Source organism: Megasphaera jansseni (assembly GCF_047974155.1).
In the GTDB taxonomy this organism is placed as follows: Bacteria; Bacillota; Negativicutes; order Veillonellales; family Megasphaeraceae; genus Megasphaera.
Genome location: NZ_JBHYRR010000005.1, coordinates 1 through 113,336 on the forward strand (window position 1 = coordinate 1; position 113,336 = coordinate 113,336).

Sequence of the window (113,336 nt, forward strand, 5' to 3'; positions counted from 1 at the left end):
TAATCCCATACGACAAACGATGAACGACCTACGATCAACGTAAAAAGAGGCTGTCTTAATGCGACAGCCTCTTTTTGTAATGGCAAACAACCTCTCAGTCAGCTACGCTGCCAGCTCCCCTATAAAGGGAGCCTTAAGCCTCTCCTGATAGGAGAGGTGGCCCATAGGGCCGGAGAGGTTGCCTTTTGCCGCCCCTGGGACGGCCCCTACGGATGCGGTCCTTGGGACTGCGACGGCCGGCGAACTGCGGCCGGCGTTTTTAAAAATGGAAGGTTACGCCGGCGCCGACGCCATGTTCGTTGTCGCCGTCTTCGGGCATGTAGTTATGGTAATTGACGTTCAGGCCCCAGCCGAAGGCGATGTTGTAATTGAGGCCAGCCTGGGCTTCGGCGAAGTGCGAGCCCTTGACGTAGGTCGCATAGGGCTGGAGGCCGAGGATGTGTGGTGCGGCGACGCCGATGCCGCCGTAGAAGGATGTCGAGCTCGACTGATTGTCAATATTATTGCGCCAGCCGCCGAGGAGCTGGACTTTCGAGCCGATGACGTTGTATTTGGCGTAGATGTCGTTCTGGTTGCCGTACTGGTCGCGGTCGGCCCGTTTATAGCCGATCGTCGTCCGCGGCAGGACTTTGGCTTCAGCGTACTGTTCTTTCGTGCCGACGCCGAGGCTGACACCGGCTTCGGGCAGGACAGACAGGGCAAAGGCCTGGGGCAGGGCGAGGGCCGTGCAGGCCAGTAAGGCGAAGGTCAGTTTCTTTAACATGTGAATCGCTCCTTTACGAAAAAAATCATTTCAATTCCAATCCGACCGGGCAGTGGTCGCTGCCGGTGATATCGGTATAGATGGCGGCTTTTTCCAGGCGGTCATCGAGGTCCTGCGTGGTCAGGAAGTAGTCGATGCGCCATCCGGCGTTGTTTTGACGGGCTTTGAAGCGGTAGCTCCACCACGAATAGATGCCGGTCACGTCGGGGTAGAAGTAGCGCCACGTATCGGTGAAGCCCGACGCCAGGAGGTCGGTCATCTTCTGCCGTTCTTCGTCGGAGAAGCCGGCGTTCTTATGATTGGTCTTGGGGTTCTTGAGGTCGATTTCTTCGTGGGCTACGTTGAGGTCGCCGCAGACGATGACCGGCTTGTCCTGGTGCAGGCTGAGCAGGTACTGGCGGAAGTCGTCTTCCCATTTCATGCGGTACGGCAGGCGGGCCAGCTCGCTCTGGGAATTGGGCGTATAGCAGGTCACGAAGTAGTATTCCGGGAATTCCAGGGTGATCAGGCGCCCTTCGTGGTCGTGCTCGTCGATGCCCATGCCGTAGCGGACGGACAGGGGAGACAGGCGGGTGAAGATGGCCGTGCCGCTGTAGCCTTTGCGGTCGGCGTAGTTCCAGTATTGTTCATAGCCCGGCAGGTCCAGGTCGATCTGGCCGGCCTGGAGTTTCGTTTCCTGCAGGCAGAAGACGTCGGCATCGAGGGCCTGGAAGGTATCCATGAAACCTTTCTTCATGGCCGCCCGCAGGCCGTTGACGTTCCAGGAAATAAATTTTGTCATGTAAATCACCTTTCTTCCTTATATATCTAGGATATTGATACATTTTTTGTTATAATGAATATAAACTATAACAATGATGACGTACAGCCATGGAATAGCGTGTATGGAATCACGCATACTCGTCCTTATTGTATAAAATCGCTGTGCGATTGTCAAAATAATGAAGCAGGTGATAGTATGGCAGTACATGAATTGGCAGGTACCAAAGTAAGAAAAGAAGATTACATTGATTTGAAAGCCATCGCTGCGGCATATCATACGACGCATCCCGATGTCTCGGATCCTCATCAGCAGGTCCGTTTCGGCACGTCCGGCCATCGTGGCCAGGCCGGCAACGGCAGCTTTACTCAGGACCACGTAGCGGCCATTACCCAGGCCGTCTGCAACTTCCGCAAACAGTTCGGTGCCGAAGGGCCGTTGTTCGTCGGCGAAGATACCCATTACTTGTCGAAACTGGCTTATGAAACGGTCTTGTCCGTCCTGGCAGCCAATGGCGTCACGGCGTACGTCGACAGCGTTGGCGATTTCGTGCCGACTCCGTCTGTCTCGCGGGCCATCCTGCGCTATAACAGCCATCGTGAAAACCGCTTGGCTGACGGCCTGATCATCACGCCGTCCCATAATCCTCCGGAACACGGCGGCATCAAGTACAATCCCATCACCGGCGGCCCGGCCGGATCGGATATCACCAAGGCTATCGAAACGGAAGCCAACCGCCTCCTGGCCGGCCACAATGAAGGCGTCCAGATGATGGCTTATGACCAGGCCAAGGACAGCGCCTTCGTCGTCCCGTATGATTACAAGGGCCTCTACGTGGCCGAATTGGACTCCATCATCGACATGGACGCCATCCGCGACGCCAAGCTGCGCATCCTGGTCAATGCCCTGGGCGGGTCGGGCATGAATTACTGGCATCAGATTTCCGAGGTGTACCACCTGGACCTGGATTTCGTCAACGATACGTATGACCCGCAGTTCACCTTCATGAATTATGACCACGACGGCAAAGTCCGCATGGACTGCTCGTCGGCTTACGTCATGTCGGCCGTCACCGGCCAGGCTTCGGATTACAACCTCATCCTGGCCAATGACCCGGACTACGACCGCTTCGGCATCGTCTCCGGCGCAGAAGGCATGATTTCGGCCAATGCCTTTTTGACCGTCGCTGCCCATTACCTCATGACACACCGCAATTTCGAAGGCCTGGGCATCGCCAAGACCGTCGTTACGACGGATATGCTCGCCCGGGCGGCCAAGCTCCTGGACATCCCGCTCTATGAAGTCCCGGTCGGCTTCAAGTATTTCGGGCCCCTCTATACGGATGGCAAGATCGCCTTTTCCGGCGAAGAAAGTGCCGGCGGCTCGTTCATCGCCAAAGACCGCAGCGTCTGGACGACCGATAAGGACGGCATGATCATGTGCCTGTTGGCTGCTGAAATCCGCGCCGTCACGGGCAAGTCGCCCATTGAATATTACAACGACCTCTGCGAAAAACTGGGACGCCCCTATACCATGCGCAGCGATGCGCCGGCAACGCTGGAGGAAAAAGCCAAAATCAGCGCCCTCACCGAAGCCGACGTCACGGAAAAGACCCTGTGCGGCAGCCCGATTACGGCCGTCCTCTCCAAGTCCCCGTACGGTGATTTCGCCATCGGCGGCGTCAAGATCACGACCGACGACGGCTGGGTCGCCGCCCGCCCATCCGGCACAGAAGACCTGTACAAATTATACGCCGAAAGCTTCGTCTCGCCCGACCAGGCCGGCAAGCTCCTGGAAGAAGGCAAGGCCCTCATCAGCAAGGCGTTGAATAAATAGGGCCCTATATATGGCAGTTTGTCGGCAATTCTATCATTTCGTATGCAGACAGTGGAATTCAGTACGCTACCTGTGCTATAATAGGGAAGCATGGAATTTAATAACGAAAAGGAGTGGACAGCTGTGAAAGTTGTAATCACCGTAGTTGGCGTGGACCGCACCGGTATCATCGCCGCCGTCAGCCAGATCATGGCAGAAAATAAAGTCAACATCTTGACAATCAATCAGGTCATTTTAGATGGTATTTTCAATATGGCCATGATCGTAGATATGGATAATTCCGACATCACCTTAGATACCTTACAGGATTTGCTCAAACAGAAGGGCGATGCCCTCGGCGTTGAAATCCGGGCGCAGAACCAGGCTATTTTTGATGCAATGCATCGTGTAGGCTAAGGAGAAATGATATGCTGACAATCCAAGACGTACTTGAAACGAATCAGATGATTCAGAAGAACAACCTTGACGTCCGCACCATTACCATGGGCATCAGCCTCCTCGACTGCTGTGCCAGCGACGGCAAGACGTTGTGCAACAATATTTACGATAAGATTACGAAATACGGTGAACACTTAGTCGAAACGGGGGAAGCCATTTCCCGCGAATACGGCGTGCCCATCATCAATAAGCGCGTATCCGTGACGCCTATCAGCCTCGTTGCCGGCGCCAGCGACCTGACGAGTTACGTCGACATCGCCCGGACCCTCGATAAGGCAGCCAAGGAAATCGGCATCAACTTCATCGGCGGTTTCTCGGCCCTCGTCGAACGGGGCATGAGCAAGGGCGATCGCATCCTCATCGATTCCATCGCCGAAAGCCTGGCCGTAACCGACCTCGTCTGCAGTTCTGTCGCCGTCAGCTCGACGAAAGCCGGCATCAACATGGACGCTGTTGCTGAAATGGGCCGCGTCTTCAAGGACCTGGCAGAACGGACGAAAGACCAGGATGCCTTAGGCTGTGCCAAACTCGTCGTCTTCTCCAATGCCGTCGAAGACAACCCCTTCATGGCCGGTGCCTTCCACGGTGTCACCAATGGCGACTCGTGCATCAGCGTCGGTGTCAGCGGCCCGGGCGTCGTCAAAGTCGCTCTGGAACAGGTAAAAGGCCAGCCCTTTGACGTCGTCGCCGAAACCATCAAGAAGACGGCCTTCAAGATCACCCGCGTCGGCCAGCTCGTCGCCATGGAAGCGTCGAAGCGCCTCAACATGCCCTTTGGCATCATCGACCTGTCCCTGGCTCCGACACCGGCTGTCGGCGACAGCGTCGCCTCGATTTTGGAAGAAATGGGCCTGGAAAGCTGTGGTGCCTGCGGTACGACGGCAGCCCTGGCGCTCCTCAACGACGCTGTTAAGAAGGGCGGCCTCATGGCTTCGTCCCGCGTCGGCGGCCTGTCCGGGGCCTTCATCCCGGTCAGCGAAGACAAGGGCATGCTCGAAGCCGTCGGCCGCGGCAGCCTGAGCCTGGAAAAACTGGAAGCCATGACCTGTGTCTGCTCGGTCGGCCTCGACATGATCGCCATCCCCGGCAATACGCCGGCATCGACCATTTCGGCCATCATTGCCGACGAAGCGGCTATCGGTATGATCAACAACAAGACGACAGCTGTCCGCGTCATCCCCGTACCGGGTAAGGACGTCGGCGACAATGTTGAATTCGGCGGCCTCCTCGGCCATTGCCCGATCATCAATGTCAATAAATACAAGTCAGATGAATTCATCGCCCGCGGCGGCCGTATCCCGGCGCCCATGCGGAGTCTGACGAACTGATAGATTAATGGAAAGTAGGCGTGTGTTGTGCTCCAATATGTTGTACCCTTTGTTATCGCATTAGTCGTTTCCTATCTCCTGACGCCGAGCGTCAAGAAACTCGCCATCAAGATCGGCGCCGTGGACCGGCCCAATGCCAGAAAGGTACATACTCATGTCATCCCGCGGCTCGGCGGGCTGGCAATCTATATCGGCTTCATGGCAGCCGTCTTGTTCTGCGTGCCTTTGCAGCATGAACTGGTCGGGATGCTCCTGGGCTGCACGGCGATCGTCGCCGTCGGCATCTGGGACGACATCTGCAATATCCCGGCCAAGGTCAAGCTCGTCGGCCAGATCCTGGCCGCCTGCATCCCCATTGCCTTTGGCATCCAGATCGAATGGCTGACCAATCCTTTTGGTGATATCATCGTCCTGCCGGAAATCATTGCCATTCCCGTGACGATTTTCTGGATCATCGGCTTCACCAATACGGTGAACCTCATCGATGGCCTCGACGGCCTGGCAGCCGGTGTCGCATTCATCGCATCCATTTCGATGTTCCTCCTGGCCTATAACCTGAACCAGTTCCTGCCGGCCCTGGTCATCGTCTCCATGGCAGGGGCCGCCCTGGGCTTCTTGCAGTACAATTTCAACCCGGCCAAGATATTCATGGGCGATACGGGTAGTATGCTCCTCGGGTATACCCTGTCCGTCGCCGCCGTGCTGGGCCTGGTCAAGACGGCAGCCACCGTGGCTCTCGTCGTGCCCATCATCGCCCTGGGCCTGCCGATCCTCGATACGATGTTTGCTATCATCCGCCGCAAGATGAGCGGCGTCCCCATCTTCCAGCCTGATAAGGGCCACCTGCATCATCGCCTGCTGGCCCTGGGCATGACACAGAAGCAAGCCGTATTAATAATGTATTTTGTCAGCATGATTCTCGGCATCGTAGCCCTCTTTGTAGCCAACGTGAGCTATAAGACGGGTATCGTGACTGTCCTGGTCGTTCTTGCCGTCATCATTTATTCGGCAAAACGCATTGGCATATTGCGCAAATCAACGACCGATTCTACCCACAAACAGTAGTGGGTGGAATCGGTTGTCTTATAAGGAGGTTTTTTTATTATGATCAAGGTAATGACTGTATTCGGTACGCGGCCGGAAGCCATCAAGATGGCGCCTGTCGTACTGGAATTACAGAAACATGCCGACCAGATCCAGACCATCGTCGCCGTTACGGCCCAGCATCGGCAGATGCTCGACCAGGTACTGGATCTCTTCCAGATTACACCGGACTATGACCTGGACATCATGTCCCAGGGCCAGACACTATATGACATCACGACCAAGTCCCTTATGGGCCTGAAAGATGTCCTGGCCAAGGAAAAGCCCGACCTGGTCCTGGTCCATGGCGACACGACGACGACTTTTGCCGGTGCCCTGGCATCGTACTACCAGCAGGTCCCGGTAGGCCACGTCGAAGCCGGTCTGCGGACAGGGGACATCTATTCGCCCTTCCCGGAAGAAATGAACCGCAAACTGACCGGTGCCATCGCCGCCATCCACTTTGCACCGACAGCCACGGCCAAGGCTAATCTGCTCAAGGAAAATGTGAATCCTTCTCATATCTATGTGACGGGGAATACCGTCATCGACGCGTTGATGACGACTGTCGCCGGCGACTATGACTTCGGCGACGACCTGAAATCCGTCGATTTCAAGAACCACCGGGTCATCCTCCTGACGACGCACCGCCGGGAAAACCTGGGCGAACCGATGCGCCACATCTATAAAGCCCTGCGCCGCATCATCGAAGAGATCCCCGATACGGAAATCGTCTTTCCCGTCCACCGCAATCCGCTGGTGCGCAAAGTCGTCGAAGAGGAACTGGCCGGCGTCGACCGCATCCACCTCATCGACCCCATGGAATATGAACCTTTTGCCAATCTCATGAGCCTGAGCAGCCTGGTCCTCACCGACTCCGGCGGCATCCAGGAAGAAGCACCGTCCCTGGGCAAACCGGTCCTGGTCCTGCGCAATACGACGGAACGGCCGGAAGCCGTCGAAGCCGGCACGGTACGCCTCATCGGCACCGACAAGGACGTCGTCTATGCCGAAACGAAGCGCCTCCTGACGGATCAGTCCGCCTACGACGCCATGAGCAACGCCGTCAATCCCTACGGCGACGGCAAGGCTTCGCAGCGCATCGTCCAGGCCATCCTCCACGTCTTTGCCGGGGAAGGGGACGTTCCAGCTGACTTCAGCCGCTAGAAATTATCTATGGCTATAATGAGAATTGTTTTTAGCTATAGTTGTATTTTTCTTAAAATTTATATTGCTTTTCCAGATTTTCCGTGCTAAAATAAGCGAATAATCGTTGCTGGCAGTATATATATACTATGCCTGACGGTTATGGAAAACTGCCATCGCCCGAGCAGGAGTGTATGTAGTATGAGACATCATGATGATTCTCACGATGACAAATTAAATCACATGAAGCTTTGGGATATTGTCGTCATAGCCGGTTCCTTAGGCCTGTCTCTCTTCGTCTGCATCTGTGTCGGCGTCGCCATAGGGCGCTTCATCGATGTCCATGCCGGGACGTCGCCGTGGGGGCTGATCCTCTTTTCCCTCATCGGTGCCATCTCCGGGTTCTGGACCTTATATAAGAAGGCATTGTCCTATCAGCAGGACGAGGCGCATCATGGCCGGCATCTGCGCAAGTGAATGTCACGGAGGATAGCCTATGGAAGCATTTTATGCCTATGTCAAGGCAACTATATACAAGCTCATTGGTTTTACGTGTATCGTCACAGTCGTCCTTTTTCTGGGAGGCTGGTGGCAGTACATAAGTGGCTGGTGTATCGGCAGCGGCTTGAACATCGTTTATTTCTTCATGCTCAGCAGCCGTTCGGTACGGGCCTTAAAATTGCCGCCCGGGCAGGCGGCGTCATTCATCCGCGGCGGTGCCGTGTTCCGGCTGGTCTTCATCTGCCTGGCCGTCATCGTCATCCTGCAGTTCCCGTCCATTTCCCTGGGGGCTGCCGTGGCCGGTATCTTTTCGTACCGCGTCATCGTCTTTGCAGATGTACTGACTGCACGTCTCAGACGGTAAAGGAAAGGAGGTATTGCGTATGGAATTACATGCAGGGCATCATATGGTCGTCCAGCTCCTGGGTCTGAATGTCAACCTGGATACGCTCATGATGACCTGGCTGGTCGCAGCCCTGGTCATCATCGTCACTGTCGCTGCGACAAGGGGCCGGTCCCTTGTCCCGTCAGGACTTCAGAACGCCATGGAAATCGTCATCGAAGCACTGCTCGATCAGTTCCGGGAAACCTTGGGGCCGAAATACGGCCAGGTCGTCTCGGTCCTGCTGACGATGTTCCTGTTCATCCTCTTCGCCAACGAATTGGGCATGCTGCCGAATCCGCACGTCCTGGCTTCGCCGACGAACGACTTGAATACGACTGTCGCCCTGGCACTGGTTTCTTCCTTTATGGTCCATTTCATGGCCTTGAAGAACCAGGGGTTCAAAAAGCATTTCAAGCACTTCTTCAAGCCCTTCGCGCCGTTTGTCATCATCAATCTGATGGAAGAAATCACCAAGCCTTTGACCTTGGCCTTCCGTCTCTTTGGTAACATCCTGGCTGGGGAAATCCTCTTGGAAGTCCTGTACTTCCTCGTGCCTGTCGCTGTCCCGATGATCTGGCTGCTCTTCAGTTTCGTCATCGGCCTCATCCAGGCATTCATCTTCACCATTCTGACTACATCGTATCTGGCACCGTCCTTTACGGAAGACTAAGAAAGCTCAGATACCGTTACAACTTAGGAGGTTATTTACTATGGAAAAAGCTCTCGTATTGGCATTATCTGCATTTGGTGCATGCTTAGGTATTGGTTTGGCAGCTCTCGGCGCTGCTATCGGTGACGGCCATGCCGCATCGAAGATGCTCGAAGGTACGGCCCGCCAGCCGGAAATGGGCGGCAAACTCCTGGTCAACATGCTTATCTCCATCGGCCTGATCGAATCCATGCCGATTATCGCAGCTGTCATCGCTATCGTATTGGTCTTCGCCAATCCGTTCGTCAGCCTGCTCTAATCCGAAGATTCTAATATACAGCCGGGGAGGGAAGTACATTGGTTAGTATTAATGGTACCTTGCTGTTCCAGTTCATCAACTTCTTCGTGTTAGTTGCCATTCTGGCAAAGTTCGCTTATAAACCGCTGCTCAAAGTCCTCGAAGACCGCCGCAACAAGATTGCCTCGGACCTCGATAACGCAGCCAAAGCCCGGGAAACGGCAGAAAAGATGAAAGCTGATTATGAAGCTCAGATCCGCGACGCCCGTGCCGAAGCCCAGGCCATTGTCGACAAAGCTGTCAAACAGGCCGACAAAGAAGCCCAGGCCCAGCTGGAAGCCATCCGCGCCCAGATTGCCCGGGAAAAACAGATCGCCCAGACGGAAATCGCCAACGAACGGGAAGCGGCTATCCGGGAAATGCGTAATGAAGTAGTCACACTGTCGATGGCTGTGGCAGAAAAACTGCTCCAGAAAAACATGGATCCTGACATGAACGCCAAACTGGTAGCCGATTGCATCGACCAGCTCCAGACGCACCGCGTAAAGGGGAACTGATCTTATGATACCCGAAACGATCTATAGCAAATACAGCCAGGCGATGTTCGACATTGCCAGCGAACAGAAGAAGCTTACTGAGTTCGGAACAGAACTGAAAGGCGTACGGGATACGTTCCAGGAAAATCCCGATTTATGGAAATTCCTGAATCATCCCCTCGTACCGCCGCAGTCTAAGAAAGACACACTTGCAAAGATATTCAAAGACAGCGTTTCGCCGATCGTCCTGCAATTCATGTACGTCATGATCGACCGGCGCCGTGAAGCGGCCCTGCTGCTGGCCATCGACGGGTTCATCGATTTGGCCCGCAAGGCACAGCACATCGAAGTGGCCAAGATCCGCGTCGTCAAACCGCTGTCCAAGAAAGAAGAAACGAAACTGGTTGCCAGCCTGGAAGCTATGACGGGTCAGCACATCGAACCGCTGTACTACGTCGACCCGTCGCTCATCGGCGGCATGGTCATCCAGATCGGCGACAAATTAATAGACGGCAGCCTCCGGCGGCAGCTGCGCGATATGCAGCATAAACTGCTCCAGGCTGACGTGACGAATGGGGTGACGGACGAATAATGAAAATGAAGCCAGAAGAAATAACGGCTATAATCAAGAAACAAATCGAAGATTATAATGTGGAAATGAACGTCGACGATGTCGGCACCGTTCTGGAAGTCGGGGACGGCATTGCCCACATTTACGGTTTGGACAAAGCCATGTCCGGGGAATTGCTGGAACTGCCGCACGGCGTTTACGGCATGGCCCTGAACCTGGAAGAAGACAACGTCGGCGCCGTATTGCTCGGTGATGACGCCCTCATCAAAGAAGGCGACACGGTCCGCCGTACAGGCCGCGTCATGCGTGTGCCCGTAGGCGAAGCCATGGTCGGCCGCGTTGTCAACCCCTTGGGGATGCCTATTGATGGCAAAGGGGAAATCAAGACCAAAGATTCACGCCTCATCGAAGTCAAAGCCTTTGGGATTGCTGACCGCCAGCCGGTCAAAGTACCGCTCCAGACAGGCCTCAAGGCTATCGACTCCATGGTCCCTATCGGCCGTGGCCAGCGTGAACTCATCATCGGTGACCGTGGCACCGGCAAGACGGCCATCGCCATCGATACCATCCTGAATCAGAAGGACACTGGCGTCATCTGCGTCTACGTCGCTATCGGCCAGAAGGCTTCGACCGTTGCCCGTGTCGTCCGGACCCTGGAAGAACACGGCGCTATGGCCTATACTATCGTCGTCGCTGCTACCGCTTCCGACGGCGCACCGCTCCAGTACCTGGCTCCGTATTCCGGCGTTTCCATGGCTGAATACTTCATGCTCCAGGGCAAGGACTGCCTCTGCGTCTACGATGACTTGTCCAAACATGCGCAGGCATACCGCGCCATGAGTCTGCTCCTCCGCCGTCCGCCAGGACGTGAAGCTTATCCGGGCGACGTATTCTACTTACATTCCCGTCTTCTCGAACGAGCTGCTAAATTGTCCGACGACCTCGGCGGCGGTTCGATTACGGCCCTGCCGATCATCGAAACCCTGGCCGGTGACTTGTCGGCGTATATCCCGACCAACGTCATTTCCATCACAGACGGCCAGATCTTCCTGGAAACGGAAGCCTTCAACTCCGGGATCCGCCCGGCTATCAACGTCGGCCTCTCCGTTTCCCGTGTCGGTGGTTCGGCTCAGATCAAGGCCATGAAGAAAATCGCCGGTACGCTCCGCCTGAACCTGGCCCAGTACCGCGAACTGGCCGCTTTCGCCCAGTTCGGTTCCGACCTCGATAAGAGCACGAAAGCCCAGATCGACGCCGGCGAACGGACGATGCAGCTCCTCATCCAGCCGCAGTATCAGCCGATGCCTGTCGAAGACCAGGTCATGCAGATTTACCTGGCCGTCAAGAACTACCTCATGCCGGTACAGGTTGAAGAAGTCTCCCAGTTTGCGGATGGCTTCATCAAGTTCATGCACAGCAACTATCCCGAAGTCGGCGAAAGCATCAAGTCGACGAAGGAACTCGGCAAAGACGCAGAAGCTACGCTGCAAAAGGCTATCGCTGAATACACCAAGCAGTACGGCGCTTCTCACGAACTGATCAAAGAGGAGGAATAAGCTATGCCGAGTGCACGCGAAATAAACAGACGTATTAAATCCGTCACCAATACCCAGCAGATCACTAAGGCCATGAAGATGGTTTCCTCCGTACGACTGCGCCGTGCACAGGATCGGGCCGTGGCTACCGCCCCGTATACCGAAAAGATGGAAGGCATGCTGCAGCGCCTGTCTGCGGCTTCGCCCGATGCGGGCAACCCCTTGTTCACGCCTCATGATTCGGTCAAGAAGACGTGCTACATCATCATCGGTTCGGACAAAGGGCTGGCCGGTGCTTTCAATTCCAATGTCAACAAGGCCATCGTGTCGGTCCTCAAGGACAAGCCCCGCGACGCATCGATGCTCCTCGTCGCAGGCCGCAAGCCCATCGAGTACCTCAAGCACCTGCGCCTGGTGCCGGAAAAGAAGTGGGCCGGTTTTTCCGACAAGCCCCAGTTCAGCCATGCCCAGCAGATAGCCCACTTGGCGACGCAGAAGTTCCTCGATGGCGAAGTCGACGAAGTCTACGTCATTTATACGCACTTCAAGTCGGCCCTGTCCCAGGACACGCGCATCGTCAAGATGCTGCCCATTACCCAGAAGGAAGGCCAGCAGGAAGGGGGACCGCGGGAAGAATACCTCTTCGCGCCGGATCCCAAGCTCGTCCTCGACGCCTTGCTGCCGCAGTATCTGGATCTGTTCATTTACAACAGCCTCCTTCAGTCCGCTGCCAGTGAACTCGGTGCCCGTATGACGGCCATGACGTCGGCTACGGACAACGCAGGCGAACTGATCGACAAATTGACTGTTACCTACAATAAAGTCCGTCAGGCTGGTATCACCAACGAACTGACGGAAATTGTCAGCGGCGCCAACGCTTTGCAGTAAGCCGCCTGGCGATCATTCTGAAAGAGAGGAGTACCTCTTCATGAGTAATAATATTGGGAAAGTAGTCCAGGTCATCGGCCCGGTCGTCGACGTGCGGTTTGCCTCGGAAGCAGACTTGCCCGCCATCTACAACGCCATCCATATCACCGGTGGCGAAGGCGACCAGAAGATCGACCTGGTTGTAGAAGTCATGCAGCATTTGGGCGACGACGTCGTCCGCTGCGTTGCCATGGACTCGACGGACGGCCTCGTCCGCGGCATGGCAGCTGAAAATACGGGCGGCCCCATCAAGGTCCCCGTCGGCAAAGGTGTCCTGGGCCGTATCTTCAACGTCCTCGGCCAGACCGTCGACAAAGTCGATGCCAAAGTCGAAGCCGATGATTATTGGCCGATCCACCGTCCGGTCCCGAAATTCCAGGACCAGGCGACGGAAACGGAAATCTTTGAAACGGGGATCAAAGTCGTCGACCTCATCTGCCCTTATGCCAAAGGCGGCAAAATCGGCCTCTTCGGCGGCGCTGGTGTCGGCAAGACCGTCCTCATCATGGAACTCATCCATAACGTCGCTACCGGCCACGGCGGCTATTCCGTCTTCACCGGCGTCGGTGAACGTACGCGTGAAGGCAATGACCTTTGGAACGAAATGAAAGAATCCGGCGTCATCGACAAGACGGCCCTCGTCTATGGCCAGATGAACGAACCGCCTGGAGCCCGTATGCGCGTCGGCCTGACCGGGCTGACCATGGCAGAATACTTCCGCGATAAAGAACACAAGGACGTATTACTGTTCATCGACAACATCTTCCGTTTCATCCAGGCCGGCTCCGAAGTTTCGGCACTGCTCGGCCGTATCCCGTCGGCTGTTGGTTACCAGCCGACCCTGGGCACCGACGTCGGCGCCCTGCAGGAACGTATTACGTCGACCAAAGACGGGTCCATCACATCGGTCCAGGCTGTCTATGTCCCGGCCGATGACTTGACTGACCCGGCTCCGGCTGCTACCTTCGCCCATTTGGACGCCACGACCGTCCTGGCCCGTGAAATCGCCGAACTGGGCATCTACCCGGCCGTCGATCCTCTCGATTCGACGTCGCGTATCCTCGACCCGCACGTCATCGGCGATGACCATTACAACACGGCCCGTGCCGTCCAGGAAATCCTCCAGAAGTACAAAGACCTGCAGGATATCATTGCCATCCTGGGTATCGATGAACTGTCCGAAGAAGATAAGCTGACCGTTGCCCGTGCCCGTAAGGTACAGCGTTTCCTCAGCCAGCCGTTCGCCGTCGCTGAACAGTTCACCGGTCAGAAAGGCCGCTATGTACCGCTGAAAGAAACCATCGAAGGCTTCAAGGAAATCTTGTCCGGCAAATGCGATGACATGCCTGAACAGGCATTCTACATGGTCGGCAATATCGACGAAGCATACGAAAAGGCCAAGACACTGAAAGGGGAATAGTCTATGGCAGAAGCAGGAAAGACCCTCCATTTGGAAGTCATTACACCCGATGCTGCCGTACTCCATGAAGACGTGGATTTCGTCCTCGTCCGCGCCCTGGACGGCGATCTGGGCATCATGCCCAACCATGCGCCGCTCATCGCGTCCCTGTCGATTTGGCCCCTGTGCTATGATAAAGGCGGACAGCGCCAGTGCGTCACCGTCGCTTCGGGCTTCCTGGAAGTCCATGGCAACACGGTCACGGTCATCACGCCGGCTTCAGAAAAACCGGAAGACATCGACGTCGACCGCGCCAAAGCGGCTGAAAAACGCGCCGAAGACCGCCTGGCTGCACGCGCTGCCGACCTCGACGTGACCCGTGCCGAAGCGGCCCTGCAAAGAGCCCTGCGCCGCCTGGACGTCGCCGAAAAATACGGCAAGCAATAATGAAATATTAGTGGTTCGTTGCTAGTAAGGACCATTGCTGAGAAAAAGGGACTGTCGTCAAAGACAGTCCCTTTTTAACCCCTAACCCCTAATCCCTAATCCCTAACCCCTAACCCCTAACCACAAAATAATTGACTTTTCCCCTCATCTCTGCTATGATAGGGTTCGTACAAATCAATAGGCGATGCAGGAGAGTAAGTACGTATCATCCTCAGCGAAGCAGGGACAGTGTGAGCCTGCTGCCGATGCGGAAGGCGCTCTGAAGGCCGCGGCCGGAAGTCTTTCGATGTGTATGGCCGATGAATCAAGCGGGTCTTTGGACCAATCAGGGTGGAACCGCGGGTACGTATACTCGTCCCTGTAACATGTCATGTGTTACAGGGACTTTTTTGTATTTAGGAGGGAATACGATGAATTTTCAAGACATGATATTTGCATTGAAGAGCTTTTGGTCTTCTCAGGGCTGTATCATTTATGAACCGTATGATGTAGAAAAAGGGGCAGGGACCATGAACCCGGCTACCTTCCTGCGCACGCTCGGGCCGGAACCGTGGCACGTCGCCTATGTCGAACCGTCGCGCCGCCCGGCTGACGGCCGTTATGGCGACAACCCGAACCGCCTGTACCAGCATCATCAGTTCCAGGTCATTTGCAAACCGTCGCCGGACAACATCCAGGAACTCTATCTGAAGAGCCTGGAAACGCTGGGCATCAATCCGGCCGAACACGATATCCGTTTCGTCGAAGACAACTGGGAATCGCCGACACTCGGCGCCTGGGGCCTGGGCTGGGAAGTCTGGCTCGACGGCATGGAAGTTACGCAGTTCACCTATTTCCAGCAGGTCGGCGGCATCGACGTCGCTCCGGTCTCGTCGGAAATCACATACGGCATGGAACGCCTGGCCATGTATATCCAGGGCGTTGAAAACGTCTATGACCTCAAATGGAACGACGACGTCACGTATGGCGACATCTTCCATCAGAACGAAGTCGAACAGTCGACGTATGCTTTTGAATTGAGCAATGCCGATCTCTTGTTCCACCTCTTCGATGAATATGAAAAAGAAGCCATGCGGGTCATCAAAGCCGGCTTCGTCCTTCCGGCCTATGACTATGTATTGAAATGCTCGCACACGTTCAACCTCCTCGACGCCCGCGGCGCCATCAGCGTCAGCGAACGGGCTGCCTTCATCGGCCGCGTCCGCAACATGGCACGGGCCTGCGCCAAAGCGTACTTGGAACAGCGTGAAAAATTAGGTTTCCCGATGCTGAATAAGGAGGAAAAATAAGATGAGCAAAGATTTGTTACTTGAAATCGGTACTGAAGAAATCCCGGCTCATTATATGCCGAGTATCCTTTCCCAGGTCCGGGACCTGGCCGGGAAATCCTTTGGCGAATCCCATATCGCCTATGAATCGATCCGTACTATCGGTACGCCGCGCCGCATTGCTCTCCTCATGAAGGGCGTCGCTGAAAAACAGGCCGACGTATCGGCCAAACATAAAGGCCCGTCGGTCAAGATCGCCTATGATGCCGACGGTAATCCGACCAAAGCGGCGATGGGCTTTGCCCGGGGCCAGAAAATCGACGTCAAGGACCTGGTCGTCGAAGACGGTTACGTCTATGCCAATGTCACCAGCGTCGGCGCCGACACGGCAGGCCTCTTGCCGGACCTCATGAAAGGTATCGTCACGGGCCTCAATTTCCCCAAGAGCATGCACTGGGGCAGCCTGGACTTCCACTTCGTCCGTCCTATCCGCTGGTTCGTCGCCCTCTTTGACAAAGACGTCATCCCCTTTGAACTGGCCAACGTCAAATCGGGCAATGTCAGCCGCGGCCACCGCTTCCTGGGCACTGGCGATTTTGTCATCGAAAGCCCGGCAGCCTATGAAGAAACGTGCAAGGAACATTTCCTCATCGTCGATCCGGAAATCCGCAAACAGATGATCCTCGAAGGCCTGCAGAAACTGGCTGACGAAAAGGGCGGTACGATCATCATGGACGACGACCTCCTGGAAGAAGTCGTCTACCTCGTCGAATACCCGACAGCCCTCTGCGGTGAATTCGATGAAGACTACCTGAAACTGCCGGAAGCGGCCATCATCACGCCGATGAAAGATCACCAGCGTTATTTCCCCATGCGCGATAAAGACGGCAAGCTCATGAACCTCTTCCTGACCGTCCGCAACGGCAACGACTACCATCTGGAAACGGTCCAGCACGGTAACGAACGCGTCCTCCGCGCCCGTCTGGATGATGCCAAGTTCTTCTTTGAAGAAGACAAGAAGCATAAGCTCGTCGATTATACGGAAAAATTGAAGAAAATCGTCTTCCAGGACGGCTTGGGCACGCTCTACGACAAAGCCCAGCGCTTGGAAAAGATTACGGTCTTCCTCAACCATAAACTCGACCTCGGCCTGGACGATGCCAAATTACAGCGGGCGTCGCTCCTGGCTAAAGCCGATTTGGCTACACAGATGGTCATGGAATTCACGGAACTCCAGGGCGTCATGGGCAAGGAATATGCCCTCATCGACGGCGAAGATGCCGGCGTAGCCGAAGCCATCAACGAACAGTACCAGCCGCGTTTTGCCGGCGACGTCCTGCCGCAGACCGATATGGGCAAGGTCCTGGGCATTGCCGACAAATTCGACACCATTACGGGCATGTTCAGCCGCGGCTTCATCCCGACGGGCTCGCAGGACCCCTTCGCCCTGCGCCGCCAGACCATCGGTATCCTCAACATCCTCATGGATGCCGGCTGGAACCTCAACTGCCATGAAGTCTTTGCCTTCGTCCTCAACCTCCTCGGCGTAGAAGGGGAAGACGCAGCCAAAGTCATGGGTCAGCTCGACGACTACTTCACCCTGCGTCTGAAGAACATCTTCCAGGATAAGGGTATGGATTACCACATCATCGACTGCGTCCTGGCTTCGGATACGCTCAACGCCTACGAAGAAGCCCGCCGTGCCCAGGCCCTCATCGACGCCGACATCATGGGCAAGACCGACCTCCTGCAGGCTTTCACCCGCGTCAGCAACATGATCAAAGGCGCCGACGATACCGACGTCAACCCGGACCTCTTTGAAACGGAAGAAGAAAAGGCACTCTACAGTGCCTGCCAGGCCATGCAGGTCAACTTGCCGCAGAAATACGCCGTCTATGACTATGAAGGCGTAGCCGAAGTCCTCTCCGAAGGCATCGCTGCCATCAACGACTTCCTGGACAACGTCCTGGTCATGCACAAAGACGAAGCGGTCAAAGAAAACCGTCTCCACCTCCTGGCCCTGACCTACAGCCTCATCCAGCCCTTAGGCGACATCAAGAAATTGGCGTAATTTCGTGGCTAGTGGCTAGTGGTTCGTCTCGGACTCAGTGCCGCTGCGCGGCGACAGACTCAGGTGGACAACATCGCTTCGGGAAACCCTCGGCTCGTAAAAAGCAACCTCTCAGTCAGCAGAGCTGCCAGCTCCCCTATGAGGGGAGCCTAAGCCTCCCATATTAGGCCCTTTTTGGCCCGTCAGGTGCTGACCGCAGGGAAGAACAAGACGGTTGCCAAAACGGACAGCTGTGGCTAGGCGGCCCGCAGTTCGCAGCGGCCCGCCGCGAATCCCGTGGATCAAGCGGAAATTCCATGGCCAAAAATGAAAAATATGATATAATAATAGGTTATAACCGAACAAAGAAAAAATGGCTTAATAGTGCCGTTTCATAGCATCCCGATAGAGGGCCGTCAAAAATTCGTCAAAAATCATTTCGTAAAGATGGTATCGACGTTTTGGGCGGCCTTCTTTCTCATTTCTTCTGTAAAGTCAAGATAGGTAGAAATGATGGTTCCTACGGAATCCCCACACAAGGCGGCGACGGTTTGAATGTCTACGCCATTTGCCAACAGGTTCGTGGCGTATGTGTGCCTAAAATCGTGTATGCTCGTGTTTGGGAGCGTTTTCTTTATCCAACGGTTGATTAATTGCGTGTTGGAACCTGTGAAGCCTAGAACCGATTCTGAAACGGTTTTCCCTTTCCATTGTTTTAATGCCTCGATGAGTACATCCGGGATAGGGATAGTCCTGTAAGAATTTGCCGTTTTCAATGGGCCGATGGCATAGGTATTGACACCGTTGTGGTAGTATCTCCTTATCTGTCTTTTGACGGTTATCTGCTGACAATCGAAGGAAATGTCATCCCATGTAAGACCAACCATTTCTCCGAACCTCATTCCCGTGTAGTAAGCTATCTGACAACATAACTTGCACATTTCATGATTTTTACCGCTATGGCTTTCCATTAGCCTTTTGAAATCATCCCGGGAAATGGCCTTGATCGACGGACGCTTTTTCCGCTTGGCCTTGGGAACCGCTTGTACTGGATTCCTCACAGCAATCCCATATACGTTGATAGCATGGGCAAAAACGGCGTTCAGCATCGCCAGGCGGTGTCGAATCGTACTATCTAACATAGTGTTTTTTTTCGTGGCAATGACGCAGATTATGTCAGACGTCGTTATTTGGGATACGACCTTGTCGGCAATGTCACTAAAGAAAACAGGTACGCGTTCATAGGCGTATTTCGTCGACGGTGCCAGTTTTTTGTCTTTGATGACGATAGGTACGAATTCACGGAGCGTGATTCCTGCCAGCTCATTCGATGAGGGTACAAATGTTCTTTGAAGCTCAGATAAGAGTTTGTCGCCAACGGCCTTTGCCTGCTGTTTGGTTTTTAGGCCCTGTTTGCTCTTCTGACGCCATTTATCACCGTCTTTATAGGAAAGTATGACTTGCCAGCCTTTATCCTTCTGACGGTATGTAAAGTTGTGATTGATGTTATACATAGCTGCCTCCTGGATTGACCAGCCGTGAAGATGGAACGAATGGAACGAGTCTGCAACGGAAATAAATACGTTGCAACTTTTTGAAAAGAATAAAGAATATGATATAATGGAAACAGGCCAGCTCGTGAAGGAATAAAGCTGGGTTCCCGGAATGGGAGTAGCCCCGCCGCCATCTGCCAGCCGCGGTATGGGTTAGAATTCCCTTGCTCCTGGGGCTGGCCGCTGTCTCCATCCCTGTTGGAATCGGGAATAGGCCTGCATGGTATCCATGTGGGCTTATTTTTGTTACCCTTAATGACGATATGAAATTAGATATTAAAGTAATTCATTAAAAACACAGGAGATATGTTCTCCGTTCTATTCTTATTCCTTAGAAGGTATTCTAACGTCGGAGAAAAAGCAAACGCAGATACTGGGACAAAATTTCCCTCTTTACTAAACATTGGGCAAGTTACTAATAAGTAGATATACAAACTATTAAAATCAGCTTTAGTTGCATTATGCCTTTTCACAACTTCGGAAAGTGATTTGTATTTCAAACATAGAGCATATAAATCATCTACTGGGTCATAGTTTTCCTCTACGATCATTTGAGGCGTGAACGTTCCGTTTTGTATTGCTTTCATTTTATTAAACATTGGTTTGCATTTCTTTAGTATCATCGCAAGGTCACGCGACTTTTTACCACTTTGACCATTGAGAATAATAACGAAATAAATAACAAACAGGATTATCGCTATAATCATTATTAGTATTAGCATGTTTACCACCTCTCAATACACCTGCACAGCAATAAATGGGCTTCTTTGTATGTCATCACGTCACGATTCCTGGGGGCAGCTTGTAAGAGACGTTCGTCTATATCGTAGCAGTAGGAGAGAAGATACAGTGCAAACATATTGGCCTCGTACTCGCTTCGTGCATTGCAGTAGTTCACGGTATCGGCGTGGAATGTTCCGGACGCTCCGTGCATCAGTGCGTGGCCTAACTCATGAGCAACGACAATAGGGACTTCCCGTTCGTCCAATTTGTCGTTGAGCACAATGACCTTCCGGCGCAACGGCCTTGTAAGATACCCACGGATACCTTTAGGCAGTTCTGCGTATACAATGGGTATCCTCATCATATCTGCTATTTGCAATGGACTGGCCGTTCCCATTTTCCGTACCAGGTTCTTGACGCGTAATTTTATATTTTTTCTGACCATAAGGCGACACCTCTATTTAGTAGGAGTGTCGCCTTTTTTGCGTTTGTTCGCTCGTTTTGCCGCTAAAAAGGCAACCTCAAGAGACTTCATAACTAAATCGCGGTCTTCGTCTGTAAGATTGTAGGTATCGCCATCAAATATAATTTCCGACTGTTGCAAAAACTTATTTAAATCCTTGGGACGAGGCTTTGAGCTATCAAAACGATCGTCTGTTCTGCCGACAAGATAGTCCAGTGATACACCATAGTAATTGGCAATTTCGATTAAAATGTCTGTTTTGGGTACACGACGATTGTTTTCATAGTTCGCAAGTGTGCTTTGTTCAATATCCAATGCACTACAAACGTCCTGTTGCATTAATCCTTTTTCTTCTCTTAGCTTCTTCATTCTGTCTCCAATTTTCATAGTGTCACCGCCTTTTAATTATTTCAGTATGTAATATTTCTCTATGAAATAATTATATTTCAGAATTGCTATTTTTTCAAATTTCTTTACGAAATAATCATTGACATTTATTTCGATTTGAAATATAATAATGGTGTAGCAAGAAAGGGGTGATAGCCTTGAAACCGAAAAACAAAATAAAAGAGTTTAGAGATAAACGCGGTTTGACGCAAGTCGAACTAGGACAGCTGTTAGGTATGAGTCAGACGGCAATCTCTCTCTATGAATCTGGTGATAGAAAGCCAGACGTAGAGACAGCAAAAAACATAGCCAAGGTTTTACATACGACGTTGGACTCTATTTTTGCGCCTTAAACATTTCAAAAAGAAATATAATATTTCAAAATGAAAGGCGGTGACAACGTGAGCGAAACAAAAAGTCCTTGCAAAAGCAAAGGCCCCAACATGGTCAAATGGCTGTTCTCCAATCCGTACAAATTTACGAATACAGCGAACGGCAGGCAGATACAAAAGTGGTTGTGGGTACTCATCCCACTGAGCGCTATTAATATAATCATCTGCTTAGTAAAAACATTACGACTGATACAGCTGTTGACCAAATAATGGTGATAGTAGCCAGAATGATTGTTTCACATGAAAGGCGGTGGCATGATGACAGAAAAAGAAAAGCCCCGCAATAATGCAGAGCTTAAAAGCGAAAAGTTTAGACAAATTCTTCAGCTTCTCGACGGAGTTACATACGAAGAGTGGGACTTGTTTAAACGTCAAATAGACCGAATGTTTAGATTGGTACAGCTAAACCAAGAAATCCCCGTCAATAAGGATATGGTTGAGTATTTTGAAAAAGATATGAGCGATATTTTAAAGCATTGCTTTAATTCACGGCTTAGCAGTGCTTTCCAGGACATGAATCGCTAACTCTTTGATAACTGCCAATGTGCAGCTGGAACCCAGTTCTTCCACTTTGGATTTTACCTTATTCCAAACCGAGTTTTCACGGATGGAGTCAATGAAATCAAAACCGTCATTTGTTAATCGGCTGAACTGGATAATTTTGGCATTGGGGTTAGCTCTCGGTGATGGGTCAAGGGCAATGAAATTTGAATCCATCATTAATCTGAGATTGAAATTTATTTCAGCCAGTGAATAGCTATCCAGCCTTATTTGGCGGGCCGAATATGTGTGAACACCATCGCAGTTATCTTTAATCCAAAAAAGCAAAAGCCTGATTAGTTCGAGATTACGTTCCATAGTATCACCTCACTTTATGGGTATATTCCTTTTACAACATTATATCAAACGCGAGGTGATTTTTAAATGAAGAACAACATTAAGCGGATCAGACAGCAGAAAGGAAAGTCGCTGTACTGGCTGGCAAAAAACACCGGGTTGGCATACCGCAACTTGTGGGATGTAGAACACGGTGCAGACGTAAAACTTTCCACCTTGTACCGGATTGCAGAAGCACTCCAATGCGAGGTTACAGATTTGATTTGAAAGGAGCAGAACCATGAATGAAATTTTGAATATCAACAATGTTCACGGATACCTAGATAAGGAAACAGGGACGGCCTATCTGAACGCCGAAGACGTGGCACGAGGATTCGGATTTACTGAAAGTAAAGGCGAAGTTGAATACGTCAGATGGAGAACGGTAAACCGCTATTTAAAAGAATTTGGTTTTTCGCAAGATGTTGCGAAAGATGATTTTCTCCCGGAAAACATGGTGTACCGACTTGGATTCAAGGCCAGCAACGAAGTGGCCCAGAAGTTCCAGGCAGTCCTGGCTGACGAAGTTCTCCCGGCGATCCGGAAGCATGGGGCGTACATGACCCCGGAAAAGATAGAAGAAGCCCTGCTAAATCCAGACACGCTTATTCGACTAGCTACAGAACTAAAAGCCGAACGGGAAGCAAGGAAACATGCTGAACTGGAAGCGGCCAGTGCAAAACAGGTAATCGGCGAATTAAAACCAAAGGCCGATTATACCGACCGTATCTTATCCAGCAAGGGGACAGTCACAACGACAGCCATTGCCAAAGACTACGGCATGAGTGCTACAGGGTTCAACAAACTGCTTCATGAGCTGCATGTCATCTATAAAATCGGTAAACAGTGGTTCTTATATGCGAAGTATCAAGCTAAGGGATACACGCATAGCAAGACATTTGATTTTGTCCATACAGACGGTCAACCAGACTGCAACATGCAAACTGAATGGACGCAGAAAGGACGCTTGTTCTTGTACGAATTTCTCAAGAGCCACGATATTCTCCCCATGATTGAACGTGGCGACCAGGAAGCAGGGCACTAGGAGCTGATAACATGAAACTTCTATACAGCTCCGAAGAATTGCAAGAGCTATTCCGGTGTTCCCGGCAGACCATATCAAGAATGGAGAACGACGGCAGGCTGAAACGCCTGTACAACGTTCCCGGCACGTTCTACCGGGCGGCGGACGTGCTGGCCCTTTGCGAATATAAGGAGCCAGCGCACGGGCCGCTGGAATGGGAAAGATTGAAAAGCGAAAATAAGGCCCTGTCCGAAGAGAACAGAGCCTTGAGAGAAAAGTTGAGTCGAATTTATGAGTTTTTGAGAGAGGCGGTGAAATTATGAAAGCGATTGAAATACGTGACCATATGCCGGAAGAAAAGCGGCGCGATCGTAAGCTTTTCAAGCGGATTGCCAGCGCCGTCGCCTTTACACTGGCCCTTGCCACGGCTTGCGGCGTTGGCTGGTACGCAGGCGCGAAGCTGGCATACCAGCAGAAGGCGGCTGAAATTCAAAAAATACACTATGTCGAAGAAGGGGAAACCCTTTGGGATATAGCCGCCGAATTATCCAGCGATGACCAGGACATTCGCGAAGTCATTTACGACCTTGCAAAGCTGAACAACATCGCACCGGACGCTGACCTCAAAGTAGGTCAAAAAATCGTGATAGCAAAGTAGCTCTCCCGACGGTTACGAGAGAGCTACAGAGGCTAGATGCTTGGATATTTAATTGATTGTCTTAATTATAAGGCAGAAAGTTGAGGGAGTCAATGGATAATTTAGCACGATTCCATAATGACATTTCCAATATCCATGAGCGTATGGATATTGGTGAAGAACTGATAATGATAGGCCAACGAGTTCACTGCGGACGGCTGGAAACTATTGGCAACGAAATGCTTGACAGCCGGGATGATGACTATGTTGATTTTGACAGCCTGGTAGGCGCCTTTCAGTTGGCATTATGGACGATTGAAGATGAGCTTAATAAAGAAACCCGTGAAGAGCTTGACGAATTATTAACACGGGCCGAAATGGCGAAAGGAGCAGCATAACATGAAAAACGTAACAAACACTATTCTTCCGGTAACACCGGAAATCACAAATGAACCGACGGCATTAGCCTGGAATATGGATGATGTGAAGAATTATCTCCAGGCCGTAACAGAAAAATATGCCAATTTGGTTGTCACCGATGAAAACGTAGAAGATAGCCAGAAAGCGTTGCGCGAAGTCGTTTCCTTGCGAACTGGCTTGAAGAAATTTGAGCGGGAAGGGAAGCAGCTCTTGAATCAGCCTTCCCATTTATTCAAGAGCCAGTGCGATGCATTGGCTATCATCATTGAGGACGTTGAAAAACCGTTGCGGAAACAATTAGATCGCTACGAAACACAGCGCCTGGAATCGTTGGACAACGCGATTAATTCAGAGTTCAGCAAGAAAGCGGAAGTCGCCGGACTCAAAGAAGCGTATATCGTCAAATTAAACATTGATAAGCGGTGGTACAACAAGACCGCGAAATGGTCAGAAACCACGGTTGCTATTGACAGGGAAGTTTCCCGACTGCTGGCGATGCAAACGGCAGACGAAGAAAAGAAAAAAATGATTGAAGAAAAGCGTGAAATGGTCAAAACCATTGTCACAATGGCTAATAGCACGTCTGGCTTGGCCACTCCACTTAATCCCACAAAGTATCTGAATATGGCGAACAACGACATTCCATTTAATGAAATTAAGGAAGTCGTAGAAGCCGACGTTAAACGGCAAAAAGAAATCGAATTGGCCGCCCGGCAGGAAGCTGAACGTCGTGAATTAGCGCGTCAAGAAGCTATTCGCCGCGAAGCTGAACGTCGTGAGGCGGACGCGCATGAATCGGAAAATATTCCGCAACCCGCTGTCCAGGAACCTGCTATCAACGAACCCGTTGCCAACGAACCTGTAGTGCCAGAAATTCCGACTTACAACGTCAATGTTATTTTTTACGGCGTCATGGGGGAATCGGATCTAGAACAGTTGCAGGAAAAATTAGATTCGTTGGGATTTGAATATGAGATAAAAGGAGCTAATGAGGCATGAGCGCAATTTACAGTAAGTTAACGAGCATTCAGATGAGGCTGAAAGCCCCGAAATCACAATACAATAATTTTGGTAAATATGCTTATCGGAGCTGTGAAGACATTGTCGAATCAGCTAAACCCCTGCTCAGTGAACAAGGACTTACACTCCTTATGAGTGATGACGTAGTCCTTATCGGGGACCGGTATTACATTAAAGCTACTGCCACGTTGATTGATACCGGGGATGGTGAACAGGTATCTGTATCGGCATTGGCAAGGGAACCCGTTTCCCGCAAAGGCATGGATGATAGCCAGGTAACCGGAAGTTCATCTTCATATGCTAGAAAATATGCGCTAAACGGGCTGTTCTGTATTGATGACTCGAAAGATTCAGATCAACTCAATACCACACCACAAACGGAAAATAATTCCGTTCCGGCCGGTGTACCGCAGACGGTTCGTGAATATTTTCAGCTGGTTACTGATTGGGCGCGGCAAAATGGGGCTACGGCGTTCGTCCTGCCATTGGTCAAAGAAAAGTACCATAAGAACCGTTTCTCCGAATTGACATTGCCAGAGGCCAAGGCCTTTTACGAACAATTCAATGTATGGGTAAAGGCAGCTATGGCGGCCGACGACGCCGCACTGATGGAAGGCGTATAAGACATGAAGTTTCACTCAAAAGGTGTCCAGATGTTGAAAGGGAACAGCGGCTATATGCTGCTGATTCCCGCACCGCTCACCGAAGACTTGAACAATATCCGCATTGACGGTGATTACTCTATTGAAATCAAACGTCATTCGGAAAAACGTTCGCTCAACGCTAACTCCTACTGCTGGCTGTTGTGCCAGCGGATAGCCGAAAAGCTGTCCAGCGACGGCCAGTACGTCAGCAAAGAAGAGGTATATCGGGGAGCTATCCAAGATTCTCAAGGATTTACCCCGATATGCGTCCAGAAGAAGCTAGCGGCCAGCGTGTGTAGAGACTGGCGCCACGAACGGGCGCACGGTCCCGAAGCCAAGGCGATGAGAGAAAGGTTTATGGAGATAAGAAGAAATGGAAAGGAAATTCAAGGGAATATGGATTCCTGCCGAGCTATGGAAATCAAAAGAACTTAGCTTGCAAGAGAGGTGCCTGATAGCCGAAATCGACAGCTTTACTGTATTTTTCATGAGCAATAAAGCGTTAGCTGATTTTATGGGCGTGTCTAAACGGCGAGTTCAACAAATCATTATGGGGCTGAATGAAAAAGGAATAGTTGACGTGAATACCATCGAAGACCCGGATACAGGACAAACAATCAAACGAGTAATTCGTGTTAGTGAATCATTCAAACGTTCCCTTTTTGAAACATCTATAAACGATGAGAAACAAAACTGTTTCACCGGGGGCGAAGAAAATTTCACCCCCGGGGGCGAAGAAAATTTCATCCCCGGGGTGAAGAAAATTTCACCCAATATAACAAAGATAGATAACAAAGTTATAGATAATAAAAGAGAGGGGGCGGACAAGCCCACCCCACCCCCTACGAAAACCAAACGGTTCGTGAAGCCCACTTTGGATGAAGTCCAGGCATACTGCCTTGAACGTCAAAACAGCGTGGACCCAGAAAGCTTTATTGACTTCTATGAAAGCAATGGTTGGAAAGTTGGCAAGAATCCCATGAAGGACTGGAAAGCCGCTGTACGTACGTGGGAACGCCGGGATAACAACCGCCCACGGTATAAGACCCGCGACGAACGGCTGCGGGAAGATGACGCGCGGAGAGAAAGGATGTGCAAAGAATATGACGAGCAACACAGCCAATCAAGTTTTGAAGATATTAAGAGGCTCTTATCCGAATGACGCCTGGAAGCTGAGTGGCCAGAATGGCGATGAATTCATTGGCGCGATGATGCTCCAGCTTGAACGCTACAGCGACGGCGACGTCCTGCGGGCCGTAGGCCGTGTAATTGACAGCTCCGACTCCATGCCTAGCGTGACGATGATCAAGAAGGAAATCAAACGCAAGCTGAACGCCGTGCCGGACTACCAGGCACTGCCGGAAGCACCGGTCAATGAAGCCGGGCGCAAGCGCATCCATGACATGATAAGTGGACTCAGAAGCCAGTGGAAGCGGCCGGACAAAGAAAAGAAGCCGCCGTCGCTGGACGACGTGCCGAAAAATATTGTCGAATTCGCCCGCCGGGCCGTTCCCGGAATCCCGGACGAACTGATTGTAAAGAACATCCCAGCCTTCAAAGAAGGGCTGGCCTGCAACATGCGTATGGGTAACGAATATATGCGGTTCTGGCTGGACCCGAACACGGGACTTGTGAGCATGACCATTGTCATAAAGAGAGGAGCAGCAAGATGAGTAAATGCATGGTGTGCGGGGAAGAATTTGAACCGTACTATAAAGCACAGCGCTTGTGCCAGTCCTGCCTCGATAAATTCACGAAGCGCTATTGGGACTGGAATGAATATCGTAAAAAGGGCAACACCCGCCGGCCTACCTGCATCGTGTGCGACAAACCAATGACAAGTGGATTCAGCGTATGCCCGAACTGCCGCGACGCATGGAAGAAGATTTACTATCAAATCATGCGTCCGAAGACGATTATCCAGGCACGTAACCGCATGGCACGGAACCGCGACACAACGGCCTTTGAAAGCCGACCACGAACCGCCCTTGATGACGATATAGCGGCGGCTAGAAAAGCGGGTCTGTCATACGGTGCTTACATGGTCCGCAAGAAAGGACTGATACGATGAACGCTATCAGCCGCGCCCTGGCGAAACAAGACAAGAAGCGCATGGAAGTACGACGCGAAGCCGGGGCCGAAAGCGGTACGGACTGGGCAACGACATTGCTGTTCAGCTGCCTTCATGATAAGTACGGGTTCGGCCGCAACCGATTCGCCGCGATGAACGACATGTGGGAGCATCTCGATGAATTCCAGGAAGGATTCATTTATGACTGGCGCGATGAATTGTGTGAACACGGATTCGACCGTTTCCTCAATGAGCGCATAGCCGAAAAGATGCAGAAAATGATAACCGGCAGAACGCGCGATCTAAAACTCATGGCGAGGACGCGCGACATGGTGGCCGGGGTAGCCATCGTCATATTCTGGACGCTGTACACGAAATACAAATGGCGTGACAAACGCCTCAAAGATTTGCAGAACTACTACAAAGACAAAGTCTACGTACTGACTCATAACGAAGTGCCCATATGGGAATTCATGAAATGCCTCAATGTAGAGTGCAACATAGAGTACCCGGCACTGGAAGCGTATGAGAAGCAGAACGGGCCAGTCGATATATACCACGGAAACCGTGGAGCAAGATAACTTTTACAGAGGTAACAGGAGGAAACAGACATGAAAAAATTGCAGGTAACTATCGAACTCATTGAAGAAATGTTGGGGACGGCGAACAGCGACCCGAAGATTCATGAAGAATTCATCGCGTCGAAAGCACCGGACGCCGCCAGCCGGGAGGAAGAAGTCGAAGCGCTGGGCGTGGAAGCCGTCATCGAAAAGGGCAAGACGATTTTCCCGAAGGAAGACGGTAAGCCGTTCGTCTACTCGTATCAAATCCGCGGATTCTTCAAAGCGGCCGCCGGGTTCTTACAGCGGTGCAAGGGCGAAAAATTCGCCGCACACACGAATAAAATCAAGGCGTATAAGAAAGTCATCGACGGTTGCATCTTTGTCGAACCGCGGAAAATCATGATTGAAATGCCGGAAGGCGCTGAAATCGGTGACTGCCAGCGGCCGTTGAGAGCGCAGACAGCGCAGGGCGAACGCGTGGCGCTGGCAAACAGTGAAACAGTTCCCGCTGGAAGCCAAATGACATTCGTCGTCGAAATTGAAAGCGACCAATATGCTGATGCAGTGCTCGAATGGCTGGCGTTTGGTTGTAAGAACGGTTTAGGACAGTGGCGAAATGCAGGTAAGGGGCGCTACAAGGTAATCGACATCAAAGAAGTCAAGGATGCGGAAAGCGAAGTAGACCGCATTAAGAAAATGCTGAAAGGCTAAGGCCACAGCAAGCGAAGAGAAGCAAAGGCAAAGTACTGTCTTGTTTAGCGTCGCGACGGCATGGAACAGTAATGTTTAGTGAAGCAATGGCGCAGTATCGTGGAGTAAAGCGAGGGCTAAGTAATGCAATGCTAGGGCACAGAGTCGTACAGCGGGGTGAGGCAAGGGCCTTGTATGGCGTCGTAATGATACGCGACGGCAGGGAATAGTTCGGCACCGTGAAGCCCGGTAACGGCAAAGCTCAGTGTGGTGACGCAACGTTCAGTCCAGCAATGGCTAGGTTTTGTATCGCGCAATAACGTTAAGCAAAGGCCGTGTATAGCCAAGAAATGTGACGGCAGAGCAGAACCCGGTTGAGTACAGCAGCGGCATAGCATCGTAGCGTTGAGCAAGGGCAATGCATGGCAATGACTTGTCATGAATCGCGTTGCAATGGTATGGCAATGCATAGCGCTGTTTTACAGGGCCAAGGCATTGTAGAGTTTAGTTTGGCCACGGCTACGTACGGTCTCGTGCCGTCCAGTCATGGAGACGTATAGAAGCGCATTGTGGTGCAAAGGCGACGTTAAGCTGAGCTGATTATAGCAAGGGCAAGGCGAGGCAGTGTGTGGCCGGGTAACGACCCACATTAGAAAAAGGAGATGTAAACAATGAACACAATCACAGTAATCGGCAACATTGGCAAGGACCCGGAAAGCCGGGTAACTGCCAAAGGGACGCCCGTCGTGACGTTCTCGGTAGCAGACAACAAGAAGCTGCCGGGGACAAGCGGCAAAAGCAAAGAAGACTGGACAAGCCAATGGTGGTATTGCACCGCATTTAAAGAGCTGGCAGAAGCTATCGTCCAGGACGTTAAGCGCGGCGATCGCGTAGAGGTAACAGGCAAGATAGATATGCATGAATACACCGCTAAGGACGGCACACAGAAAGTAGCGTATAACTTGCTTGTTAATCGCATTGCGAAGGTTGTACGGCCACTGAGGACCAATAACGGCGGTTTTAGCAATATGGGTAGTGAAGTCGCCGACGAAGAAATCCCATTTTAGTTTAAAACAAAGGGATGGAGACAATGTTGTTTCAAGAACGGTTACGTAAATACCGAGAAGCGGCCGGGTATAAGACCGCTAAAGAATTTGCTATGGCATTGGGAATGCCTTATACATCATACATAGCTTATGAAAACAGACAGCGTGAACCTAAATACGATGTATTGATGGAAATAGCAGATAAATTAGGCGTCGCGATAGACGAATTGTTGGGATACGAGCCACAACAATTGGCAGAAGAGCAAACTGGATTTGATAAAAAGGCTACCGGAGAAAGGATTAAGGAATACAGGGTAGCACGCGGGCTTACACAGCACGATTTAGCAAATCGAGCTAATATCACGCGCATTGCTTTGGGAAATTATGAGAGGGGGCAGCGTATACCGACCATTGATATATTCGCACGTATCGCCATGGCCCTTAATGTATCCATTGATGAATTGATGGGATACCGGCCGGAGCAATCATCCATATGGCATTACGGAATGGCCGACTCGGTCATGACATTTGGAGACAATTTGAAACATTTAAGAGAAAATGCCGGATACAAACAGGCAAAAGACTTTGCAAAGGCCGCTGGTATACCTTATTCCAGCTATGTTACGTATGAACGAGGAAGTTGGCCTAATGAAGCTAATTTAAAAATGATTGCTTCGACTCTCCAAGTATCAATGAATGAGCTGATAGGGTACAGGCTGAATCAATTATCCCCGTTACAGCAGATAAAGCGGGATTTTGAAAGGGCTGGATATGAAGTTAACGAAGAAGGAGAACCATGCGACGGTTATGAAATAACTACGCCTGGTGAAAAATATCCTTTTCGCGTCGAAAACCAGGATGATCTAAAGCAAATCTATCATCAAATTAAGCTTGACGTACTTCGCGCTCAGAAGAAGGTTTGGAAAGATAATATTTACAAGTCCTTACTGAAATACGAAAGAAAACAATATCACGAAAAAGAAAAATATTTCATGTTTTTACAAAAGAAGGAGCAATAAAAATGAAGAACATCACGAAAAAACAGTTTATCGACACGGTAGCACAGCGGAGCGGTAAGACGAAAGGCACTTGCGCCCGTATCGTGGATGAAATGTTGGGTACTATCGCCGACCTCGTAGCGCAGGACTGCAAGATTACGTTTGTCGGGTTCGGCTCATTTGAAAAGAAGTACGTAGCACCTCGCACGGCACGCAACCCCCAGACCGGGGAAATGATAGAAACGACCGGCCACAACAGCATGAAATTCAAGGCTGGTTCGATTCTGAAAGAACGGCTCAATCAGTAAGCGGTGATGCAATGTGACACGCTGCTATTACTGTCATAAGAAACTCACAGGCTACCGGCACTATGTGGTAACGGTAGACGGGAAACTCATGCCGGTATGCGCAGACGACCGGGAATGTCGGCCACGGGCTATTAAATGCCACGGGCCGCGGCCCGGAGTCGCACACCAGGCAAGGAACAAAATGTTAGAAAGGAACAGAAATAAATGATGGACGTTAAAATCAAGAAAATCCTCGACAATTACAGCAAAGATGATGTGAAACTGCCGCTCATCACGGAAGGCAACGCGTGCTATGACTTCTACGCGCCGGCGAAATTCATCATCTATCCCGGTGAACATGGCGTCAAGATTCCGTCGGGACTGGCCTTTGAAATCCCGGACGGCTATTGCATGATGCTCTTCATGCGCTCTAGCTATGGGGCAAAGCGTGAACTGCGACTGTCAAATGCCGTGGGGGTTATCGACAGCTCATACCGCGGAGAGGTCCAGGGACTTTTCGACAATATCGGCGATAAGCCGGAAATCATCGAAAAAGGCGAACGATTCATGCAGGGCAAGTTGGTGCAGAATATCCCGATTTGCTGGAAGGAAGTGCAGACGCTGACAGATACACAGCGCGGTCAAGGCGGATTCGGCAGCACGGGAAGATAGGAGGAAGCAGACATGATAGACGACAAGATGGCCAAGATGGCCATAAACACGATAAGAGCATATTGCGACGGAAAGAAATGTGATGCTTGCGTCATATTCGATGCGTGCCGACAAACGAATGGCGGTTTTCGGTATTCTAATGGCTACGACACCGTGGGAACATTTGAAGACTGGCAGAAGCCATATAAAAAAACGCCGAAGTTTGATGTTGCACTCTATGACAGCCCCCTTTTTTCTAACTACATGGAACAGGTTGCCGAAAAAGAAGCCGGAAAAGTAGGGCTTAATTTTATAAGCGAATTAGATAAGGTTAAATGTTATCCTAACGGAACCATCAAAGTATGGTACAGAGGCGAAGACGGCAAAACGGTTTACAAGGGGAAGGCGAAATGCCACCCGAGGGACGCTTTCAACCCGGAAATCGGGATAAAACTAGCGATGCAAAGAATCGCTGAAAAGGTAAACAAGCCGTTCGTCCCGGCAAAAGAAGAAGTTTATTTTTACGTTGATAGTAAGGATGAAGCTTATAGCACTATTAATCACTGTGATAGCTGTGATGTTTTGTGTATCGCGTTGGGCAACTGCTTTAGGACATACGACCAGGCAAAGAATAATGCAGGCGTCATCATGAAACGCATTGAGAAAGCTACGGAGCTGTTGGAAAAATTACGAGATAAAGGAGATGAGCAACATGATGATTATAGACAATGAACACGATTACCCGAAACCCGGCGAAAAATGGAAGCATTTCAAAGGTCACGTCTATGAAATCATCTGCATTGCAGGAGATACAGAAAGAGACGGGCTGGACGTGGTGTATCGGGATACAGACGGCCCACACCTCATATGGGCGCGGCCGTTGCGTATGTTCATGAGCGAAGTGGACCACAAAAAATACCCAGACGTCACATGGAAATGGCGGTTCCAAAAGGTGGCTGATGCAGATGAATGAAGGTGATTTGATTGTTGAAAATTTTGGAATTATTCGGCGGAATCGGCAGCCCTAGAGTAGCGTTGCGTAATTTAGGGATTCCTGTAAAAGCCATAGATTATGTAGAGATTGATGAAAAAGCAGTGCGCAGCTACAATGCCATGTTTGCGAGCGAACTCCCGTATAAAACGCAGGACGTTCGCGGCTGGAATTTAAAGCCGGATATTCTCATTCACGGCAGCCCTTGCCAGGACTTTTCCATTGCAGGCCGTCAAAAGGGAGCAGACCCCGGAAGCGGCACTCGATCGTCGCTCATGTGGGAAACGCTGAATATCGTCAAAAACATGGGATTGTGGCGACCGAGAATTATAATTTGGGAAAATGTGAAGAATGTAAGAAGCCGCTACATGGTGCATAACCATGAGCGGTACATGATCGAGTTGAAAAAGCTGGGATATACAAGCAACTTTCGGATGCTAGACGCTAGAGACTTTGGCCTGCCACAAGCCAGACAGCGAATATTTACTATATCGGTGTTGGGCGGTCAAGATTTTGACTTTGATGCGCTTGAACGGAAGCCCATGAACCCGATCGCCGATTACCTGGAGAACGGCCCGGTAGACGACTTTTATACCGTCAAAGCACCCAGTATGTTGCGGGCAATCGGGAAAACAGGGACTGTACGCCGCCTGCCGATTATTAAAGATTACTGCTACACAATCACGGAGCGCCCAGACAGAGCGCCGGGAAGTGGTTGCCTCCCTATAGGTAATGGCAAATACAGATACTTGACGGAAAGAGAATGTTGGCGGCTACAAGGATACAACGACGAGGATTTTGAAGCGGCCGCCGGTGTTAATTCTCGACGAGCGCTGTATAAGCAAGCCGGGAACTCCATCCCTGTACCGATTTTTGAAAGCATATTCAGCGAAATGTTATAGAAAGGAGCAATGCAGGTGAATGATGTACAACACCCGAACCATTACACATGGCGCGGTACGGAATGTACAAAGGCCATTGAAATCATGACCAGCGGGGCGACGGGAGCAGATGCAATGTACATTGGCAATATCGTCAAGTACCTGTACCGCTACCCGGCCAAAGGGACGCCCTTAAAGGACCTCATGAAGGCCCGGCAGTATTTAGACTTTTTGATTACCAGTGAAAAGGAGCATGAAAAACATGAATAAAGTAGAAAAAATCAAACTCGAAGCAACGTTGGCAGCTATTTTGGGTATCAACAGCCCGGACCAGAAGTTCTCTATCACGATAGAAGGCTTCACCTACAAAGACATTACGATGCGGACCCACCTGGCAGACGTGATGCTCATCGTAGCGAAGTCCGCAGTCAACAACGAACCGTTCAAAGTGACGACGGAACACATTATCGACCTCGACCCGGAATACCCGGAAGAAGATCCGGACGACATGGACGATGAAGATGATGATGAAATCATCGAAAACCCGGGACAACACCTCGTCAACTTATTTCTCCGCACTTTCGGAGAAAAGGAATGACACACCGATTCGTCATCCATGGACGACCCATGACTAAGAAAAATTCGCTACAAAAGACGCGCTACGGCCTTGTGCAGGGTAAAGCCTATAGAGACTATGCCAAGGATGCTTTATGGCAGTTAAAAGCCCAAAGAAGGCCCGTTAAGCCTATTGAATGTGCCGTCACGATGACCGCAAAGTATTATATGCCGAACCGCAAGGGCTGGCCCGACCTTTTCGGGCTGGTCCAGGCGACGGCAGATATACTTGAAAGCGCGGGAATCATCGAGGACGACGGCTACATAGCTCAAATAGACGGCTCGATGATTGCGGGTATCGACGCAGACGACCCGCGCGTAGAAATCACTGTAAGCGAAATAACGAACTTGAAATTTCCGCTCTATGAACTACACCCGAAGTTAAAGAAAAAGCTCGTAGAAGGAAATCTAAAACGATTAACTAAGGCTAGAAAGGAGCAACATGAAGCTGAGTAATATACTGACAGTCTACGTCTTCATATTGGATGCATTGGCTATCGCGTTACTGCTGACAGCGAACTGCCTGGCACATAGCCTTATCGCCGTGGGAATCGGGACAATAGGGCTTGTGACTTTGTACCTTGTCGGGATACTCAAAAGCAGCGAAAAAGTTATAGCCAGGATGGAGATATACGTAGGTAAACCAGATCAAGAAGAATGGGAAGACAAGCATGATGACGGAAGGAGCTGACAAGCAATGAACCCACAATGGATTAATTACCGCGCATGGCATAAAGAAAAGCAGCAGATGATGCATGTATCCGAAATCGACTTCCGCAAAGAAAGAATCAAGGGAAGAGCGAAAGACGGTACTATCATCGTTGCAAGGTTCGACGAAGTGGTTCTTATGCCGTGGACGACGTATTACGATGACAGCTATGATGACGTGATGATTTACGAAGGCGACATTGTCAATGTTACCCACAAAGACATGACGCGACGTTTTGTCATAGACGACGAAATGGGAGTATTACTGGCACGTTGCATCGAAGATGAACAGCACCCGTTTGTCAACTTTGACCTAGGGATGCTGTTGGACGACGACGACCATGTTGCAGTGATTGGCAACGTATATGAAAACCAGGAACTATTGGAAACGTAAAGAAAGAGGTGTAACCATGGATAAAAAAAAGATGATCAGCGACATGAGGAAAGTCCTGCTGGACTACTGCATCACCGACTTACGAAGCAATGAAGCTGCTAGGCACGGACATAAAGACGATTACACCGCCCTGGACTATGGCGCATATGTCGGCGCAAAGACAATGGCTGTCACGGTACTGAATCATATTCCAGAATACTGCCAGGATGACAAGAAAAAGATGAAAGAATTCTTCTTTGGCGTATACGAAGAAGCAATGAGCAAAGCCAACCAGCATATCTTTACCAACGAAGATGAGAAAAAATTAGCGAAGTTGGCAATTGAAATGACTGGCCCGCTAAAAGCAGAACTTTGTGCAAAATATAATGAAAACAAACTTATATACGGGCATTGCTGGACATATCGAAGTTCTCCCGACGGGACGAAACATGTCTATTTATGTCCGGCATGGGATGATAAAACGGGGTCATGCATGTTGGATAAGTGAGAATCATATTTATGAAAAAGAGGTGAGAAAAACGGACATTAGCACGAAACATATAGATGAAGTCATTGAACGTGCATATCTTAGTGGCAAAAATCACGTCACGCTGGCTCTAACAGGCGATAGCAACGTAGATAAGGCGTTGACCCGCAAGCTCGACGAAGACGGCTATAAAGTGGCACTCAATGACGATAATATCATGATTAGCTGGGGATTTTAGGAGAAGAGGTGTACAGGATGACCGACGAAGAAAACGCAAAGCTAACAGAGCTGCTAAAAAAGAAGCAAAAAGAATGGTGCAATAAATACTATCAGTACGGCATGGGACATAAATGCTATACAGAAAAGTCATATGGAAATGTATATTGTCCGGCCAATGATAGCGACAACGGTTGTTGCATCGAACTGCTAATTAGTGGTATCAACCGAAGAAGGTAAAACACGTGTAAATCGACACGGTTAAAGGAGCGAAAAATGAGCATGGACGATAAAACCAGGCTATTAAACCTGCTAGAAGCCTTCCGCGTACATATGTGTACTAAGGACCACGCCATGAAGCATTGCGTCAGAGATGGCCAATGCCCTATGGCCTACCCGGCCCGGTTTACCGTAGAAGGCAACGAAATCAGCACGATCAATTATTGCATGATAGAAACAGTTAAAAGAGCTATGAGTAAAAGCATGAATGACAAAGGAGAGATAGAACATGGCTAAATATGTAAAGAAACCTGTAGTTATCGAAGCATATCAGACAGACAAAGAAATGATTATTCACACATTAGAAGGCGACATGAAAGCCGGCGTAGGCGATTACATTATCACAGGTGTACACGGCGAACAGTATCCATGCAAACCGGATATTTTTGAAGAAACGTATGAATCTGTAGAAGATAAGCATGTAAATGAATCTGAAGGCGGCACGCATGAACATGAATGGCCACGAGAAAACAATTTAACCTTTGGTGAAATGCTGGAACATTTAAAACAGGGGCGTGAATGCTACCGGCGAGGATGGAACGGGAAAAATCAGTATATTTTCTTGGGAACGGAAATTAGTTACGTAGACGATACTGGTTACAGAACCAAGAGCTATCATCACACCATGGGTAGCAAAGCGATTGTCTTTGTAGGCACTCAAGGGGAACAGGTTGGTTGGCTTGCAAGCCAGGCGGATATGCTCAGCGATGACTGGGCGGTCAAGCCCACAGGCGAATACAACTGCTGTGGATAAATGACAGGCAGCGCCGGAACATGGCTGGCCCGGCGCTTTCCTGGAAAGGAGGATACATGATAATGACAGCGGAAGAAGCAAGAAAAATAGCAACCCAAAAGCGGTTAGAGGAGATAGAAGCAATTAATCCCTCGTACCAGGCGTGTATTGAAGATATTAATTGGGCCGCTCGTCAAGGGGATTATAGTGTGATTTTTCATGGGGAGTTACAATCACAAGATAAAAAATCACTCAAAGAAAAAGGCTTCAAATTATCGAGATATACAATATTGTTACATGATTATTGTTGCAAAGATGTGTATTACAAAATCAGTTGGGAGAAGCAATATACTTTATGCGAACGCATAAAAAAACTATTGAGTTTTATTTGAAAGGAGAAGTGTATGGACGTAGAGCAAAAATGGCGTGAAGCACAAGCGACACAGCAAAAGCTAAAAGACCAGGAACGGGAAAGGCGGCATAAGCCGATACCGAAAGCCGTCCGCAAGCAGGTATACGAAAAGTACGACGGCCACTGCGCATACTGCGGGCGTCCTATCGCCTACAAAGACATGCAGGTAGACCACATCAAAGCCCACTATCTAGGCGGCGCTGATGAGCTGGATAACTACAATCCTGCCTGCCGCATGTGCAATTTTTACAAAGGTACGATGGATATTGACCATTTTCGTGACCAGCTGAAATTGGTCCGCGAACGACTGCATAAAGTCTATATCTACCGCCTGTCCCTTGCATACGGACTAATAGAAGAAAAAGATAATGACATTGAATTTTACTTTGAAAGGGGTAAACAATGAAAGATTATATCGAACGCATGAAAGACGAAAGTCAGGAACTGGTTGAAAAGTGGGATAAGTTGAATGAATTTCAATGCCGGCACTGCACCCAACTTGATGACACTGAAAACTATTTAATGAGAGAACAGCTAAAAGTAATGGATAAGTATATTCATATCCTCGAAGCCCGTATTGCTCACGCAATATTAAAAGAAGCTGGCAAGTAAGGAGGTGGCAATATGAGCTATATCATAAACCCGTGGTGGTTCTACCTAATTAACATTATTTCCAAGTTTAATCTTTTACTTAATTGTATTTTTGTGATTAGTGTCTTAGTGAGTTTCGGTACTGCCCTTGTGTATTTTTGTGGAGATATGCTAGAAGATACATCAAAAAGAATGGCTAGGTTTTTAAAGATTTCGTTAATCTTTTCGCTTGTTGCAGCCTCGTTGATTGTATTCATCCCAGATGAATCCACCATGAATAAAATGTTGGTTGCTAATACATTAACTAAGCAGAATATAAGTGCTGGCGCCGAATTTACGCAAGACCAAATAGGGGAAATCATCGACAAAATAGCAGACGCGGCCATCAAAGTCAAACAAGCTGAAAATGGTGATAAAACATAAAAGGATAGGTGATATACATGAATTGGTATGCACCCGGAGAAGTAAAGACTCATCAGATGAGCGATGAAGAAAAGCAGCTGTACGCTGAACAACGGCGAAAACGTTATCCGTGGGAAACAAAAGAAAGCAAGCGTGACCTGGACGCGCATCATATCGGCGCGCACCGTTCACCGCTTTTCATGTGGAAAAGGAAGTGACAGGAAATTGAAAGGTGAAGGCAAGCTCATACTGCGTCAAGCGGTATCCATGGTAATTACATTTTGTGTTTGTGTACTGATTTTTTATGTAACAGGAGCGTGGTAAAATGGAAGTCCTATACACGACGACGGAGGCGGCCAGGGATACACTGGCCCTTATCCGCTATAAAGTAGAAGGCAATGACGAGAAATTCAAGGAAACGGCGTTAGCAATCTCCCGAAAGCTGGATTCAGAAGGCAGGTGCGACGCGGCGCTCTTTATCCGCGCGCAATACAATGAGATACCGACGTTCATCCCCATGGAAGGTGGCTATGTACGCCCGTCTAAGGACGCGTACTATTTGGGCATAGCAAAAGCCGTAGCACAGCGCGCAACGTGTCTACGGCGCATCTATGGGGCAGTAATCGTAAATGATGATGAGATAGTCAGCACCGGCTACAATGGAGCGCCGCGGGGACAGCGGAACTGCTGCGATACCGGGAAATGTTACCGTCGTCTGCATCAAGTGCCCCATGGGCAGATGGTAGAGCGTTGTGTGGCTGTACATGCCGAAGAGAATGCGATCATATCAGCCAGCCGCCGGGAAATGCAAGGCGCTACCCTGTACCTATGGGGCCTGGACGTTGAATCTGGGAAAGAGCTGCCGAACCCGGAACCATGTTTACAGTGCTGGCGACGCATCCACAACGCCGGGATAGTCAGAGTCGTAACGATTGGAGGGGATGCACATGCACCACAATCAGCGCGCCGCGATTGACTCCACGACGCGACATATAGAACTTATGTTTTACCGGGAAAAGGAAATCAAGAGGGCCGTACGGCTGGCCAGGGAGAACGTCACGGGCGGTCATAGTGGCGGCGGAAACGGGCACGCATTTGTATCAGATCCGACAGCCCTGGAAGGCATACGGCTGGCAACGGAGCTAAAACAAGTCACACTGAGCGACGGCGTCGTCATCAAGCGCCCGGAACGATGGCTTAGACTCGTGGACGGGGTATACGAAGCCCTGGACGACATTTCCCGGCGTGTAGCTACCTGCAAATACCGCCGCCGGGAATCGTGGAAATCAACGACAGTGGAATTCGGGATTGACCGAAATACCTACTATACGATAGTCAACGACGTGCGGACGCTGGCGAAAATGGGGGCGTGCCAGCTGGGCCTTATCCGCGTGATATAAAAAAGAAGGGCGACTCATTACGAGCCGTCCTTCTTTTATTTATTCCATTCCGCGACGCCCAACTTAGCTGTCCGCTGGGGCCGTTCGTCTCGGTGGTCAATCCACCACGACGCGCTGGCATGACCGCCGTACCAGGTCAAACATTTATCTGCCTCTTCTCCGGGATGACGGGCCAGCCATTCGCGGGCGGCCGCCATCTTTTCTTTGCGGATACTTTCAGCCCACCGGATTTGCTTTTCGCTGCCAGTAAGAGCTGGAAGTCCGTCCGCCTTAGCCTGTTTAGCCGCGGTTGTGGCTTCTTCCTGCCGGACCTTTTCGTAGCAGTCGGGGCAGACTGCATAATTTTCGTACCAGGCAATCTTCTTTTCTCTTTCAGCGGCCGTACCGTAGATCTGGACGGTCCCTGTATGTCCACAAGAATAAGTTACATCGTATTTCATGAGAATCCCTCCTCCTAACGCATCCGGACGTCGGCAAAGTCGTCGTCTTCCAGCCAACAGTGCTGTTGACCACACGGGCCGACTACGTGGTCCGCCCGGTCGCGCCAGTTTTCATCCCGGAAACCGCAAGCTTCCGGGTACGGGCAGTCTGAGCAACCCGTCATGTTTTGTAACTTTTGATTAAAATCATCAATTGCCTTGTTATACTTCTCCATATATTCGGTTAACATAATATCTCCTCCCTACTGCTATTATAAGTCCTTGATATAGTTCACAATCATTGCCACTTCTGTGCCGTCCGATAATTGGAGACGAAGCAACGCTCTTAAAACCGCTAAATCCATTTTGTAATTAATGTAGCAGTTTTCCGAATCCTGCGATCCTGGTTCAGCTAACCGCCATTCGCGGTAGTTGTATTTGAGCGATTCAATTTCGCTCGAAATTCTTTCTTGTAATTCTTCGCCGCTAATAGTGTAGGTGTTTTCCTTTAACATTGTCATGGTGTTTTCTCCTTTCTGTAACTGCATTTCTTTTGTTGTCTACATAATATCACGAGTTTAACCGCTTGTCAACAATAAAAATAGAGTTAATTAAAATATTTTAAAAGTTATTGACATTTAAGAAACGGTTATATATACTATAGATAACAGAAAGGGAGTGCATATAATGACGAAAGAAGAATTTAAGATTATGTGGAAAAAGTGGCTTGTCGAAATTGGCAAGTCGGAAACAGAACTTTGCAGAGAGCTGGGACTCAAACAGCAGACTTTCAACGCTAAGACCAGGAACGCAACGATAAAATACGTTGAACTGGATGACATTGTAAATCAGTTTGGATATACGGTGGAAATCAGAAAAAAGATAAATAACCCTTAAAATACAGTTGACAACAAGTAAAAATATGTTATAATATAATCAGAAAGAGGGCAGGAAGCCCCAGGGAGTAGAAGGGAGACGGGATTATGAAAAGATTTACTTATGAAAAAGATGGTAAGCAGTGGTCTTGGTGGAACAGCGACGACAAATACTATTGCACGAACTCCATGGGAGAAGGCGTATTTGAAATCGCCCGTGGAAATCGGAAACAGCTGACAGGAACTTGCCAATTCTCTGTTGCTGGGCTGAAAGATAGCTCAGCGAAGAAAAAGATTCTTGGGTTTATGAAAGACAAATTTGGGTGTTGGGATGATTAAAGGAGGAGACGGAAATTATGACAGCAAAAGAAGAAGTAAAGCGCGAACTAGAACGTAGAATCGCCTCGAGAGAAGAAACAAAGAAGAGAATTGAAGAAAACGCATATTTCCTTGAATCGTTATTCCGTCGACTCAAAAGTGGAGAAGACGTTGTGAATTTAACCTGATTCTGCAAGAAGTCTCCCGCCTCTTTAGGCGGTGAGATGAATTGTAGGTTTTTCTGCGGGTTCGATGCCCTCAGAAAAACAATGGCTTCACAAGTTGCTTTGCAGTATAATCAGTAGTAAGAGTGAAAGAATTTGGAAAGTCAAGGCAGGCGATGGTAATGAATAAGGCATACCGATACAGAATCTATCCGACAACGGAACAGAAAATGATGTTTGCCAAGACCTTTGGGTGTGTCCGATTCATCTACAACAAGATGCTGAGTGACCGCCTTGCCTATTATAAGGAAACCGGCCAAAAGCTACATAACACGCCTGCGCAGTACAAGGAAGAATTTCCTTGGCTAAAGGAAGTAGATAGTTTAGCCCTTGCCAATGCCCAAATAAACCTGAATAAAGCCTACAGCCACTTTTGGAATGACAGCAAGCATTTCGGCAAGCCGCGCTTCAAGTCCAAGAAGAATTGTCGTGCTTCGTATTCCACGAACAACCAGAAAGGTTCTGTCCGAATCGAGGGCCATAAGGTGAAACTGCCGAAAATCGGCTGGGTGAAACTACGCCAGCATCGTCCCTTGCCGGATAACAGTATCATAAAGACTGTAACCATCAGCCAGACGCCATCAGGAAAGTACTATATCAGTATGCTGGTGGAGTATGAAAACCAAATACTCCCTATCATACCGAAAACTTTCCTGGGTCTGGATTTTGCAATGCATGGCTTGTATGTGGCTTCCGATGAGGAGGAGGCTGAGGATCCCGATTTCCTGCGAAAGGCAGAGAAAAGATTGGCGAAGGCGCAGCGGAAGCTATCCCAAAAGCAAAAAGGAAGTCACAACAGAGAAAAACAAAGGCTGCGTGTAGCTATCCTCCATGAGAAAGTAGCCAATCAACGCCGGGATTTCCTGCACAAGAAAGCCCGTTACCTCGCAGACCGCTATGACGCCATTGGTATTGAGGATATCAGCGTCAAAGCGATGGCCAAGCGGAAAAAGGGTGGCAGGTTCAGCTTTGGCAAATCCGTAGCTGACAATGGCTGGAATATATTCACGAACATGCTGAAGTATAAGCTGGCTTGGCAAGGCAAACAGCTTGTCAAGATAGACAAGTGGTATCCAAGCAGTCAGTTGTGCCATGTCTGTGGCTACCAAAACAATGAAACAAAAGACTTGTCTGTAAGGGAATGGGATTGCCCGAAATGTGGCAGTCATCATAACCGCGATAAGAACGCGGCCATCAATATCCGAGAAGAAGTTAGGCGAATATTTGCCTGACGTAATCCATAAAGTACCGTGGGTCGCACGGGAATCTACGCCTGTGGAGAGAGTGTAAGCCGCCGCAACTCTTGGGAGTCAGTGGCGCTGTTCTCGCTGAAGCAGGAAGCTCCCGCCTCTATAGGCGGGAGTACGTTCACCCAGGACAACGAAGAATAGAATAGCGAAGAAAGGCCGATACCATGAGTACCGGCCTTATTTTTTTTGCCATTTTTGCTTATTCTAAGAATAACTGCTATGAAAAACACGTATAATAATAGTGTAAGGTTTTAGCGTAAAGAACTAAAACCACCGGACAACAAACGGCGGCGAGAAGTGCAGTAGATGGCGCTATAGCACTCCGCCGCACACACTGTCCATACATCCTGCTTACACCTCTGTAAAAGGATTTACACACAAACCACATAGACTTGGGCCGCCTTCCTGCTTTGGCGGCTCTTGTCATATAACAGGAGAGAGACATGGAAACATTGAGACTAGCATCTAAACAACAGCGTCTTAGTGCGTTGAATCTCGACGCTATCATACAACGTAAAATCGATGAGGCTACCCGTAGAGGAGCGGCCAGCGTGCAGATCATATTACCCACGGGGTACGATAAAGACGCCGTGGATGACATGATTGACTTTTTGTGCATGTGGCAGTACCGTGTGAAATGGTATCATGCAACGGATTGCCTCGAGATCTCCTGGACGTTGGATGACGTGATGGATAGTAAGAAACAGTAATTAGACATACAGATACATGCAAGGCCTTGTAAAAGTCGCTTATAACGGCATACAGGGCCTTAATTTTTTAAGTATACGGTTAAAAGGTGGTGATACAGTGGCGAAAGGTAAATATCAAGAGTGGTTGACAAAGGAAGGCTTGCTTAGACTACAAGGCTGGGCTAGGGATGGACTTAGCGATGAGCAGATAGCGGCCAACATGGGTATTAACGCATCAACACTGTATAACTGGAAACGTGACCATTTAGAGATTTTAGAGGCCCTAAAAGAAGGGAAGGATGCTGTCGATAGGCAGGTAGAGAACGCGCTGCTTAAATCGGCGTTGGGATACAAATACGACGAAGTTACAGAAGAACGGCGTGACGATGAGCTTGTTGTGACGAAAGTCGTACACAAAGAAGTGCAGCCGAACACAACGGCGCAGATATTTTGGCTAAAGAACCGCAAGCGGCTTGAATGGCGTGACCGCGTAGAAAACGCAATCACCGGCGCGGACGGCGGGGCAGTCAAAGTCGAAACGCTCACCGACGCCGACGTGGACGCACGTATCAAAGAGCTTGAAAGCAAGCTAAAGGGCCTTGACAAGTAATAATTATGCATGTTTGGCTGGCTTAACCCGGGGTTGATAGCATGAAGTCGACAAAAACAACGAATAAAACTAGCAAAAAGAGCTTGAAAGAGAAAGTCGAGCTAATGCGGCTGATGGAGTGGAAGCTATGGAAGAAAGACCCGACGGCCTTCATCAATGACTGCTGCTATACGGTCAATGAAGCGAAGAACGGGGCTGTCGAACATTTCCCGAAGCTTGATTACCTGGCACGCGTAGATCAGATTATTCACGGCGAGCAGGTAGCGGCATTTCCAAAGAGTCGCCGTATGATGATGACGTGGCGGTGCCTGGCGAATCTCCTGCACTATGCCATGTTTGGGAAAAACCTGTCGATATTCGTCCAGTCAAAGAAGTATGATGACTCCGCTTATCTCCTGGGAGACAGCCGTTTCATGTTTTTGTATGAGCATTTACCCAAGACGCACGAATGGCCAGCTGTCGAAAGAAAGACGCGCTCAAAGATGGGATATGACTACATCAAATTCTCGAACGGCGTTGAATTACGAGCCGTCGCAGAAGGTGCCGACCAGCTCCGTCAGTACACCGCATCTGTCGTATACTGCACAGAAATGGCTTTCTGGGACTTTGCACAAGCTACCTGGAACTCACTCCGCCCGACGATTGAAGGCGGCGGGCGTATCTTCATCGACTCGTCTGCCAATCCGGGCTTTTTCTGCCAGCTTGTGACCGGACAGCTCAACGAAGGCGAACCGGAAGAAGAGCAGGAACCGCATGACGTGCTGGAAGGCGTACACGAGTACCGGCGTAATGGCGTGTATGTCGCCAGGATACACTATACCGCGGACCCCTCGAAGCGCTCCGAAGAGTGGAAGACCAACGAACGCAAGGGGACTACCACAGAAGGCTGGGAACGCGAATACGAAATCAACTGGACGGTCAGCGCCGAACCGAAGTATTACCCAGAATTTGACTACAATCGCCATGTAGCCAACGAAGAGCTGCACCCGATTGAAGGGCGGCCGCTCCTGCTGTCCTTTGACTACGGCCTCACCCCGGCGACTATCATTGCACAGACGACAGCAAAAGGGCAGCTTCTTATCTTGTCGGAATTACAGTCCTGGGATTGTGGGATGCTGGCCCATGGCCGTGCCGTGCAAGCAGAATTATCGACGTTTTACAGCGGATACGAGTATACAGCAGTTGGCGACCCGGCAGGCAACCAGCGCGCACAGAGCGACGAAAAGACAGCTAACGAGATACTCCGTGACCGCTACGGCATTATCGTCGAACCGGGCGAACTCACACAAACAGGGCGCAGTGAAGCCGTGCGGTACTATCTCACGACACTTACGCCCGACGGGAAACCCCTCTTACAGCTGGACCCGCGCTGTCAGATGCTCATCGAAGCATTTACGGGCGGCTATCATCGTAAAGTCGTGGCCGGGCGCACACTCGACGAGCCGGAAAAGAACGAGTACAGCCACTTAATGGACTGCCTAGCGTATCTTTGTGCAAAGCTCTACCGGGACAATACCAGCATGGCAGACAAGTGGAAGCGGTTGACCCGTGGCAAGATGCACCGGGCCGGATATATGTAACCGCGTGGAGCGACGCCGCACCGGACAAGGGCGACTCCACGGTAACATGCTTCTTTCTATCATAGGCGGGGCCGACAACCCCGCCACCCATGGCAGTGTAGGTTAAGGAAAACCAGCTACAAGCTATCGCGGTCCAAGCCCGCGCATTGCCCTACAGCCCTATGGAGGGCCTTATCCCAGTTTCGCCAGAAGACTCCTTCCTCTTAGGTAGGGGATGAATGGCGAGTCTGTGGTGTAATATCAATAGCAGTTAGACTTCTGCGTGAACAAAAAAGTATTTTCAATCAACGGCCTTGGAGCCGTTTTCGGAGGAGCACTCCCCCTTGCCGCAGCACGACGCCATAGGCGAATCGCGACGGGTAGAAAAGAAGTGCAAAATGTATCTACCAAAGTAAGCAGAACTTCGATTTCGAGGGACTGTGTAAGGGGCTTTTGGACAGCCCTTTGAGAATAAGGCTATCCTGATTCCAGGAGGAAACTTAAACAGCAACCTTCTCAAGAATCTTCCACTTCTATAAGCGGGAGAGGTTCAATTAGCTATCAAATCGAGGTGATGAGATGGAGGATTTAAACCAGAGCTTATCCGCCGCACAGGACACGGGCGGACTGTTCGGCCGGGATGCTCCGCGGATGAGCGTTACGGATTGGCTGTTACAGCAGGCAGAGCCGGAAGAACAGCCGATATCCCTGGACACGCTCAAAGATGATGAAATCAAGAAGATCATGATGAGTGTCAAAGACGGTATCGACGTTGCAAAGAAGTATTACGAGTCGACGGTAGAGCCGAAACTGATACACCGACGCAAGCTCCGCAACGGGGAACAGGACTTGTACGAAAAGAAGCTGCCGAACCTCTCGAAGAAGAGTAAATTCGTCAGCATGGACTTCAACAACATCATCGAATGGATGAAGCCTAGCTTAGTAGAAGTCTTTATCGGCAACGAATCGCCTGTCACTATCGCAGGCAGTACCATTCAGAACGACGACACGGCAACGAATATACAACACTTAGTCGAATACCAGCTCACCCGCAAGAATAACTATACATCCCTTGTCAACGACGTCATTGACGACGCACTGGGGACAAATTTAGGTGTTGCTAAGGTGTGGTGGAAGCGGGATGAAGACCGTACCCGTTACAAGCTCATGTTCGATGTGAACGACATGCAACAAGCAATGATGCTCACGCAAGCGTCGCTGTCGGGCGAAATCGAGATACAGAAAGTCAAGCAGCTGAAAGACGCACCGGATTTGTATGAAGTCCAATTCGACCACGTCAAAGTCACGGCTAACTATCCGGTTGTCGAGTATGTACCGCCCACGGAATTACGGTTCACACCGGAAGCCAGCACACTCCAAAAGTGCAAATTCGTGGCGCACCGCAAGATTGTAAAAGGCGACTATCTCAAGCGCAAAGAGCAGGACGGAACTTATCAGAACGTCGATGAGGCCCTGGAAGCTGCGGGCGATACGAAGTATACCTCCGCCGACGAGTACATCAACAAAGAGCTGTCCGACGACCACATGCGGCCGAATGATGGTGATAACGCGTCTAAAGACGTCGAGCTGTACGAGTGTTACGTAGACGTGGATTACAACGGCGATGGTATCTACGAGCATTTGATTGTCCATTGCGTCGGCGATACGCCGTTATCTATACAGACCAATGAGTTCGATATTGCTCCGTTTTTCGCGATGGGCAGTGTCCGCGAAAGCCGCAAGATATTCGCCGACATGGCCCTGGCAGAGCAGGTAGAAGGCTTGCAGGACTTAAAGACGGCGCTTATCAAGCAGATTGTCATCAACGTAGCGAAGAACAACGACCAGCAGAAATTCATCGACTACACGGCGGTAATGGATATGGACGCCCTGCTTCACGGTGACGAATACGTCCCGATTAAGGGCGACCCGAACGCGGCCATTGCAAACCCGCCGCCGGCGAATATCTCACCGCTCACGATGGACCTTGTCAACTACGCCGAGAGCGAACTGGAAAACCGTACCGGCAGTACGAAGTACAACCAGGGCTTAGACGCCAACAGTCTCAACAGCACGGCCACGGGTATCACGGCCATTCTGGGGCAGGCAGATAAGCGTATACGACTTATCGCACGGTTATTTGCAGAAAACTGGATAGTCCCCATGATTCGCTTCCTTATCCTGCTCAACAAGAAGTACGGCGAACCGGTGCAGACCTTCCGTTTCAAGGACGAGGAAGTCTCTATCAAGAGTGAAGACCTCGATATTGACTATGACCTCATCATCAACGTCGGCAACGGCGCGGGAACGAAAGAAGCACGGATACAGAGCTATATGATGCTCCTCAGCAACGTATACCCGGTATTATCGCAGGCAGGCGTAGCGACCCCCAAGAGCTATTACGCCGCCGGTACGGCGCTCCTCGAAGAAATGGGCCTCAAGAATACGCAGGGCATTTTACTGGACCCGGATTCGCAGGAAGCCCAGCAGATGCAGGCACAGCAAGCCCAGCAGGCTGTACAGGCCGCACAGGCACAGGAAGCCATGGACTTGCAGAAGCAGCTGACATTGAAGCAGGCCGACTACGAAGGCAAAGCCGCCGTGGCGTCTATTCCGTCTATCCGGGCGAACATGAACGATTTGCCGCTTGACGCGCAGGTAAACATCATCAATACCCGGACGGCAGGAAACACCAGCCCACAGGCGATGATTGAGAAGATCGCACGGGACCAGCTGGCACAGATGACCCAGCAACAAATGCCGCAACAAGCCACACAACCGCAGGCGCCGCAAGAACAGCCGCAACAAGCCACGCCACAAGTTCCACCACAAGGGGGACCCATGAATGGACAATAAGCTGAAATACTTGCTCGATACGATGCGGAGCGGCGATGATGCGGCCCAGAAACGGTACCTTGCAGATTTACTCACGAAGGGCCAGCAGGCAGAGGACCTCAAATCCTTCCTGGACGACTGGCTGAGAATCGAAGAGCAGACCGCACTAAAGGACCTGGACAGCCCCACAAAGTCTGCCGACGACGTGAAACGCGACTACCAGGCCGCTATGAGGCTGTACCACTATATGACAGGAATCATTGAGATTGCAAAGCAAAAGCGCAGCAACCAGAAAGGAGAATAGACGTGTTTGACTTTAATTTACAGTTGTTTGCAGAAGGAGAAGCCAATGTATCCACAGCAACGACTACCAACGAAAACGTCGAGGGCGCCGCCCAGGCAACACAGCCGGAGTCTTTGTATCTTGTGACGGACCCGCGAACCGGCCGGAAGAGCATTTCCCCGGCCAAACCGGAACCGACCGAACCGGTAGAAACCAAGGCAGAGGAACCGTCTGTACCGAACGAGCCGGAAGCACAGCCGACGGAACCGACCGAAACGACGGAAACGAAACCCGCCGAACCGGCGGCAACCGAACCAGCTGCCGAAAAACAGCCCGAACCGCTTATCCATACGGAACCGTATACCCTGGACGAACTGAATACTGCCATTGCACAAGGGAACGTCAACGAAAGCCGTATCCCTCAGCAGTACCAGTTGCAATACGCGCAGTATCAGCAGGAACAGGCACGCCGTCAACAGCAGTACCAGCAACAGCAGCAGGCCTTGCAGATGCAGGCCCAACAGCAGCAGCTGGAACAGCAGAAACGAATGTTTGCCGATATTGATAATGCCGCAACCAACCAGGCCATGAAGGCATTGGGCATTACGCAGGACGATATTGATACCGCCGAATATTCCGACGACGACGCTGTAAAACAGAAAGTAGCGCATTTCAATACTGCTAAATCCTACTATAAGGAACAGCTTATTGGCGCTATCCAGCAGCAGCAGATGCGGACGCAGGCCGCACAGAATGAACAGCGGGCCATTTATCAAAGCATTGTCGATTTTACGCAGCAGAAACAGGCCGAAGAACCTCATTTCGCCGACATTAACCAGTTAATGGGAACGTATTATCAGACCATGCCTTATAAAGACGCAGCCGCTATCGGGGATGCTATCAAAGCCCTCCAGGGCGGTAATATCAACCCCACGCAGTGCAAGGTACTCGAAGGCTATTACGACAAATGCCGCACGGCGTACTACGCCAAAGCGAATGATCTGACGAAACAGCCGAAGAAAGTACCAGTTCCGAAAGTCGAACAGCCCGGCACGGGAGCGAAAGCCCCGGCGAAACCCATTGATTTTACACAGATGCGAAATATGACAGTCCGCGAACGGCGTGCGTTCATCGCAGGCCTCAGCGGCAGATAAAGGAGAGATGAAAACATATGGCATATGATGTACAGAGAAACTTGAATAAATCGGCCAACCAGTCGTATACCTACGATGCTATCGGCCATGCAGAGGATATTAGCCCTATCCTTACCAACATCACCCCGGAACTCACATTGTTCTATTCCAAGTTCGGCGATTCCGAACCGGCCAAAGCCATGAATTTCGCGTGGATGACAAAAGGCCTGTTCCCGCCGCAGGATAACGCCCACCTCGAAATGGAAGACTATAAGTTCCAGCCGGGCGGCTCCATCGAAGGCCTCTCGAATAACGTCCAGTTCTTCCAGAAGACCGGCATGGTATCCGACGCACAGAACAAAGTCCAGAAAGCGTACCAGAACGAACACGGCTCCGAACTGGCTGACCTCCGTTACGATGCTTATACGGGCCTGGCACAGGATATTGAATACATGCTCGTCAACTCCACGAAGAAAGTGGACGGCTCGGCTACTGTACAGCCTCGTTCCGGCGGCGTGCCGTTCTTCATGCAGCAGAACCTCATCGACGTTACTGTATCCACTACGGATAACACTGTTACATCGTCCGAAGAAACGCACCTGGCAACGGGTGACATTTGCTATTTCGTTGCTGACACCATGCCGACGGGCCTTAAAGACGGCCTCTACTACTACGTACGCGTAGACAGCACCAACAGCAAGAAGCTGACCATCTTTGATACGCAGAAAGGCGCTGTCGAAAATATCAAAGACGACCAGGTAACGCTGTCGGCCGCTGGCACGAACGTCAAGATCGTAACGAACAACGTCCTTTCCTTGGGCAAGAAACGCACGTACACCCTTGACGACATTAATAATGCCATGGAAATGACGTCCAAACGCGGCGGCCATCCTACGCAGGCTTATATGTCGTCCAGCAAGTACCGCGAATTCATCAAGTTGGTCTTGGCCACCATGACGGCTACCCGTAAGGGCAACGAAAAGGCCAATGCCACGGAATTCGCTACGACCTACCAGGGCGCCTTTGGCCTCATCAACGCCAACGTCCACCCGATTTACCCGGACAACCGTATCGACATTCTCGACCTGTCGTACTGGGATATGAAGTACCTCGACAAACCGCACGAAGTACCGCCCGAAAAACTCAGTAAAGACGGCACGTATGAAAAATTCGTCATCGAAGCCAGCCTGGGCCTCAAAGGCACACAGCCGAAAGCGTCCTGCTCCATCGTTGATATTAAGCGATAGTCAATTCCATAAGAGAAGGGGTTCACACCCCTTCTTTTTATATAAAGGTGGTGACTCTGCATGATAACGAAACAAAAGATTTACCAGAATGGCGACGAAATCTGCTTGCGGAACACTGTCGATGTATCGAGTACGGTAGATGCGGCCCGGCGCGTCAATGAGATTGACAACGGCGGCTGGGCTGGGGATAAGAACGAACGTATCCAGCTCATGGGCTTCATCCCGCCTGAATTCTGGGGATTCGACCCGTGGCTCATCTGCGCTAAACGGGCTGAACTCGAAGGGAATCAGGCGAAATACCAGTACTATATCCAGAAATTCTTTAGTGTGTGGAAACAGTTCGCCGTCAACCACAAGAAACGCATGTGGCGCGGGGCGGTGTTGCTGGGATGATTACTGCCAAATCGCTCAAGAACCTTATCCGCTATAAGCTGGGGGACAATAACGAAGTCCAGTACAGCGACTATGACATTCTCCAGGCCATCAACGAAACCCTGCGTTACGTCAATCAGTATTACATCAACAGCGACTTCCTCGAGAAGGTCCAGCACTACCGGCAGGACGACATGAACCGGGAAATCGACGAGTACAATGCCAGCTTATCGACGGACCCGTCCGACGAAACCGCGGAGAAGCCGACGCCGAAAGAGCATATCGACATGCCGATTACCGGCGTAGATCTGCCCGACGACTTCCTTACTCTCGTGCGTATCGTCGACGGCCACGGGCGTGACCTGCATCCAGGAGACGCCATCCGGCCGCCGCGCTGGGATGAGTATAAGATTTTCCGTAACAAGTTGTATGCCGGGGTGAAAGACGTGGATATGCTCTATAACGCCGCGTTTCTTAGTATCACCGACTTGGATAACGGGAAAATCGACCTGCCGGCCGTCTTTCTCGATGCATTGTGTAAGCTGGCCTGTATGGTCCTTACACAGACACCGGACGGCGATACCATGCAACAGGCCGTAGAGACAGCCCTGGCCAATGTCGTACCCATGCGGAAATATGCCAACAGTGAAAAGCGTATGCCGTTCATCTGCTAGGGGGGTGACTGAATGAAAGTAGAAGATGCAATTACCCGTATCCGGCAGGAGACGCACGACATTAGTAAGGAATACAGCGATGAACGTTGCCTGCAATTCCTCAATACCGCCACGCAACAGGTGGCCAGCCTGCTCATTGGTGCCAAATGGCCGGTCCTCGTAGAGGAAACGACCATGCGGGAAGGGGATTCCATCCCGAAGAACTATATGAGCGCTTGCGGTACGTATCCCCTGGCCATGACAGCCGGGACCGTGCATATCACCGACCCGGACGTTACTGCTGTGAAATTCAGATATTTCGCAACGCCTGCACTCATCGAAAGCACGACGAAAGAGCTGCCGTTCAACCACGACGCCATCAACGATATTATCGTCAAGTCGGCGGTCCTCCTGGCACTCAATGAAAATGAATACGATATAAGCCAAGATACGAATATCGTCAATGCCTTACAGCAGGCAATCAGCACAGGAATGAGTTGATGCTATGGCAGAATACAAGAAACAAGTACTGACGTTCCCGGACCTGCCAACCGCTATCCAGGGCGACGGCAGACAGCTCATATCCCTGTTACGGAAATATCTGAAATCCGTCAACGAACAGGTCAACGTGGCCAATGGCTTCACGGCAGATGATGTAGACGCCTCGAATAAAGGCGACTTCCCCATGCCGCGCAACTTCACGCTGACGTTCGACCGGCTGGGCGGGGTACTCAACTGGGACGCCGTCGACGACGCCGACCTGGCTTACTATGAAGTGCGCACCAACGCGGACGTCGGCAACAGCTATGGCCTGCTGGAAAAGACCGTAGCCACGTCCAGCCTGGCTATCCCGACGACGGCCAGCGGCAAGATATACCTGTTCGCCATCAGCAAGCATGGCAAGGTATCCAACGGCCGGACTATCACGTATAACAAACGGCGGCCATCTGCACCGTCTGACATATCCTTGACCAAGAACAACGAAGGGACGCTCATTACTTTCCTGGAAATCCCGTCTAACTGTATCGGTGCCAATCTGTACATTGACGGCGTGAAGTATCAGACCGTCGACAACGTCTTCTTGTATCCGAACCCGGATATAAAGGAGATGTATATAGCCTATTACGACCAATTCGGCGAAGGCGAACGTGCCTACCTGTCCTGTTTCGTCCCGAACGTCACGGGCTTCTGGGTAGAAAAGAACGGGGCCAACCTGTATTTCTACTGGGATGCTTTATCTATTTACAATATCAAGTACGTCGTGAAAGTCGGGCAGACGCAGGAATGGGAACAGGGTACGGAAATCTTTCGCTCGAAGGTCAATAAATATCGCTATATCCGGCCGAACGAAGGGAACTATTACTTCATGATCAAGGCCGTCGACGATCATGGTAACTATTCGGCAGAGGCGACCTGGTACTACCTTTCCAGTGACCCGGAAATCAACAAGAACGTCATCCTCGACTATAACCAATACAAACTGGGCTATAGCGGGATAAAGACGAACATGTATTATAACGCGGCCATGGAAGGTTTGCGGCTGGAAAAGGAATCCTTTAACGGCGAATACCTCATGAAAGTATCACTGCCGCAGAAGATAAAGGCCCGCAACTGGATTGACTGCAAAATCAACGCCGTTACGGAGCAGACGTTAAGGGTATGTGACATGACCTTCACCGTCGACAGCTACGAGGCGTCGCATATCCTGGTATGCGGTATCCTGGGCGACCTGGACGGCGTAGAGCTGAAAAAGCAGATAGCCCGGTATACCGGCAAGACCAATGATACCTTTGATGCTGTCATCGACGGCACGAGTAAGGCCACGGGCGGCACACTACTGACAGAGAAGAATACAAGCTATGCCCCGGTACGCTGGAACGACGGCGCACTCATTAACGACGTGGGGCAGCTGGAATACTCGTGCAGTATCCCCGAAACGTTCTCTATCGGCTTCTGGTTCAAGAAGGACGCCCCGCTTACAGATTGCTTCATTGCAGAGTTGAGAGGGAACAAGCCGAACCAGACGGACTATATCGCCGTCAAGGATATGACCTTCACCGTCGATAGCTATGAGGCACAGCATTTAGGTGCTGACGGTGTATGGCGTGATATTACGCTGTATATCGGCTATGACAAGCGCACGGACTCGTTCTACGTACGGGATACCGTCAATGAACGGATACTCTATTTACAAATTGATACCGCAGATAGGGACTGGCTGTTTTTCGGACTCGCACAGAGCGCCGACAAGCGGCTTTTCTTTATCCGTGAATTCGACCTCGATACGACCAAATACATTAAGGCGTTCATCCCGCCTTGCAGTGCATTTGACCGTATTTTCTTTAACCCGAAGGAGTAAAAACACATGAATAAAGACGAAATGAAAATCAAAGGCTCTTTGAACGTTGTCATCCATCACGCAAATGGCGACGTAGAAACACGCCATAAAGACAATCTTATCTTGAACGGCGGTTTTGACTATATCTGCGCCGCCATGGCCAACCCGACGCGCCCGGCCGTCATGGGCTATACGGCAGTCGGTACAGGCACAACGGCTGTTGCCGCTACGCAGACGGCGCTGGTCACGGAGCTGAAACGAAAAGCCGCCAGCTACGCACACAGCGCTGGTACAAAGGTCTTCACGCTGACGACGACCTTTGCCGCCGGGGAAGCGACGGGCGCTATTACGGAAGCCGGTATCTGCAATGCCGCAAGCGGTGGCACGTTCCTTGACCGCGTCGTATTCGACGTCATCAACAAGGCCGCTGACGATACCATGACGACGACCTTCCAGTTCACTTTGTCGTAACGCCTATGGATATTGCCAAAACGTTCACGCTGTACAAGCTGGCAGATACCACATTCACTCTATCTGACAGCCGGGCCAGCAGGACGCTTGATGCTTTTGGCAAGATGGCGTACAGCGCGACAAACAAGGAAACTATCTGGGTACTGGAAGAATACGACAGGCTCCATGGAAAGCCTAGAATCATATTCGACACCGCACTCAGATACTATAGAGCGTCCGAAATCAAAGATAAGGTATCCACTATCACGACGCCTGTCAATGAGCTGTATCACTATCAGTTCCAGGCCAAGCCGCTTGAAAGCCTTAAAACGGCAGACAAACGGAAGATTGCAAGCACTATCAGACGAAAGGACGCATGGGCCGTTCGGGAAACATATTGGGATAACGTGTTATTCAATATGCACTGTCTCGAAAGTCTGAAAGTGCTGGAAATCAAGAAGAGCGGCATGGTGTTGGGGACGAAAAGGGAGTCTTTTTCACTGAAAGACAACGAGAAAAACCAATTCACCCGAAAACAGCTCTATTCGCTCCATATAGGCGATAAAAATTCCAAGCGACTAACTATATCGAAACATGAGCTAACGAAGCTCACAGAGGCATATAGAAGGACGAATATATGGAAGCGGACGGCGAATGAACTGGCCCTTATCACGGATAAGGAAAAATCGCAGACACGGAAGGAAACCGCCGAAGATATTGCCGTAAAGGAACGGCCCATCAAGGCGGTTTTCATCAATCCGTGGGAAGCGGTAATCATCGTCGATGATGCGACGGCCTTTTTCAACTGGTTCCGTTCCGTGCAGGAAACATTGTCCATTGCGGAATATCACAATAAGCTCATACACGCCACGAGGCCAGAATCACTACGGATAACACTAACACTTCCCAAGGAATTGTCACGGGCATTTAAAGAAACCATGACCGCCGTGGAACGATATATGAGTCACGCCCAACCGAAATACAACGAAATGGCAGTGACGTTCACGGACGGCGAAAATAAAGCCCTTGAGATTGTCCGTAGCGAAATGATTCATACGACGGAGATATACTGGGACAATGTATTGTTCCTCATCCACATTTCAGAAGACATTCGGACGACGGAAGCCGTGAAAAAGACGGCTGTCAAACAGCTGGACGACGCCTTCTGCTTCATGGATTCACTACGTAAAGCCTCCCGACTGAATAAGGATGAAAGCCTGGCTGTCATCGAAGAGAAACGGCAGGCCATAGAACATGGGCTGTATGACGGCCTGCATATCATGGACGAATGGCGCAACGATATGCGCACATTGGCATGTGAACAGGTGAAAGCCATGGACCACATTGCAAAACACGCCACGTCGGCGCAGTTCGATGGATTCCATGTACAGGACAGCTATAAAAAAATATGGCAGACGTTACAGACCTTCCGGGAAGAGCTGAAAACGCTCGATAAGGTGTACCGGAATATCTACGCCATTCGTGATGATCGTATCGCTATCGCCGACAAAAAGCTGGTATCCCTGCAACGAGGATTCAAGGAATCCGTAGAAACTGATGAGTCCTTTAATCGGGATGTGGCATTTATCCGTGGATTCGAGGACTTAGCCCGTATCGGCGACGGACTTACACGGGATGTAGGCAAGAACCCGGCAGAAGATATTGCCCTGTACGATGCGTTCGTAAGGGCCAGTAACTCTTACGTCGAGTCGGTGCAGGTACTCTCGTCGTTCAAGGAAATGGATGACTTTGCAGCCATGTCGGATACTCCGCCGCTGTACGAACAGTTCGAGGACTTCAACGTCGGCGATTATGAATACGAAAAAGCGCTCTTGCGGCTCCGTGTGGTCAGTAAGGCGACACAGTCACAGCCTTTGCTGTACGATGTATCGCCGCACGTCGATATTGACGATACCGACGATAAGGGCCAGCTTGAAATCAAGGATACCACGGCGGCCACGAAAGTCTACTACAACAAGCATTACTATAACGCCCCGGAAGTCAATGCCATGGTGAAGGGCAGTACCGGGACGACGACGCCCGTCCCGAATATCCTTACGACCGACGGGCAGGACGATAAAGGGCGTTACTTTGAAATCGAATTACTGAATAGTTCCGGCAACCGTACAACGGGTATCATCTCGTGGGTTGCGAAAGGATGGTAATATGCAGGAATATAACGAACTGGTCACGACGGACGCCTGTAATACGTATCTGGAGAAAGCGGACAAGAACATTCAGTCCGTAGCCAGTACGTTCTCCGGCACGGCGTTCCCAACGACCAACCTTAAAGTCGGGATGCAGTGCATGCGTACCGACGACAGCAACAATATCTATAAATTGACGTCTGTATCTCCGGTGACGTGGGAGCTGGTGCCCTCTAAATCCTACGTCGATAACGCCGTCAGTACCGGCGTAAAGAGCATCACGAACTTCAAGGGAGCTACCTCGACCGCCGCCGGCGCGTCTGGCCTTGTACCGGCTCCGGCCAAAGGTACGCAGACGGACTACTACCTGTCGGCAGACGGCACATGGAAGAAGGTACAGCAACGCTCCATTAAAGAAGTCATTGATATTGTCCATCCTGTCGGCAGTATCTGGGAAACCACGACGACCGACGACCCTAATACCTTATGGAGCGGTACGACATGGGTCAAGATGGATGCAGGCCGCGTGCTGGTAGCCGCTGGCAGTTATACCGAAAGCGGTACGACGTATACTTATAACCTCGGCGATACAGGCGGGGAAGCGAAACACCAACTCTCTACCGAGGAATTGGCAAATCATAGTCACTCCACCTCGAACGCTGGCGGTCATCAGCATTACATAGCCAATGACAACGAAAATACCGGTAGTGTATTAACTAACAGTTTGTATATGATTCGCAAATACACGAATAACAGTTACGAAAACTTTGAATTATACGGTTCAAATGCGGGTGCATGGATTGGCTTGACCAACAATAGTGGCAGTCACACACACTCAATAACCTCGACGGGTGGTAACGCTAAACATGAAAACCGCATGCCGTATGTCGTCATCAATCGTTGGAAAAGGACGGCATAAGGAATTAAGCAGTGCGTTTCCAACGATTAACGACCGTGTAAGGGGACCTGTTTTCGTGTCTGACGTTACCGCCTGTATTAGCGGCACTGGCAGAATGGCTATGAGTGCCATTTGCTTCTGTTGATGCTTGCGCAACTTCACCATTATTATAATAGGCCACGCCAACACCCCATGAGCTTACTTCACTTGAGTAATTGGTATAGCCTAAACGCCGCCTTACATTATGGGTATGGTTGCCGCTATTGGCCACACTGATTTCATGGCTATGTACCGCCAATTCCTCGGTAGCTACCGAGGAACTGGCATCGCATGGCCATAACGGTTCTATCAGCACCACCACGTTGAATGGTGGTACAGACGGAGCTAGTGATGTTGGCTACTTTAACAGCGGTTCTGGGATTATCAGCGTAAATACAACTACTAATAAAATTATCGGCGGTAGCGGCTCGCAATACACAGTATCGCGTAACTTATCCATTAACGCTACTCATGGCCATACTGTATCTATCAGTAATACCGGCTCGAACACTAAACATGAAAACCGCCCGCCTTATACCGTTATTAATCGTTGGAAAAGAACCGCTTAGGCCGTGCGCTTCCATCTGTTAATGACTTGATACGGAGGCCTGTTCTCATGCCTTGCATTACCGCCTGTGTTGGCAATGGATATGGTATGAGAGTGCGCTCCATTTGTTGTCGTCTGATTCAAGTAGTCCCACGCCGCTGACCCGTTATAGGATGAGTGTCCATCGCCACCATCGTTATACCAATACCCGTGCGAATGATTACCGTCTGTACTGCACGATACGCCATGGCTATGTGCCGCTAGTTCCTCGGTAGAGAAAGGAGATTTTATGAGAGTTTTTCAGATTTTAGATAACGACGTCCTTATCATCAAGGACAATGAGCAGTACACCGATACTGCCGATAATTTCAAGGCAGACAGTGGTCTTGCTACCCTGCCTGCCAAAGTCATTTACGACGACACGCAGAAACAGTGCCTCGTGGATGATGATTTTAAGCCCTATCCTAATGCCGAATATGACGGCTATATCGACAACGTAACGGCCTATATCGAGGCGAAAGCCAAACGGGAATATGTACCGCCCACGCTCAGTGAATTGAAGGCGCAGGCGCTCAACGTCCAGTACAGCAAGTACCTTGCCAAGAAGGAAGCGCCCGTTACCGTGGATGACCTGCAATTCAGTACCGACGAAAACAGCCAGCGTGAATGGCAGATAGCCCTTACCTTGATTACCGATAAAGGGCCGTATAAAGTCCGTGACTCGTCCAATAGCCCCGTTCTGGCCGACGTAACGAAAGAACAGCTTATGAAGGCCGGAGAAGCCGCCAGAGCGCAACAGCTTGCGGCTTACGAGTGGTTCATGGGTATCCGTGACGCCATCAATAATTGCAAGAACGAGGAAGAACTTGCGCCGTACATGACCTGATGAACGGCATGATTAAGCCATTCTTACGTTATTTACGATAAAGAACACATAAAGAGCAGTGATAAACCGCGCAGTTTAGCCGTTATCCTGCTCTTTTCTATTGGCAGAAAAGAACACGTTAAGAACAGAAGGTGATTGTAACGAATGAGTAATGTTGCAATAGATTTGACTAAAACTGTAAAAGAAATCATCACGACGATGAAGACGGCCATCGACAATCTCAATACCAGCGTGACGACCAATAAGACGGCCATCGACAATCTCAAAGGACAGATACTGGAGGCCGTGTACCCCGTCGGTTCTGTCTATGTCAGCCTTACAAACAGCAGTAACCCTAATACAATCCTTGGCTTCGGCACGTGGGAAGCCCTGCCGGCAGGGTACGGCCTCGTAGCACAAGGCACGGCAACGGCAGAAGACGGCACGACGTTGACCTTCACGGCCGGAGAAAAGACAGGGGAATTTAAGCATCAACTCACTGTCGGGGAACTTCCCAAAGAATCTACATATAACATATTATCGGCCAATCAAGATGGCGGATTAAAAACAGCGGCTTGCATAGACGGTGGCGCGTATGCAGGCCGTGTGGTTGTAGCTTGCAGCGATGTTTGTTTTGGCGGTGGTGCACGTCACTCCAATATAAACCCTAGTATTGCCGCTTACATTTGGAAGCGAACCGCGTAGCTGTCGGAGAACTGGCAAGCCATAGCCACCCAGATATTGCAGTATATGGTGACAAATCTGGTGTAAATACGATCCATCGACAAACGTACGAATATGATATTACAGACTCGTCTGCTAAATATGTTCCTACTGGTTTAAACGGTGGTGATACCGGCGGTAACCAGTATCACAATAACATTGCTCCATGTATAGCTACTTACATCTGGAAGCGTACCGCATAGCTGTCGGGGAATTAGCTAATCACGCCCACGCCTACCGCTTGTTTAGCGGTACTCAAGGAACATCAGCAACCGATGCAAAGCAAGGGAAATTTTTGTGTTCTGTTTCCACAGCCGATGTAAATGGTTCGTTCTACTGCGAAACTGGTAAAAGCAATGAATTTCATTTATACGGTGCTGGTAATAACGAACGACACAATAACGTCGCCCCGTGTGTATCTGCTTACTTATGGCAACGTACGGTTTAAGCCGTTCTGCGCCACAAGTAAGCACCGACGCACGGACTGACGTTATTGTGTCTTGCATTACCGCCTGTACTTTTCGAGTACCAAAGGCCAGCTGACTCTATGGTTCTATCCATAAACACGCATCCGGAATTGGTTTCCGAACCATCTAATGCAATTTGAGATCTTGTCAAGGAGTCACCCCACACATTTTTATCGGCCCATATCGCACAGTTTGCATAACTGCGGTGATTGTGCGTCGCTAGTTCCCCGACAGTTACGCAGTTCGTTTCCATGCGTAAGTAGCTACGCATGGAGCAACATTATTATGGTATTCGTCGTTGCCGATTTTTCCAAGTACATTTGGAAGTGAGCGTGGTCCATATTGGTCTTTACAGTTAAATGTTTTAAAAATTTCACGGTTTGGGTCGCCAGTCGGATTCCCTGATTCACAAGATAGCTCAGGGTAATGTGATGCAAGTTCCCCGACAGCTAGGCAGTACGTTGCCAGATATAAGCAGATACAGACGGGCTAATGTTATTGTGGTACTGGTCGCCACCTGCACTTTCAATCATGGTAGTTTTCCATCCGTATGCGAGACCGTTCTCATGGTCAATGAGTGCAATAACATTTCCACCTGTTACTGTGTACGAGTTTATTGGATGATTATGTTTAGCAAGTTCACCGACAGCTAGACGGTACGACGCCAGCAGTAGGCCGCAATGGATGGGCCAATATTATTGTGATATTGATTGCCAGTGTTTTCTATAGCCGACCAAATATACTGACCGGAATAGGTATCGTTATTCGGTACACACACGGCGGAGCATGACCATCTATTCTGTGGGTCTATGCTAGAAAATGTGTTTCCGGCAGTTGGTACTTTTGCATATATTGGCGGTAACTCACCGACAGCTAAATAGAATCAATGGCTTTTCGCAGTTCGTGGATGGTCTTATGGGTATAGTCGTGCTTGGTGACTCCCCGGCAGGCGTGGCCTAGAATCTTCTTTACAGCGGTATCGTTAGCCCTGGAGCTGTCAAGCATCGAGGCGCATGTGTGCCTGCACTCGTGGGGCGTATGGTTCATGCCGAACGCGGCCATGATTTTATCGAAGCGGCGTCGAAAGGCGTCATAGGTATAAGGCGTACCGTCTTCCTGCTGGCAGATATAGGCTTGATTCTTCCGCTCCATGAACCATGGGTAAATATCCTTATGAATCGGGACGGCGCGTCCCTGTCCGGCGGCGGTCTTTGACTGTCGGACAATGAAATAATGGCTACGCCATTTTACATCTTGCGGCGTCAAACGGAGATATTCACCGATACGAAGCCCAGTATAGATGAGAATAAGTATATCCTGCACGGCTGGCATGGTATCCACGGCGCGCCACAATTTATTGCGCTGGCGGACGGTGAACGGCTTTTTCTTATACTTGCGGATATGAGGCTTTAGCTCTACATATCTTGCGTAGTCCGTGGCGACAATATCGTATTTAATGGCGTATTTGTACAGCTGGCCCATGAGGCCGCGGCATTTCTTCTGGGTACAGTACCCGGCTTGAATAGCATCCACGACGTCCTGCAAATGGCCGTAACGGATACGGCGAAACGGCATGTCGTGCAGCTTATGGCAATGACGGTATGCATTATCGTAGCTCTTGCGGCTGGACAGGGACAGCCTGTCGTACTTAGTGGCCTTCCAACGGGCGAACAGCTCACTGAAAGTAATATCGTCGTCCAGTAGCGGCGACTCATTAATAGACGAAAGGTAGGCGATTCCATGCTCAAACGTATCGAAGTACCCCAATATCTTTTGTCTTCCATCCACGGTCTTTTTCACGACAAACGGCCTCCGCCGGTTCCCTGGCAACCGATAGCAGGTTCCGTATCCATTCGGTAATCTCATAGATGTATCACTCCATTTTTTGAATGATTATAACAAGGTGGTGATATTTTGACAGTAGAAGTTGGGGAATTTATCGTCGTCGGCAGTGCGCTGGCTGGCGGGATGATATGGATTTGCAAGGCCTTCACGGCCCCGCTCAAGGAAACGCTTCTCAAAGTGAATGATACCTTGGCTGAACTAGACAAGACTATCCAGGGGGAGCGGGAACACCGGCACGAGCTGGAGAAGGATGTGCAATGCATCAAGGATACCACGCAGGAGAACACGCGCCGTATCGAAGATATTGAAGAAAGTATCGAGAAAATCACAGGTGGTTAAATGAAAAACAAAATCGTGGCCCTCGGCCAGTGGGGCCAGAAACACTGGCTCCAATTAATCATCATCATGAGCATCCTTATGATGATATTTTTGTTCCTCGTGCTTTTCAGCTGGATTTTCGGCTACTGGAGCAACGCACTAAGAGGGACACACTTTGAATTGATGAGCTGTTGGAGCGGCGTGACGGCCGTTATCGGCGGTATCGCTACCGTCGTCGGATTGGGTAAGGCCTGCTGGACGAAATACGGCTATGACAGCCGTTTCAACTCCGCGCGATACACAATGCCAGTATCACCACAAAACACGCCCACAACGGCAAACAGCACAGAAAAAACGAAAGGATGATAACTATGTTAGGAGAATTGAGCGCACAGTACGAAAGCAATGGCGACCCGGCCTGCATCAGTGACGGCTACGGCGACCCCGGCGGCAAGTCTTACGGGACATATCAGTTCAGCTCCAATGCGGGCAGTCTCAATCAGTTCGTTAGCTGGCTGAACGACAATTATCCGCAGTACGCCGAACAGCTCAACGCATATCCTTTGTGCAGTGACAGTTTCGACGAAGCATGGCGTACTATCGCCGCAAGCGATAGTGACGGATTCGCGCAGGCACAGCATGAGTACGTCAAGGCGGCATACTACGACCCGGCCGTACAGATTCTGGCGGACAATTACTGGCACATTGAAAACCATCATGACGTTCTCCAGGATGTTGTATGGAGTCGTACGGTACAGTATGGCGTCGGGAATATCCTCGACATGTGGAATGACGCCGTTCACAGCATGTTCAATGCACAAACCGGCAACTATGACGGCTATCCGAATTTGAGCTACATCGACTCCCCGGAATACGACTACGACTTCATCGTGGCGGTATACAGTGTATGCAAGACCCCGGAATGGAACAGCTCGTCGCTCCGGGACAGCTTGAACAACCGTTTCGACAGTGAAATGCATGATGCATTGTCGCGTTTATAGGAGGTGATCCGTTTTGTATCTTCCGCAGCTGAAAGAGGAGGTTGATAAGATTGCCAAAAATAAAAAGACCCTTATTGTATCTTGCATTGTCCTTGTCTTTGTGTTTGCCTTTGGCTGGCTTTTGTGCCGATACTACGACAGCCGCGCCCGTGAAGACGGTGCAGATGTCACTCGAACAGTACAATCAGTTAAAGACGACAATCAGAGAGCAAGAGAGAACGTTAGCACAGCTACAGAGCAGATTAGACAGGCTGGACAGCAACTCGACGGCCTTGCAGAATCAATTGACGCAAGCAAAAGAACAGTTGACGACGACAAGGCAGTCATTGACGACAGCAGACAGCTCATTGAGTCAAGCCAGCGAAGCCTTGAACAGGCAGAGTCAATCCTTAGCGACATTGACAGAGCAAATCAACTCCATGACTAAGAAGGAAGCACGGCTGACGAGACAGCGTGATACGTGGGCCATTGCGGCCGGCGTCCTGCTTGTTGGCTGCATTGCGAAATAGGGAGAGAACATGAGAAGACTGAACAAACATCAGACACAGTCCGTCGTCTTCTCATCCCTCGTCGGTGGTGTGAATGTATCGCAGGCCCCGGAACAAATCGACACGTCGGATTTACAGGTAGCACAGAATTACATCTATTCGCGCGACAGTAAACGCCTGACGGGCCGTGATGGGCTGGGCCTGCTTTACACCATGGACGGGAACGAGAGCGTCCGTGACATGTGGTATGACGTAGACACGAACTTATTACTGGTTTTCACGAACCATAATAAGGCCTATAAATACGTCGTCGGCCAGACGCCGCAGTATATCGGCGACTTGGAAGGGAGCTATGACCCTGTTTGTGCAAAATTCATGGATAAAGTATGGATTGCCAGCGGCGGGAAACTCCAGTATTACGACTATACGCAGAACGGCCAGCTGACAACCGTCCAGTCCAGCCCGACGTGTAATATCGTATTCCAGCGGTTCTCACGTATCGCGGTATCCATGGACGGAACGGACGGCTTCTATCTGTCCGGTATCGGCGACGGTACGGACTGGGAAGAAGATACGAACCGGGCCGATAAAGAACAGTGGTTAGACGTCGGATATGGCGACAGCGGCGACATAGCTGCCATTGTACCCCTTGCAACAGATATTATTTTCATCAAGACCAACGGGAAAATATATCAGCTGTCCGGGGATGCAGAGCCGACGAACTGGCAGGTGACGGAGATTGCCAACAATACCGATATTGCAGGTACGAGATGCGCTGTCAATATCGGCAGTTCCGTCATATTCCTGTCTATCCGTGGATTAAAGACCTTATCGGCCGTCATGGAATATGGGAATATCCAGTCGTCCGATATTGGCGATAAATTCAACGCCCTGCTGACAGAAGGTATGTATGAACCTCGCTTCTATCATCTGCAACGGCATTGTATGGTACTCATTCGCCCGACGAGTAATTATAAGTATTTCGTAGCCTATAACTATCTCCTGGGCAGTGCGACGACCCTTAAATTCAACATGCCGATAGACAGTATCGTAGAAACTGCTTCAACAATCATCGTGGCCAGCGGCGGTAAATTGTATGCCTGGGATTCACAGTATCTCGACGATGACGGCGAACCTATTGAGTACATCCTCAAGCCGAAAGCTACCATCAGCAGTGAACAGATATTGCTTAAAAGCGTCGATACGAAGTTCACGGCCGATTATGCGGGCAAGGCGGAATTCATCGACGGCGCCCTGGATGTGACAGTTCCCACGGCAGATCGCAATAAGTTCCGGTGCAACCACTCGACGGATTGCCTGGACATTACCGTAAAATCGAACGACCGGTTCACGGTAGACCATATTATTCTAGAAATTGCAGACCTTTAGGAGTGATAGAATGGAAAGCAAGGAATTAAGGGAATGGATAAAGATATATGAAGAAAAGACAGGCGATACGTTCCAGGCCCTGCCGGGCTTCACTACCTGGTATCTGCCAAGCAGGGGATTCTGTCAATGGAAGCCCATGCCGAACGACCGGGCTATCCTTTGTTGGAACCTTTGTAACGATGCTCATTTCTGGCGCGACGTCCTGGAATGTATGGGCCTGCAATTCGGTTACGACCGTATCATTACTATCTGCATCCTGCCTATCAAGGCGTATATCCGATATTGGGGATGGAAGATAATGCAGGACTTTGATACCAACGGCGTACACCGCTATATCTGTAAGGATAAGCAGGGGCGCGAAATCGTCTGCACCCCGAAGGAGAACGACGACGGAACCGTTGATTATTACGTTACGAATGAACTCAGACGGCCGTACAAGCCGTGGAAGAATGCGAACGAAAGGGAGTGATTGAATGGGGAAGAAAAGCAAGTCCAGCAGCTCGTCTCAGACTTACACCCCGTCGGCCGAAGAAAAGGCCCTGCAACAGCAGGCCCTGGAATACTCTAAGTACGTCATGCCGAACGCGAAGAAGCTGAACGACACCGCCGCGAACCTGTTGTACGGTTCGTTAGGCGATACGCAGGTAAACTATAACGACCTCATGAACGACGCCCTGGACCAAATCAAATGGGGCCAGCAGGGCCTCAGAGGATTGGCACAAGGGCAGATACCGACAGCCTACCAGGACGCCATGGAAGCCAGTATCAAGCAGGGCGTTCAAGGTTCCATGGGCAACTTATTACAGGATATGGGTGCCCGTGGCGTGGTCAACAGCTCTGTCATGGATACCGGCCTCAAAGGTATCAGTGATAGTGCCAGTGAAGCCATGGCACAAAACTGGCAGAATACCGTTTCTCAGCTGGCCAATATCTACGGCCAGAACATCGACGCCGCAGGCCAGCCGATTGCGACGGCGGCGGCCGCACAGGAAGGCGCACAGCAACCGGCTATCAATCTTTGGAACGCCTCTTTGGGCCTCAATGGTTCGACGACCGGCGCATTGGGTGCACTGGCCGGGAAAGGTACGACGACCACGACACAGAAGACCAGCGGCGGCGGCCTGTTTGGGGGTATCCTCACCGGCCTTGCCAGCAACTCCGCTATTTTCTGCTTTGCACCGGAAACGAAGGTCAAGCTGGCAGACGGTTCCGAAGTGCCGATTACCGACGTCGAAGTTGGCGACAAGGTGCTTTGTCCGCATGAAGACGGCACGGAATCCGAAGAAACGGTCCTGCACACCATGAAGCCGCACTATAGCGACGTGTGGAACCTCGTATGTAAAGACGGCGTAGATACCCATTATGTCATGGCGACGATGACACAGCCGATTCTCACAGAGGATAAAGGATTCGCCGAAATTGGCGACATAACCCTGGGTACGAACCTCAAAGGCCGTGGCAAAGTCGTCAATATGGTTTACGCCGGCGAACGAAAAGTATATGATCTGCACGTTTCCGGGGACAACAATTACTATGCAGACGGCTTCATCGCCAAAGGCGGCAGTACCGACAACTGGGTAAAGGAGGATAACTAATGGCAGCCAAATCGAAATACAACTATATCGAAGATAATATCAGCCAGAATTACGCACCGAAACAGTATTCCGCACCGTTCACTACGCAGGCATTGCCGCAGCTGAACTTTGCACAGTATGCGTTCCAGGACCCACGATTCGCCCTGGGGATGCTCATTGGCAACGCTGTCGGGGCGAATATTCTGAATAATAAACAGAAGGAAGCCGACCAGCAGCTTTGGCGGCAGGATAACCCGGTATCCATGCCGGACAACGTACCGCTGTACGATACCAGCTCGACCCCCACCTTGGCAGACGGCAAGACCGCCGCCGTCGGTAATGCGTATAGCGGTTTTGGCGCGAACCCCTCGCAGGTATCAGACGATTTTCTGACGAACTTGCAGGGCGTGAACGGCCGCTTGAATTACAATACCGATACCGGCGCCGTCAACTACCAAACACCGACCTTCCTGCCGTCGATGTATGCGGCCAATAACCTTGGGAATTACTATCCCACAGCGACCGACGCAGACGGCAACATGATTGGCAATATCTCGTTCGCCGACTATCTCAATAATAAGAGCCAGGCAGGCCAGGGGCAGGGTCTCTTTGACTTCAATGCCTTGCAGAAAATGGCCGCTGACGACGCCGCAAAGGCCGCCGCAAAGAATCCGCAAGCGACAGTAGCACAGAACATGGGCGTCCTGCCGACAGCTAACGTAGACGTCCCGTCTAAGTCCGACAGCTATATCCCGGCTATCACGGGCAGACTGGGCAACCCCATTAACGGTAGTTTGTCCATGAGCGGCTTCAACTTCAATAGCAACGACCCTTACAGCAAGTTCTATAGCTTGAATTTAAAAAGCGGTGGTGACGTCGCCGACGCGTCGCCTGCTGAAACCACGTCGGCACAGACCACAGTACCCGGCATGATTGCGCCGGGTAACGTGGATACCAGTAATGGCCTTCCGAAAGTGCGCGTGACCGAAATCGACGGCAAGCACTATATCCTGCCAGCGACCGGCGCAGACGGGAAGACACTCGACGAAAACCAGACGGCGTACAATTTCTATGAAACCGGGAACACGTTAGGCGTGTTCGATAATAAAAAGGACGCGAAGAAATACGCCGACCAAATCAATAAAGATGCAGGCAGTAACCCCGTACCGGCCATCCATACCATGGACGCACAGCCCATAGATGAAGCACCGATAAAGGATGTACAGCCTATCCAGCCCGTGGATAACCAGCCGATTAAACCCGTCGACAACCAGCCTATCAAGGAAGAACCAGTACCCATACAACCAGTAGAAGGGCCGATTAAGCCCGTGGATGCTACTGCACCGGCTGATGCACAGCCAACGGCACAAGCCAATGCACAGGCGACTACACAGAACCCGCAGACCAGCGTTACTATCACGCCGGGCCAGCAGGCAACCGCTACACAGGCCACGAACACGCCTCAGACCGACACCGGCATATTCCCGAACGACCCGCAAAAGCTGATGGACCGACTCTTCCCCGGCGAAACGCAGATTGACAACCCGTACTATAAGGACCTGCTCGACCAGTACAATAAGGAAACCGACCCGACGAAGAAACAGGCACTCATGGATAAGCTCAACAATACACCGGCCTATATGCTCCGTAGCGATAACCCCGATTATATGGCGGCTAAGACCTTGTACGATAACGAAAAGGACGCGAACAAGAAGAAGGCATGGCAGGACACTATGAACAACCTGCCACGGTATAACGTCCGGCCCTTCACGCCAACAGAGCAGAGCCTTGAAACGGACATGAACGACGGTAAACCGAAACACGTTGACGCACAGCAGAACGAATCCGATTTTGTTCATTGGGCCATTCAGCACAACATGCCGATTGATGTTGTAAACTCGACGCTTGAACGGTACAGACCGATATGGCAGGCCGAAGAACAAAAGTACAACGACTATCAGATAAGCGGCCTGTACCCTTTGTACTATAAAGCCGCCATGAATAATCAGTGGGATACCGCCGCGACGATAGCCCAGAGCGTAGCGAAATATAATCCGCAGCTGTCGGCGCAGATGATGGCGACCCTGCCGAACGGCTTGAACTACTACGCAACGGCCGACGCAAAAGAACGTGCGGCCACGGCACAGCGGAATAAAGTATATAACATGGGCTTGCAGAATAAATACACCCTTGGCCAAATCGCAACGCGTGGCAAGATTCAAGATAGCCAGTTGAATAAGCGATTGAGCTTTGAAAAGTATAAGACGGATAAGGAAATCGCCGAAAAAGCCCGCGAAAATGACAATAATAACAGAACGAAGATAGTTACAAGCAAATACGGGCCTAACGGGTCCGGCAGTGGCGGTTCTGGTGGCGGTTCTGGCAATCTTAAAATTTCAGAGGCTAAAAGCATCATTGAATTGCATAACCAATGGGTAAAAGACCACAAGGGTGATGATGACTACCAGGAATCGAATAGCCCATATTATGATTCATATCAAGACGCTATCCGAACCATCCAGGAAAAAGCCGGTGAAGGTTTAAAAACTCCGGATTCCGAAGAAAATGCTTGGCATAATGCTACGGTCCTTCTTGAACAAAATATGAAAATGGGCAATAAGTACAGCATGTTTGAAATGGAAGACATTATCAAACAAAAATGCGGAGATTGGGCTGACCAAATCAACCAAATATTAGCAGACGGCGGAGGAGATATTTCCTTTGCTACCTATGGTTTGCACCCGGATTATGAATAGGAGGTAAATATGGCACTCAACTATCTCGATAAGGCCGCTTGGGACGCTGGCGTATATAAAGACCAAGGCAACGACGATGATACGCAACAGGACAGTTCTTCTTCTGAGGACTCCGGTTTTTCGCTGTCTGGTATTTTAAGTGCAGCTCGTAATTTCCTGGAACATCCGTTCCAAGGGGGAGGCACTGTCATTGCACCTGACTATACGCCTCGCCCCCTCGACGACAGCGTGTACTCGGATATTCCGGGTACACCTACCAGTGGGGATTTCGGTGCATTGGAAGACGAAAGCGTCCGCGATGAACGTATGAAGGATTCTGCCGACTATATGGCGGCTAATTGGCCGCGTCTGTACGGCGGAGTCGTTGCGGCAGACGAAGGGCTTGCTAACGTCGTTGGCGGGATTCAGAACGCTGTCGGCGTCGGCAACGGTATCTTGACGAATGTACAGCGGGCCGAAGAAGGCATGAAGAATTATCGCGACCAGTGGAACAACGAGTACGGCGATAGCTATTTCTTGAACCCGAATAAGTTTGCAACAGACGTCGGTTCCGGTATCGGTTCGACCGTACCTATCATGGCACTGTCGGCCCTCATGCCGGGCGCCGCCGTGGCTGGCGGTACACGGGCATTGACGTCTGTTCTGTCCCGTGCCGGGTTAGGCCGGCTGGCTATGTCGAAAGCCGGGCAGGCCCTTATTGCAGATACCGTTCGTTCGCCTATTTCCTCGTTAGCTGACTCGTTGTCTGAATATGGCACCGTCGTCAACGATATGATGCAGGATGGCATGAGTGAAGACGAAGCGCGACGCCGGGCTATCCCTATGTTCTTCAAGAACATGGCCCTCGATACCTTCACAGTGCCTCTTGAATTGGGCGTCATGAAAGGCGGTAAAGGGATTGCGACTAGCCTGTTAGGGCGCACGGCCGAGGAAGGTATAGCAAAAAGCATCGCAAAAGGTGCGGCCCGCACGGGTATGTTGGCAGGCGCCAGCGGACTTACAGAAGGATACCAGGAAGGCGCCCAGAACGCCCTGGAAAATGACGTACAGGGTAAGCGTGACGGCGGTTGGTATAACCCGTTCACCTGGACCAACGAAGATTGGGAAGCGGCCCGTGGCGGTTTTGTCGGCGGTGCCTTGATGGGCGTACCTGGCAACGTAGCGGCCGGATTCCATCCCGAAGCCAGACAAGCCCCTCTTAGTGCAGAATCCCAGGAACAGGCGCAGAGCATCAAGGATACACTCAGCCATGGCAAGCCGGACGGCATGAGCAGTACCAAATACAATGCCTATATCGAACTGGCTAATAGCGGGAATCCGGACCTCATCAAACAGGCCGCGTCGTCGCTTGAATCTTTCCAGAAATCGCAGGACAGCAACGGTTCCCAGGAAGGCGCAGACGACGCCGCTACGGAAGCTTATAAAGACTATGAAGTCTATGACCAGAAGCAGGAAATCGAGAATTTCCTCAATAACAATACCGTTGAGCAAATCGGCGGTGAAGATAACTTTAACTGGCTTATGGGTGTATCGCGCAACGGTACGCCGGAAGAAGTGCAGAAGGCTTACGACACCGTTGTTGCAGCCGAAAAAGCCACGGCCGAACAGGAAGCCAAGAACCGTCCGGCAAGTGGTGGCGGAAGCATGTCGCCTAACACCGGTAATGCTATGATTAATGCCGTTATCCAGGCGGCTAATGATTCCGGGGTAGACCCGCGTCTGGCCCTGGCTATTGCCGCCCGTGAAAGCGGTGGGGATGACGTCAATGCCATTTCCATGCCAGAACCGCACGATGGTATTTATGGTATCATGCAGGCCCAGGATGAAACCGTTTCCGAATTAGGCCTTGACTCCCAGTATCCCGACTGGAAGACGGACCCTTATCAGAACGCCATGGTAGGCATGGCAATCCTAAAGGCTAAAATAGATGGCGAAAACGGCGACGTATGGGCTGGCGTCCGCGATTACAACGGGGCCGGTGAAGAAGCGGAACAGTATCGCCAGTTAGTTAAGAACAACTATGACAACATGGGCGACATTGACGGCGGTAATTCTTGGAGTGCAGGTGTTACCGGGTACGATCTGCCAACACAGAGTGATGCCATTACCGCGCAGGTAGAGACACTAAAGCCTGGATGGAAACAGGCACTTCCTGCCATCGGCGGCATTCTCAACCAAATGGGACTGGCCGATGGAGCGGCCATTTCATCGGGTGGGCGAACTACTGCCCATAATGCGGAAGTAGGTGGTGCCGAACACTCGTACCACATTAACGATGACGAACGTGGTGGCGGGGATGCGGTTGATATTGTTCTTCCAAAAGGCACGACGGAGGAACAGGCACAGGCTGTTTTGGAACGATTCAAAGAAACGGGCGCCTTTAAGGAAGTCTTATTCCATGACGTCGGATCTGGATACCATCTCCATTTGGGAGGATATACCGGGGGATTATCGTCCGGCGGCGTATCTAGTAAAGTAACCAGCGATGACGGGCAGTTTGAACGTGAATTGGACCAGGCCGCGCAGGAAGCCAATAGCGATATGGACAAGATTCAAGCGCAGAGCGACCAGGCCATGGATGAAATCATGAATGATGATTCTGCCGAAAAGACAGCACAAGAAGCCCAGCAGGACGTAGATAATGCCCAGAAGCAGGCCGAAGAATCCCAACAGGGCGCGCAGGACGACGTCATTCCAGAAGTTGCCCAGACTATCCGTGATACCTCGAATAACATTGATGAAATCAATACCCTCGATGATATGTTCACTAAGGATAGCAATGGTAACGACAAATTCATTGATACGCCCGAAAACCGTGACTTCATCAAGACGAATTATAAAGATGAAATCACAAAAGCCGTGAACGACGCTATGGGTAAGAAAAAGACGCCGTCTGCTACACCTGTACCCAAAAGCCAGCAACAGACGCCACACGCCCGTTTAGGCCGTATTTTGTCCACCTACGACCGCAAGGACCCGAAATTCAAGGAATATATGAATACCTTCCGTAACGGCACAGAGCAGGAACAGAAGAAACTGGCCGACGACTTGCAGACGACGCAGGAAGTGGAACGGGCCAATTCCTTGAAAGGTAGTCCGCTCACCACCCAGCAAGACCAGAGCACACCTCAAAATGTGCCTCAGCAGGCCACAGAAGCTCCTAAACAGCCCGAACAGGTAAATACACCTGTACAGGCCAAAGAAAGCCTTGAAACGCAAAAGAAGCGCAAAATCTACCTTGCGAAGAAGCAGAAGCTCATGGAACGTGTTCCGGCTGGCAAGACCGTAAAGGTACATGCCAGCACGAGTGACGCCGGATTCGATGCGACGTACAAGATTGTTCCGGCCGGAGATATTACTGCCAGCCACAATACGAATTACGCCACGAACGACCTCTACCCGGCAGAATACCAGCCGCGCGACCGCAACCGTCCGCAGATGCGCGGACAGGTGGAAAAAATGACGAAAGGCATGAAGCCGGAACTGTTGGCAGAAAGCCAGTTCGTCAATGAAGGCGCACCCGTTGTTAACAACAGCGGCGTCGTCCTCAATGGTAATGGCCGCGTCATGGCTATCCGGAAGGCCTACCAGGGGCTCACGGACGCTCACAAGAAGAGCGCTAAGGCCTATAAGGACTATCTCGTTTCCATCGCTCCGTCGTTAGGGATTGCACCCGAAAAGGTACAGAGTATGGACCATCCTGTACTGGTACGGCAGGCGGCCGACGACGCCGATACCAACGCTATCATCAACAGCACCGAAGGCGGTGCGAAGTTGGGCGGCGCGGAACAGGCGAAGGCTGATGCGGATAGACTGAAATTATCCACATTGGAACAGTTCGTCGATAACGGCACGGGTGAATTCATGAACCCCTCTAACCGTGAATTCAGACGGGCCGCCGCAAGTGATGTGTTTAGCGATGCGGAAGGTAATTCCGTATTCAATGAAAAAGGCGATTTGTCGCCGACGGGCCAGTTCAGAATCCGTAACGCCATCTTTGCAAAAGCCTATAACGACAATTACCTCTTGACTCAGCTCAGCGAAGCGACGGATAATAACAGCAAGAACATTATGAACGCCATGATCGCCGCCGCGCCGGAAGTAGCGAAAGTCAACGAAGGTATCAAGAACGGCACCTTGTATCCCGATTATGATATTTCCGACGTCATCACAAAAACGGCCAAGACTATCATGTCGCTCCGTAATGAAGGCAAGCCGCTGTCCTTCCACTTGCAGGAAACAGACCTGTTCTCGCAGGGAGAATCGAAAGCCGAACGACTCGTACTTGAATTCATCGAACGCAATAAATTCAAGAGCCGTACTATTGCCGATATGTACAAAGGGGCTTGCGACCGTATCTTTGCTGTTGGTAGTCCGAAACAATCCAAACTGTTCGACAGTAAGGAAGCGCCGCGTATCAGCCTTGAAAACATTATCTCTAATGCTATCCAGGAGGTAGAACATGGACAATCGTTATTCGACGCAACAGAAGAAAAGCCAGCCGAAAAAACTGTACCCGAAGTACCAGATAATCGACAGGCCGAACCCGCCGGAAGTGGACGCGTACATCAACAAGAAGCTGGCAGAGTACAGAGCCAAGAAAAAGAAGGGAATGAAGTAAATGAAAAGAGCAAGCAAAGTGACCATGTCGACACCGAACCTCAGCAAGTTGAAAGTAAAGACAAGGAAAGTACCCATGCCGAAGAAGGTTCCCAAGGTGACGTACAAGAAGAAGTAAGTAAATTCCACAATGTACTGGATGATGAAAAATCGACGCCTAAACAGGTTATAGACGCCTACAAAAATATCGTTGATAAAGTTATCGCCGACGCAAACGGAAGCCGTAAAAATGCCAAAATAGGTGATAAAGTCGTAACCGACGAATACCAGTCTTTGACTAATTTCAAGCATTGGAACGCATTCATGAACGAAGACGGCGGACGGAACTGGCACGAAGTCGCTACTATCAATGCCGACGCGCATAAGGCATTACGTGCTATAATCAAATCAGCCGAAAAACAAACAGTTGCTGGTGCAGAAAAGCCTAAAGAAACGAAACCGGCGACAACGGAAAAGCCTAAAGAAAATACATCAGGTGGATTCACTGACGATGAAATCAAAACGCTCACGGACATGGGATTCAACCGCTGGACAAAGAAGCTGTCTAATGGCAAGGTAATGGACCGGCTCTATATTAACCCGGAATATTTAGGGCTTGAACTTACCCGGTATAAATCCGGCAATATTTCATCTGCAAAATTCAATGGGGAAGCAATCAGTAACTCAGAAGCTAGACGTATAGAAGGTACAAAGTGCTATGTAGACGTTGCAACAAAAAAAGTCGTATGTGATAGGGATGACCTTAAACAGGCGGCACAAGAAGTCGTTGACGATGCGTTATCAAAAGAAAAATCCCAAGTCCTCGCGCAAGCAGAAACCAAAAAAGCCGCCCCAAAGGACGACGTTGTTGTTACTGGCAATGAATTTGGTGAATATAAGGATTTGAAAGAATTAAGGGTAAAAGCCAAGGCTTATTACAAAGAACATTTGCAAGGTACTTCTGTACATAATCCTATATTGGGAACGATTAAATTAGAAAGTGATCGCGTTGATTTTACTCGTTCTGGGATGGGAAAAATGGTAGCTACCAGCGCCAAAGAACATAAATTACTTTTAGTGTCCCATTTAAAAGAATTGATTGAAAACGCTGATTCTGTCACAACCAATGGGAATATAAAGGACAAAAGAAACGCTTCATCCTACTCTTATTTGCATTCAACAGCAATTATTGATGGAAAGAAGCAAAATGTCACCATTACTATTTTTACTGATGTAAACGGTAACAAGTATTACAATCATACCTTGCCAGATGAAGAAGGTACTAACAAAAAAGAAGCCCTATCAGTACCTCCGGCGCAAGCTACCAAAAATAGTAACGGCATTCCGGCCATAGATAGGGCTTCTTCTACCTTAATTATATCCCAAAAGGCAGAAAAAGGGAATAATGTAGACGAGTTACGCAATCAATTAAGTGGTGGCGGTAAACAAGCTTATGACTATGCTATTGACAAATTGTCGAAGGGGAATGAGAAGGTAGCACAATCCGCTAAAGAAAGCGCCTTTATCTATGCACGCATGGCGGAACGCTGGTCTGAAATCATGCATGAGTACGGTAATAAAACATATTCTCCGGAAGATTACACAAAATCACATCCTATTGTCATAAGCGAACAAACCGGCGACGCCCAACTGGAACAGGTATTTGAGCAACGAGCATGGCATGGAAGTGGTATAGATTTTGATAATTTTGATTTAGGAAAAATCGGTAGCGGCACTGGAGCTAGTATGCACGGTTGGGGGATTTACGCTGCAAAAAGCAAACGGACTGCTCAGAAATACAAAAAAGAAATGAAAGACCGCGGCCTTCCGTCTGTCTTATATGAAATCGACGTTCCGGCCAACAAAGAGCTGCTGGATGAAGATAAGCGCTACAAAGACCAGATGAAAGGCGTTCAAACTAAGATTCTCAAGGCAGTGCAATCCCTGTCTATGAAACAGAAACAAGCCTTCTGGACAAAATGGTTGCGCCAAACTATGGGTAGCACTAAAGATGAAATCCAAGCAGAAACAGCCTTGCGGACAGTGGAATTAAACATAAAACATTGCCACGACGCCAGTCTGGGATGGGAAGGCCTTCCGGCGTTTAGGAAGCGGATTGCCTTAAACAGTCTAAAAAAACAAGGTTACACCGACGAACAGATAAACGATACTTCCTATATGGAATCAGAAAGTAAGAGGTGGGAAAAAGAACTACCAGCCGCGCAGCAACAAGTAGAAGATGCTAAAGGAGCTGGCAACAAGAAGCGTAATCAGTTGATAGAAGCGGCTATGGAAAACCCAGAAGCTACATTGGAAAAAGGCATTGGGACAGGTAAAGAAATATACAATTATTTGACTGATGCATTATCCGACGGGAAAGACATAGAAAAAACGTCGAAATATTTAAATGAACAAGGAATCCACGGGATTACCTATGATGATGCCTATGATGGCCGTTGCTATGTCGTGTTTGATGACAAGGCTATTCAGATCATCGACAAATATAATCAAGATGTTCATAATGCCAAAGCTGCCTATGACGCAAGTACCGGAGCTATCAGACTGTTTGATATTGCGGACCAGTCGTCTTTTATTCATGAATCTGCTCATATGTTCCTGTCTGACATGGAAAGATTAGCGCAGAAAAAAGACGCCCCTGCCGGGTTGGTTAGCGATTTGCAAACCGTCAAGGACTGGGCCGGATACAAACCCGGACAGATGAAAGGATACAAGGGTACGGCCCTTGAAAAAGAATTCCAGGAATATGCCGACGCTATACGGGAAGCCAAGAAAGCTGGCGATGCGGTAGCAATCAAATCGGCGGAAGCACGCTGGATACACGAACGGTTTGCTAGAGGTTTTGAACGTTATATCGCTGATGGCAAGGCCCCTAATGAATCACTGAAAAACGTGTTTGAAAAATTCAAAGACTGGATGGTTAGTATCTATCAGGACTTGAAAAATTTAGGAAAGAAACCGCCTAAAGAAATTCAAGATGTCATGGCGCGAATGATTACACCGGAAGTAGATACTAAATATTCAGTACGAGAAGCAAATGATCAGCTGACCCGCTCCAAGGAAGACTTGAAGGCAGAAATCAAAGAAGCCTTCCCAAATGCCAAGGGAATCAAGGATGAAGGCGACCGCATGACCTTCACCATGCCGAACGGTTCCCATATCGTCGTCGACGTGAAGAATGAAATCGTCCTGACTGATGAAGAATTGGCACAAGCGAAGAAAGACCACCATATCGACGATAACGGCAACGTCGTCGTCGAAGGGTATGCACAGCTCCATGGCAAGGACGCTTATATAGCCCTCTCGCAGGGTAGCCGTGAAAACACGGGATTCCATGAAGCCTATCACCTCGCAGAAGGTGCCGTCTTGACGGACCGTGAAAAGGCCGCTATCAAGAAGGCTATCCCCGACGCCGAAAAACGCGCCGACAAGTATGCTGAATGGGTAGAAGCCCGTAAGCACGGCCGCGGTACGGCATGGGGCAAGCTGTTCCAGAAAATCAAGGACTTTGCCGCAAAGATGAGGGAAATCTTCACTGGGGCTGAAACCGTAAACGACATATTCCGGCAGATTGAGTCGGGTAAGGTATGGGAACGAGGCGCCCGTGACAATAGCGAACGGCGCTATGCTGCCCGCCAGGATGACCAGGAAGAAGCTCCTGTCAAACCGCAAGACATTATCGACGCTATCAACGATATTGTCCATATCTACGAAGGAAGCCGCCTTACAGACAAGGAACGGAAGGAACTGAGAGAGTCCAGTAAATTCGACCCGGACCAGAAGCAGGCCGTCCGTCCGCAGGCTACCGACCTGTATGATCGCCACGCCCACGCAGGCTTTAACCGTATGGGGTACTTCAATCTGAGCAACTACGGCCGTATCCTTGCCCTGCATCTTGATAACGTCATGCAGCTTAAAGGCAACCTGGAATTGGCAAATAAGGTCCTGGACCGGCAGGATAAGAACGCCGCCGAAAACAAGATGAACGGCGTCAATGAACGACTCACCCCGGCGCAGGCACGGCAGAACGCTGTCATGGACTTTGGTGCTATGATGATTCGCAACCCAGAACTGGCCCGTGAAACCTATCCGGCCTATTCCAAGATTTTCGATGAAGGACTGGAACAGCATCCAGACCTCAAAGAAAAGCTCGACAAAGTCATTCAGCTGAATGAAACCTACCAGGGACAGACAGCTGCCGAACGGGCCGCCGGAAGCATCGCCCGTGAAAGGGAAAAGGTACAGCTCCGTAAGCATCCTAAAGAATGGTTGCATACTCACTTTGACAAATTCTACACGAACTGGGTAGACGATAAGCATATCTTTGCTAAAGTCGTCGCCAGGGCAGAAGCCGAACTGGGCCGCAAACTGGCCTATGACTATGACGTCCATAAGCAGGCACAAATGGCTATCAGCGTAGCATCCAGCCGTGCACTGTTATTCCTTACTGGCGGCAAAAGCACCGAAGATACCTACAAGGTATTGAATAAGGTTTGCGGCCATGCCATTACGAATAATGTCACCATGAAAGATATTATGGACGCTCTTAATAAGGTATCTAAGGAAGACGTGTCGAAAACGGGCGCTGAGAACGCCTATGACGCGCTGGGAAACTATCTGATAGCCATGCGTACCGAAGAGCTGGAAAAGCATTACCACGACGCATACGCCCGCTCCGCTGGCTTTGATGAAGAAGGTACACGGGAAATCATTCAGAACACGCCCGAAAGTATCAAGAAGATAGCGCAGATGTATTGGGATATTAATACGAATATTGTCAACATTCTTCAACAGCAAGGCCTCATCTCCAAAGACCTTGCCGGGAAGCTCCGTAAATATAAGCATTATTGCCCCATGTATCGCGATATGTCGGACGGTATCACGGATATGGATGAGATGATAGGCACTATCGGCGTATTCAATAAAGGTGGTGGCTACGCTAACGTCAGCAACGGTATCAAACGTATCGAAGGCGGCGGCAAGCGGCCTATCCTCGACCCGATAACCTCGTTGTCGCAGATGGCGGTATCTATGATAAGCAAATGTGAACGGAACAACGTCGCCAAGACATTCGTCAAGCTGGGCCAGGATTTTGCCGGGCTGGGCGATATTGTCGTCCGTGACCCGACACTGAAACATGCCGACCCGACGGTCTTTGCCTTCACGGTATGGCAGAACGGGGAACAAGTCGTATATCGCACGACGCCGGAAATCTACGACGCACTCACAAATAATGACGCGCAGACGAACCGTTTCACGCTAAAAATGGCAAGCAGTATCGCGCAGACCTTGCGGACTGGGGCTACCATCAGCCCGTCCTTTATCGTCCGAAACCTCTTGCGTGATACCATGTCGGCCACGGTAAACTCCAAGACCGGGTTCTACCTGCCGTTTGTCGATAACGTACGCGGTGCCTGGAAGCTGCACTTTGATAAGAAGTTCTCCGCTGAATATCATGCCAGCGGGGCCAGCATGTCGACGTACATGAGAGCAGACGCGGATAGCAGCCGCAACCTAACTAAGGAATTACTGGGCCATAAGTACGACTCGTATCCGGTTGTCGTGAAGCAGGTTCGTCAGCTCATTAGCTGGGCATGGCACAACTACGAAAAGTTCGGCAATCTCATCGAAGACAGCACTCGTGCCGGTGAATTCAGACGTGCACGTAACCAGGGCTTGTCTATTGACCAGGCAGGACAGCTGGCCCGTGAAATCACGCTGGACTTCTCACGTCACGGTAAAAAAGGACAGATAGCCAATAAATACATTCCATTCTTTAACGCAACGATTCAAGGGACGGATAAGTTCATCCGGACGTTTAAGGATAACCCCATGCGGGCTATTATGAATACCGTCATTTGGATTATCCTTCCGTCGCTGGGCTTGTGGGCTATTAATCATGACGATGATTGGTACAAGGAACTCGATGAAAATACGAAGTATACCAACTGGGCTATTAGCCTGCCAGGCGGTACGCACCTGCTCATTCCGAAACCGCAGGAAGTCGGCATTTTGTTCGGCTCCGGTATCGAAGCCGCTTTAAATCAGATGACCGATACAGACCCGCACGGGATGAAGGAATGGGCGCGCCAGTACGTCGATGCAATGACGCCAGGCCTATTTCCGGCTATTGTCCGTCCGCTCATTGAATGGTTGACTGATTATTCGTTCTGGACGGGACGCCACCTTATCCCTACCGGATTAAAGAAATCACCGTCTGAAATGCAATATACAAGCTATACCAGTGAATTAGCTAAGGCATTGGGGGATACATGGATTGCTAAGAACATCAGCATTGGTGAACGACACGGTATATCTCCTGTCGCTATCGACAACTGGATTAGTGGATGGTTCGGCAGTGCCGGACGGTTCGTAGCCAATATGCTCAATGACCCGATTAGCTATGTGAAAGGTAATAGTCGCCCGCCTGAACCGGCTAAATATTGGTATGAAATGCCTGTCATTGGTTCATTCATTCGCCAGAACGGGCAGAACAGCGAATACGTCAACCGAATGTACGAAATTCAATCGGACATGAATGACGACTACGAACGTTCTGAGGCTGGGAAACAGCGCAAAGGTAAGAAGTCTTCATCGAACAAGCCGAAAGAGTTGAAACAGGTAGATACCGCCGTAAGTTCGGTATCGAAGCTCAACAAAGAAATCAAGGCTATCCGTAATGATCCGAAAAAGGACCCCGACCGGAAACGCCAGGAAATCGACCAGCGGCGCACTAAGATAAATGACCTTGCCAAGAAAGTCGTTTTGAAGTTCGATAAATAAAGGAACAGCCTGCTATCCATTACGGACGGCAGGCTGTTTTCCATTCACGGCTCGTCAAAAAATCGTCAAAAATAAATGTTGCAATGTGCTACAACGTGGTACAATATGGACATAAAGAAAAATATAATCATTTAAAAACGGCTATTTTGAGCGTTTTTGATTAATATATATCATTTTTGAGCATTTCATGCTATACTAATAGGGAGTATCGCACAGGCCCTTCGCCTTCCTGCGAAAATCCTTGGAGTGTTTAGCTTGTAGTATAGAGTTTGTCGTTTGTAGCGAGGAAATAAAAACTTTTCTTACTGCTAACCACTGACCACTAGCCACTAGCAACTCAAAAGGAGCTGTCTTCACTCGACAGCTCCTTTTCCGCATCTACCATAAAGGAGTGATTATTTATGAAATTGAAGAATCTCGTCATGTTGGCAGCCGCCCTTACGTGTATTGCCGGTTCGACGGTCATGGCTGAAGAAAAGGTAAGCATCAAGAGTGCCAGTGCCGACAGCTATGAAGTCGTCCAGGTTATGACGACTAAAGACAAGAATTACTATCAGTACTATAACAGCGCCTATCAGTATGCCGTCGACATCCCGCGGGCTGCGACGACAGCCGACATGAACGCCGACGGCGACGGCTGCTACTTCCAGGACCCGAAGGACGATGCCGTCTACATGACCTATGCCGCCAAGAACAGCATGAACTTCACCATCGATGAACTCTACAACATGGCCCTGGGTATGAACGGCTCGCCGACGCTGACGACCAACATCAAGACCAAGAACAGCTATGCCATCGGCTGGACCGACGGCAAGAAGTCCTATTATCACGAACTCTACATCAACGATAAGAACAAGACCTACACGGCCTTCACCGTCACTTATCCGACCAGCAAGAAAGATAAGTACCAGGCCATCATCGCCCATATGTCCCGCAGCTTCATGCCCAACGTACAAATGTAATGGTGGGGGATGCGGTTCTTTACGGATGGTTTCTCTAAAATAGAGAAATCCCCCTTTACAGGACCGCGTCTTTATGGTATAATTCCCTTGTTAATTTAGGCAGTCCTCTGCTCGGTAACACGATTGTCGTGAAAGGTGGCGGCAACGGGGGCACGAATGTCTTATAGGAGGAAAAAAGAAATGAACATTATCAGCGTACTTGAACAGGAACAGCTTCGTGACGATATCCCGGCATTCCGCCCTGGTGATACTGTCAAAGTTCACGTAAAGGTTGTCGAAGGCAATCGCGAACGTGTACAGATTTTTGAAGGTGTCGTTATCGGCCGTCAGAACGGCGGTGTCCGCGAAACTTTCACTGTCCGCCGCGTTTCCTACGGTGTTGGTGTTGAACGTACTTTCTTGGTACATTCCCCGCGCCTCGCTAAAATCGAAGTCGTTCGCCACGGTGTCGTCCGTCGTGCAAAACTGCACTACCTCCGTGGTCTTACAGGCAAAGCTGCCCGTATCCGCGAACGTCGGTAATTCATTGGCAAGAACACTTGAAAAAGAGGTTGTCCCACGAAGCATGGCTTCGCGGGCCAGCCTCTTTTTTCATGACTTATTTTCATATGGGCGGTCAAAGGCAACCTCTCAGTCAGCTGCGCTGACAGCTCCCCTACAAAGGGAGCCAAAGCCTCTCCTATGAGGAAAGGTTGGTCTTAAACAAATGGGCGTCCTGCGATTCAGGATATCGTGCACCTATATTGTTAACCATTAGATAAATGAAATTGAGTTGACTACTATTGCTGCAGCGAGTATAATAATCCCATAGTTCACAATGAAAATGAGGAGTTGGTTGACAATGACTACGATAGCAGCACTGACTGATAAGATTATACAGGGATACCGCATCCAGCGCGGCGATGATTTATCGATTTTCCTGACCGCACCGCTGGAAGAATTGCAGCAGGGGGCAGGCGCCTTACAGCGCCATTTTTGCGGCAACCATGTCGATTTCTGTACCATCATCAACGGCCGCAGCGGCCGCTGTGGGGAAGACTGCAAATACTGTGCCCAGTCGGCCTGCCACCATACGGGCTGCGAAGAATACGGCTTCCTGCCGAAGGATGAAATCCTGGCCCATGCCAAGGCCAATCAGGATGCCGGCGCCAATCGCTTTGCCATCGTCACGTCGGGCCGGGCTCTGACGGGCGCCGATTTTGAAAAAGCCCTGGATACGTACCGCACGATGAAGCAGACCCTGCACATCGACCTCTGCGCATCGCACGGCCTGCTGTCGCCGGAACAGCTGCACCGCCTCCACGAAACAGGCGTTACCAGCTATCACCACAATATCGAGACGTCGCGGCGTTTCTTCCCATACATCTGCACGACCCATACGTACGACGACCGCATCCGCACCATCAAGGCCGCTCAGAAAGAAGGGCTCTGTGTCTGTTCCGGCGGCATCATCGGCATGGGGGAAACCTGGGAAGACCGGCTGGATATGGCCATCAGCTTGGCTGAACTGGGCATCCAGTCCATTCCCATCAACGCCCTCATGCCCATCCCCGGTACGCCCCTGGAAGATCGGCCCCAGCTCGACGGCCGCGACGTCCTGCGGACCATCGCCTTTTTCCGTTTCATCAATCCCGAAGCCAACATCCGCCTGGCCGCCGGCCGCAAGCTTTTGCCGGAAAACGGCGCGACAGCCCTGCTCAGCGGGGCCTCGGCATCCATTACGGGCGATATGCTGACCACCTCCGGTTCGACCATCGCCGAAGACATGGTCATGCTCCAGCGCCTGGGCTTGACGAATAGGGATTAGCCGTTAGCAGTTAGCCGTTAGCGGTTAGCAGTCAGCTATTAGGGGGCCAACCTTATGGGGACAGAAGCCTTCGTATGACCAGCCCTGCACTAGCCTTCACTCCTCGTCTATGATATAATGTTAGGGATATAGAAACATACACATACTTTTCAATGAGGTGATTATCGTGGCAAAACAGATTTTTGTTACCGGTCATAAGAGCCCGGATACGGACTCCATTTGTTCTTCCATTGCTTATGCAAAATTGAAACAGTTACAGGGTATCGACGCTGCGCCAATCCGTGCTGGCGAACCGAATAAGGAAACGGCCTTTGCCCTTGATTATTTCCATGTCGCTCCGCAGCCGCTGGTCAAGGACTTCTACGTCAAAGTCAGCGAAGCCGTCCACACGGAAGTCGAAGCCCTTCCGGTCAGCGCCAGCCTGAAAGATGCTGCCAAATGGTTCGCATCCCACGAAAGCGACGTCGCTCCCGTTGCCGATAACGGCCAGTTCGTCGGCGTCATCGAAAAAAGCCAGCTCGCCGATGAATTCGTCAAGACCGTCATGGGTGAAGAATTGAGCACGGTCAAAGCCTTGGCCCACGACCCGGAATTGTTCTTCAAACCGACCGACAATGGCCATGATATCCCGGCTGATGGCAAATATGCTGTCGTCGAAAACGGCAAATACGTCGGCATGATCTGTGCCGACTGCGTCGCAGCGGTTGAAAAACAGCAGGTCATCCTCGTCGACCACAACGAAAAGAAACAGATCATCGACGGCATCGACGAAGCGTCCATCATCGGCGTCATCGACCATCACCGCATCGGCGGCACCTTGGAAACGGCTGGCCCCATTTCCATCCTCTTCAAACCTGTCGGCTGCACGGCTACCATCGTAACGGGTTTATATGAACAGGCTAAGATCGACATCCCCAAAGACATTGCCGGCCTGCTCTTGTCGGCCGTCATTTCCGATACGGTCCTCTTCCGTTCGCCGACCTGCACGCCGGCTGACCGCGAAGCGGCTGAAAAACTGGCCAACATCGCTGGCGTAGACGTCGAAAAATACGGCATGGAAATGCTCAAAGCCGGTGCCAACGTCTCCGATTTGACGCCGGATCAGATCGTCCACAACGACATGAAGGAATTCTCCAGCGGCAATACGACCTTCACGGTAGCCCAGGTCCAGGTCATGGATACGACAGATCTCCTCGACCAGAAACAGGTTTTGCTCAACGCCTTGGAAAAATTGCGCGCTGAACACGATTACGCCGCTTCCTTCCTGATGATCACCAGCATCATCGACGAATCGACGAACCTCATCTTCGCCGGCAATATGGACGACGTCGTCAGCAGTGCCTTCGGCAAGGACGTCCTCGACAAGGAAGTCTACCTGCCCAAGGTCATGAGCCGTAAGAAACAGGTCATTCCGCCTATCCTTTCGGCAATGAAATAAGTGATGATTTTCAGAGGCCCCATCGACACGGTGTGGGCCTTTTTATCTGTAAAGGGGAAGAATGCATGAATCCTATTTTTGATACCCTCAACGACCGCCAGTGCGAGGCCGTCAAGCATACCGAAGGGCCGCTGCTGATCACGGCCGGGGCCGGATCGGGCAAGACCAAAGTCCTGACCTGCCGCATTGCCCATCTCCTGGAATTGGGCGTCGCACCGTACCGTATCCTGGCCATTACCTTTATCAACAAAGCCGCCAAGGAAATGAAAGAACGCGTAGAGAACCTGGTCGGCGCCCAGGCGGACAGCATCTGGCTCAGTACGTTCCATTCGTTCTGCGCCAAGCTGCTGCGCTTTGAAGTCGACGGTTTCCACGGCTATACGCGGAACTTTACCATCTATGACTCTTCAGACCAGCTGGTATTGGTCAAGGAATGCCTGAAAAAGCTCAACCTCGATGATAAGCAGTTCACGCCGCGGTCCGTGTTGGGGACCATTTCGTCGGCCAAGAACGTCCTCATGGACGCCAAAGCCTTTGCGGCCAAGGCCTCTGATTTCTACGAACAGAAAGTGGCCGACATCTACGCCATGTATCAGGACAAACTGCGGGAAAATAATGCCGTCGATTTCGATGACCTCTTGTTCCTGGCCGTGCGCCTCCTGCAGGAAAATGATGAAGTCCGGGAAAAGTACCAGTCCCGCTTCCAATATATCCTGGTCGACGAATATCAGGATACGAACCATGCCCAGTATGCCCTGACCAAGATACTGGCCGCCCGCTGGCGCAATATCTGCGTCGTCGGTGATGCGGACCAGAGTATTTACGCCTGGCGCGGCGCCGATATCCGCAACATCATCGACTTCACACGGGACTATCCCGATGCGGCATCGATTAAACTGGAACAGAATTATCGCTCGACAAAGACCATCCTGAACGCGGCCAACGCCGTCATCGACAACAACGAAAGCCGTCCCAAGAAAACCTTGTGGACAGAAAATCCGACGGGGAATAAGATCATCCATTATCAGGCCCAGACAGAACACGACGAAGCCGACTACATTGCCGGCGTCATCTACAACCGCCATGAGATCAGCCACGAACCGTATGGCGATATGGCCATCCTCTTCCGGACAAACGCCCAGTCCCGTGTCCTCGAAGAAAAGCTTATGCGCTATGCCATTCCCTATACCATGGTTGGCGGCACCAAGTTCTATGACCGCAAGGAAATCAAAGACGTCCTGGCTTATCTGCGCCTGCTCTATAACCCGGAAGACAGCCTGAGCCTGACGCGTATCATCAACGTGCCCAAGCGCAACATCGGGGCGACGACGATGGAACATGTCGCAGCCTATGCCGAAGAACAGGGGATTTCCTTATTTGAAGCCCTGTCCTCGACGGATGAGATCCCCGTCACCAAGCGGGCCAGGGCATCGCTGGAAAACTTCGCCGCCATGATTTTCGATCTCCTCAACGACATCGAAGGCAAAGACGTCCTGAGCCTCATCGAAACGGTCATCAAACAGACCGGCTATGGGGAAATGCTCGACAAGGAAGCCGAACACGATCCGCAGGGCGAAAGCCGCAAGGAAAACGTCGGCGAATTCCTGTCCGTCGCCAAGGATTATATGGACAGCAACCCGGAAGGCAATCTCCAGGACTTCCTGGAAAACGTCGCCCTCGTCAGCGATGTCGATGACTTTGAAAGCAGTGACTCGAAAGTTACCCTCATGACCCTGCATGCCGCCAAAGGGCTGGAATTCCCAGTCGTCTTCCTGACCGGTCTCGACGAAGGTCTGTTCCCGCACAGCCGGACCCTGATGGACCCGACGCAGGTCGAAGAAGAACGGCGCCTGGCCTATGTCGGCATTACCCGTGCTGAACGGCAGCTCTACGTGACCAACGCCGTGACGCGGACTATGTATGGCCGCATCTCGGCCTATATGCCCAGTCGCTTCCTGGCAGAAATCCCGCCGCAGCTCATGGAAGACTACCATCGCAAGAGCGCCATGCCCCAGAGCCGTACGGCCTCTGTCCCAGGGAAACAGCGCGTCTCCATCCTGACCAAGCCCGTCGCCTCGAGCCTGCCGAAAAAACATGCCATCACTGACACCTTTGCCAAAGGCGATAAAGTACGCCATAAGATCTGGGGCATCGGCACCGTCCTCGACGTCATCGGCGAAGGGCCGAACATGCAGATGAAAATCCAATTCCCGACCAAAGGCGTCCGCCAAGTCGTCGTAAAATACGCCCCCTTAGAGAAAGTCTTGTAGGGGAGCCTAAGCCTCTCCTCATAGGCCCTTTTTGGCCCGTCAGGTGCTGACCACAGGAAAGCGCAGGACGGTTGCCAAAACGGAGAGCCGAGCTGGAGGTGGCCCGAAGGGCCGGAGAGGTTGCTTGTACTTTCGCAGCTCGCCGTTCGCTGTTCGCAGGCCGCAGGCCGCTTCGGACTCAGATGCCGCTGCGCGGCGACAGACTCAAACCGACAACGACGCTTCGGGAAACCCTTAGCGCGTAAAAAGCAACCTCTCAGTCAGCAGAGCTGCCAGCTCCCCTACAAAGGGAGCCTAAGCCTCTCCTCATAGGCCCTTTTTGGCCCGTCAGGTGCTGACCACAGGAAAGCGCAGGACGGTTGCCAAAACGGAGAGCCGGCTAGAGGTGGCCCAACGGGCCGGAGAGGTTGCTTGCACTTTCTGGGAATGATTTTCATGAATAAAGGAGAAAACCATGGATACTGAAAAGGCGCGGCTCTTGGAGCTGCGGAAAAAAATAGATGAATTGAGTTATCAATATTATACCCTCGATAAACCGACGGTAACGGACTATGAATACGATATGATGTACCGGGAACTGGAAAACATTGAAAAAGCCCATCCCGACTGGGTCACGCCCGATTCGCCGACACAGCGCGTCGGTTCCAAGATTTCCGGCGGCTTTGAGAAATATACCCATGACCGGCCCATGCTCAGCCTGGGCGACGTTTTCAGCGACGATGAATTGCGGGAATTCGACCAGCGCGTCCGCGATGACTTGGGTGGCGAAGATCTGGAATACGTCGTCGAACTGAAAATCGACGGCCTGGCGGTCAACCTCATTTACGAACAGGGCCAGTTCATCCGCGGCGTCACCCGCGGCGACGGCGTCGTCGGCGAAGACATTACCAACAACGTCCGGACCATCCGCACCATTCCCCTGCACATCGCCAGCGATTCGCCGCATATCGAGATCCGCGGTGAAGTCTACATGCCCATCACATCATTTGAAGCCTTGAACCAGCAGCGTCGCGATGACGAACTGGAACCCTTTGCCAATCCCCGCAATGCCGCTGCCGGCTCACTGCGCCAGCTCGACCCGCGCATCACAGCCCAGCGCAAACTGGCCTTCTTTGCCTATGCCCTGGGCGGCAACAGCGGCATCACCATCGAGAGCCAGGAAGAACTGCTCCAGGACTTGGCCCAGTTCCATTTCCAGGTCAACCCGGAATACCGCAAGTTCACCAATATTGAAGACGTCATCACTTTCATCCACAGCTGGGACGACCGCCGCGACAGCCTGCCTTATGCGACGGACGGCATGGTCGTCAAAGTCAACTCTTTTGCCCAGCAGACCCGCTTGGGCAATACCGTCAAGATTCCCCGCTGGGCCATTGCCTATAAATTCCCGCCCGAACAGGCGCGGACGAAAGTCCTGGACATTTCCGTCAGCCTCGGCCGGACCGGCGTCCTGACACCGGCTGCCGACCTCGAACCGGTCCACCTGGCCGGGACGACAGTCAAACGGGCGACCCTGCACAATGAAGATTACATCAAAGAAAAAGACATCCGCATCGGCGATACCGTCGTCATCCAGAAGGCCGGCGAAATCATCCCCGAAGTCGTCCGCTCCCTGCCGGAACTGCGCGACGGGTCGGAAAAAGTCTTTACCATGCCGGCGACTTGTCCGGCCTGCGGCAGCCCCGTCGTCCGCCGCGAAGGGGAAGCGGCCTGGCGCTGCACCAATCCGGACTGCCCGGCCGTCATCGGCGAAAAAATCGCTCATTTCGTCTCCCGCGATGCCATGAACATCGACGGCCTGGGGGACGCCATCGTTCAGCAGCTCCTGGCCCAGCACCTCATCCACGACGTAGCCGACATCTACGGCCTGACCAAAGAAGAATTGGTCGACCTCGAAGGCTTCGGCGACAAATCGGCCGACAACCTGCTCAAGGCCATCGAAACGAGCAAATCCGTCGGCCTGGCGCGGGTCCTCTTCGCTCTGGGTATCCGCTTCGTCGGCGCTAAAGCCGGTCGCGTCCTGGCCGAATCCTTCGGCTCCATCGACGCCCTCATGGAAGCCAGCATCGACGATCTGACGGCCATCGACGACATCGGACCGCGCATCGCCGACAGCATCGTCTCCTATTTCAGCGATGCCAAGAGCCGGGCTCTCATCGAAAAACTGCGCGCTCATGGCGTCGATATGACGGCCGAAAAGAAAACCCTCATCAATACGACCTTTGATGGCGAAATCGTCGTTCTCACCGGCAAACTGCAGCTCTTCAGCCGCAAAGAAGCCGAACAGGCCATCGAAGCACGGGGCGGCAAATGCACCTCCTCGGTCACCAAGAAAACAACCCTCGTCGTCGTCGGAGCCGACCCCGGCAGCAAATACGAAAAAGCCAAAAAACTAGGCACCCCCATCATCAGCGAAGCCGAATTCAAAGAATGGCTCGAACGCTGAATAAGCCGCCCCTCAGTCAGCTGCGCTGACAGCTCCCCTTCACGAGGGAACCTTGGCCGGGGCTTCGTAGGGGTCGCCACGCGGGCGACCCGCCACAGAACCTGTGTCGAGCTTCTTTACAAGATGAATCTCGCTGAAAATTATTACTGAAAGGAGGAAGCATTATGGCTGCCGTATATATTGATATTTCTCCAGCTATTTTAGATTGGCTCATTAAAAAAAATGATTTGATCGGCAATGAGACAGTCTATAACGTTTTAATGAAATGGAAAAAAGGTGATAAAAAGCCTACATTTAATCAGATTGAACAAATCAGTAAAAAAATGCAGATTCCTTTAGGGTATTTCTTTTTAGAAAATCCGCCAGTGGAAGATTGTTCATTCACTGAATTTCGGACTGTAAACAGTCAGGGGGAAAATGAAGAGCCTAGTGCTAATCTTGTGGATACTATTGATATGATGCTTAATATCCAAGATTGGATGCGGGATTATATTAAAGATATGGGGCAAGATAAGAAGGCCTATGTCGCATCTTGTAGTGAAAATATGCCTGCTTCTTCTTTAGCAGAAAAAATCCGGCATGATTTAAATTTATCTGAAGATTGGATGATAGCACAAAAGACGGCACAAGATTCCTTTAAATTTTTACGGCATCGATGCCAAAATATGGGCATATTAATCATGATGAATGGTATTGTAGGAAATAATACCCATAGGCCGTTAGATGTCAAGGAATTTCGTGCATTTACACTTGTAGACGACTATGTTCCTTTGATTTTTATAAACGCAAAGGATTCTGTGAATGGCCGCCTTTTTTCCCTATTGCATGAAATTGTGCATATTTGGATAGGCATCAATAGCATTTATAATAAAGTTGAAAATAATGAAGAAAATCGAGTCAGTCCTATAGAAATAACGTGTAATGCGGTAGCTGGGGAGCTGTTAGTGCCTCATCGTTTATTTATTTCCGAATGGAGAAAAAATCAGGAACCCGTTTTAAAAAAAGTGAGTACACTTTCAAAAGTCTTTACATGCAGCCAAGTTGTGATTGCCAGGAAAGCTTTAGATACACAGTATATTCAAGAAGATATGTATCATAAAATTGTGACGCTAGCTGTTGATTTTTATAAAAACAGTCAGGAAAAACATGCAGGTGGAGATTATTATAAAACGATGGTTAGCCGACTGGATCCCCAGTTTATTTTTGCTATTGCAGCCAGTGCACAGGCTGGTCGAACATCCTATAGTGATGTTTATCGTCTAACTAATACCAATCGAACTACATTCAAACAAATTTATCAAAAAATGCTTTCAGGGGAAGGTGGTGTGAATTCATGAGTGAAAAGTATTTGCTGGATACTAACGTCTTTTTGACCCCTTATGAATCATATTATGCACCTGATATAGTACCGTCTTTTTGGGAAGCATTAGAAGACGTTTTTATTAAATCTAATAGTATTTCCGTATTGGATTTAGTCATAGATGAAATTTTAAAAGGTGAAGATGGATTGAAAACTTGGATTCAAAATTTATGGGACCAGCATGAAATACAGATTATATCTTATAGTGATGTAAAAATTATTGAATCTTATGGTCAGGTGATGCGATATTTACAAGAAAGTCCTTATTATACGGACAGAGCCCTCCGAAATTGGGCTAAAGACAATATCGCAGATCCTTGGCTTATTGCAACTGCTAATGCATACGAATATACTATTATTACATTTGAAGTTCCATCAGGGGTCATTGATATTAAAAGCCCGACAAGCAGACCTAAAATTCCTACTGTGGGAAAACACTTTGGGATAACATGTCAGAATTTATATTATTTCATGCGAAAAATGGGAATAAAAATATGAATGAGCACCCCGTAAAACCGCTCATCGTAGGGGTCGCCGCGTGGGCGACCCGCCACAGAACGAGTGTGAATACCTAAATAGACTGAATGGAGATGATTTTATGCGTACTATGAATGAAGTAATGAAAGAATTACAGGCATTTATTGCTAAGAAGGCTCCCAACGGTGTTCAGAACGAAGCAGAGCTGCAGCAGATCATTGAAGAATTCATGATGCAGCATAAGGAAGCTGCCCAATACTTGCAGGACTTCTTGCAGGAGCATGGGCAGGACGATACAGTGCCGGCAGATGTCTATGATTATTTGGACTTAGCTGAGCAGGCGAGCCGAAAAAAAGACAAACGGGAATATTTGGCCAAAGCAGCCGAACTGGAGCCGGATAATGCGGAAGTCAAACTAGCCCAGGCTGAATTGGACTCGAAAGGCCCCTTGGATATGCTTAAAGTCCTTCCAGACCTAATTGGCGCCGAAGAAAAAAGGTTAAAAGATCAGGAAATTTACCAGCGCAGTAAAGGTAATTTCTGGTTGGACTTTGAAACACGACCGTATATGATGCTGCTTCAGGAATACCTGTCGGATTTGATTGAATGTGGCATCCACAATAAAGCCATCCAGGTAGGGGAAGAAATGCTTCGCCTCAATAAAAATGATAATTTGGGCATCCGTTTCCAGCTGATGCCGCTGTATGCTAAAATGTGCAATGAAATGAAAGCATTGAAACTGTACAAGCGGGGAGCAGACGAACAAAGCAGCTCCCATTATCTCCTGCCCTTAGCCTTGTTGTACTTCAAACTCGGCGATTGGCCCAAGGCGAAATCATACTTGGAAGCCTTGAAGCAGGACTACCCTATTACGAAAAAACTCATCCGTTCCATTAAAAAAGGTGACAGTCTCATCTTCCAGCCCTACCTTAACAACCCGCCATACGTCCCATATTCCGATGAAGAACTCATCACTGCCTATCTGACGAACTATGCCATTTACGTAACCGAACCGTACTTCTTCGACTGGGCCGACGAAGCCCTCATCGTCCATCGCAAAAAGAAGAAATAAGCCTCTCTTTATAGGAGAGGTGGCCCAACGGGCCGGAGAGGTTGCTTGTACTTTCGCAGGTCGCAGGTCGCAGTCCGCAGGCCGCCTTGGAGTCAGATGCCGCTGTGCAGCGACAGACTCAAAATGACAACGACGCTTCGGGAAACCCTCAGCGCGTAAAAAAAATCCCCCCGGCTTGGGATTTCGTAGGGGTCGCCACGTGGGCGGCCCGCCACAGCTGTTCGTCGAAACGTTGGAAAAGTGGACAGATATTTGAATTTTCGGTATAATTAAAATCGTAGATGTCTGCATGGGAAGAGTGGCTTATGTGCCATTTTCTGCCTTTAGGCAAGATCCCTATTTCTTTTAGCTAACGACGTAAAAAGGGCTTGTCATCGTTCGACAAGCCCTTTTACTATGACCTTATTATCTTATCAGAAGAGAATCAGAGGAGGAGCTGTTTTGGAGACGCCATCGACGAAAGGGTCTATTTCTATCAAAAATAAATACAGCAATGAACTGCTGCCGATTGTTATGGTTATTGCTGATTATATGGCTATCTGGCTGGCCGAGTATGCATCTTATGGATTGCGGGATTTTCTCGTTCCGGAAACGCATTTCCATCTCTCCTGGCTCAGTATCCACGTTATCATACCGGTCGTATACATCCTTTTTTTACAATTACATCATCTTTATACGCGGCGTATGCAATTTTGGCAGGTCATTTCAGGCATTTTTAAATCCGTCTTTTACGCCGTCGCTTTACTGATTTTTTTCATCTACATCGCTCAGACAGCAGCTTCGACGTCGCGGCTCTTCGTAGCTTTGTTATGGTTGACTTCTTTCCTTTTCCTGGTGGCAGAACGATACATCGTCAAACATATCCTAGGGCATTTCAAGCTGCTCCAGCTGCCGGTCCTCATCATGGGAGCGGGGAAGACAGCAGCTATCGTCTTGGATTATTTTAAGCACGATACGGGTGTCAGCTATGATTTCATCGGCTATCTGGAAGACTATACGCCAGAACCGAAAGTAGCGGCCATGATGCCCCATTTAGGCCGCTTCGAGGATGCGGAAGAGGTCATCCGCCAGACCGGGGTCCAGCACGTCATGGTCATCGCACCGGGCCTCAGCAATGAAGCTGTCCAGGATATCGTCTACCGCGTTCAGCCGCTGGTCAAGAAGGTAGCCTTTATCCCCGATATGGGCAACCTGCCGTTGGCAACACTCGATACAGAAAGCCTCATCGATGGCCATATCGTTTCCTTCAGCTTCCGCAACAACCTGGCCCTCTGGTACAATCGGGCTGTTAAACGCGTCTTCGATGTCATCTGTACCAGCCTGGGGATTATCTGTCTTTCGCCGTTCTTTTTGGCCATCGCCCTGTGGATCTATAAAGATTCACCCGGACCGATTATCTTCAAGCACCGCCGTGTTGGTCGAAGCGGCAAAGAATTCAATTGCTATAAGTTCCGCAGCATGTGTGTCGATGCCGACGTCAAACTGAAAGAACTCCTGGCACGGGATTCGCAGGCCCGGAAAGAATGGGAAACAGAATTCAAATTGAAGAATGACCCGCGCATCACCAAGAGCGGAGCCTTCCTGCGCAAGACCAGCTTAGATGAATTGCCGCAGCTGTTCAACGTCCTCAAAGGCGAAATGAGCCTCGTCGGACCGCGGCCTATTATCCAGGCTGAAGTCCCGAAATACGGTCCATATATCAAGGATTTCTATATGGTCCGCCCTGGCGTCACCGGCATGTGGCAGACCAGCGGTCGCAGCGATACGACCTACGAAGAACGCGTCCAGATGGACACCTGGTACGTCCGCAACTGGAACGTCTGGTTCGATATCGTCCTAATCTGGCGCACCATCGCCGTCGTCTTGAAACACAAAGGAGCATATTAACGATAAGCCTCCCCTTATAGGCCCTTTTTGGCCCGTCAGGTGCTGACCGTAGGGAAGCACAGGGCGGTTGCCAAAACGGAGAGCCGGCTAGAGGTGGCCCGAAGGGCCGGAGAGGTTGCTCTTGATTTCGCTGTTCGCAGACCGCCTTGGACTCAGATGCCGCTGCGCGGCAACAGACTCAAACTGACAACGACGCTTCGGGAAAACAGCAGCTCGTAAAAAAATCCCCCCAGCTGGGGTTTTCGTAGGGGTCGCCACGTGGGCGACCCGTTACAGAACGAGTGGTTACATCCATCACAGCTCTAATGGAGATGATTTCATGAATCAACACTTTATTACGAAAATACATATCGACAAAGTACGGCACTTACAAAATATCACCATCCCATTATCAGAAACGACTTGCAAACATCTGATTCTGACCGGGAAAAACGGTAGCGGCAAAACCAGTGTCATGGAAGCGTTGAAGGCATATTTGTCTATATATACATCAGATAGTAATACGAGTGATGATTTTCGGCGCAGTAAAAATCTAATTTTAGACCTTCAATCAAAGATTGAATCATTACAACCATCAGATTCTCAATATAGAGAACTTTCAGAAACGTTAAAACGGACGCAATATTTTCTCTCTGAGTATGACAAAGGTGTTACAGTTCAATTCAATGATGAAGATGGTATGCGGGCTAAAGTATACACGGGAGAATACATTTTTGCCTATTATAAAGCGGAACGAGGATATACGGCACATAATGAGAAAAATGTATCCAAAGTGGATTTAAAGGAAAGGTATACCATCCAGGAACATCCAGGTCAGGAGTTCGTGAAATACATTTTGAATTTGAAAACAGTAGGGGCCATGGCGGAAGTTGGTGGGAAAAAAGAAAGAGCTGAAGAAATCAAAAAATGGTTTCAACGATTTGACCACGTTTTGCAAATCATATTTGATGCGCCACAAGCTCATCTGGACTTTGATATTGAAAGCTTTGAATTTCATATCATCGTGCCTGGCAGAGAACCGTTTACCTTTGACACCCTTTCCAGTGGCTATGCAGCCGTTTTAGATATCGTTGTCGATTTGATGATGCGGATGGAAAAGAAAGCGGGCAAGTGTTATGATTTGGAAGGCGTCGTCTTGATTGATGAAATCGAAGCACATCTGCATTTAGAGCTACAGAAAAAAATTATGCCGATATTGACAGGCATTTTCACCAATATTCAGTTCATCGTGACGACACACTCTCCGTTCATTTTGAATTCTATCGAGAATACCGTTATTTATGATTTGGCAAATCATATGCTAGTTAATACTCCAGAAGGCCTCTCAAATATTCCTTATGATGGAATTGTAGAAGGCTATTTCAAGGCTTCGGCAATATGAAACGAAGCGCTGCGTTTGCAGCTTTCAAACGCTCGTATATTAGAAATAAAGATGAATATGCCGAATTTCAAGAATATGTAAGCCTTATAAAATAGAAAGGATTGACCATTTTGTCTATTAAAATCATCATTGCAGCTCACAAAAAGTACTGGATGCCGACGGATACGGTTTATCTGCCCGTTCATGTCGGGGCCGAAGGTAAAGCCTCGATTGGCTATACGCCGGATAACACAGGTGACAATATCAGTAGTAAGAATCCTCATTTTTGTGAATTGACAGGCCTTTATTGGGCTTGGAAAAACTTGGATGCCGATTATCTGGGGCTTGTGCATTACCGCCGCTATTTTACGCGTAAAGAGGTCCATAACATTGAAGCCAAGAAAGACCAGATATTGACAGAAAAAGAATGGCAGCAACTCTTGTCCAGCCATCCCGTCGTCGTTCCGGATAAACGCAAATACTACATCGAAACGAACCGTTCTCATTATAATCATGCGCATCATCGAGAAGGGCTGGATATAACGGAACAGATCATCAAAGAACAGTGCCCCGAATACCTGCCTGCCTTTGAAAAAGTTATGAATCGGACCTGGGCCCATATGTTCAACATGTTCGTCATGCGTCGCGACCTTTATGACGACTATATGCAATGGATGTTCTCTATTCTTTTTGAACTGGAAAAACTGGTCGACATCACTGGCTGGGATATCTATGAATCCCGTATCTATGGCTTCGTCAGTGAATTACTTCTCGACGTCTGGCTGGAACAGAATCAGATTAATTATTTAGAAAGTAATGTCTCCTTTATGGAAAAACAAGATTGGATAAAAAAAGGCGGAGCTTTTTTGAAAAGAAAATTATTTGGAAGATAAGCAAAAGAATTGTACTATAAACTTTTAGTGATATAGCAAGAAAATGAAAAATATGATAAAATAAGGCGTTAATATGCCTGTTCGAAAGGTAGGTTAACTAATTAGAATTTAAAATTTACAATATCAAAAATTCTTGCTGGGTTACTTTTAAACTCGATAGAAGAAAGACTCCTTTATTGTGGAGGTTTTACATGAAAAAATTGGAATTATCACCAACGGATGATAATATCATAGCAACATTAAAAGAAAATATTTTTTAGCGTAATACAGAGTTAGGTTATATAAATAGAATTCCCAATATGATCCATTGGGATACGAATCAAAGAGAGGCATTAACTTTTGTGGATTTTTTGTAGTTCCTAATTGATATAGAAAAAAGAGCAGATTCGTTATATACTACATTATTTTGTAGTAAAAATGAGGATGAAATAGTTGTTGGAAAATTAACTATTAATCAAGGTGTAAGAAATAAATTGTTAGAAGTTTCCTCTTTGTTATCTAATTTTTCTGATTTTGAAAAATAGGAGTAGGTATTTTCATGGACAAACCAAGCCCTTTTTTTTCAGTTGTTATGCCTGTATATAATTCTGAAAAATATGTAGAAGCAGCGATTCAATCTATTTTGAATCAATCGTATTCAAATTTCGAACTTATCATAGTGGATGATCAATCAAATGATAATAGTTACTTTATTTGTGAGAAAATAGCACAACACGATAATCGGGTTAAGTTAGTACAAGCTAAACAAAATAAAGGCGCAGCGGCAGCACGTAATTTGGCGTTTGATTACGTTCAAGGCCAATATATAGTTTTTGTTGATAGTGATGATACCATTGACCAGGACTTCTTGGCGGTTGCTTATTCCTATGTCAACGACAATCAAATAGACTGCGTAAAATTTGGTTGTATTGAGGAATACTTCAATTCTGATGGGGAAAAAGCTTATTCCAAAGGATGTTATTTGACTGAGCAGGTTTATGACACTCCTGATACCATCCGCCAACAGATGGTTCGGATGGAACTGATTCCGCTTTTTGGCTATCTGTGGAATACGATATACCGAGCTTCGATTATTTTAGATAAAGGTCTTTTATTTAACGGCCAGTATCGCGTTAATGAAGATTTTGATTTTAATATCCGATATTTTAAGTATGTACAGCGGTTGCAGTGCAGTTCCTATTGTGGTTATCATTATGCGAAACGTTTGAATAGTCTCAGCTTATCGATGAAGAATAATGATGAATATTATGAATTACATCTGATGAAAATCAGAGAATTCCTGCAGAGTTTCTCTTCAATAGAAAGCATCGATACTCAGACGATGAGTAATATCTTTTGGCTGTATACCCGTTTTATATATTCTGCTGTACAGCGTAAAACGGTAAATAACGAACCTGTTAATACTTTTATTAGAGCCATTCGAAACAGTGATTTATTTGCTATTTATCAATCCGTTCATTTTGTAGGTATCAACGCAAAACAAAAAATCATGATTTCGATTTTGCGTTCGAAATATGAAATTTTATTTCATGGCTTGATTCATGGAATCAGTTTTGTACGGATACATTGCCCAATTATTTTTGCTGCATTAAAGAGGTGAATATAATGAAGGAAAAGATGCCCATTCGAGTATTACAAATTGGCATGACTAAAAATATTGGCGGTTTAGAGACTTACTTGATGCAGCAGTTTGATTATTTAGACAAAACGAAAGTTACATATGATTTTGTCAATATTACGAGTGAGGATGAAATCGTCTTTAAAGATAAAATTTTGCAAGCAGGCAGCCATATCTATGGAGTACGTTCTAGACATTCAAACCCTATACGCCATTATTGGCAATGGATTAAATTGCTTCATAATATAGCTAGAGAATATAAGGCTATTGTTTTAAACTCTAATAGCATTACGTATGTTTTTCCGATTTTTATTGCAAGATTTTTTGGAATACCTATGAGAATTATGCATTCTCATAATTCGGGATTTGAACAGAAAATCGGCTTTATAAAAAAAATTATTATAGCTATAAATAGAAAGCTATTGAAATGGGGAGCAAGTGATTACTTTGCTTGTTCTCAATTAGCAGGCAGATGGATGTTTGGAAAAGATATTGCGTTTAAAGTCATTCCCAATGCTATCGAATGCGATAAATTTAGATTCGACTCTTCGATTCGTAATAATATGCGAAAGGAATTGCAGATAGATGGGAAATTTGTTATTGGGCATGTGGGGCGATTCACCTATCAAAAAAATCATACTTTTCTAATAGAAATTTTTCGAGAAATTCATAAGATAAATTCACGAGCTGTTTTGTTACTCATTGGTGATGCTGTAAATGATACGTCTTATTATAAGTCTGCTAAAAAACAAATTGATCAAGAGGGGTTAACTGAGTGCGTTAAGTTTTTAGGGATGAGAAATGATGTTCCTGATTTAATGAAAGCAATGGATTGTTTCCTTTTACCGTCAAGGTTTGAGGGCTTGCCTGTAGTTGGAATCGAAGCACAGGCAGCAGGGTTACCATGTTTTTTTTCGTACACCATTACACGGGAAGTCGGCTTAACAGAATTGGCACATTTTATATCACTCGAAAAGTCCCCTGAGGATTGGGCAAAAAAAATTATAAGTAGTCATTGCACCGAACGCTCTAAGTTTGCTGACGTTGTTGCAGAAAAAGGGTATGATATATATAAAGTATCTAAAAAAATGGAAGATATTTATTTAAGAGAATAATTGAGATGTGGAGAATATTAAAATGAAATATATAGGTGAAAATTTAGCTTTTAGTAAAAATGCAGGGTCTAAAGCAAGGACTGATATTGAAACGATACTGCATGAAAACTATGATTGTTTATTTAATATTAAAGCAATGCCAACAAGTGCAAATAAATTCAAAAATATCTTATTAAAAATAAAATATTTTACTCAAAAACAAAATTTAAAAAATGTTATCGAGTTACGAAAAATATTTACTGATATTGTGATTTTACAATATCCGTTTTATTTTAATAGAATACATAATCATCTTTTGAAAAATTTTATCCTAAATAATAGTGTAATTGTTTTTGTTCACGATATTGATTCGTTGAGACATTTTGGACGGGCTATTTTGGAAGACGAAATAAAATTATTAAATCAAGCTAAGATAGTGATTGTACATAATCGTTATATGAAAGATGTTTTGTGCAAGCATGGCCTTACTGCAAAGGTAATTGAATTAGGTCTATTTGACTATATTCTTGATCAAAAGCCTAGTAATCATCAAAACAGAGTGCATTTCGGAAAAGAAATTGTCTTTGCTGGTAATTTACAAAAAAGTGGCTTTTTGCCGTTATTAGCTAATATTGATGAGACTTTAACCTGGAATTTATATGGTAATGGTATTCCGACTTCTTTAAAAAATAAAAAAAATATTATTTGGAAGGGTTGCTATGGTCCAAATGAAATTCCCTTTAAATTAGAAGGGAGTTTTGGACTTGTTTGGGATGGAAATTCTTTAGATGAATGTAAAGGATTTATGGGTAACTATTTAAAGTATAATAATCCTCATAAATTGTCTCTTTATATTGCATCAGGAATGCCAGTCATCACATGGAGACAAGCTGCTATTGCAGAATTTGTAGAAAAGAGTGATATTGGTTTTGTAGTTGATAGTATTCTGCAGATACCCGGAATAATAGATACTATTGATGAAAAAACTTATTCGACTTATAGAAATAATATTCAAAAATTGCAAGAGAAGGTCATTGATGGAGAATTTACAAAGTCAGTATTACATCAATTAAATCTTTAAAAGTGTATGAGAGACTGTAAGAAATATTGAGATGACAATTATTATTGTATTTTATAGAATTGGTGAAATGTGATGCATAAATTGATATTGAATTTTAAAACTTGTTCTCTTTATGACTGGGAATGTATTATGTTTGGTATTGCTATTTTCTTAATACCATTTCATACTGGGCATATGGCTTTGAGTATTTCTATTTTTGGAAGTATGGGAAGTAAGTTGAGTATTTTTCCTGTACTAATTGGGTTATGCCTTTTTTTTTATCAGTGCATAAAAAAAAGAGAATGGTATGTTCCTAAGATATGTAGTGCTTTTTTTTGTATTTTCCTTGTTTGGCAAATTCTCTCACTGGTACATGGATTATTGATATTTCCTGATTGGCAGGAAATATCAGCTAATCAATTTAAAAAATTGAATTTTTTATTTTCAATTTTATCTAGTAAAGGGATTTTTCTTGATACTTTGGTCATTGGACACACTTGGTGGGCAATAAAACTTATTGTTACACATATTCTAGAATATGGTGTAACTTATGGTGTTGTAATATGGGGGATTTCTTTGTTCTATCGAAACAGGGAAACTTCTTTTCAAGCATTGCGTTATGGAACTTTAGGCGGTGCTATCATTTGTTCAATATATTCTGTCATAGAATTTTTATATCTTTTTGGTAGTTATGATGCTATGGCAATTTTGGCACATATCAATCCTTGGATTTATGACATAAAAATAGCACATGGATGGTGGCCACCATTATTAGGTGGGAATCGAGTACGTTCCATGTTTGCAGAACCAGCATATATGGCACTTTATCTGACGGTAACGATTCCGTTTCTTTTGACACAGATTCGTGTAGCGAAAACTAAAAAATGGTTCTGGAAAATTTTATTTGCTATGCAACTTTTTATGATGTGGGGGACAAATAGCAAGACGGCCATGGGTATTTTACTGGCTGAAGCTTTAAGTGCTATTTTTTTCTTATATTTACATAGAAAAAAGGTTTCTTTAAAGCAAATCTCTTCTCCACTATTAATTATTATTCTTTTATGTGGCATTGGTATAGGGTTGAATTGGCTTTTCCAACATCGATATGCTGTGGACTATGATTTGATTTCTATTACATCAGATAATACTGTTACTCTAAAAATAACAAATAAGAGTCATATTGTTTGGGAAAAACGAACAGGCATTGATTTAACAAGTGCTTGGTTTACGAAAAATTGGGAAGAAGAATCAGGGCGTGTAAATGTGCCATTAGATAGGACTTTGCTTCCTGGTCAATGCTGTGAAGTTACAGTTAGGCTTCCAGAACCTATCAGTAAAGAAGAGTATCCTAATGTTGTAATGGAATTGGCAGCCAATAATGCGTTTCAAAATGATATAAGACTTGCTTCTCAAGGGGCAGCAAAAATTACGTTACAGTGGAATCAAAATCGTTTGGTAGATAAAGGAGAGGCGAAGCCGCTAGAAAATAGGATGACTGCTATGACGTCTCAAACAGAAGGAAGTAATCAACAGCGTTATGGGATGATGTATGTAGAAACGTTAATCGGACTTGATCATCCTTTCTTTGGTGTAGGGGGACAAGAGCTAAAACAGGCATATCTTGTTTCCTATATTCCTGATTGGTTAATGAAAAATCGAGAAGTACGGTTATGGGTTACTTATCAAAAGACCAAAGGGCTATTGAAATCTGGTTTCCCGATTATTAGTGACTACACGCACCAATTTGCCAGTTATGGCTTCCCTGGATTTATTTTATTTTTAATGCCTTCTTTTTATGCTCTATTTCTTTTATTTAAGAAGAAAATTTATTGGCTAAAGGCTGGTTCCCAAGAATATATGCATATTGCAATTTTAGGGATTAGTTATTTTGGCCTGATGGTTGCTTTTATTGGAGGTAATTCAACTCAACTTTATATTTATTGGCTTCTATTGGGCGCCTTGATTGGCTATTATGGAACATTAGAGCGTAATCCTAAATCTCAATGGTGAATTTTCTCTTGTACTTTTGAAATGAACATATAAAGCATAGAATCTTTTGTTAGCAGCAGGATACCGATGTAAATGAGGCATCCTGCTGCTATTGCTATAAAGGTATGGATAATGCCCGGTTTCAGATAAATACTGAGCGGACCGGTTATTGCAAACATGATAAGGCCACTAAATAAATATTTAATAGAGAGTCGTCCGATTTCGGCAATTGAAAATACATTACGAACGATATAGAATTGTACGGCTGTGACCGTGATTTCCGCAATCAATGAGGCAATGGCAGCTCCAGTGGACTGCAACATGGGGATGAAAAAAAGGTTGAGTACAAAGTTTACGACAGCACCACAGACGACCGTTAGAGTCAGTTTATTCTGCTGGTTTGTGGGAAGCATATATTGGACTCCAGTTACATTACTAAGGCCAATGGCAATGACTAGACCGCTGAGAATCTGCATCAGTGGAACGACTTTGTCGTAGCCAGGCCCGAAGAACCAGAGAACAAAATTGTTGCTGATTGCTATAAATCCGAAAAACATGGGCATAGTCAGAAACCAGACGAAGCGATAGGAGCGCATCATATTTGTTTTGATGGTTTCATAGTCTTTGTGGGCATAGGCATATGCGATACGTGGCAACATAACGGTTCCTAGTGAGGTAACAATGGTCAGGGAAAGTTTGATGACTTTTTCTGCCTGTTCATAATAGCCGTTTTCCAATGGTGAGCCGGTCATGACGCCAATCATCGTCTTGTCGAGGACCGTATAAATTTGAATGGCGATTTGCGGCAGAAACATTTGGATGATAATAGAGAAGTTCCGGAACGGCTTGATTTCTCGCCGTGGTACAGATACGAGGTATTTTGGTAGATAGAGCCAGATAGAAAGACCGGAAAGGACGTTCATCATGCCGATAAGGAAGACATATTTATTTAAATCGTCTGGTTGATGTATCAAAACGAAAATGAGGATAATGCTGGCAAATTTGATGATGAAATTCCGCAGTACGATTTTACCGAATTCTTCCAGCCCTTGAAAAAACCAGGAAATATCAAAAAGTACGGCAACAATGTTGAGTGCCTGATACCAATAAATCAGATGATCTCCGGAAAAGCGGGAAACAACGAAGTAATAAACGCATAGACTTAAGCCGACCAACAGAAAGCGAATAAGATTCACTTCATAAAAAGTCCGGCTCTGTAGATGCTGATTATCCTGTTGATAGGCGATTTCCCGCTGTGCATAATCAGCGACACCGAGAGATGCTAATAAAATAAAATACGAGACAATGGAATAGGTATAACTATAAGTCCCGATACCAGCCGGTTCAAGCACGCGGGACAGGTATGGCGTCGTAATAAAAGGGGTAATCAATAAGAGCAATTGATAGCTGACATTATAGATGTAGTTTTTTGAAACACTTTTTGACATAGAACACTCCTGCTTGAATCAATGAATTTTATACTCTTCTATATATAACACATTTATATCTGACGGACAAGTTGTGATATGGTATAATTAAAATGTCCGCAACATTTCACAGGAGAAATTTCGCATATACGATTACTTGATTGTTGACAATGGTCTACTTAGGGCTGTGGTTGTGTACGAAATATAGGTGGCCGGGAAGTATTGTCCGGCACTTTTCATACCTTAAATAAAGCGGTCGAGATTATGTAAGTCAGTTCGTGGAATTTAACTACTGTGACCAGAAAGGATTTGACAGATGATTGATGAAAACTATACTCTTGGCAAACAGACAGACAGACGATTAGTCTCGATTTTAGTACCTTGTTATAACGAAGAAGCTGTTCTGCATGAATTTTACCGGCGTACAGTACAGGTCATTGACGATATGCCGCAGTATGATTTCCAGTTCATGTTCATCAATGATGGCAGCAAGGATCGTACTTTGGATATCATGCGGGAGCTTCATGAACAGGACAGCCGCGTGTCGTATGTCAATTTGTCCCGTAATTTTGGCAAGGAAATCGCTATGATTGCTGGTATCGACTATTTGACGGGAGATGCGGCGATTATCATGGATGCTGATTTGCAGGATCCGCCGGAATTGATTCCAGAAATGATTTCCTGGTGGGAAAAGGGCTATCAAGATGTCAGTGCCAAGCGGCGTAGCCGGGCAGGGGAGTCGTTCTTTAAGAAGTGGTCGTCCCATGCCTTTTATACGATTTTGCAGAAGATGTCCAGCGTACCTATGCAGCGCGATGTCGGTGATTTCCGCTTATTGGACAAACAGTGCCTCAATGCTCTGCGCCTGATGCGGGAATCCCAGCGCTATACGAAAGGCTTGTTTAGCTGGATTGGTTTTGAAAAGAAAGAAGTCCTTTTTGACCGCGATGCACGGGCTGCCGGCAAGACAAAGTGGAATTATTGGAAACTCCTCAACTTGGGCATTGAAGGCATCACCAGTTTTACCATTGCACCGTTGAGGGCATCGGCCTTTGTCGGTTGCATTTTGGCATTTATTGCCCTCTTGTATATGCTCTTTATCGTTCTTCGTACCCTCATCTGTGGGGAAGATGTGCCTGGCTATCCGTCGCTCGTCTCCATCATCCTTTTCATCGGTGGTATTCAACTTTTCTTCCTCGGCATTATTGGGGAATACTTGGGCCGTGTCTTCAACGAAAGTAAGTTTAGGCCTCTTTATTTGGTGAAAGATTATAATGGGCAAACCATTATGGACCAGAAAGGGGCGCGGCACTGAGATGAGAGAGAAATTTAATGATTTGTTTTTGAAGATGGATCAGAATCCTAAGTGGAAGTTATTTGGGGTATTGTTTTTAATCGTGCTTATGGCCATTCTGATGTTCCGCTTGAATCATCTGACCCCTTGGGTTGTCGACGATATCTTGAAAGGTGAAGGGGTTAAACAGATTCATTCGTTCAAAGATTATTTTAAAGAATTATGGGGCTTTTATTTCTCTTGGGGCGGCCGTATTTGGGGCGAATTTTTTGCTTACCTATTTTTGTCGATTCCAAAGCGGATTTTTGATATCATCAATACGTTTGGCTACCTTGTCTTTGTTGGCCTGATTTATGTGAATATCACGGGTAAGATTAAGTTTTCACCATCCCTTTTCGTGCTGATTAACTTTTTACTTTTTGCCTGTCTGCCAGCTTTTGGGCAAGATATTTTGTGGATATCCGGCACGGCCAATTATATGTGGTCGAGTTTGATTCCACTGCTTTATATGACTTTTTGGCGTTTTTATCTTTATAAGGAACGTAGTTGGATGAATTCAATTCCGGTGGTCATCGTTTTGATGTGTTTGGGAATTTTATCTGGCTGGTCCAATGAAAATGTGTCAGTATCGCTGATTTTGTTGGCTGCAGGCTATATGTGGCTGTATCGTGAAAAATACAGCATGATCCCGCGATTTGCCAAAACAGGTATTGTCAGCCTGGTCATCGGCTCGCTCATTCTTTGGCTGGCACCGGGGAATTTTGTGCGTTTTGCCTCGGAACATCATTCCCGTTCTATTATCCATATGATTGGAAATGTTTTCCATAACATTAGCGCGCTGTTTGATTTTGAATCTACGTTATTACTTATTATCAGCTTTGTTTTGCTGATGTTTTTTGTAAAAACGACGAGAAAGAAAGTGGCAGCCCTCTTTATGGCGGCTGGTGTCATGTCTGCTGTTTCTATGAGCGTTGTTGGCGGCATTTCTGGCCGTGTTTTCTTAGGCTGCGTCGTCCTCATGGTGATTGCCGTGGGCCTATTGTATGATGATTGGAATGATACACTCACGATTCGGCAATGCCGCTGTTTCTTGATGATTGCCCTGCTGCTTGGCATGAATTCTTTTTATAGTGATGCCCGGACGGGTATTCAGGATTACGCAAACCGTTGGAATCAGAATTTGGCAATTATCCAGATGGAAAAAGAAAAGGGCAATCTTGACGTATATGTCAATCCCGTTACGCCGAAAAATAAATTTTGCGCGACCTATGGGTTGGACGACATTAAGCCTAAAGAAGAAAACCAACATTGGTTGAATAAAGGCGTGGCTCATGCCTTTGGCTTGCATACGATTCAAAGCGTTCATGTAAAAACTAATAAATGATATTATGGCTTTTCACAGGAGGTTTTTATGATGTACGATTATCTAATTATTGGCAGTGGTCTGTTCGGTTCTGTTTTTGCCCACGAAATGACGAAGGCTGGTAAGTCTTGTCTGGTTTTGGAACGGCGTAATCATGTGGGCGGCAATGTGTATTGTGAAGAAAAGGAAGGCATCCGGATTCACAAATATGGGGCTCATATTTTCCACACCTCGAATAAGGAAGTTTGGGATTATGTGAATCAGTTTGTGGAGTTCAATAATTATGTCAATTCACCAGTAGCAAATTATAAGGGCGAGTTGTATAATCTGCCTTTTAATATGAATACCTTTACTAAGATGTGGGGTGTCGTCACGCCGAAGCAGGCGGCGGCCAAGATTGCCCAGCAGCGTCAGGAAGCGGGGATTACAGAACCGAAGAATCTGGAAGAACAGGCCATTTCCCTCATCGGTACGGACATCTATACGAAACTGATTAAAGGGTATACGGAAAAACAGTGGGGACGGAGTTGCACGGAGCTTCCGGCTTTCATCATCAAGCGCTTGCCTGTACGTTATACCTTTGATAACAATTATTTCAATGACCGTTATCAGGGAATTCCTATCGGCGGCTATAATGTATTGATTAACGCCTTGCTTGAAGGCATTGAAGTGCGGACTGGCGTCGATTATAATCAGGCTCGCCATGAATATGAAGGCGTGGCCAAGACGGTGGTCTATACCGGTCCTATTGATGAGTACTTCGACTATAAACTGGGGCGTTTGGAATATCGTGGTCTTCGTTTTGAAACAGAACGAATCGAAGAAGAAAATTATCAAGGCGTAGCTGTCATGAACTATACGGATCGGGAAACGCCCTATACGCGCAGCATAGAACATAAACATTTTGAATTCGGAGAACAGCCTGTTACTTATGTCACCAAAGAGTATCCGGCAGACTGGCATCCTGGCGAAGAAGCCTATTATCCGGTCAACAACGAACGGAACCAGCATTTATACGAACAGTATGCAGCCTTAGCAGCGAAAGAAGAAAATGTCATCTTTGGCGGCCGTTTAGCTGAATATAAGTACTATGATATGGATGATGTCATTGCTAGTGCCTTGGAGATGGTAAAAAAATATGAAGCCCATTCGTAAAGCCGTTATCCCGGCGGCCGGTTATGGAACGCGCTTTTTGCCGGCGACTAAATCAATCCCTAAAGAGATGATTCCCATTGTAGACAAGCCTGTCATCCAGTATATCGTAGAAGAAGCCATTCAAAGCGGTATTGAAGAAATCCTGATTATCACCGGTCATGGAAAACGGGCTATCGAGGACCATTTCGATACCAATGTAGATTTAGAATACCATCTGCGCCAGCATGGAAAAGTGGCGATGCTGGATATGGTACAGGAAATCTCCAAGGTAAATATTCACTACATTCGCCAGAAACATATACGTGGTGTAGGGGATGCCATCCTTTGTGCTGAATCCTTCATTGACAATGAACCTTTCGCCGTACTCCTCGGTGACGATATTATCTATCATGAGCCGGAACCCGCTATACATCAGCTGATGCAAACGTATAATAAATGCGGTGCCACTATGGTGGGCTGCCAGATCTTGAAGGGAGCGCAGGTCGTTCCGCGGAACATCATTCAAAGCGTCGCTACGGAAAACGCAGGGATTTCCCGTTTCCTTGATGTAGACAAAATGTCTGGGACCGAAGCCGATGGAAAATCAGCCATGCTGGGACGCTATGTCCTGACACCGGACATCTTTGAAATCCTGCGCCGTGTCCAACCGAATAAAAAAGGAAAAATCAAATTATCCGACGCCCTAAAAATCATGGCCAGCCGTCAAGCCGTCTACACGTGCGAAATCAAAGGAAAACGCTACGACATAGGCAACAAATTGGACTACCTCAAAGCCACGGTAGAATACGCACTGCGGCGCCCTGAATTAAAAGATGCTTTTCAGACGTATCTGAAGCAATATATATGATGAAATGAAAGCCATGAACCACATCCTCGACTAATGATGACGAGGGTGTGGTTTATGATTTTGCGAAAAAATATTGACAGTATTCCTAGTTGTCTAAATATATTGCTAATTTACTCTAAATATGATATAGTTAAATTAGAATATTTGTTCGCTAAGAGCGCTGAAACATTTTGGATTAGATACGTTTAACAAGGTGGGAGAGTATGGGGCGCAGCAGTGTATTTATAGGTTATCATGGTACTGATAAAAACAGTGCAACCGCAATTTTAAAAGGTAAAACATTTTTGCCTAGTGGATCGTGGAGAGATTGGTTAGGCAAGGGCGTGTATTTTTTTGAATTTGATCCCCATCAGGCTTTTATGATTACCGTGGCTAGACGAAAAATATCCTGTCAAGATGTTGTTGTATTAGAAAGCCTGATTCGAACGAATAATTTTATTGATTTATTGACTGATGAAGACAGAGATTTTATTGAAATTTTTAGTAAAAAATTAAGTGATAAACTTACAGAGATGGAATCTAAAATTGGAAAATGGAAACATAAAGAAGGTTATGTTTTAGATGCTCTATATCAGATTCATCCGTATGAGATGGTACGAGCTGCTTATCAAATACCTCGAAAGTATACATATGCCCAATTAGATTATCTTACCGTTCAAATTCAAATTTGTGTAAAAAATCCAAGGTGTATTCAACCTGAATCTATAAAGGAGGTTGACAGTTATGCTTAGTCAAGAATATAAAAAAGCGGTATTTGATTCACTGGATAAGATGACTTCTGAAGAAATGATACATTTATTGAAAAGCATTGATTCTGTCCAGGTGTTTCCAGGATTCAATTGCAAAATTGATGTGATTCCATGTCAGCTATATACTTTTTCTTCTAATGCTGATGAAACAATTATAAACATTAAAGGAGATTATGTAGCATGAATAATCCTATGACTGGACAAGCTTCCTTTCAATTTAAGAACTATACATTTAAAAATTTGTCTTTTAAAATGAGCCCGGATTTTGATGCTCGAAACAGTTACAAAATAGACTTTCATTTGGATATTGATGTTCATGTATTGAATGATGATGAAGGAAGTGTTACGCTGAGTTGTAATATAAAAGGTGAAGAGGCCTTTTTTATCAATGCAGAAATGACTGGAGTTTTTCATTTAGTAGAGTACTCTAAAGATATTGATTTTGAAAAATTTTTAAGGCTAAATGGAACTACTGTTATGTATCCGTATTTACGTTCTGCTATTTCCGATTTAACAAAAATTTGTAATATTCAGCCATTAACATTGCCGCTTATTAATGTTACTCATTTTTTAGAAAAATAGTGAAAAGCCATGAACTTTCCAGGTTCGTGGCTTTTTCAAATTTCGGGACATTGCGGAGGCTCATTGGACATGTTGATAATTTGCCGTAGATATGATATATTGAAATTGGAATATTTGTTCGTTTGCTGCGCGGCGAAGTAAGTGTGTGAATGATAATATATAAGTGAGCCATTTAAGGTATTCATGATTACGAAAAAGTGAGCCACCTCACTACTCCATCCTGTATAATTTGGTTAGGACAATCAAATGGGAAGGGCTGGCAACAAGGTGATTATCACTATGGAAGACTATAAAAAATCCGGCATATGTTCTTCGTAGAAGGGAAAAGCCAGAGACAGATTGCCCGAACACTACGTAGACGCAGCTAGGAAGTTTATGTGGCCTCTGTCTTTTGTCGCTGGCGATGCCATACAGATTGAACTGGGTGAAGCGTATGCTTATATTAGCCTTGGAATTCTTTGGCGGCGTCGTCCGTCGTGTACTTTTCGACAATGCAAAAGTGGCTGTAAAAAGTGGTACTGGCCGCAAAGCTATACCACAGGAGGCGTATGCAGCACTGGCCGCACATTATTGTTTTGATTCCGTCTTCTGCAATGCACGCAGTGGCAACGAAAAAGGGCTTGTGGAAAACCTCGTCGGTTGGACTAGAAGAAATATATTTGTTCCGGTATGCTTCCAACGAGTATTCCGTACCTGTAGCGATGGCTGGCAGAAGTGTCACCATTCATAACAACACATGAACATTGCTGCGGAAAGCGGCAAAAATACCTGCAACTTGCACATTATCTGCTATTGCTCAAAAAGAAGCCGCGCAGTATCCTACAAGCAAAGCCGGTGGAACAGGCACTGAGTCCGGCTCTCCTGCACCTATTAAAAAACACAAACTTCTCCGCAAAAGAGCTTATGGAAATCCTCCGGCTCTGTACAGAAGAAGGTGAAAAAGCCTTTTGGCGCAGGAAAGTGGAATTCCTTGAACACCATGCACGGCCAGAAAAAATACGGGATCAGGTCGCTGTCCAAACGATTGATCTTTCTATTTACGACCGATTGATACAGAAAGGGGATAGCTCATGCAAGATACAGGTATAAAGGAATCGCTCCGCTGTTATGCCAAACTACTGAAATTACCGACATTTAGCGACCTCAATGAGGAAAAAGCGAAGTACAAGGCCGGGGAAAGCTTGGAAGAATTTGTTCTCAGCCTCATGAAAAGGGAATACGATGCCAGACAAGAGAAACAATGGCAACGCCGCATAAAAAGGGCACACTTTCCTATTCTGAAGACGTTGGAGGAATTCGACCTGGGCCGGCTGGAGCATGTAAAACCAGAATATGTGAAGCAGCTGGCTAGCTGCGACTTCATCCGCCGGCATGAGAACCTGGTGATGATTGGGAATCCCGGAACCGGGAAGACGCATCTGATGACAGCCCTTGGCTTGAAGGCCTGTCTGCTTGGCTATAAGGTTCTTTTCAAAAATGCGACTACGTTGGCCGCTGAACTGCGTGAAGCACGTGACAATTACCAGCTGCGCAAAATGGAAAAGGCCATTGCAGGAACAGACCTGTTGCTCCTTGATGAACTGAGTTATGCCAGCTTCACGCAGGAGGAATCCGAACTGCTTTTTAAGGTGATTGCGGAACGGACCGAACGGACAAGTACTGTGATTACGACGAATCTGGAATTTTCTAGATGGACGGAGATGTTCTCTAACGACACATTGGTTGCGGCCCTTGTGGACCGCTTAACGTACCATTCCAGCGTCCTAAATATGAATGGAACTTCCTACCGTCTGCAAAGCCAGATAAAGAATTAAACTGGCTCTCAGATGGCGGCAGCCATGATTGACCGCCTGGTGCATCACGAGCATCTGTTGATATTTGAGGGCCCCAGCTACCGCATGGAACATGCCCTCATGCGTCAAGATGGCAGTGCTCCATCCCAGTCACAAACAATCCCGCCGAAAACAGGGAATTCCCCACGGTGATTCGAGGGAATTCTGAAGGTGAAATTAGGGAAAATT

General features: G+C 48.6%; 118 protein-coding genes and 1 pseudogene. 108 read left to right on the forward strand and 11 right to left on the reverse strand.

From position 1 onward, the window contains the following. Positions 1-259: 259 nt before the first annotated feature. Positions 260-763 (reverse strand): hypothetical protein, encoded by a 504-nt coding sequence (locus ACE418_RS02775; RefSeq protein WP_416449168.1) that lies wholly within the window; start codon positions 761-763, stop codon positions 260-262. 25 nt (positions 764-788) lie between these two features. Further along, entirely contained in the window at positions 789-1,544 is a 756-nt protein-coding gene (locus ACE418_RS02780; protein WP_416449169.1) for an exodeoxyribonuclease III, read from the reverse strand. A 177-nt stretch (positions 1,545-1,721) separates the two neighbouring features. Here ACE418_RS02780 and ACE418_RS02785 point away from each other — a divergent pair, with 177 nt between their 5' ends. From ACE418_RS02785 to glyS, 17 genes are all read left to right on the forward strand, one after another. Next, on the forward strand, positions 1,722-3,359 hold the full coding sequence (locus tag ACE418_RS02785; RefSeq protein ID WP_416449170.1) for an alpha-D-glucose phosphate-specific phosphoglucomutase: 1,638 nt from the start codon (positions 1,722-1,724) through the stop codon (positions 3,357-3,359). 123 nt (positions 3,360-3,482) lie between these two features. After that, positions 3,483-3,755: an ACT domain-containing protein gene (locus ACE418_RS02790; protein ID WP_014016854.1), complete on the forward strand. Its 273-nt coding sequence runs from the start codon at positions 3,483-3,485 to the stop codon at positions 3,753-3,755. 11 nt (positions 3,756-3,766) lie between these two features. After that, on the forward strand, positions 3,767-5,125 hold the full coding sequence (locus ACE418_RS02795) for a PFL family protein (RefSeq protein ID WP_416449171.1): 1,359 nt from the start codon (positions 3,767-3,769) through the stop codon (positions 5,123-5,125). A gap of 27 nt (positions 5,126-5,152) precedes the next feature. Next, positions 5,153-6,190: a glycosyltransferase family 4 protein gene (locus ACE418_RS02800; RefSeq protein WP_298590592.1), complete on the forward strand. Its 1,038-nt coding sequence runs from the start codon at positions 5,153-5,155 to the stop codon at positions 6,188-6,190. 39 nt (positions 6,191-6,229) lie between these two features. After that, on the forward strand, positions 6,230-7,375 hold the full coding sequence (wecB, locus tag ACE418_RS02805) for a non-hydrolyzing UDP-N-acetylglucosamine 2-epimerase (protein ID WP_416449172.1): 1,146 nt from the start codon (positions 6,230-6,232) through the stop codon (positions 7,373-7,375). Between the two features lie 180 nt (positions 7,376-7,555). Beyond that, the gene (locus ACE418_RS02810; protein ID WP_416449174.1) at positions 7,556-7,831 is read left to right on the forward strand and encodes an AtpZ/AtpI family protein; all 276 of its coding nucleotides are present in this window, start codon (positions 7,556-7,558) and stop codon (positions 7,829-7,831) included. 19 nt (positions 7,832-7,850) lie between these two features. Then, a complete protein-coding gene (locus ACE418_RS02815; RefSeq protein WP_416449175.1) occupies positions 7,851-8,219 on the forward strand; it encodes an ATP synthase subunit I in 369 nt (122 codons plus the stop codon). A 19-nt stretch (positions 8,220-8,238) separates the two neighbouring features. Further along, complete coding sequence (gene atpB, locus ACE418_RS02820) at positions 8,239-8,910, forward strand: F0F1 ATP synthase subunit A (protein WP_296916208.1); 672 nt, start codon at positions 8,239-8,241, stop codon at positions 8,908-8,910. 40 nt (positions 8,911-8,950) lie between these two features. Continuing rightward, entirely contained in the window at positions 8,951-9,208 is a 258-nt protein-coding gene (atpE, locus tag ACE418_RS02825) for a F0F1 ATP synthase subunit C (RefSeq protein WP_014016847.1), read from the forward strand. A gap of 38 nt (positions 9,209-9,246) precedes the next feature. Continuing rightward, a complete protein-coding gene (gene atpF / locus ACE418_RS02830) occupies positions 9,247-9,744 on the forward strand; it encodes a F0F1 ATP synthase subunit B (protein WP_014016846.1) in 498 nt (165 codons plus the stop codon). 4 nt (positions 9,745-9,748) lie between these two features. Then, complete coding sequence (atpH, locus tag ACE418_RS02835; RefSeq protein WP_416449177.1) at positions 9,749-10,315, forward strand: ATP synthase F1 subunit delta; 567 nt, start codon at positions 9,749-9,751, stop codon at positions 10,313-10,315. Further along, on the forward strand, positions 10,315-11,850 hold the full coding sequence (gene atpA, locus ACE418_RS02840) for a F0F1 ATP synthase subunit alpha (RefSeq protein ID WP_416449178.1): 1,536 nt from the start codon (positions 10,315-10,317) through the stop codon (positions 11,848-11,850). Before atpH ends, atpA begins: the two co-directional genes overlap by 1 nt. Positions 11,851-11,853: 3 nt before the next feature. Then, positions 11,854-12,717: an ATP synthase F1 subunit gamma gene (gene atpG, locus ACE418_RS02845; protein WP_416449179.1), complete on the forward strand. Its 864-nt coding sequence runs from the start codon at positions 11,854-11,856 to the stop codon at positions 12,715-12,717. Between the two features lie 40 nt (positions 12,718-12,757). Beyond that, the gene (atpD, locus tag ACE418_RS02850) at positions 12,758-14,176 is read left to right on the forward strand and encodes a F0F1 ATP synthase subunit beta (protein WP_298590608.1); all 1,419 of its coding nucleotides are present in this window, start codon (positions 12,758-12,760) and stop codon (positions 14,174-14,176) included. A gap of 3 nt (positions 14,177-14,179) precedes the next feature. Further along, positions 14,180-14,602, forward strand: a complete 423-nt coding sequence (locus tag ACE418_RS02855; protein ID WP_416449180.1) for a F0F1 ATP synthase subunit epsilon — start codon at positions 14,180-14,182, stop codon at positions 14,600-14,602. Positions 14,603-15,012: 410 nt separating this feature from the next. After that, a complete protein-coding gene (gene glyQ / locus ACE418_RS02860) occupies positions 15,013-15,891 on the forward strand; it encodes a glycine--tRNA ligase subunit alpha (protein WP_287056051.1) in 879 nt (292 codons plus the stop codon). A gap of 1 nt (position 15,892) precedes the next feature. Then, on the forward strand, positions 15,893-17,941 hold the full coding sequence (glyS, locus tag ACE418_RS02865; RefSeq protein WP_416449182.1) for a glycine--tRNA ligase subunit beta: 2,049 nt from the start codon (positions 15,893-15,895) through the stop codon (positions 17,939-17,941). Between the two features lie 413 nt (positions 17,942-18,354). On the opposite strand, the gene ACE418_RS02870 is transcribed toward glyS, so the two are convergent. From ACE418_RS02870 to ACE418_RS02880, 3 genes are all read right to left on the reverse strand, one after another. After that, positions 18,355-19,434 (reverse strand): tyrosine-type recombinase/integrase, encoded by a 1,080-nt coding sequence (locus ACE418_RS02870; RefSeq protein ID WP_416449183.1) that lies wholly within the window; start codon positions 19,432-19,434, stop codon positions 18,355-18,357. Between the two features lie 763 nt (positions 19,435-20,197). Next, a complete protein-coding gene (locus tag ACE418_RS02875) occupies positions 20,198-20,641 on the reverse strand; it encodes an ImmA/IrrE family metallo-endopeptidase (protein WP_416449184.1) in 444 nt (147 codons plus the stop codon). A gap of 12 nt (positions 20,642-20,653) precedes the next feature. Then, a complete protein-coding gene (locus ACE418_RS02880) occupies positions 20,654-21,046 on the reverse strand; it encodes a helix-turn-helix domain-containing protein (protein WP_416449185.1) in 393 nt (130 codons plus the stop codon). 158 nt (positions 21,047-21,204) lie between these two features. Here ACE418_RS02880 and ACE418_RS02885 point away from each other — a divergent pair, with 158 nt between their 5' ends. Both ACE418_RS02885 and ACE418_RS02890 read left to right on the forward strand, forming a co-directional pair. Beyond that, a complete protein-coding gene (locus ACE418_RS02885; protein ID WP_170101957.1) occupies positions 21,205-21,399 on the forward strand; it encodes a helix-turn-helix transcriptional regulator in 195 nt (64 codons plus the stop codon). 294 nt (positions 21,400-21,693) lie between these two features. Then, a complete protein-coding gene (locus ACE418_RS02890) occupies positions 21,694-21,963 on the forward strand; it encodes a hypothetical protein (RefSeq protein WP_416449186.1) in 270 nt (89 codons plus the stop codon). On the opposite strand, the gene ACE418_RS02895 is transcribed toward ACE418_RS02890, so the two are convergent. After that, positions 21,925-22,296: a DUF2513 domain-containing protein gene (locus ACE418_RS02895; protein ID WP_416449187.1), complete on the reverse strand. Its 372-nt coding sequence runs from the start codon at positions 22,294-22,296 to the stop codon at positions 21,925-21,927. The two genes, ACE418_RS02890 and ACE418_RS02895, sit on opposite strands and share 39 nt — an antisense overlap. 66 nt (positions 22,297-22,362) lie before the next feature. On the opposite strand from ACE418_RS02895, the gene ACE418_RS02900 reads away from it, so the two are divergent. The 36 genes from ACE418_RS02900 to ACE418_RS03075 all read left to right on the forward strand — a co-directional run bounded on the left by ACE418_RS02900 (position 22,363) and on the right by ACE418_RS03075 (position 40,453). Then, positions 22,363-22,542 carry a helix-turn-helix domain-containing protein gene (locus ACE418_RS02900; RefSeq protein ID WP_416449188.1) on the forward strand — a complete coding sequence of 60 codons (180 nt, stop codon included), beginning with the start codon at positions 22,363-22,365 and terminating at the stop codon, positions 22,540-22,542. A 13-nt stretch (positions 22,543-22,555) separates the two neighbouring features. Continuing rightward, on the forward strand, positions 22,556-23,359 hold the full coding sequence (locus ACE418_RS02905) for a phage antirepressor (protein ID WP_416449190.1): 804 nt from the start codon (positions 22,556-22,558) through the stop codon (positions 23,357-23,359). 11 nt (positions 23,360-23,370) lie between these two features. Then, the gene (locus ACE418_RS02910) at positions 23,371-23,661 is read left to right on the forward strand and encodes a hypothetical protein (protein ID WP_416449191.1); all 291 of its coding nucleotides are present in this window, start codon (positions 23,371-23,373) and stop codon (positions 23,659-23,661) included. Then, on the forward strand, positions 23,658-23,996 hold the full coding sequence (locus ACE418_RS02915) for a LysM peptidoglycan-binding domain-containing protein (protein WP_416449192.1): 339 nt from the start codon (positions 23,658-23,660) through the stop codon (positions 23,994-23,996). The genes ACE418_RS02910 and ACE418_RS02915 overlap by 4 nt, the downstream gene beginning before the upstream one ends. Positions 23,997-24,088: 92 nt before the next feature. Beyond that, positions 24,089-24,373 carry a hypothetical protein gene (locus ACE418_RS02920; protein ID WP_416449194.1) on the forward strand — a complete coding sequence of 95 codons (285 nt, stop codon included), beginning with the start codon at positions 24,089-24,091 and terminating at the stop codon, positions 24,371-24,373. Between the two features lies 1 nt (position 24,374). After that, the gene (locus ACE418_RS02925) at positions 24,375-25,394 is read left to right on the forward strand and encodes a DUF1351 domain-containing protein (RefSeq protein ID WP_416449195.1); all 1,020 of its coding nucleotides are present in this window, start codon (positions 24,375-24,377) and stop codon (positions 25,392-25,394) included. Further along, complete coding sequence (locus tag ACE418_RS02930) at positions 25,391-26,038, forward strand: ERF family protein (RefSeq protein ID WP_416449196.1); 648 nt, start codon at positions 25,391-25,393, stop codon at positions 26,036-26,038. Before ACE418_RS02925 ends, ACE418_RS02930 begins: the two co-directional genes overlap by 4 nt. Positions 26,039-26,041: 3 nt before the next feature. Beyond that, positions 26,042-26,494, forward strand: a complete 453-nt coding sequence (locus ACE418_RS02935; protein ID WP_416449198.1) for a hypothetical protein — start codon at positions 26,042-26,044, stop codon at positions 26,492-26,494. After that, positions 26,433-27,221: a hypothetical protein gene (locus tag ACE418_RS02940; RefSeq protein ID WP_416449199.1), complete on the forward strand. Its 789-nt coding sequence runs from the start codon at positions 26,433-26,435 to the stop codon at positions 27,219-27,221. The genes ACE418_RS02935 and ACE418_RS02940 overlap by 62 nt, the downstream gene beginning before the upstream one ends. Further along, positions 27,190-27,732 carry a hypothetical protein gene (locus ACE418_RS02945; protein ID WP_416449201.1) on the forward strand — a complete coding sequence of 181 codons (543 nt, stop codon included), beginning with the start codon at positions 27,190-27,192 and terminating at the stop codon, positions 27,730-27,732. The genes ACE418_RS02940 and ACE418_RS02945 overlap by 32 nt, the downstream gene beginning before the upstream one ends. Beyond that, positions 27,729-28,130, forward strand: a complete 402-nt coding sequence (locus tag ACE418_RS02950; protein ID WP_416449203.1) for a hypothetical protein — start codon at positions 27,729-27,731, stop codon at positions 28,128-28,130. Before ACE418_RS02945 ends, ACE418_RS02950 begins: the two co-directional genes overlap by 4 nt. After that, positions 28,127-28,711, forward strand: a complete 585-nt coding sequence (locus ACE418_RS02955; RefSeq protein WP_416449204.1) for a hypothetical protein — start codon at positions 28,127-28,129, stop codon at positions 28,709-28,711. The genes ACE418_RS02950 and ACE418_RS02955 overlap by 4 nt, the downstream gene beginning before the upstream one ends. Positions 28,712-28,741: 30 nt before the next feature. After that, entirely contained in the window at positions 28,742-29,404 is a 663-nt protein-coding gene (locus ACE418_RS02960; protein ID WP_416449206.1) for a hypothetical protein, read from the forward strand. 650 nt (positions 29,405-30,054) lie between these two features. After that, the gene (locus ACE418_RS02965; protein ID WP_416449207.1) at positions 30,055-30,450 is read left to right on the forward strand and encodes a single-stranded DNA-binding protein; all 396 of its coding nucleotides are present in this window, start codon (positions 30,055-30,057) and stop codon (positions 30,448-30,450) included. 23 nt (positions 30,451-30,473) lie between these two features. Beyond that, positions 30,474-31,448, forward strand: coding sequence for a helix-turn-helix domain-containing protein (locus ACE418_RS02970; protein WP_416449209.1), 975 nt, complete (start codon positions 30,474-30,476; stop codon positions 31,446-31,448). 2 nt (positions 31,449-31,450) lie between these two features. Then, a complete protein-coding gene (locus tag ACE418_RS02975) occupies positions 31,451-31,735 on the forward strand; it encodes an HU family DNA-binding protein (RefSeq protein ID WP_416449211.1) in 285 nt (94 codons plus the stop codon). Between the two features lie 204 nt (positions 31,736-31,939). Continuing rightward, positions 31,940-32,386 (forward strand): dUTP diphosphatase, encoded by a 447-nt coding sequence (locus ACE418_RS02980; protein WP_416449212.1) that lies wholly within the window; start codon positions 31,940-31,942, stop codon positions 32,384-32,386. A 12-nt stretch (positions 32,387-32,398) separates the two neighbouring features. After that, positions 32,399-33,097, forward strand: a complete 699-nt coding sequence (locus ACE418_RS02985) for a hypothetical protein (RefSeq protein ID WP_416449214.1) — start codon at positions 32,399-32,401, stop codon at positions 33,095-33,097. Continuing rightward, positions 33,078-33,338: a DUF1653 domain-containing protein gene (locus ACE418_RS02990; protein WP_416449215.1), complete on the forward strand. Its 261-nt coding sequence runs from the start codon at positions 33,078-33,080 to the stop codon at positions 33,336-33,338. The genes ACE418_RS02985 and ACE418_RS02990 overlap by 20 nt, the downstream gene beginning before the upstream one ends. A gap of 14 nt (positions 33,339-33,352) precedes the next feature. Continuing rightward, entirely contained in the window at positions 33,353-34,258 is a 906-nt protein-coding gene (locus ACE418_RS02995) for a DNA cytosine methyltransferase (protein ID WP_416449217.1), read from the forward strand. 9 nt (positions 34,259-34,267) lie between these two features. Beyond that, the gene (locus tag ACE418_RS03000) at positions 34,268-34,507 is read left to right on the forward strand and encodes a DUF3310 domain-containing protein (protein ID WP_416449218.1); all 240 of its coding nucleotides are present in this window, start codon (positions 34,268-34,270) and stop codon (positions 34,505-34,507) included. Next, positions 34,500-34,835 carry a hypothetical protein gene (locus ACE418_RS03005; RefSeq protein WP_416449219.1) on the forward strand — a complete coding sequence of 112 codons (336 nt, stop codon included), beginning with the start codon at positions 34,500-34,502 and terminating at the stop codon, positions 34,833-34,835. Before ACE418_RS03000 ends, ACE418_RS03005 begins: the two co-directional genes overlap by 8 nt. Positions 34,836-34,864: 29 nt before the next feature. Further along, positions 34,865-35,308 (forward strand): RusA family crossover junction endodeoxyribonuclease, encoded by a 444-nt coding sequence (locus ACE418_RS03010; protein ID WP_416449221.1) that lies wholly within the window; start codon positions 34,865-34,867, stop codon positions 35,306-35,308. After that, positions 35,295-35,543: a hypothetical protein gene (locus tag ACE418_RS03015; RefSeq protein ID WP_416449222.1), complete on the forward strand. Its 249-nt coding sequence runs from the start codon at positions 35,295-35,297 to the stop codon at positions 35,541-35,543. Before ACE418_RS03010 ends, ACE418_RS03015 begins: the two co-directional genes overlap by 14 nt. A gap of 6 nt (positions 35,544-35,549) precedes the next feature. Further along, on the forward strand, positions 35,550-35,954 hold the full coding sequence (locus ACE418_RS03020; protein WP_416449223.1) for a YopX family protein: 405 nt from the start codon (positions 35,550-35,552) through the stop codon (positions 35,952-35,954). A 16-nt stretch (positions 35,955-35,970) separates the two neighbouring features. Beyond that, a complete protein-coding gene (locus tag ACE418_RS03025) occupies positions 35,971-36,441 on the forward strand; it encodes a hypothetical protein (protein WP_416449225.1) in 471 nt (156 codons plus the stop codon). Between the two features lie 234 nt (positions 36,442-36,675). Beyond that, positions 36,676-36,876: a hypothetical protein gene (locus tag ACE418_RS03030; RefSeq protein WP_416449226.1), complete on the forward strand. Its 201-nt coding sequence runs from the start codon at positions 36,676-36,678 to the stop codon at positions 36,874-36,876. Between the two features lie 42 nt (positions 36,877-36,918). Further along, complete coding sequence (locus tag ACE418_RS03035; RefSeq protein ID WP_416449227.1) at positions 36,919-37,152, forward strand: hypothetical protein; 234 nt, start codon at positions 36,919-36,921, stop codon at positions 37,150-37,152. After that, the gene (locus ACE418_RS03040) at positions 37,145-37,669 is read left to right on the forward strand and encodes a DUF2829 domain-containing protein (RefSeq protein WP_416449228.1); all 525 of its coding nucleotides are present in this window, start codon (positions 37,145-37,147) and stop codon (positions 37,667-37,669) included. The genes ACE418_RS03035 and ACE418_RS03040 overlap by 8 nt, the downstream gene beginning before the upstream one ends. 62 nt (positions 37,670-37,731) lie before the next feature. Beyond that, positions 37,732-38,040 (forward strand): hypothetical protein, encoded by a 309-nt coding sequence (locus tag ACE418_RS03045; RefSeq protein WP_416449229.1) that lies wholly within the window; start codon positions 37,732-37,734, stop codon positions 38,038-38,040. Positions 38,041-38,052: 12 nt separating this feature from the next. Beyond that, positions 38,053-38,466: an HNH endonuclease gene (locus ACE418_RS03050; protein WP_416449230.1), complete on the forward strand. Its 414-nt coding sequence runs from the start codon at positions 38,053-38,055 to the stop codon at positions 38,464-38,466. Continuing rightward, positions 38,463-38,672 carry a crAss001_48 related protein gene (locus ACE418_RS03055; RefSeq protein ID WP_416449232.1) on the forward strand — a complete coding sequence of 70 codons (210 nt, stop codon included), beginning with the start codon at positions 38,463-38,465 and terminating at the stop codon, positions 38,670-38,672. Before ACE418_RS03050 ends, ACE418_RS03055 begins: the two co-directional genes overlap by 4 nt. A 12-nt stretch (positions 38,673-38,684) precedes the next feature. Next, positions 38,685-39,074 (forward strand): hypothetical protein, encoded by a 390-nt coding sequence (locus ACE418_RS03060; RefSeq protein ID WP_416449233.1) that lies wholly within the window; start codon positions 38,685-38,687, stop codon positions 39,072-39,074. Between the two features lie 17 nt (positions 39,075-39,091). After that, positions 39,092-39,271: a hypothetical protein gene (locus ACE418_RS03065; RefSeq protein WP_416449235.1), complete on the forward strand. Its 180-nt coding sequence runs from the start codon at positions 39,092-39,094 to the stop codon at positions 39,269-39,271. 299 nt (positions 39,272-39,570) lie between these two features. Further along, positions 39,571-40,029 carry a deoxycytidylate deaminase gene (locus ACE418_RS03070; RefSeq protein WP_416449310.1) on the forward strand — a complete coding sequence of 153 codons (459 nt, stop codon included), beginning with the start codon at positions 39,571-39,573 and terminating at the stop codon, positions 40,027-40,029. Beyond that, complete coding sequence (locus ACE418_RS03075; RefSeq protein ID WP_416449312.1) at positions 40,001-40,453, forward strand: hypothetical protein; 453 nt, start codon at positions 40,001-40,003, stop codon at positions 40,451-40,453. Before ACE418_RS03070 ends, ACE418_RS03075 begins: the two co-directional genes overlap by 29 nt. 35 nt (positions 40,454-40,488) lie before the next feature. Here the strand turns inward: ACE418_RS03075 and ACE418_RS03080 are convergent, their stop codons facing one another. The 3 genes from ACE418_RS03080 to ACE418_RS03090 form a co-directional block, all read right to left on the reverse strand. Further along, positions 40,489-40,893, reverse strand: coding sequence for a hypothetical protein (locus tag ACE418_RS03080; protein ID WP_416449236.1), 405 nt, complete (start codon positions 40,891-40,893; stop codon positions 40,489-40,491). Positions 40,894-40,907: 14 nt separating this feature from the next. Continuing rightward, the gene (locus tag ACE418_RS03085) at positions 40,908-41,057 is read right to left on the reverse strand and encodes a hypothetical protein (protein ID WP_416449237.1); all 150 of its coding nucleotides are present in this window, start codon (positions 41,055-41,057) and stop codon (positions 40,908-40,910) included. A gap of 87 nt (positions 41,058-41,144) precedes the next feature. Further along, the gene (locus ACE418_RS03090) at positions 41,145-41,393 is read right to left on the reverse strand and encodes a hypothetical protein (protein WP_416449239.1); all 249 of its coding nucleotides are present in this window, start codon (positions 41,391-41,393) and stop codon (positions 41,145-41,147) included. 166 nt (positions 41,394-41,559) lie between these two features. Here ACE418_RS03090 and ACE418_RS03095 point away from each other — a divergent pair, with 166 nt between their 5' ends. From ACE418_RS03095 to ACE418_RS03190, 20 genes are all read left to right on the forward strand, one after another. Next, positions 41,560-41,769, forward strand: coding sequence for a hypothetical protein (locus ACE418_RS03095; protein ID WP_416449240.1), 210 nt, complete (start codon positions 41,560-41,562; stop codon positions 41,767-41,769). Between the two features lie 86 nt (positions 41,770-41,855). Beyond that, positions 41,856-42,086 (forward strand): hypothetical protein, encoded by a 231-nt coding sequence (locus ACE418_RS03100; protein WP_416449242.1) that lies wholly within the window; start codon positions 41,856-41,858, stop codon positions 42,084-42,086. Positions 42,087-42,103: 17 nt separating this feature from the next. Then, the gene (locus tag ACE418_RS03105; RefSeq protein ID WP_416449243.1) at positions 42,104-42,253 is read left to right on the forward strand and encodes a hypothetical protein; all 150 of its coding nucleotides are present in this window, start codon (positions 42,104-42,106) and stop codon (positions 42,251-42,253) included. Positions 42,254-42,411: 158 nt separating this feature from the next. After that, on the forward strand, positions 42,412-43,521 hold the full coding sequence (locus ACE418_RS03110) for an RNA-guided endonuclease TnpB family protein (protein ID WP_416449311.1): 1,110 nt from the start codon (positions 42,412-42,414) through the stop codon (positions 43,519-43,521). Between the two features lie 461 nt (positions 43,522-43,982). Then, entirely contained in the window at positions 43,983-44,249 is a 267-nt protein-coding gene (locus tag ACE418_RS03115; RefSeq protein ID WP_416449244.1) for a hypothetical protein, read from the forward strand. Positions 44,250-44,265: 16 nt separating this feature from the next. Then, positions 44,266-44,838: a transposase gene (locus tag ACE418_RS03120; protein WP_416449245.1), complete on the forward strand. Its 573-nt coding sequence runs from the start codon at positions 44,266-44,268 to the stop codon at positions 44,836-44,838. A gap of 113 nt (positions 44,839-44,951) precedes the next feature. Next, complete coding sequence (locus ACE418_RS03125) at positions 44,952-46,418, forward strand: hypothetical protein (RefSeq protein WP_416449246.1); 1,467 nt, start codon at positions 44,952-44,954, stop codon at positions 46,416-46,418. A 558-nt stretch (positions 46,419-46,976) separates the two neighbouring features. Further along, a complete protein-coding gene (locus tag ACE418_RS03130) occupies positions 46,977-49,253 on the forward strand; it encodes a portal protein (RefSeq protein WP_416449248.1) in 2,277 nt (758 codons plus the stop codon). Continuing rightward, positions 49,243-49,536, forward strand: coding sequence for a hypothetical protein (locus ACE418_RS03135; protein ID WP_416449250.1), 294 nt, complete (start codon positions 49,243-49,245; stop codon positions 49,534-49,536). Before ACE418_RS03130 ends, ACE418_RS03135 begins: the two co-directional genes overlap by 11 nt. Before the next feature lie 2 nt (positions 49,537-49,538). Beyond that, entirely contained in the window at positions 49,539-50,669 is a 1,131-nt protein-coding gene (locus tag ACE418_RS03140) for a hypothetical protein (RefSeq protein WP_416449251.1), read from the forward strand. Between the two features lie 17 nt (positions 50,670-50,686). Continuing rightward, positions 50,687-51,895 carry an SU10 major capsid protein gene (locus tag ACE418_RS03145; RefSeq protein ID WP_416449252.1) on the forward strand — a complete coding sequence of 403 codons (1,209 nt, stop codon included), beginning with the start codon at positions 50,687-50,689 and terminating at the stop codon, positions 51,893-51,895. A 60-nt stretch (positions 51,896-51,955) separates the two neighbouring features. Beyond that, positions 51,956-52,288, forward strand: coding sequence for a hypothetical protein (locus tag ACE418_RS03150; protein ID WP_416449254.1), 333 nt, complete (start codon positions 51,956-51,958; stop codon positions 52,286-52,288). Beyond that, positions 52,285-52,941, forward strand: coding sequence for a hypothetical protein (locus tag ACE418_RS03155; protein WP_416449255.1), 657 nt, complete (start codon positions 52,285-52,287; stop codon positions 52,939-52,941). The genes ACE418_RS03150 and ACE418_RS03155 overlap by 4 nt, the downstream gene beginning before the upstream one ends. A gap of 12 nt (positions 52,942-52,953) precedes the next feature. Next, complete coding sequence (locus tag ACE418_RS03160) at positions 52,954-53,421, forward strand: hypothetical protein (RefSeq protein ID WP_416449256.1); 468 nt, start codon at positions 52,954-52,956, stop codon at positions 53,419-53,421. A gap of 4 nt (positions 53,422-53,425) precedes the next feature. After that, positions 53,426-55,279, forward strand: a complete 1,854-nt coding sequence (locus ACE418_RS03165; protein WP_416449257.1) for a hypothetical protein — start codon at positions 53,426-53,428, stop codon at positions 55,277-55,279. A gap of 6 nt (positions 55,280-55,285) precedes the next feature. Continuing rightward, a complete protein-coding gene (locus tag ACE418_RS03170; RefSeq protein ID WP_416449258.1) occupies positions 55,286-55,729 on the forward strand; it encodes a hypothetical protein in 444 nt (147 codons plus the stop codon). A gap of 5 nt (positions 55,730-55,734) precedes the next feature. After that, on the forward strand, positions 55,735-57,873 hold the full coding sequence (locus ACE418_RS03175) for a hypothetical protein (RefSeq protein WP_416449259.1): 2,139 nt from the start codon (positions 55,735-55,737) through the stop codon (positions 57,871-57,873). 1 nt (position 57,874) lies between these two features. Beyond that, positions 57,875-58,774, forward strand: coding sequence for a phage baseplate protein (locus ACE418_RS03180; protein ID WP_416449260.1), 900 nt, complete (start codon positions 57,875-57,877; stop codon positions 58,772-58,774). A gap of 854 nt (positions 58,775-59,628) precedes the next feature. Beyond that, on the forward strand, positions 59,629-60,225 hold the full coding sequence (locus tag ACE418_RS03185) for a hypothetical protein (RefSeq protein ID WP_416449262.1): 597 nt from the start codon (positions 59,629-59,631) through the stop codon (positions 60,223-60,225). Positions 60,226-60,369: 144 nt separating this feature from the next. After that, on the forward strand, positions 60,370-60,909 hold the full coding sequence (locus ACE418_RS03190) for a phage baseplate protein (RefSeq protein ID WP_416449263.1): 540 nt from the start codon (positions 60,370-60,372) through the stop codon (positions 60,907-60,909). 1,358 nt (positions 60,910-62,267) lie between these two features. Here the strand turns inward: ACE418_RS03190 and ACE418_RS03195 are convergent. Then, positions 62,268-63,194 carry a tyrosine-type recombinase/integrase gene (locus ACE418_RS03195; protein WP_416449264.1) on the reverse strand — a complete coding sequence of 309 codons (927 nt, stop codon included), beginning with the start codon at positions 63,192-63,194 and terminating at the stop codon, positions 62,268-62,270. A gap of 114 nt (positions 63,195-63,308) precedes the next feature. On the opposite strand from ACE418_RS03195, the gene ACE418_RS03200 reads away from it, so the two are divergent. From ACE418_RS03200 to ACE418_RS03320, 25 genes are all read left to right on the forward strand, one after another. Then, entirely contained in the window at positions 63,309-63,578 is a 270-nt protein-coding gene (locus ACE418_RS03200) for a hypothetical protein (RefSeq protein WP_296818350.1), read from the forward strand. Further along, a complete protein-coding gene (locus ACE418_RS03205; RefSeq protein WP_416449266.1) occupies positions 63,579-63,923 on the forward strand; it encodes a hypothetical protein in 345 nt (114 codons plus the stop codon). 5 nt (positions 63,924-63,928) lie between these two features. Continuing rightward, complete coding sequence (locus ACE418_RS03210; RefSeq protein WP_416449268.1) at positions 63,929-64,558, forward strand: VgrG-related protein; 630 nt, start codon at positions 63,929-63,931, stop codon at positions 64,556-64,558. A 13-nt stretch (positions 64,559-64,571) separates the two neighbouring features. After that, positions 64,572-64,985: a hypothetical protein gene (locus ACE418_RS03215; RefSeq protein ID WP_416449269.1), complete on the forward strand. Its 414-nt coding sequence runs from the start codon at positions 64,572-64,574 to the stop codon at positions 64,983-64,985. A 91-nt stretch (positions 64,986-65,076) separates the two neighbouring features. Then, on the forward strand, positions 65,077-66,435 hold the full coding sequence (locus tag ACE418_RS03220) for a hypothetical protein (protein ID WP_416449270.1): 1,359 nt from the start codon (positions 65,077-65,079) through the stop codon (positions 66,433-66,435). Positions 66,436-66,445: 10 nt separating this feature from the next. Then, complete coding sequence (locus tag ACE418_RS03225; RefSeq protein WP_416449272.1) at positions 66,446-66,904, forward strand: hypothetical protein; 459 nt, start codon at positions 66,446-66,448, stop codon at positions 66,902-66,904. Positions 66,905-66,908: 4 nt separating this feature from the next. Beyond that, the gene (locus tag ACE418_RS03230; RefSeq protein ID WP_416449273.1) at positions 66,909-68,030 is read left to right on the forward strand and encodes a Hint domain-containing protein; all 1,122 of its coding nucleotides are present in this window, start codon (positions 66,909-66,911) and stop codon (positions 68,028-68,030) included. Next, positions 68,030-70,765: a hypothetical protein gene (locus ACE418_RS03235; protein ID WP_416449274.1), complete on the forward strand. Its 2,736-nt coding sequence runs from the start codon at positions 68,030-68,032 to the stop codon at positions 70,763-70,765. The genes ACE418_RS03230 and ACE418_RS03235 overlap by 1 nt, the downstream gene beginning before the upstream one ends. 9 nt (positions 70,766-70,774) lie before the next feature. Beyond that, complete coding sequence (locus tag ACE418_RS03240) at positions 70,775-82,165, forward strand: LPD38 domain-containing protein (RefSeq protein ID WP_416449275.1); 11,391 nt, start codon at positions 70,775-70,777, stop codon at positions 82,163-82,165. A gap of 401 nt (positions 82,166-82,566) precedes the next feature. Further along, positions 82,567-83,127 carry a hypothetical protein gene (locus tag ACE418_RS03245; RefSeq protein ID WP_298588896.1) on the forward strand — a complete coding sequence of 187 codons (561 nt, stop codon included), beginning with the start codon at positions 82,567-82,569 and terminating at the stop codon, positions 83,125-83,127. Between the two features lie 180 nt (positions 83,128-83,307). Further along, a complete protein-coding gene (gene rplS, locus ACE418_RS03250; protein ID WP_226884746.1) occupies positions 83,308-83,649 on the forward strand; it encodes a 50S ribosomal protein L19 in 342 nt (113 codons plus the stop codon). A 319-nt stretch (positions 83,650-83,968) separates the two neighbouring features. Next, complete coding sequence (bioB, locus tag ACE418_RS03255) at positions 83,969-84,934, forward strand: biotin synthase BioB (RefSeq protein WP_416449276.1); 966 nt, start codon at positions 83,969-83,971, stop codon at positions 84,932-84,934. Positions 84,935-85,100: 166 nt separating this feature from the next. Then, entirely contained in the window at positions 85,101-86,372 is a 1,272-nt protein-coding gene (locus ACE418_RS03260; protein WP_416449277.1) for a manganese-dependent inorganic pyrophosphatase, read from the forward strand. Positions 86,373-86,437: 65 nt separating this feature from the next. Further along, on the forward strand, positions 86,438-88,642 hold the full coding sequence (pcrA, locus tag ACE418_RS03265) for a DNA helicase PcrA (RefSeq protein ID WP_416449279.1): 2,205 nt from the start codon (positions 86,438-86,440) through the stop codon (positions 88,640-88,642). A gap of 454 nt (positions 88,643-89,096) precedes the next feature. Beyond that, positions 89,097-91,088, forward strand: a complete 1,992-nt coding sequence (gene ligA, locus ACE418_RS03270) for an NAD-dependent DNA ligase LigA (protein ID WP_416449281.1) — start codon at positions 89,097-89,099, stop codon at positions 91,086-91,088. Positions 91,089-91,252: 164 nt separating this feature from the next. Further along, the gene (locus tag ACE418_RS03275) at positions 91,253-92,425 is read left to right on the forward strand and encodes an ImmA/IrrE family metallo-endopeptidase (protein ID WP_416449282.1); all 1,173 of its coding nucleotides are present in this window, start codon (positions 91,253-91,255) and stop codon (positions 92,423-92,425) included. Continuing rightward, entirely contained in the window at positions 92,422-92,946 is a 525-nt protein-coding gene (locus ACE418_RS03280) for a DUF4411 family protein (protein WP_416449283.1), read from the forward strand. The genes ACE418_RS03275 and ACE418_RS03280 overlap by 4 nt, the downstream gene beginning before the upstream one ends. Before the next feature lie 109 nt (positions 92,947-93,055). Beyond that, positions 93,056-93,997 carry a hypothetical protein gene (locus tag ACE418_RS03285; RefSeq protein ID WP_416449285.1) on the forward strand — a complete coding sequence of 314 codons (942 nt, stop codon included), beginning with the start codon at positions 93,056-93,058 and terminating at the stop codon, positions 93,995-93,997. A gap of 441 nt (positions 93,998-94,438) precedes the next feature. Beyond that, positions 94,439-95,884 carry an undecaprenyl-phosphate galactose phosphotransferase WbaP gene (gene wbaP, locus ACE418_RS03290; RefSeq protein ID WP_416449286.1) on the forward strand — a complete coding sequence of 482 codons (1,446 nt, stop codon included), beginning with the start codon at positions 94,439-94,441 and terminating at the stop codon, positions 95,882-95,884. Positions 95,885-96,203: 319 nt separating this feature from the next. Next, the gene (locus ACE418_RS03295; protein WP_416449287.1) at positions 96,204-97,265 is read left to right on the forward strand and encodes an AAA family ATPase; all 1,062 of its coding nucleotides are present in this window, start codon (positions 96,204-96,206) and stop codon (positions 97,263-97,265) included. 110 nt (positions 97,266-97,375) lie between these two features. Further along, a complete protein-coding gene (locus ACE418_RS03300; RefSeq protein WP_416449288.1) occupies positions 97,376-98,137 on the forward strand; it encodes a DUF4422 domain-containing protein in 762 nt (253 codons plus the stop codon). Positions 98,138-98,675: 538 nt separating this feature from the next. After that, positions 98,676-99,737 (forward strand): glycosyltransferase family 2 protein, encoded by a 1,062-nt coding sequence (locus ACE418_RS03305; protein ID WP_416449290.1) that lies wholly within the window; start codon positions 98,676-98,678, stop codon positions 99,735-99,737. A gap of 5 nt (positions 99,738-99,742) precedes the next feature. Beyond that, positions 99,743-100,870, forward strand: coding sequence for a glycosyltransferase (locus ACE418_RS03310; protein ID WP_416449292.1), 1,128 nt, complete (start codon positions 99,743-99,745; stop codon positions 100,868-100,870). Positions 100,871-100,877: 7 nt separating this feature from the next. After that, on the forward strand, positions 100,878-101,930 hold the full coding sequence (locus ACE418_RS03315; protein WP_416449293.1) for a hypothetical protein: 1,053 nt from the start codon (positions 100,878-100,880) through the stop codon (positions 101,928-101,930). A 69-nt stretch (positions 101,931-101,999) separates the two neighbouring features. After that, complete coding sequence (locus ACE418_RS03320; RefSeq protein WP_416449295.1) at positions 102,000-103,919, forward strand: hypothetical protein; 1,920 nt, start codon at positions 102,000-102,002, stop codon at positions 103,917-103,919. On the opposite strand, the gene ACE418_RS03325 is transcribed toward ACE418_RS03320, so the two are convergent. Continuing rightward, the gene (locus ACE418_RS03325) at positions 103,910-105,346 is read right to left on the reverse strand and encodes a flippase (protein WP_416449296.1); all 1,437 of its coding nucleotides are present in this window, start codon (positions 105,344-105,346) and stop codon (positions 103,910-103,912) included. The two genes, ACE418_RS03320 and ACE418_RS03325, sit on opposite strands and share 10 nt — an antisense overlap. Before the next feature lie 295 nt (positions 105,347-105,641). Between ACE418_RS03325 and ACE418_RS03330 the strand changes: the two genes are divergently transcribed. The 8 genes and pseudogenes from ACE418_RS03330 (at position 105,642) to istB (ending at position 113,300) form a co-directional block, all read left to right on the forward strand. Further along, positions 105,642-106,640, forward strand: a complete 999-nt coding sequence (locus tag ACE418_RS03330; protein WP_416449298.1) for a glycosyltransferase family 2 protein — start codon at positions 105,642-105,644, stop codon at positions 106,638-106,640. Continuing rightward, a complete protein-coding gene (locus tag ACE418_RS03335) occupies positions 106,600-108,003 on the forward strand; it encodes a DUF3329 domain-containing protein (protein ID WP_416449300.1) in 1,404 nt (467 codons plus the stop codon). Before ACE418_RS03330 ends, ACE418_RS03335 begins: the two co-directional genes overlap by 41 nt. A gap of 27 nt (positions 108,004-108,030) precedes the next feature. Beyond that, positions 108,031-109,137, forward strand: coding sequence for a UDP-galactopyranose mutase (glf, locus tag ACE418_RS03340; protein WP_416449301.1), 1,107 nt, complete (start codon positions 108,031-108,033; stop codon positions 109,135-109,137). After that, positions 109,121-109,984: a UTP--glucose-1-phosphate uridylyltransferase gene (locus ACE418_RS03345; RefSeq protein ID WP_416449303.1), complete on the forward strand. Its 864-nt coding sequence runs from the start codon at positions 109,121-109,123 to the stop codon at positions 109,982-109,984. Before glf ends, ACE418_RS03345 begins: the two co-directional genes overlap by 17 nt. A gap of 203 nt (positions 109,985-110,187) precedes the next feature. Continuing rightward, the gene (locus ACE418_RS03350) at positions 110,188-110,715 is read left to right on the forward strand and encodes a hypothetical protein (protein WP_416449304.1); all 528 of its coding nucleotides are present in this window, start codon (positions 110,188-110,190) and stop codon (positions 110,713-110,715) included. Continuing rightward, on the forward strand, positions 110,708-110,917 hold the full coding sequence (locus ACE418_RS03355) for a hypothetical protein (protein WP_416449306.1): 210 nt from the start codon (positions 110,708-110,710) through the stop codon (positions 110,915-110,917). Before ACE418_RS03350 ends, ACE418_RS03355 begins: the two co-directional genes overlap by 8 nt. After that, positions 110,914-111,315 carry a protein-export chaperone SecB gene (locus ACE418_RS03360; protein WP_416449308.1) on the forward strand — a complete coding sequence of 134 codons (402 nt, stop codon included), beginning with the start codon at positions 110,914-110,916 and terminating at the stop codon, positions 111,313-111,315. Before ACE418_RS03355 ends, ACE418_RS03360 begins: the two co-directional genes overlap by 4 nt. Positions 111,316-112,385: 1,070 nt before the next feature. Further along, a pseudogene (gene istB, locus ACE418_RS03365) lies at positions 112,386-113,300 on the forward strand (IS21-like element helper ATPase IstB). The last annotated feature ends 36 nt before the right edge of the window (positions 113,301-113,336 follow it).

What these genes read in the sequence shown, in the direction of transcription:
- ACE418_RS03235 (WP_416449274.1), top strand. Translation starts at nt 68,030, where the DNA reads ATGGCAGCCAAATCGAAATACAACTATATCGAAGATAATATCAGCCAG.
- ACE418_RS03050 (WP_416449230.1), top strand. Translation starts at nt 38,053, where the DNA reads ATGGACGTAGAGCAAAAATGGCGTGAAGCACAAGCGACACAGCAAAAG.
- ACE418_RS03105 (WP_416449243.1), top strand. Translation starts at nt 42,104, where the DNA reads ATGACAGCAAAAGAAGAAGTAAAGCGCGAACTAGAACGTAGAATCGCC.
- atpB (WP_296916208.1), top strand. Translation starts at nt 8,239, where the DNA reads ATGGAATTACATGCAGGGCATCATATGGTCGTCCAGCTCCTGGGTCTG.
- ACE418_RS02795 (WP_416449171.1), top strand. Translation starts at nt 3,767, where the DNA reads ATGCTGACAATCCAAGACGTACTTGAAACGAATCAGATGATTCAGAAG.
- ACE418_RS03280 (WP_416449283.1), top strand. Translation starts at nt 92,422, where the DNA reads ATGAGTGAAAAGTATTTGCTGGATACTAACGTCTTTTTGACCCCTTAT.
- ACE418_RS02965 (WP_416449207.1), top strand. Translation starts at nt 30,055, where the DNA reads ATGAACACAATCACAGTAATCGGCAACATTGGCAAGGACCCGGAAAGC.
- ACE418_RS03285 (WP_416449285.1), top strand. Translation starts at nt 93,056, where the DNA reads ATGAATGAAGTAATGAAAGAATTACAGGCATTTATTGCTAAGAAGGCT.
- ACE418_RS03000 (WP_416449218.1), top strand. Translation starts at nt 34,268, where the DNA reads ATGCAGGTGAATGATGTACAACACCCGAACCATTACACATGGCGCGGT.
- ACE418_RS03030 (WP_416449226.1), top strand. Translation starts at nt 36,676, where the DNA reads ATGACCGACGAAGAAAACGCAAAGCTAACAGAGCTGCTAAAAAAGAAG.
- ACE418_RS03230 (WP_416449273.1), top strand. Translation starts at nt 66,909, where the DNA reads ATGGGGAAGAAAAGCAAGTCCAGCAGCTCGTCTCAGACTTACACCCCG.
- ACE418_RS03085 (WP_416449237.1), bottom strand. Translation starts at nt 41,057, where the DNA reads ATGACGGGTTGCTCAGACTGCCCGTACCCGGAAGCTTGCGGTTTCCGG.
- ACE418_RS03055 (WP_416449232.1), top strand. Translation starts at nt 38,463, where the DNA reads ATGAAAGATTATATCGAACGCATGAAAGACGAAAGTCAGGAACTGGTT.
- ACE418_RS03190 (WP_416449263.1), top strand. Translation starts at nt 60,370, where the DNA reads ATGAGTAATGTTGCAATAGATTTGACTAAAACTGTAAAAGAAATCATC.
- glf (WP_416449301.1), top strand. Translation starts at nt 108,031, where the DNA reads ATGATGTACGATTATCTAATTATTGGCAGTGGTCTGTTCGGTTCTGTT.
- ACE418_RS03150 (WP_416449254.1), top strand. Translation starts at nt 51,956, where the DNA reads ATGATAACGAAACAAAAGATTTACCAGAATGGCGACGAAATCTGCTTG.
- ACE418_RS03065 (WP_416449235.1), top strand. Translation starts at nt 39,092, where the DNA reads ATGAATTGGTATGCACCCGGAGAAGTAAAGACTCATCAGATGAGCGAT.
- ACE418_RS02810 (WP_416449174.1), top strand. Translation starts at nt 7,556, where the DNA reads ATGAGACATCATGATGATTCTCACGATGACAAATTAAATCACATGAAG.
- ACE418_RS02920 (WP_416449194.1), top strand. Translation starts at nt 24,089, where the DNA reads ATGGATAATTTAGCACGATTCCATAATGACATTTCCAATATCCATGAG.
- ACE418_RS02975 (WP_416449211.1), top strand. Translation starts at nt 31,451, where the DNA reads ATGAAGAACATCACGAAAAAACAGTTTATCGACACGGTAGCACAGCGG.
- ACE418_RS03220 (WP_416449270.1), top strand. Translation starts at nt 65,077, where the DNA reads ATGAGAAGACTGAACAAACATCAGACACAGTCCGTCGTCTTCTCATCC.
- ACE418_RS03210 (WP_416449268.1), top strand. Translation starts at nt 63,929, where the DNA reads ATGTTAGGAGAATTGAGCGCACAGTACGAAAGCAATGGCGACCCGGCC.
- ACE418_RS03345 (WP_416449303.1), top strand. Translation starts at nt 109,121, where the DNA reads ATGAAGCCCATTCGTAAAGCCGTTATCCCGGCGGCCGGTTATGGAACG.
- bioB (WP_416449276.1), top strand. Translation starts at nt 83,969, where the DNA reads ATGACTACGATAGCAGCACTGACTGATAAGATTATACAGGGATACCGC.
- ACE418_RS03205 (WP_416449266.1), top strand. Translation starts at nt 63,579, where the DNA reads ATGAAAAACAAAATCGTGGCCCTCGGCCAGTGGGGCCAGAAACACTGG.
- ACE418_RS02935 (WP_416449198.1), top strand. Translation starts at nt 26,042, where the DNA reads ATGAAGTTTCACTCAAAAGGTGTCCAGATGTTGAAAGGGAACAGCGGC.
- ACE418_RS02785 (WP_416449170.1), top strand. Translation starts at nt 1,722, where the DNA reads ATGGCAGTACATGAATTGGCAGGTACCAAAGTAAGAAAAGAAGATTAC.
- ACE418_RS02900 (WP_416449188.1), top strand. Translation starts at nt 22,363, where the DNA reads ATGAAGAACAACATTAAGCGGATCAGACAGCAGAAAGGAAAGTCGCTG.
- ACE418_RS03170 (WP_416449258.1), top strand. Translation starts at nt 55,286, where the DNA reads ATGAATAAAGACGAAATGAAAATCAAAGGCTCTTTGAACGTTGTCATC.
- ligA (WP_416449281.1), top strand. Translation starts at nt 89,097, where the DNA reads ATGGATACTGAAAAGGCGCGGCTCTTGGAGCTGCGGAAAAAAATAGAT.
- ACE418_RS03095 (WP_416449240.1), top strand. Translation starts at nt 41,560, where the DNA reads ATGACGAAAGAAGAATTTAAGATTATGTGGAAAAAGTGGCTTGTCGAA.
- ACE418_RS02930 (WP_416449196.1), top strand. Translation starts at nt 25,391, where the DNA reads ATGAGCGCAATTTACAGTAAGTTAACGAGCATTCAGATGAGGCTGAAA.
- ACE418_RS03045 (WP_416449229.1), top strand. Translation starts at nt 37,732, where the DNA reads ATGACAGCGGAAGAAGCAAGAAAAATAGCAACCCAAAAGCGGTTAGAG.
- ACE418_RS02985 (WP_416449214.1), top strand. Translation starts at nt 32,399, where the DNA reads ATGATAGACGACAAGATGGCCAAGATGGCCATAAACACGATAAGAGCA.
- ACE418_RS03165 (WP_416449257.1), top strand. Translation starts at nt 53,426, where the DNA reads ATGGCAGAATACAAGAAACAAGTACTGACGTTCCCGGACCTGCCAACC.
- ACE418_RS03350 (WP_416449304.1), top strand. Translation starts at nt 110,188, where the DNA reads ATGGGGCGCAGCAGTGTATTTATAGGTTATCATGGTACTGATAAAAAC.
- ACE418_RS02855 (WP_416449180.1), top strand. Translation starts at nt 14,180, where the DNA reads ATGGCAGAAGCAGGAAAGACCCTCCATTTGGAAGTCATTACACCCGAT.
- ACE418_RS03010 (WP_416449221.1), top strand. Translation starts at nt 34,865, where the DNA reads ATGACTAAGAAAAATTCGCTACAAAAGACGCGCTACGGCCTTGTGCAG.
- ACE418_RS03360 (WP_416449308.1), top strand. Translation starts at nt 110,914, where the DNA reads ATGAATAATCCTATGACTGGACAAGCTTCCTTTCAATTTAAGAACTAT.
- ACE418_RS02990 (WP_416449215.1), top strand. Translation starts at nt 33,078, where the DNA reads ATGATGATTATAGACAATGAACACGATTACCCGAAACCCGGCGAAAAA.
- ACE418_RS03080 (WP_416449236.1), bottom strand. Translation starts at nt 40,893, where the DNA reads ATGAAATACGATGTAACTTATTCTTGTGGACATACAGGGACCGTCCAG.
- ACE418_RS02895 (WP_416449187.1), bottom strand. Translation starts at nt 22,296, where the DNA reads ATGGAACGTAATCTCGAACTAATCAGGCTTTTGCTTTTTTGGATTAAA.
- ACE418_RS03155 (WP_416449255.1), top strand. Translation starts at nt 52,285, where the DNA reads ATGATTACTGCCAAATCGCTCAAGAACCTTATCCGCTATAAGCTGGGG.
- glyS (WP_416449182.1), top strand. Translation starts at nt 15,893, where the DNA reads ATGAGCAAAGATTTGTTACTTGAAATCGGTACTGAAGAAATCCCGGCT.
- ACE418_RS03035 (WP_416449227.1), top strand. Translation starts at nt 36,919, where the DNA reads ATGGACGATAAAACCAGGCTATTAAACCTGCTAGAAGCCTTCCGCGTA.
- ACE418_RS03330 (WP_416449298.1), top strand. Translation starts at nt 105,642, where the DNA reads ATGATTGATGAAAACTATACTCTTGGCAAACAGACAGACAGACGATTA.
- atpH (WP_416449177.1), top strand. Translation starts at nt 9,749, where the DNA reads ATGATACCCGAAACGATCTATAGCAAATACAGCCAGGCGATGTTCGAC.
- ACE418_RS02915 (WP_416449192.1), top strand. Translation starts at nt 23,658, where the DNA reads ATGAAAGCGATTGAAATACGTGACCATATGCCGGAAGAAAAGCGGCGC.
- ACE418_RS03310 (WP_416449292.1), top strand. Translation starts at nt 99,743, where the DNA reads ATGAAGGAAAAGATGCCCATTCGAGTATTACAAATTGGCATGACTAAA.
- ACE418_RS02880 (WP_416449185.1), bottom strand. Translation starts at nt 21,046, where the DNA reads ATGAAAATTGGAGACAGAATGAAGAAGCTAAGAGAAGAAAAAGGATTA.
- wecB (WP_416449172.1), top strand. Translation starts at nt 6,230, where the DNA reads ATGATCAAGGTAATGACTGTATTCGGTACGCGGCCGGAAGCCATCAAG.
- ACE418_RS02980 (WP_416449212.1), top strand. Translation starts at nt 31,940, where the DNA reads ATGATGGACGTTAAAATCAAGAAAATCCTCGACAATTACAGCAAAGAT.
- ACE418_RS03135 (WP_416449250.1), top strand. Translation starts at nt 49,243, where the DNA reads ATGGACAATAAGCTGAAATACTTGCTCGATACGATGCGGAGCGGCGAT.
- ACE418_RS03110 (WP_416449311.1), top strand. Translation starts at nt 42,412, where the DNA reads ATGAATAAGGCATACCGATACAGAATCTATCCGACAACGGAACAGAAA.
- ACE418_RS03070 (WP_416449310.1), top strand. Translation starts at nt 39,571, where the DNA reads ATGGAAGGTGGCTATGTACGCCCGTCTAAGGACGCGTACTATTTGGGC.
- ACE418_RS02910 (WP_416449191.1), top strand. Translation starts at nt 23,371, where the DNA reads ATGAAACTTCTATACAGCTCCGAAGAATTGCAAGAGCTATTCCGGTGT.
- atpA (WP_416449178.1), top strand. Translation starts at nt 10,315, where the DNA reads ATGAAAATGAAGCCAGAAGAAATAACGGCTATAATCAAGAAACAAATC.
- ACE418_RS03120 (WP_416449245.1), top strand. Translation starts at nt 44,266, where the DNA reads ATGCAAGGCCTTGTAAAAGTCGCTTATAACGGCATACAGGGCCTTAAT.
- ACE418_RS03275 (WP_416449282.1), top strand. Translation starts at nt 91,253, where the DNA reads ATGGCTGCCGTATATATTGATATTTCTCCAGCTATTTTAGATTGGCTC.
- ACE418_RS02940 (WP_416449199.1), top strand. Translation starts at nt 26,433, where the DNA reads ATGGAAAGGAAATTCAAGGGAATATGGATTCCTGCCGAGCTATGGAAA.
- ACE418_RS03185 (WP_416449262.1), top strand. Translation starts at nt 59,629, where the DNA reads ATGAGAGTTTTTCAGATTTTAGATAACGACGTCCTTATCATCAAGGAC.
- atpD (WP_298590608.1), top strand. Translation starts at nt 12,758, where the DNA reads ATGAGTAATAATATTGGGAAAGTAGTCCAGGTCATCGGCCCGGTCGTC.
- ACE418_RS03160 (WP_416449256.1), top strand. Translation starts at nt 52,954, where the DNA reads ATGAAAGTAGAAGATGCAATTACCCGTATCCGGCAGGAGACGCACGAC.
- ACE418_RS03060 (WP_416449233.1), top strand. Translation starts at nt 38,685, where the DNA reads ATGAGCTATATCATAAACCCGTGGTGGTTCTACCTAATTAACATTATT.
- ACE418_RS03225 (WP_416449272.1), top strand. Translation starts at nt 66,446, where the DNA reads ATGGAAAGCAAGGAATTAAGGGAATGGATAAAGATATATGAAGAAAAG.
- glyQ (WP_287056051.1), top strand. Translation starts at nt 15,013, where the DNA reads ATGAATTTTCAAGACATGATATTTGCATTGAAGAGCTTTTGGTCTTCT.
- ACE418_RS03305 (WP_416449290.1), top strand. Translation starts at nt 98,676, where the DNA reads ATGGACAAACCAAGCCCTTTTTTTTCAGTTGTTATGCCTGTATATAAT.
- ACE418_RS03100 (WP_416449242.1), top strand. Translation starts at nt 41,856, where the DNA reads ATGAAAAGATTTACTTATGAAAAAGATGGTAAGCAGTGGTCTTGGTGG.
- ACE418_RS03020 (WP_416449223.1), top strand. Translation starts at nt 35,550, where the DNA reads ATGAACCCACAATGGATTAATTACCGCGCATGGCATAAAGAAAAGCAG.
- pcrA (WP_416449279.1), top strand. Translation starts at nt 86,438, where the DNA reads ATGAATCCTATTTTTGATACCCTCAACGACCGCCAGTGCGAGGCCGTC.
- ACE418_RS03240 (WP_416449275.1), top strand. Translation starts at nt 70,775, where the DNA reads ATGGCACTCAACTATCTCGATAAGGCCGCTTGGGACGCTGGCGTATAT.
- ACE418_RS02960 (WP_416449206.1), top strand. Translation starts at nt 28,742, where the DNA reads ATGAAAAAATTGCAGGTAACTATCGAACTCATTGAAGAAATGTTGGGG.
- ACE418_RS02970 (WP_416449209.1), top strand. Translation starts at nt 30,474, where the DNA reads ATGTTGTTTCAAGAACGGTTACGTAAATACCGAGAAGCGGCCGGGTAT.
- ACE418_RS03125 (WP_416449246.1), top strand. Translation starts at nt 44,952, where the DNA reads ATGGAGTGGAAGCTATGGAAGAAAGACCCGACGGCCTTCATCAATGAC.
- ACE418_RS03325 (WP_416449296.1), bottom strand. Translation starts at nt 105,346, where the DNA reads ATGTCAAAAAGTGTTTCAAAAAACTACATCTATAATGTCAGCTATCAA.
- ACE418_RS03355 (WP_416449306.1), top strand. Translation starts at nt 110,708, where the DNA reads ATGCTTAGTCAAGAATATAAAAAAGCGGTATTTGATTCACTGGATAAG.
- ACE418_RS03145 (WP_416449252.1), top strand. Translation starts at nt 50,687, where the DNA reads ATGGCATATGATGTACAGAGAAACTTGAATAAATCGGCCAACCAGTCG.
- ACE418_RS02890 (WP_416449186.1), top strand. Translation starts at nt 21,694, where the DNA reads ATGATGACAGAAAAAGAAAAGCCCCGCAATAATGCAGAGCTTAAAAGC.
- ACE418_RS03090 (WP_416449239.1), bottom strand. Translation starts at nt 41,393, where the DNA reads ATGACAATGTTAAAGGAAAACACCTACACTATTAGCGGCGAAGAATTA.
- ACE418_RS03335 (WP_416449300.1), top strand. Translation starts at nt 106,600, where the DNA reads ATGGGCAAACCATTATGGACCAGAAAGGGGCGCGGCACTGAGATGAGA.
- ACE418_RS02870 (WP_416449183.1), bottom strand. Translation starts at nt 19,434, where the DNA reads ATGTATAACATCAATCACAACTTTACATACCGTCAGAAGGATAAAGGC.
- rplS (WP_226884746.1), top strand. Translation starts at nt 83,308, where the DNA reads ATGAACATTATCAGCGTACTTGAACAGGAACAGCTTCGTGACGATATC.
- ACE418_RS02905 (WP_416449190.1), top strand. Translation starts at nt 22,556, where the DNA reads ATGAATGAAATTTTGAATATCAACAATGTTCACGGATACCTAGATAAG.
- ACE418_RS02925 (WP_416449195.1), top strand. Translation starts at nt 24,375, where the DNA reads ATGAAAAACGTAACAAACACTATTCTTCCGGTAACACCGGAAATCACA.
- ACE418_RS03040 (WP_416449228.1), top strand. Translation starts at nt 37,145, where the DNA reads ATGGCTAAATATGTAAAGAAACCTGTAGTTATCGAAGCATATCAGACA.
- ACE418_RS03075 (WP_416449312.1), top strand. Translation starts at nt 40,001, where the DNA reads ATGCACCACAATCAGCGCGCCGCGATTGACTCCACGACGCGACATATA.
- ACE418_RS02875 (WP_416449184.1), bottom strand. Translation starts at nt 20,641, where the DNA reads ATGGTCAGAAAAAATATAAAATTACGCGTCAAGAACCTGGTACGGAAA.
- ACE418_RS02775 (WP_416449168.1), bottom strand. Translation starts at nt 763, where the DNA reads ATGTTAAAGAAACTGACCTTCGCCTTACTGGCCTGCACGGCCCTCGCC.
- ACE418_RS03130 (WP_416449248.1), top strand. Translation starts at nt 46,977, where the DNA reads ATGGAGGATTTAAACCAGAGCTTATCCGCCGCACAGGACACGGGCGGA.
- ACE418_RS02815 (WP_416449175.1), top strand. Translation starts at nt 7,851, where the DNA reads ATGGAAGCATTTTATGCCTATGTCAAGGCAACTATATACAAGCTCATT.
- ACE418_RS03005 (WP_416449219.1), top strand. Translation starts at nt 34,500, where the DNA reads ATGAATAAAGTAGAAAAAATCAAACTCGAAGCAACGTTGGCAGCTATT.
- ACE418_RS02955 (WP_416449204.1), top strand. Translation starts at nt 28,127, where the DNA reads ATGAACGCTATCAGCCGCGCCCTGGCGAAACAAGACAAGAAGCGCATG.
- ACE418_RS03115 (WP_416449244.1), top strand. Translation starts at nt 43,983, where the DNA reads ATGGAAACATTGAGACTAGCATCTAAACAACAGCGTCTTAGTGCGTTG.
- ACE418_RS02950 (WP_416449203.1), top strand. Translation starts at nt 27,729, where the DNA reads ATGAGTAAATGCATGGTGTGCGGGGAAGAATTTGAACCGTACTATAAA.
- ACE418_RS03245 (WP_298588896.1), top strand. Translation starts at nt 82,567, where the DNA reads ATGAAATTGAAGAATCTCGTCATGTTGGCAGCCGCCCTTACGTGTATT.
- atpE (WP_014016847.1), top strand. Translation starts at nt 8,951, where the DNA reads ATGGAAAAAGCTCTCGTATTGGCATTATCTGCATTTGGTGCATGCTTA.
- atpG (WP_416449179.1), top strand. Translation starts at nt 11,854, where the DNA reads ATGCCGAGTGCACGCGAAATAAACAGACGTATTAAATCCGTCACCAAT.
- ACE418_RS02780 (WP_416449169.1), bottom strand. Translation starts at nt 1,544, where the DNA reads ATGACAAAATTTATTTCCTGGAACGTCAACGGCCTGCGGGCGGCCATG.
- ACE418_RS03015 (WP_416449222.1), top strand. Translation starts at nt 35,295, where the DNA reads ATGAAGCTGAGTAATATACTGACAGTCTACGTCTTCATATTGGATGCA.
- ACE418_RS03175 (WP_416449259.1), top strand. Translation starts at nt 55,735, where the DNA reads ATGGATATTGCCAAAACGTTCACGCTGTACAAGCTGGCAGATACCACA.
- ACE418_RS03180 (WP_416449260.1), top strand. Translation starts at nt 57,875, where the DNA reads ATGCAGGAATATAACGAACTGGTCACGACGGACGCCTGTAATACGTAT.
- ACE418_RS03295 (WP_416449287.1), top strand. Translation starts at nt 96,204, where the DNA reads ATGAATCAACACTTTATTACGAAAATACATATCGACAAAGTACGGCAC.
- ACE418_RS03025 (WP_416449225.1), top strand. Translation starts at nt 35,971, where the DNA reads ATGGATAAAAAAAAGATGATCAGCGACATGAGGAAAGTCCTGCTGGAC.